Below are 84,363 nucleotides of genomic sequence, written 5' to 3' on the forward strand. Positions count from 1 at the left end.
TTGACCTACCTCCCCGTTGTCGTCGCGCCGAGTGGAGAGGCTTTTCGCGGGACGATTCTAAATAGACACGGGGCGCTGGATGTCTGAGCGGAGCCGAAGGCGTAGCGAGTTCAGCGCCGCCCGCGAAAAGCCTCGGAGCGAGGGAAACCCCGGCCCGCGCAGCGGGCCGGGGTCGCGGCAGTCGGGCGTGTTTCTTGGGTACTTCTTTGCACGAGCAAAGAAGCCAGTTTTTGATCAACAACGGGCGCGGTGCGCTCGCGAGAGAGCGCGTGGCAGGCGGCCCGACGAAGCCACCGCAAACACCGAACGCTGAACCATCCCCAGCCACAACATGGCAGGTGGTAGACCGAAGCCACCGTAAACACCCGATGATGCACCATGATCGCGGACCGCACGGCGGGAGGTCGAGCATGGCCGGCGGGAATGGGTCGTCAGGCGCGTGGTGGGGCGCGGGCGTCGTCGCGCCAGAGCCAGAGGATGGCGACGGTCAGTACCGCGATCACCGGCAGCATCGCCAGGTTCAGGCCATCCCAGCCCAGCGGTCGCAGTAGCGCACCGGCCAGCAACGAACCGGCGGCGACCAGGGTGAACACCGTCAGGTCGTTCACGCCCTGGACCTTGCCCTTTTCGCCGGCCGTATGGGTCGTGGTGAGCAGGGTGCTGCCGCCGATGAACAGAAAGTTCCAGCCGACCCCCAGCAGGAACAGCGCCAGCCAGAAGTGCGCCAGTGTCTCGCCATGCGCGGCGATGGCGACACTGAAAAGCACCAGGGCGTTGCCCATTGCGAGCACGCGCGTAAGCCCGAGACGCGTGATCAGATGGCCGGTGACGAAGGATGGGGCGAACATCCCGAGCACGTGCCACTGCATCACCAGGGCGACCTGGCCCATGTCGAAGCCGGCCTGGCGCATGGCCAGCGGGGTTGCGGTCATCAGCAGGATCATCACCGCGTAGCCCAGGGCGGCCGTTGTCAGCGCAACGACGAACCGGCCCCGGGGCATGATCTCGCGCAGGGGACGGGATATGGCACGTTCTGCTGCCGGCGGTGTTGGTACGCGTAGCCAGGCCAGCAGCAGCATGGCCAGCAGGGCGAGTGCCCCGAGCAGAAGGTAGGGACCGGCTTCCGGCGTCTGTGGCAGCAGGGCCTGGGCATGGTGGGCGTTCCACGGGCCGAGGAAGGCTGCGGCCACGCCCCCGGCCATGACCAGGGAGATGGCGCGCGGGCGGAAGGCGTCGCTGGCGACATCCGCCGCGGCGAAACGGTAGTACATCGCGAAGGCCTGGTAGGCGCCCAGCAGGAGATTGCCGAGCACGAAAATCCAGAAGGCCTCGGCGAATACCCCGACCGCGGCGATTGCCGCCCCGCCGAAGCCGCCGACGCCCGCCCCCAGCAGGAAGCCTGTGCGCCGCCCGAAGCGCTTCATGAACAGCGAGGCCGGCAGGGTGATGACCAGGGTCCCGATCATCATGGCGGCGACCGGCAGGGTTGCCAGCGACGGGTCGCTGGCCAGGCGCTCGCCGACCACGCCGCTCAGGGTCATCACGGTCACCGCGGCGATCAGGAACAGGGCCTGGCCGAGGGCAAGGATCAGGACATTCGCGCGCTCGCGCGGGGTGGTCTGGCCGGACATGAGATTCCTTTCGGCATTGGGCCCGGGCCTCATGGCCCGGTTCGGGTAACTGGGTCAGCGGCGCGGATGGAACTCGAGCACCGCCGAGTTGATGCAGTAGCGCAATCCGGTGGGCGCCGGGCCATCGGGGAAGACGTGGCCCAGGTGGGAGTCGCAGGCGGCACAGCGGACCTCGGTGCGCTCCATGCCCAGCGCGCGGTCGCGGTGTTCGTCGACGGCGGCAGCGGACACGGGGGCGGTGTAGCTGGGCCAGCCGCTGCCGGAGTCGAACTTGGCTGCGGAGTCGAACAGCGGCGCGCCGCAGGCGGCGCAGTGATAGAGGCCGTCCGCCTTATGGTCGTTGTAGGCGCCGGTGAATGGCCGCTCGGTCCCGCCCTCGAGGGCGATGTGATACTGCTCCGGTGTCAGGCGGTCGCGCAGTTCGGCGTCGGTCGGGCGTTGGGATGAGCTCATGCAATCTCCGGGTTGATGCTATTGTTTGCGAATCGAGAATGGGTCTTCCGGTGGACCGGGAAAATTATCCCCGGTTCTCGGCCGGGTGGCCAAAGACTGGACCGCTGGAGGTGGTCGTGGGTTGTCCCGATTGCGAACGTATCGATCTGCTGCCGGCGGCCTCCGGCACTCTTTACCTGGCACCGGTGCTGGCGCACACCCGCGCGGCCCTGCGCCAACGCATGGTGGACGAGCAATTGCCCTGCGCAGAGCCGAGCTCGGGCATCCTGGCCCTGCCGGTCAAGGGTGCCGGCGGGCTGGGCGAGATGCTGGTGCGGCTGGAGCAGGCCCTGAGCAGCTCCGAGCAGGCCGGTTGCCGCGCGACCTTCGTGCCGGAAGGCGAGGACTTCGGGCTGGCGCATCTGCAGGACACCCACCTGCTGTCCACGCTGATTGCGCGGCACAACGCGCGCGATCTCTCCGCGATCCTGGCCAACGACACCCTGGACTTCCACTTCCAGCCGATTGTGCATGCCGCGAACCCCACCGAGGTCTTTGCCTACGAGGCCCTGGTGCGCGCCTCCACACCGGGCGGCGACATCATCCCGCCGCTGGACCTGTTCAAGACGGCGCGCAATGCCGAGCTGCTGTTCCATCTGGATCGTTCCGCCCGGATCAATGCCATCCGTCGTGCCAGTGAGCGCGGGGTCCGTAGCCATCTGTTCATCAACTTCAACCCGACCGCGATTTATGACCCGGCCTTCTGCCTGGAAACGACCGTGCGCGAGATCATGTCTCGCGTGCCGGGCCAGCCGGGGCCCGCCGGCTTCGTGTTCGAGGTGATCGAGAGCGACCAGGTCAACGACATGGAGCACCTGTCGCGGATCGTCGAGCGCTATCGCCGCGCCGGGTTCCAGGTCGCCCTGGACGACCTGGGGGCGGGGTACGCATCGCTCAACATGCTGTCGCAACTGCGCCCGGATTTCGTGAAGATCGACCGCGAACTGGTCAGCGGGATCGACCAGGACATCTACCAGCAGAAGATCCTCGAAAAGATCATCGAGCTGGCGCGGGATCTCGATATCCGGGTCGTGGCCGAGGGCGTCGAGACCGTGGAGGAATGGCGCTGGCTGAAGGAGCGCGTGGATCTCTGTCAGGGCTACCTGTTCGCGCGCCCGGCCGCGGAGCCGCCGCTGCCGAACCACCCGGAGTCCTGACTACCCATCCGTTCTACCCCCGGGCGTTGGCGGTCATGGGTCCGAATCGCTGCAGAAGCACAAACAGGGCCGGAATCACCACCAGCGTCAGAACGGTCGCAGCCAGGATGCCGCCGATGATCACCGTGGCAATCGGCGAGAAACGTTCGGCCCCGACGGCCATCTCCAGGGCCAGCGGCAGCATCCCGGCGATGGTGGACAGGGCGGTCATCATGATCGGACGCATGCGGGTTTCCACCGCCTCGGTGACGGCGGCGTAAATGTCCCGGCCCTCGGCCAGTCGGCGCCGGGCCAGGTCGAGCAGGATGATGCTGTTGTTCACGACGATGCCGATCAGCAGGACGATCCCGAGCAGCGCCGGCATGGATACGTACTTTCCGGCGATCAGCAGTGCAGCGACTACGCCGATGAACTGCAACGGAATGGCGGCCATGATGATGACGGGGTGGGCGAAGCTGCGGAACTGCACGACCAGCAGCAGGTAGACGGCCAGGGCGGCCAGCAGCAGCGCCCGCATCATGTGGCCACGCGCCTCGTCGAAGTCTGCCTGCTCGCCGGCCAGCGTCGCCGGGTAGCCATCCGGGGCGGCGAAGGTGTCCAGGCGCTGCTGGACGTCGGCCACCACCTCGGACAGTGGACGCCCCAGATGGAAGCCGAGGATGTCCAGGGTCCGCTGTCCGTTTTCCCGCGTGACGATGCGCGGACCCAGGGTGTGTTCAAGGCTTGCGACCTCGCTCAGGGCGATCGGGCCCTCGCGGGTGGGCAGCAGGATGCCCTCCAGGTCTTCCGGATAGCGGCGGTCCGATACCTGGTAGCGCACGACCACGTCCAGATCCCGCTTCGGCGGCTGGCGGAAGCGTGTGGCCACGGCGCCGTCCATGGCCTGGTGCACCGCGCGGGCGATCGCGGTGCCGGTGAGGCCGAGCTCGGCCGCGCGGTCATGGTCGACCCGGATCCGCACCTCGGGGGTGTCGAGGGCCCAGTCCTTGTACAGGTCGGTAATGCCGGGGATGCCGGCAAGATGGTCCAGCAGCTCGCTCGCCGTGCGGTCCAGGGTTTGCGCCTGCTCGCCACTGATCCGGGCGATGATCGGGGCGGCGGTTGACGAGCGCGCGGTGCCGCCGAGTTCCCGGGGCACGGCGAGGGTCACGCCCGGGGTGGCCTCCAGGCGCTGGCGCACGTCGTCCATGATCTCCCACTGTGTGAGGGAACGTTGCGTCCGCGGCACCAGCGTCACCGTGATCTCGGCCTGGTTGACGCCCATGGCGCCGCGGTCGCCCATCGAGCGGGCGCCGGCTTCGTGGCCGAACTGGCTGCTGACATCCACGACGTATTCATGTTCGGCCAGATACCGCTCGACGGGTTCCAGGGTTGTCAGAGTGGTGTCGAGCCGGGTTCCCGGCGCCATGTCGACCAGAACCTGGAAGCTGCCCGAGTCGAAACGCGGCAGCATCTCGCTTCCGGTCATGCGGAGCATGCCCAGGCTGAGTGCCAGGAGTACGACCGCCACCACCAGCGTCGCCAGCGGACGATGCAGTGCCAGGGCAAGGACGTCCAGATAGAGGTTGCGGACCCCTCGCGCCGGCGCCTCCAAGGTCTCCCTCCAGCGCGGGGTGGTGGTCGACGTTGCAGGGCGCAGCCAGTAGGTGGCCAGCAGCGGGATCAGGGTGACGGCCATCACGAACGACGCGCCGAGGGCGAACGCCAGGGTCAGCGCCAGCGGACGGAACAGCTCGCCGACAAAGCCGCCCATGAACGTGAGAGGCAGCAGTACGCCGAGGGTGGTCAGTGTCCCGCCCAGCTTGGCGCCGAAGACCTCGCCGACCCCCTCGATGGCCGCCTGGCGCGGGGGCTGGCCCTCTTCGTCCAGGTGGCGGTGGATGTTCTCGAGGATCACGATGCCGTCGTCGACCAGCAGGCCGATGGCCAGGATCAGCGCCGACATGGTGACCATGTTCAGATCCAGGCCGGCCAGTTGCATCAGGCCGAAGGTCGCCAGGAACGCCGCCGGAATCGAGAGGGCGATGATCCCGGCCTGACGGAGGTCGGCGAGAAACAGCAGGACGATCACCATCGTCAGGGCGATGGCGATCATCACGGTCTGTGTCATGTCGGCGATGACCTTCTCGGTGAACACCGAATCATCGTCGGCGACGACGATGTCCAGCTCGGGCGTGACGTCGCGCAGGGGTCCCAGCGCCTCGCGGACCCGCGCGGCCACCTCCACCGTGTTGGCATCGTCCCGGCGCAGCACCTGCACGGCAATGGCCGCCCGGCCGTCATGACGGTAGGCCGAGCGCGGCTCACCGGGCTCCAGACGGATACGGGCGATATCACCCAGGCGCACCCGGGAATCGCCGTCCGCCTCCAGGATGAGCCCGCGCGCATCGGCCTCGCTTCGCAATGGCGCATCGAACCGCACGACGCTCTCGAGTTCACCGATGCGGACGCGTCCGCCCGGCGCCATGAGATTCCAGTCGTCGAGGGCCTCCAGTACCCGGGACATGTCGATCCCCAGGGCCTCGGCGCGCTCGGGGTCGAGGGCAACATGCAACTCGCTCTTGTGCCCCCCGACCACGTCGATCGCGGCGACACCGGGGATCCACTCCAGGGTTTCGCGGACGGCGTTATCGGCCTGTTCGCGGATCGCGTGGAGCGGCAATGTGTCGCTGGTCAGGGCGATGGTGATGATCGGCTTGTCGGCGGTGGAGAACTCCAGGATCTGCGGTTCTTCGATGGTGGCGGGCAGGTCGGGACGCAACCGTCCGACGGCGTTCTGGACGTCCACTGCAGCCAGGGCGCTGGTGATGCCGTAGTCGAATTCCACGCGCGCCACGGACAGCCCGGTCTGGCTGGAGGAGCTGATCCGGGTGACGCCGTCGAGGCTGGCAAACTCCTCCTCCAGCAGGCGTGTGAGTTCGCGGTCGACGTCCAGGGCCGCCATGCCGGGGTATGCAGTGATGACCGTGACAGTCGGCGGATCGGTGTCGGGAAAGAGCTGGACGGGCAAATCGAAGCGCGCCTGCAGGCCCAGGATCAAGGCGGCCGCCAGAAGGGCCAGCACCGTGTGCCGGTACCGCAGGAGGCCTTCGACCCAGGTCATCGGTCGCTGTCGTCCACGGCCTGCACGGGCCCCCCGTCGCGGACCCGCCGATCCGGGGTCACGATAATGCGGTCACCCGGGTTGATGCCCTCGAGAATCGCCTGTTCTCCATTCGGCAACGACCGTGTCACCACCTCCGTGCGGTATGCGTGTCCGTCTTCCAGCCGATAGACCCATTGGTGATCGGCGTCGCTCCGGACCGCATGTGCCGGTACCCGGATGACCGGGTCCAGATGGTCCAGGACGACCCGGGCCTGTACGGCCATGCCGGGGCGCAACGCCTCCGGCGGGTCGGGCAGGCGTGTCTCGAAGCTCCCGCTGCGCCGGCCGGCATCCAGTGTGGGGTGGACCCGGTCCAGCCGGGTCGTCACGGTGTGTTCCAGGGCGGGGATGGTCAGCTCCACGGCCAGACCGGGTTGGAGCAGCAGGCTGTCGCGCTCCGGCACGCGCAGGACCGCATGCAGGCCCTCGAGGCCGACCAGCTCGATCAGGGGCTGCCCCGAAACCGCCAGGTCGCCGGGGCGGACATGGGTGCGCCGCACCTGAGCGGCGAAAGGGGCCCGTTCCGTCGTGTATTCCAGGCGTTTGCGGGTCAGTTCCAGCGCCGACCGATTTTCGCGGAGCTGGGCCTCCAGTGTGGCGACGCGCTGGCGAGCGTCGTCGAGTTCGCTTTCCGGAATCAGACCCCGGGAAAAGAGGTCCTGCTGGCGATCGAGGTTGCGCCGGGCGGTTGCACGTTCTCCGTCCAGGCGCTGATCGGCGGCCTCTCGCTGCCGGACCTCCAGGCGGGTCTCGTCGGTATCCATACGCACCAGGACGCCATCCGCCTCGACCCGGTCCCCGGCATTCAGGGGGCTTTCCAGTACCTGGGCCGTGACCCGGGCCGAAATGGTGGTCTCGTCATGGGTCTCGATGCTGCCTCGGTACGCAGGGCTATAGAGTGTGACTCCGGTAGGTTCCGCGGCGATCGTGGTGACGGCCGGCGGTGGCACGGTGCGTGCGGCCTCGGGCGAAAACCGCTCCGACAGCCGGTCCGCAGCGCTCCAGACCGTCACCAGCACCACCCCGCCCAGCGCGAGGAGGCCCAGGGTCCGCCGAAGACCGCGACGACCGGATGGAGTCCGGGGTGCGTTCATGTTGTGCTCAGCGTTTTGGGGCGTCTTCCGGCGACAGGGCGCTGACCACCTCGTCCCGGAATGCGCTGTGGCAGGCGATGCAGGCATTTACGAGCCTGCCGTGGTAGCGGATGGACTTGTCCAGATCCTGGTCACGCGCCGCGTCGGCAAGCCCTTCGGCGGCACCGTGCACTCGTTGATCCAGCGCACGGAACTCGCTGACCCGGGACCCTACTGCCGACAGGACACGGCGACGTTCGCCGAGCGAGGGCTTCGGATGATCTGCGATCGCCTCGGCTGCCTCGGTGATGGAAGTGAAGTCCTCGACGAACAACGCGGACTGGACCCGGTTCATGTCGTCCGTGAGCCCCTGCATCACGGACTGGAAGGTATCGGCCGACGCAGTGCTAGCCAGGGGCATGGCGAGAACGGCGACGACCAGGGTGGCACGGGTGAAGGACATATCCAGTCTCCTCGGGTTAGTCGAATGTGTTCGGGTGCGGGCCGGGTGCCTGAGTCGGTTGGTCCTGCGGTGCTCGCAATGCAGGCTCCAGCAGTCGCCACAGCACGTCGCCCTGCTGGTCGAGCGGAAACTCGAAATCGGAGAGTGACCAGCGCATGACCAGCCCCTGGATCATCGCCACGATCAGGCGGGCGGTTTCGGCGGTTTCCATGTCCTGGCGAAAGCATCCCTGGGTGACGCCTTCCCGGAGCAGTTCCTCCAGCCGGGAGGTGTAACGGTCGATGATGTCGCGGACCACGGCCTTCAACTCGGGGTCTTCCAGGTGCAGGCGTTCGGAGAAGATCAGGCGCGGCAGCCCCTTGCGCCGACTGATGAATCGCAATTGTCGGGTCAGGAGGTTGCGCAGGCGGACGTCTGCCGAGCCGCGTCCGGACAGCATCGGTGTGAGTACGTCCAGGAGCCTGCGGCCGATGGACTCCAGCGCCGCGCGGAAGATCGCGTCGCGGGTTGGGAAATGCCGGAAGATCGTGGGCTGGGCGATGCCCACCCGATCGGCAATGGCCTGGGTGGAGACGTCCCGTGCCCCGCGTTCGGCTGTCAGGTCGAGTAGGGCCTGAACGATCTCTTCGCGCCGTTCGTCGCCGGATTTTCGTTGCATGCAAGTAAGTAATCGCTTTCGCTCTTTATGATGCAGATCGTATGAAGTTTATGGGGGGGGTGGCAAGTGGCTGGGGTGCGTGCACAAACGCACGGGTTTCCATAGACTCGGTGTTTATGAATCAGCTCCCGCCCGACGCCCGCAATCCGACGCTCGAATCCGCCTACCAGCTGCTGCACGATGCCGAGGTGCGCTATCGCGGGCGCACGGTGGGCACGGTGGCCAGCCTGGACGAGCGGGCGCCTGCGGAAAACTATGCCGACTGCTTCATCCGCGACTTCGTGCCCTCGGGGCTGGTCTATCTGCTGAACGACGAGCCCGAGGTGGTGCGCGACTTCCTCGCGCTGATCCTGCAGATCCGCGATACCCAGGAAGAGATCGAGGGCCATCGCCGCCTGCCGCGGGTGATGCCGGCGAGCTTCCGCGTGTTCACCGACGAGAACGGGCGCGAGTCCCTGGCGGCGGACTTCGGCGATCGCGCGATCGGGCGTGTGGCGCCGGTCGACTCGATGATGTGGTGGGTGCTGCTGCTGCGGGCCTACCAGAACCGCACCGGCGATACCGATTTCATCAAGAGTGCCGATGTGCAGCGCGGCATCCGCTTGATCCTGAGCATCTGCCTGCAGGACCGTTTCGAGGTCTTCCCGACCCTGCTGGTGCCGGACGGCAGCTTCATGATCGATCGGCGCATGGGGGTGTTCGGCCACCCGCTGGAGATCCAGGCCCTGTTCTACGGGATGCTGAAGGCCTCGCTGGCGATGCTCGAACCCTGCGACAAGGACTCGGAGCTCTTGTGCGAGCAGTCCGCGATTCGTACGCGGCAGCTGTCCGATTACATTCGCAATTACTACTGGCTGGATCTCGAGCGGCTGAACGATATCCATCGCTATCGCACCGAGCACTTCGGCCACGAGTCCGAGAACTCGCTGAACATCTATCCCGAGAGCATCCCCGACTGGCTGGTGGACTGGATCCCTTCGGAGAGCGGGTACCTGGTCGGCAACCTCGGCCCCGGACGCATGGACTTTCGCTTCTTCAGTTTCGGCAACCTGCTGGCGGTCCTGTTCGGGCTGGCCGACGAGCACCAGTCGCGTTCGATCATGCAGACCTTCGAGCAGCGCTTCGAGGACCTGATCGGGACCATGCCGGTCAAGATCTGCTATCCGGCGATGGTGGGCGAGGAGTGGCGCCTGTTGACCGGGTCCGATCCCAAGAATACCCCGTGGTCCTACCACAACGGCGGCAACTGGCCGGCACTGTTGTGGGCGTTCACCGGCGCGGCCCTGCGCGTCGGGCGGCCGGATCTCGCGCGTAGCGTGCATGCGGTCGCGGCCGAGCGCCTGTATCGCGATAACTGGCCGGAGTACTACGACGGGCGCCATGGTCGTCTGGTCGGCCGGCGCGCCAACTATCGCCAGACCTGGTCGGCGACCGCGGTGCTTGTTTCGCAGGGCCTGATCGACAACCCCGAGACCCTCAGCCTGTTCGACAGCCCGGAACCCGAGGTGCCATGAAAAAGACCCAGAGCAAGTCACGCGACGGTGAAGGCCTTTATCTCGTCCTGATCAGTGTCCACGGCCTGATCCGCGGACGGGAGCTGGAGCTGGGTCGCGACGCCGACACCGGCGGGCAGACGCTCTACGTGGTCGAGCTCGCGCGCGCGCTGGCCCGCCACCCGCAGGTCGGCCGGGTTGACCTGCTGACCCGGCGGGTGGTCGACAGCAAGGTATCCGCCGACTACGCCGAACCGGAAGAAGACCTGGGCGACGGGGCCCATATCGTGCGTCTGGACTGCGGCCCGCGGCGCTACCTGCGCAAGGAGAAGCTCTGGCCCTATCTGGACTGCTTCGCCGACAACGCCCTGGGGCATATCCGGCGGGTGGGGCTGCGGCCGGACGTGATCCACGGGCATTACGCCGATGCCGGGCATGTCGCGGTGCAGCTGTCGAACCTGCTGGGCGCACCGATGCTGCAGACCGGCCACTCGCTAGGGCGGGTCAAGCGCGAACGCCTGCGCGAGAGCGGGATGTCGGACGCCGACATCGAGGCGCGCTACAACATCTCCACCCGCATTCATGCGGAGGAGGAGGCGCTGGCTCATGCCCACCGCGTGATTGCCAGTACCCGCCAGGAGATTGGCGAACAGTACGCGACCTACGACAACTATCAGCCGGAGCGCATGGAGGTGATTCCGCCGGGCACCGACCTGACGCGCTTCCATCCGCCGAAGCGGGGCCAGCGCAAGCCGCCGATCTGGGCCGCGGTCCGGCGCTTCCTGGAAACCCCTGACCGCCCGCTGATCATGGCCCTGTCGCGCGCCGACGAGCGCAAGAACATCCGCGGCCTGTTGGAGGCCTACGCCGGGAATGACTGGCTGCGCGAGAACGCGAACCTGCTGATCGTTGCCGGTAACCGTGACGACATCGCCGACCTCGACAAGGGCGCGCGCGACGTCATGACCGATCTGCTCCTGCGGATCGATCGCCACGACCTGCATGGCCTGGTGGCCTACCCGAAGCACCACGACTCCGACGACGTGCCGGATCTCTACCGCCTGGTGGCCTCCAGCAAGGGCGTATTCGTGAACCCGGCGCTGACCGAGCCCTTCGGCCTGACCCTGATCGAGGCCGCGGCCAGCGGCGCCCCCATCGTGGCCACCAACGACGGCGGACCGGAGGAGATCATCTCGCGCTGCCACAACGGACAGTTGATCGATCCGCTGGATCCGGAGGGCATCGCCGACGCGATCCAGGCCATCCTCGCGGATCGTCCGCGCTGGCAGCGTTACTCGCGCGCCGGGCTCAAGGGCGTGCGCCAGCACTATTCCTGGGACGGCCACGCCGAGAAATACGTCAAGCTGGTGAAGTCGCTGACCCGCGAGGTGCGCCAGGAGCGCCACCACGAGCGCCGGGTCTCCGGCCACCTGGCGCAGATGGATCGCGCCGTGATCACCGACATCGACAACACCCTGCTGGGCGATGACAAGGCCACTCGTGCCTTCGTCGCCTGGCTCAAGCGCAATCGCAAGCGGGTTGCCTTTGGTGTCGCCACCGGCCGGCGCATCGATTCGGCCGCGGCGATCCTCGAGGAGCATGGCGTGCCCACCCCGGACGTCTGGATCACCTCGGTGGGCAGCGAGATCCACTACGGCACCAAGCAGACCGAGGATCGCGGCTGGGCGCGACATATCAGTCATCGCTGGGAGCCGGACCGGCTGCGCGAATGTCTGCAGCAGGAGAAAAATCTGGTCCTTCAGCCGGATGTGGACCAGCGCGCATTCAAGGTCAGCTTTTTCGTCGAGCCGCCCGGCAGTCTGGATGCGAAGACGGTGGAGACCCGGCTGTACCGCGAGGACCTGCACGCCCGGGTGATCTACTCGCACGACCGGTTCCTCGACCTGCTGCCGGTGCGCGCCTCCAAGGGCCTGGCGGTGCGCTATCTCTCCGACAAGTGGGGCATCCCGCTGGAACACGTGCTGGTCGCCGGCGATTCCGGCAACGACGAGGACATGCTGCGCGGGCGCCTGCTGGGGACGGTGGTGGGCAACCACCAGCCAGAGCTGGAGAGCCTGCGCGGCTTCCAGCGCATCTTCTTCGCCGGGGCCACGCACGCGCGGGGCCTCCTCGAAGGGATCGAGCACTTCGACCTCCTCAACCGCTGCGAAAGCCCGGGCGACGCCGAGGCCGACGAATAGCCCGCGTTTGCTAGCGCCAAGCGCGGGAAGGCCCGAAGAAGGGCCAAGGCCGTTGCGCCACAGAGGACTCGGAGATCGCGGAGTGGGTGGATGTTGCCGCCAAACCCATTTCGCTCTGCGGATTTGCGGGGACGGCCAATCACTTCCAGGCCATGCCCTTCCTGCACGAAGCGCATGGTCGCCTTTCGTGCCTTCGTATGTTTCATGGTGGATTGCCCTGGTGAGGCAGGGCGTCAGGGCACGGGCAGCAGCAGGGCGATCCCGGTGAGGACGGTGACGACCTCGAAGGCGCGCTTGACCAGGCGGTTGCCGTAGTGCTGGGCCGCCCAGGCGCCCAGATATCCGCCAACAAAACTGCCCACCAGTAGCGCCGGCAGCCAGTTCCACTGCACCGTGCCGAGCGTCCCGAGCATCAGGGCGCCCGCCCCGTTCCAGACCAGGCCGACCAGGACCATGGTGTAGGCGACCGCCTGGGTATAGTTCATGCCGTACCAGCGCACCAGCCACAGGGTGACCATCAGCCCCGTGCCCGAGGCCAGCGAGCCGTTCAGGATGCCGATCAGGAACAGACCGGCCGCGCCGATCAGGGCGTGGCTCCAGGAAAAGCCGATCTCGCGCACCACCTGCCCGAGCTGCGGGCGGCGCCAGGAGTACCAGCCGAGGCCGATGGTCAGCAGGCCCAGGGCGATTTCGCCGGCCCGCGGCGGGATCCCCAACACCAGCCAGGCACCGATTAACACCCCAGGCAGACCGGCCAGCAGGATAATGGCTAGGCGCCTGGGCGCGAATGTGCTTTTCTTGACGTGGCGCAGGCCGGCACCGGCACCCAGAGCCACGGATGCGATCTTGTGGGTGGCCAGTGCCACGGGGTAGGGAAGGCCCAGAAAAATCAGGGCGGGCAATTGCAAAAGGCCCGCCCCGCCACCGGCCAACGCGGAGAACCCGTTGGCCACGATGGCGATGAAGACGAGTCCGAGGTGTTCGAAAATGGTCATTTGGGGTGTGTGGAACGGGCAGCGGTCAGGGCTTTTTCGCCCGGCGCTGGCCGGTGCGTTGTTGCTAGGGCTCGCGGTCCCGGTCCAGGCGGATATCTACCGCTGGGTGGATGATAACGGGACCGTACATTATTCCAGCACCCCGCAGCCCGAGACCAGCCAGCGCGAACGCCGCATCTACGACTCCGAGGGGCGCATGCGCGAGATCCTGCCGGCCCCGATGAGCGCCGAGGAGCGGGCGCAGGCCGCGGCCGAGCGCGAGCAGGCGGAGCGCAACCTGGAGGCGACGCAGCGCGCGCGACAGGATCGAGTGGCGCGCGAGCACCAGTTGCGCCGGGCTTACACCTCGCTGGAGGAGATCGAGGAGCTGCGTGAGCGCCGCGAGCGTTCGATTGGCGGCAACGTCCTGCGCAGCGAGGCCCAGGAAAGGACCCTGTTGCGTGAACGCGAGCGCATCCGCCGGCAGCTGGACGGCGCCAATGAAAACTCCTCGCTGGCGGATCGTTACCGGGCGGAGCTGGATGAGCTGGACGCGCGCATTGCTCGCGAGCGCCAGTACCGTCGGGGCCAGCGTGAGCGCCTGTCCGCGATCCACGAGCGCCTGGATCTGGACCGCCGCGACTTTCAGCAACTGGTGCTGAATGGCCGCGTTAACGACTGATCAACGTCCCCACACCCTGGTCGGTCAGTAGCTCCAGCAGTACCGCGTGTTCCACTCGGCCGTCCACGATGTGGGTGGCGTTCACGCCACTGCGCACGGCATCCAGGGCGCAGCGGATCTTCGGGATCATGCCGCCGTGGATGGTGCCGTCGCGGATCATGGCATCCACCTCCGGCGCGGCCAGGCGCGGTAGCAGCGCCCCGCTGCCGTCGAGCACACCCGGGGTGTTGGTCAGCAGGAACAGCTTCTCCGCATCCAGCACCACGGCGAGCTTCTCGGCCGCGGTGTCGGCATTGATGTTGTAGGCCTTGCCGTCGCGGTCGAAGCCGATCGGGGCGATGACCGGGATGAAGTCGCTCTGATCCAGGGTGTGGACAATGCTCGGGTCCACGCCTTCCACCTGGCCGACATGGCCCAGGTCGACGCTGGGTTCGCCCTCGGCCGCGCCGTAGTCGCGCAACGGGGTCGCGCGGATCATCTGCCCGTCCTTGCCGGTCAGGCCGACGGCCCGGCCGCCGAAGCGGTTGATCAGCGACACGATCTCCTGGTTCACCAGCCCGCCGAGCACCATCTGCACCACGTCCATGGTCTCGCGGTCGGTCACGCGCAGGCCGTTGACGAATTCCGTCTCCTTGCCCAGGCGTTTCAGCAGTTCGCCGATCTGCGGTCCGCCGCCATGCACGACCACTGGATTCACGCCGACCTGCTTGAGCAGAACGATGTCACGCGCGAACGAGGCCTTCAGGTGGTCCTCGGTCATGGCGTTGCCGCCGTACTTGATCACGATGGTCTTGCCTGCGAAGCGCTGGATATAGGGCAGCGCTTCAATCAGTACGTGGGCAACGGAATGGGCCGTCTGGGTATCCATGGCGGGTCCGGTTGTCGGGTTTCGCAGCCGCGCAGTTTAGCACCCCGCCTTGCGGGTGCGTCGGGGCGGTCATGGTCAGCGTCTCCTTGAAGGTCGATTCGATATGCATGGTTTGACCGGTGACGCCGTGGCGGGTATAAAGCTGCGCACCACATACAACAAATGAAGGTGTCCCATGCTCTCGACCGAACAGAAGGCGATCATCCAGCAAACCGTGCCGCTGCTGGAATCCGGCGGCGAAGCCCTCACCCGTCACTTCTACGAGATCATGCTGCGCGACTACCCGGAGGTGCAGCCGCTGTTCAACCAGGCGCATCAGGCCAGTGGCGAGCAGGCACGGGCCCTTGCCAATGCGGTCCTGAACTATGCACGGCACATCGACCGACTGGAGGCCCTGGGCCCGCTGGTGGGCCAGATCGTCAACAAGCACGTGTCGTTGCAGGTGCAGCCCGAGCATTACCCGATTGTCGGCACCTGCTTGTTGCAGGCCATGCGCGAGGTGCTGGGCGAGGAGGTCGCGACCGATGCGGTGCTGGAGGCCTGGGGCGCGGCCTATCAGCAACTGGCCGACATCCTGATCGAGGCCGAAGAGGGCGTGTACACCGCGCACGAACAGCAACCCGGCGGCTGGCGTGGTGCCCGCGCCTTTCGTGTGGAGCGCAAGTTCCCCGAGAGCGAGGAGATCACCTCGTTCTATCTGCAGCCGGTGGACGGTCAGCCCGTTCCGCCGCACCAGCCAGGGCAATACCTCGGGCTGCGCCTGCTGATCGACGGCAAGGAGGTACGGCGGAACTATTCCCTGTCGGCGGCGGCGAACGGCAAGACCCTGCGCATCAGCGTCAAGCGCGAGCCGGGCGGTGTCGCCTCGACGTTCCTGCATGACCGGGTTCAGGAGGGCGACGTGCTGGATGTCTTCCCGCCGGCCGGCGATTTCGTGCTGCGGGCGTCGGATCGCCCCGTGGCCTTCGTGACCGCGGGAGTCGGGATTACGCCGGCGGTGGCGATGACCGAGGCGGCGCTGGCCGACGGTCGCGAGGTGCACTTTCTCCACTGTGCGCGACACGGTGGCGTGCACGCGTTCCACGACTGGGTGGAACGTCAGGCAGAACAGGTGTCCGGTCTGACGCGTCGTTATTGCTACAGCGAACCGCGTGCCGGCGACCAGCCGCACGCGGAAGGCTTCCTGACCCGGGAGCAGCTCGCCGAGTGGCTGCCCGACAGCCGCGAGGTGGATGTCTATTTCCTGGGACCGAAGCCCTTCATGCAGCAGGTGCGCGCCCACCTGCGCGGGCTGGGTATCCCGGACGACCGGGTGAACTACGAGTTCTTCGGGCCCGCCTCCGCGCTGGAGACCTGATGCGGTTGGGGTGCCGGGCCGGGGTCAGCCCCGGCCCGAAGACCCGAAGCCGCCCGCGCCGCGGGTGGTCTCTTCGAAGTCCTCGACCACGCGGAATTTCGGCTGGATGACCGGGACGATGACGAGCTGCGCCAGGCGCTCGCCGATCTCGAGTGTGTAGGCGCTCGCGCCCCGGTTCCAGCAGGAGACCATCAGCGGGCCCTGGTAGTCGGCGTCGATCAGGCCCACGAGATTCCCCAGCACCAGGCCGTGCTTGTGCCCGAGCCCGGAGCGCGGAAGGATCATCCCGGCATAGCCCGGATCCTCGATGTGGATCGACAGCCCGGTGGGGATCAGCTCGGCCGTGCCCGGCTCCAGCGTCAGCGGGGCCTCGATCATTGCCCGCAGGTCCACGCCGGCAGAGCCGTCGGTGGCCGGGGCGGGCAGCGGGAAGTCCGCGCCCATGCGTGGGTCGAGGATCTTCAGGTCAATCTCGGGGACGGGCATTCGGGGTTCCTTGGCAATGACTAATCTGTTTCGCGTGGGTTCAGGCGCTCGATGACCAGGTCGATCAGCGCGCGCGCCAGTTGGGCCTTGGGCTGGTTCGGCAGCGTGCGCTCGCCGCCCTCCCACAGGCACAGCAGCTCGTTGTCGGCGGTGCCGAAGGCGAGGCCTTCGCCGACGCGATTGGCCGCGATCAGGTCGAGCCCCTTGTTTCGGCGCTTGGTCTCGGCGTGCTCGCGCAGGTCCTCGGTCTCGGCCGCGAAGCCCACCAGGAACGGGCGCCGGGGGAGCGTGGCCGCCTGGCGCGCGGCGTCGGCGAGGATGTCCTGGGTGCGTTCCAGGGCCAGATGCATCGTGGGGTCGGATTTCTTGATCTTCTGGGCCTGTGGTTTGGCCGGGCGGTAGTCGGCCACGGCCGCCGCCGCGATCAGGATGTCGGTCGCGGGCAGGCGTTCCATCACCGCGGCGTGCATGGTGGCGGCGGTTTCGGTGGCAACGCCCTCGACGCCGGCGGGCACGGCCTGTGCGGTGGGGCCATGCACCAGGGTCACGCGTGCCCCGGCATCACGCGCGGCCGCGGCCAGGGCGAAGCCCATGCGCCCGGAGCTGCGGTTGCCGATGAAGCGCACGGGGTCGATGGGTTCGAAGGTGGGGCCGGCGGTGATCAGCACCTGGCGACCGGCTAGCGGGGCGTCTGCTGGCTGCAGCAGTTCGCGCGCGATCGCGGCCGGCTCGCGCAGGCGGCCTTCGCCCTGCTCGCCGCAGGCCTGGTCGCCGCTGTCGGGTCCGATCAGGGTCACGCCGCGTTCGACCAGGGTCGCAATGTTGGCCTGCGTGGCCGGGTGTGCCCACATGCGGTGGTTCATCGCCGGCGCCAGGGTGACCGGCGCGGTGGTGGCCAGCAGCAGGGTACTCAGCAGGTCGTCCGCCAGGCCCTGGGCGTAGCGGGCGATCAGGTTGGCGCTCGCGGGGGCGACCACGATGCGATCGGCCCAGCGCGCCAGGGCGATATGGTCCATGCCGGATTCGGCCTCGGCATCCAGCAGTTCGGTGCGCACCGGCGCGCCGGACAGGGCCTGGAAGGTCAGCGGGGTCACGAAGGCGCGGGCACCCGCGGTCATCACCACGCGCACCGCGCAGCCGGCGCGCTTGAGCTCGCGCACCAGCTCGCAGGCCTTGTAGGCGGCGATGCCGCCGCTGACGCCGACCAGTATCCGGGGCTGGGTGTCGTGTTCCGTCATGCGCCGGATTCTACCCCTTAAGGAGACGCTGATTAATTCGCACGTTCGCGCTCGAGTCGATTTTGCTCGATGACAAGGCGCGGCGAGCGAAGTGTAGCCGAGCTACATAAGCGAGCCGCAACGCCGTCAGCGGGCAAAATCGGCCGAGCCCTCAAGGGGTTGGCGCCCCATTTTCCCCGATTCTGCGTTGCGCCGCTTGACCGTAGAGTGACTACGGCACTGCGCACCGCGCCTTGTCTCGGAAAAAATGGGGCACCAACGCGGACGTGCGAATTGATCAGCGTCTCCTTAGCCTTTGTCCTGGCGCGCGGAGACGCCGGCGGTCAGGGCGTAGCGCATCGCATCCTCCAGCGGCAGGTCCAGCGGCTCGACCCGCTCGCGCGGCAGCATCAGGGTGTAGCCGCCGATCTGGTAGCTCATGGGCATGTAGACCGCGAGCGTCTCCGGCCCCCCCAGGTTGTCCGGCAGGCCCTCGAAGTCCTCGCGGGTGACAAAGCCGACCAGTTTGAAGTCGGTGCCGGGGAACGTGACGAGCACGGCCTTCCCGAAGCGCTGATGGATGTCGCCGGAGAGCAGGTTGGTGACGTCGCGCACGGTGCCGTGGATCGTCTTGATCACGGGGATGCGCTGCATCAGGCCCTCCAGCCAGTCGAACAGCCAGCGCACGACATAGGCCTGCAGCAACACCCCGAGGCCGAAGATCAGGCCGATGCCGGCCAGGATCCCCATGCCCGGGAAGTAGAGCAGATCCGGCAGGACGGCCTGCAGCAGGCCCCCGAGGACATCCTCGGCGGTGCTGCCCAGCCACCACAGCAGGGCCAGCGTGATCGCGGCCGGGAGGATCGCGGCCAGGCCGGTCAGGAAGGTGCGGGAGATTCGGCGCACAGCAGGCTCCGTGCAGGGGGGATCTCCGGAATGCTAACGCATTCGTGTCCGCAGCACGGTCGGCTGCCGGTCACGACTGCTCGGGGCGGCACTTCCGTGATCGGGTGCAGTCTATGAAATGGGTTTGAGCGGCATTTTTGCCGATACATTTTTGCCGATAGAAGGAGCGGACGATGAGCGGATGGACCGGGTTGGGTGTGCTGGCGCTGGTAGTCTCGGCGGTTGCCCTACCGCAGGCCTCCATCGCGGGGGAGTCGGACGCGGCCGCGCCCGAGGACTACGCGATGACGCCCGAGGCGGTGGCGCCGGGCGTCTATGCGGTGATGACGCCGGCGCGGGATCTCCCCAGTCGCGAGAACCTCGGCTGGAACGCGAACATGGCGTTCGTGGTGGCCGACGACGGCGTGCTGGTATTCGACACGGGCTCCTCCGAGACCATGGGTGTGGCGCTGCGCGAGGCGATTGCCGAGGTCACGGGTCAGCCGGTGCGCTGGATCGTGAACAGCCACAGCCACGGGGATCACTGGCTGGGCAACCACGCCTTCGCCGATTCCGACCCGGAGATCATGGCCGGTTCCGCCGCGACCGCGCGTATGGAGACGGAGGCCGAAGGCTGGGTCGAGAATTTCCGCGAGATGACCGAGGGCGCGACCGGTGACACCACGCCGCTGTTGCCGAATGTTGCGGTGGACGAGCGTATCACCCGTGACCTTGGCGGCACCGAGGTGGTGATTCTTCCCTCCGGGGGTGCCCATTCGCCGGGCGATCTGAGCATCTGGCTGCCGCAGACGCGGGTCCTGCTGGCCGGGGACGTGGTCTACAGCGATCGTGCGCCGTCGGTCTGGGATGGCGATGTCGCGCAATGGATCGACCTGCTGGACGAGCTGATCGCGCTGGAGCCGGCGGTGGTCGTACCCGGCCACGGTCGGCTGGAGGATGCGCAGACGCTGGCCCGGCTGCAGCGTTATCTGGTCACGCTTTGGGAGGGGATCGAGGAAGGTGTGGAACAGGGGCTGGCCGCTTTCGAGACCGTGCCGCTGGTGCGCGAGCGCATGGGTGACCTGATCGATCACTACCCCGGCTTCGACGACAAGATCGACCGGTCGGTGGCTACCACGTACCCGGATGTCGAGGCCGCGGTGTTCTGAATCCCCGTGTTCAGAACTGCCAGGTGGCGTGCAGCGAGCCGAACTCGGCCGCGCCCTTGGCCTGCCCGCTGAACTCGCGCGAGCGCCAGACATGGGTGTAGCCCAGGCGCACCCCGCCTACATGAAACACGACCCCGGCGGTGAGCTCGCCCACCACGGGGTGCTTGTCTACCGATGGCCCGTCACGAAAGACCGGACCGTCCAGGAACAGGTCGTAGAGCATGAGCCGCGTGTCGATACCGGCAAACGCATAGCCGCCGACGCGCGCGGTGGTCTCGAAGGTGTGGGTGCCGGACAGGGCCGGGCGGATCCGGGGCGGGCCGTAATCGCCCGGCAGGTTGCGCCCCGCGCGCACGATGGCACCGGCATTCGCGAAGGTGAAGGGGGTTCCGGCAGCCGCGCCCCAGTGCGGGGTCAGGTCGGCGCCCCAGCCGTTTGGCGTGCGGTGTGACCGGCCGCGCAGCTGGCGTTCGTAGGCCAGCATCAGCGTCGGTTCATTGCCGATCTGGTGATCCCATCCTTTTGGCTCCGGTGCGCTGGACCAGCTGTGGACCTCCCTCTGGGTGCGTTCGGCCAGGGAGGCCGGGCCGACCGTGCCCAGCGTGACCTGCAGGCGGTCCAGGCGGTTGTCGTGTTCCGCGGCCATGCTGAAATTCAGGTACAGCCAGCCGGCGTAGGGGCGATCATCCGGGTCCGGCGTCGTGCGCTCGATATCCTCCGGGGTGTACATGTTCTGACCCAGGTGGATCGCCGCCTTCAGGCGTTCGGGCTCCTCGCGACGGATGAAGAACGGCAGGCTGTCCGCCACAGTCCGCAGCCACGGTGGCACGCGTTCCTCGCTGCGCGTCCAGCCGATGCGAACCCCGTTGGTGTAGTAGCGATCCTCGCCCCCGAACAGGTCGTTCTCGAATTCGAAGTGCAAGGCATCGACGCCGCTACCGGCCAGGCTGGTTGGGCTGGCGACCGCCACGCACAGGAGTGCCGTGGCCAGCAGGCCAGCCTCTCTCCAGCGGGTGGAGCGCCGTCGGGATGCGGGGGTGTTCCGGTATGATTGGCGCATGGACCTCTCCAACCAGATCATCTTCCTGGCCGCGATCGTGCTGCTGGGGAGCATCCTTTCGAGCGTGATCACCTCGCGGCTGGGTGTGCCCCTGTTGCTGGTGTTCCTGGTCATCGGGATGCTGCTGGGCCCGGAAGGCCCGGGCGGTCTGGTGTTCGAGAATATCACCGTTGCCTATCTGATCGGCTCGGCGGCGCTGGCGATCATCCTGTTCGACGGCGGGATGCGCACACCGGCGCGCAATTTCCGCATCGGGCTGAAGCCGGCGCTGGGGCTGGCCACACTCGGGGTCATCGTCACCTCGGGGCTGACCGGGGCGTTCGCCGTGTGGTGGCTGGGATTGTCCTGGCTGGAGGGGCTGCTGCTCGGGGCGATTGTCGGGTCCACCGATGCGGCGGCGGTGTTCTCCCTGCTGCGCTCGCGTGGGCTGGAGCTGAAGAGCCGGGTCGGCGCCACGCTCGAAATCGAGTCCGGCTCCAACGACCCGATGGCGATCTTCCTCACCATTGTGCTGATCGAACTGCTGCTGATGCCGGAACAGCAGTTCGGCCTGGTGGTGCTGGTCGAGTTCGTCCAGCAGATGGGCCTGGGCGCGTTGCTCGGGGTGGGTGGCGGCTTTGCCCTGCTCGCGCTGATCAACCGGGTGCCGATGGCGGCCGGGCTTTATCCGCTGTTCGCCATGGCCGGGGCACTGGCTATCTTCGGGCTCACCGGGCTGGTTGGCGGTTCCGGGTTCCTCGCCGTGTACCTGGCGGGGCTGCTGCTCGGCAACCGACCGCTGGAGGCCTCGCAGAACATCAAGCGTTTCCATGACGGCATCGCCTCGCTGGCGCAGATCGGCATGTTCCTGATGCTGGGCATGATCGTCGCCCCGTCCGAGCTCCCGCCGGTGGCGCTGGACGCCGGCCTGGTCGCCGCCGTGCTGATCCTGATCGCGCGGCCGCTGGCGGTGTGGATTTGCCTCTACCCGTTCCGCTTTCCCTGGCGCGAGCAGGTGTTCATCTCCTGGGTTGGTCTGCGCGGGGCGGTGCCGATTATCCTCGCGCTGTTCCCCTTGCTGGCCGGGCTGGAACTGGCTGGCTACTTCTTCCACGTGGTGTTCTTCGTCGTGCTGATCTCGCTACTGGTGCAGGGCTGGACCGTCGCCACCTCGGCACGCTGGCTGGGGCTGGAGTTGCCCCCCACCACCGCGCGGGTGCAGCGCACCGAGCTCGACATCCCGGGGCAGCAGGAGATGGAGCTGGTCGGCTACCGTCTGGCGGAGACCACCCCGGTGGTGCGCGAGGCCTGGTCGAACTTCCGCTTGCCGGGCAGCGCACGGGTGGTGGCGCATCTGCGCAAGGGCAAATTGCTGGAGACCCTGGAGCTGCTGGATCTGCACGCCGGCGACCATCTCTACATCATGGTCACGCCCGCGGATCTGCATGACCTCGACCGCCTGTTCGTGCCCAAGGACGAGGTGCCGGAACGCCTCACCGAGCGCAGCGTGTTCGGCGAATTCGCGCTCAACGGCGACGCCCAGTTGGGCGCAGTCGGCATGGCCTATGGCGCCCCGGTCCCGCCCGAACGCCAGGGTGAAACCCTGGAGGTCTATCTGCGTCGCGAGCTCCAGGCCGAACCGGTCGTCGGCGATGCCGTCGATCTCGGCCCGATGCGCCTGGTCATCCGCGAGATGGACGGCGCCCGCATCACCCGCGTCGGCCTGAAGCTGCTGAAGCCTTCTTGAGTGTAAGTCCGGCGGTGCGAGGCCTGAATCTCTAAGGGGCCCTATTTTTCCAGCATGGCCTTCAGGCCGGCGAGGTGGGCGCGGGCGGTGAGCTGCTGGGTCTCGGGGTCCGGCGGCTTGGCGTCGGGCCAGTCGAGATGCTCCCCGGGGAGTTCGTCGAGAAAGCGCGAGGGCTCGCAATCGATGCTTTCGCCGTAGCGGCTTCGGCTTTGGGCGTAGGTGATCAGGAGGGTTTGCTGGGCGCGGGTCAGGCCGACATAGGCCAGGCGGCGCTCCTCCTCGATGGAGTCGTCTTCGACGCTGACGCGGTGTGGCAGCAATTCCTCCTCGAAGCCGACCAGGCAGACATGCGGAAACTCCAGGCCCTTGGCGGTGTGCAGGGTCAGCAGCTGTACCGACTCGTTGCCGTCCTGGGAATCCCGGTTGCGGTCGAGGATGTCCATCAGGCTGATGCGATTGACGATGTCGGCAAGACCCATGCTGCGGGTGTCCTCGGCCTCGTCATCACCGTATTCGGCCGTGGTGTTCGCTCCGCCCATGCGCCCGACCCAGTCGATGAATTCGCGCACGTTGTCCATGCGCCGGGTCGCTGCGCGCGGGTTGGGGCTGTTCTCCAACAGCCAGGATTCGTAGTCGATGTCTTCGACCAAGGCGCGTAGCAGGACGTCCGGGGACTCTTCCGCGCCGCGGCGCTGGAAGCCGTCAATCCAGTCAGTAAAGCGCTCCAGCCGGGCCTGGGCGCGGGCATCCATGTATTCGGAAAGACCGGCGCCGCGGGCGGCCTGCAACAGGGAGGTGCCGCGCTGGTTGGCGTAGTGGCCGAGCTTTTCCAGGGTGGCTGGCCCGATCTCGCGGCGCGGGACGTTGACCACGCGCAGGAACGCGGTGTTGTCGTCCGGGTTGGCGAGCAGGCGCAGGTAGGCAACCAGGTCCTTGATCTCGGCCTTCTCGAAGAACGACTGGCCGCCGCTCAGGCGGTAGGGGATGCCCTGCTCGCGCAGGAGCTTCTCGAACAGCCTGGACTGGTGGTTGCTGCGGTAGAGGATCGCGAAATCCCCCCAGCCCGCGTTGAGACGGAAACGCCGGCGCATCAGCTCGGAGACCACGCGCGCCGCCTCGGTGTCGGCGTCGGAGCAGCCGATGACCTCGATCTTTTCGCCCTCGCCAAGCGCACTCCACAAGCGCTTCTCGAACACGTGCGGGTTGTTCGCGATCAGCGCGTTCGCGGTGTGCAGGATGCGGTTGGTGGAGCGGTAGTTCTGCTCCAGTTTGATTACCTCCAGGCGCGGGAAATCGTCCTGCAGGCGCACGAGGTTTTCCGGGCGCGCGCCGCGCCAGGCGTAGATCGACTGGTCGTCATCGCCGACCACCGTCAGTCCATCACTGACGCCAACCAGCAGGCGCACCAGTTGGTACTGCGCGGAGTTGGTGTCCTGGTACTCGTCGACCAGCAGGTGGCGGATGCGGTCCTGCCAGCGGTTACGCAGCTCCGGATCGTCGCGCAGGCAGTCCACCGGGCGCTTGATGAGGTCGTCGAAATCCACCGCGTTGTAGGCGCGCAGGGCGTCCTCGTAGCGTGGGTAGAGGTTGGCGGCGGCGATGGCCTCCGGGGCATCGGTCATCTGGCTCGCCTCGTGCAGCGCCTCCGCCGGCGTCATCAGGTCGTTCTTCCAGCGGCTGATGTGGCCGACCAGTGCGTCCACCTCGGAGCCGGTGTCATCGCGGTAGGTGATCTCGCGCAGCAACTGCCGGCAGTCGCCCGGATCGAGGATCGAGAAGCCGGCACGCAGCCCGGCCGCCTGCAGTTCACGGCGCAGGAAATTGAGCCCGAAGGTGTGAAAGGTGGAGACGCTAAGCCCGCGTGCCTGCTCGCGCGCCAGGCGGCCCTGCACGCGCTCGCGCATCTCGCGCGCCGCCTTGTTGGTGAAGGTGATGGCAACAATGCGGCGCGCCTCGAGCCCGCGCTGCTCGATCAAGTGCGCGATCTTCTCGGTGATCACGCGCGTCTTGCCCGACCCCGCTCCGGCCAGCACCAGCAGTGGGTGGTCCGTGGTGGTCACGGCGGCCTGTTGTTGAGGATTCAGTTCAGACACCGGGGTGATCGATTCCTTCTCAGCGGGGCGCGTAAACTAACCCACGATCCAGCATTCATAAAGACAGTAACGGTGAGGGTAAGCCATTGACCGATGTGTCGGGCACTGCAGCCGCGGCCGGGACGGACGGGTCGCTCCCGCGTCTGACCCAGTTTGATTTTCATCAGCGCCTGATGGATGTGCCGGGCTCGGCGATGATTCTGTTCACGCGCCAGGGCTGTGGCGCCTGCAAGGTGATGGGGCGGGTCCTGGCGGAGTGGCAGGCGGCCGCGGATGCGCCTGCCTTGTTCGTGGTGGACGCCGAGACGGATACCGCCCTGGTGCGCGAATTCGAGGTCTTCCATCTGCCGGCGCTGTTCGTGTTCCAGGCGGGCGCCTACCACGGTCGCCTGGAGGCCCCGCCCCGGTTGCCCCTGCTGCGCGAGGCGCTGACCGCCTGCCTCGCGCGCCCACCCGAGGAGGCACCATGACCTCGAGTGACATCGACTGGTGGCCGCCCGCGCGCGTGGTGGAAAGCCCGAACCAGGATGCCCGCCCGCCGGGACAGGACCCGGAGTTGATTGTGGTGCATGCGATCAGTCTTCCGCCCGGCGAGTTCGGCGGACCGCATATCGCCGAGCTCTTCCAGAACCGGCTGGATCCGCAGGCCCATCCCTACTTTGCCGAGATCGCGGCGTTGCATGTCTCCGCCCATGTGCTGATTAACCGCGACGGGTGGGCCACCCAGTTCGTGCCGTTCTCCCGCCGTGCCTGGCATGCAGGGGCGTCGCAGTGGTGCGGACGCGAGCGCTGCAACGATTTCTCCATCGGGATCGAACTCGAGGGGACCGACGAGGATCCGTTCACCCCGGCGCAGTACGCCGAACTGGCGCGGTTGGTGGGCTGGCTCCGGGCACGCTACCCTGGTATTGGCGCGGATGGGCTGGTGGGTCACAGCGACATCGCGCCGGGGCGCAAGACGGACCCCGGGCCCTGCTTCGACTGGACGCGCCTGCGGCGGCAATTGCAGGCGGTGACGGCATGATCGTGGATTTGTTGCGCCACGGGGAGCCGGAGGGCGGTCAGCGCTATCGCGGTCATGGCTGCGACGATCCGCTGAGCCCGCGCGGGTGGGCCCAGATGGAGCAGGCGGTGAAAGGCGAGGCCGGCTGGCAGTACGTGGTCAGTTCGCCGATGCAGCGTTGCCGCGCCTTCGCTGAACGCTTCGCCGCCGGACAGGATTTACCGCTGTCCCTGGCGCCGGATCTGCGCGAGGTGGGCTTCGGCGACTGGGAGGGGCGGACCCGGGTTGAGCTTCAGCGTGACCGGCCGGAGGAGTACCGCGCCTTCTACGCCGACCCAGTCCACGCGCGGCCGGCAGGGGCCGAGCCGCTGGCGGACTTTCGGCGGCGGGTGGAGACCGGCTTCGAGGCGGCGTTGCGGCCCCTGGAGGCCGAGCGCGTGCTGCTGGTCGTGCACGCCGGGGTGATTCGCGCCCTGGTGGGCTGGGTGATGGGGGTGCCGGACGCGCGGCTGTTCCAGTTGGAATGCGACTATGCCAGTCGCACTCGCTTGCACCGGCACCCGACCCGGGGCTGGCGCCTGATCCACGCCAACCGGGTTTGAGTCGGACGCAGCTCCGGTCTACCCGGCCTGGTTGCTGCGCTTGGGGACGGCCTTCACCGACAGGTAGAAGTCGTTGTTCAGCACGTCGATCAGACGATCGATGTTCGGGTGCTTGCCGGGGTTGGCGCGGGCGTCATCGGCGTGGTTGCCGTACATCAGCAGCCCCGAGTTGGCCGCCTTGGGGCCGATGCCGCCGAAGTCCAGCGCCAGCTGATAGTAGATCTGCAGCGACAGGCTCTGGCCTTCCACGTTTTCGATGGTCGCGGTGGGGTTGTAGTCTTCGCCAAACAATTCCAGGCGTTCGATATTGCTGACGTCGGGCAGCTTCTTGGACATGTCGGGCTCCTCGAAATAATGGCGGCATTATCGGGGCATGACCCGGTGGCGACAACCAACCCGCGAAGGCGGCAGGGTCGCGCCGGGTCAGCGACGAAGGCGCCACATGCTAAGATAGCGGCTTTTGTCGAGGGGACACGAACATGTCGCGAAGCGCGTTCATGGAGGCCGCCCAGGCCGCCGCCGATGCCGCCGAGAAGGTAATCCGCCACTATTACGAGGCGGGTGTCGACGTCGAAACCAAACCCGACGATACCCCGGTGACCCGGGCCGACGTGGAGAGCGAACAGGCGATCCGCCAGGTGATCCGCGAGCACTTCCCGGATCACGGTTTCTACGGCGAGGAGACCGGGCAGTCGGACATGGATTCCGACTATGTCTGGCTGATTGACCCGATCGACGGCACCAAGAGCTTCGTGCGTCGCTACCCGTTCTTCTCCACCCAGATCGCGCTGATGTACAAGGGCGATCTGATCCTGGGGCTGTCCAATGGCATCCAGTTTGGTGAGCGGGCCTGGGCGGAAAAGGGCCAGGGCGCGTTCCTGAATGGCGACCCGATCGCGGTCGAGAAGACCACCGATCTGGGGCGGGCCTCCCTGTCCACCGGTAACCTCAAGTCCCTGGCGCAGAATGCTGAAGGCTGGAAGGCACTGGGCGGCATCACGGCCGAGGTGAACCGCACCCGTGGCTACGGCGACTTCTACCACTACCACCTGCTGGCGCGCGGCAGCATCGACCTGATCGTCGAGTCGGACGTGAATATCCTGGATATCGCCGCACTGGCGGTGATCGTGCGCGAGGCGGGGGGCGTGTTCACCAACCTCTCTGGCGGCGAACTGGACCTGCAGACCGCGAATGTCCTGGCCGCGGCCACCCCGGAACTGCATCGTACGGCCCTGACCCGCTTGGGCTGGAAGGGCTAGCAGTCGTCCAAATCCGAGCGACTGCTGGTCGCGTATGGATAAGCGCCTTCCCGGCGGCTCGGTTTGGGCGCATGGGGTTGCCGGCGCCGGGGGTTATTCTCCGGCGCCGTTCCCGTTGGTTCCCACCAGTCCGTGGGTGCGCAGCTTCTTGCGCAGGGTGGCGCGGTTGAGCCCGAGCAGGGCCGCCGCGCGGCTCTGGTTGCCCCCGCAGCGCTCCAGCACGCTGGCCAGGAGGGGGCGCTCCACCTCGTTCATCACCAGCGCGTAGAGATCGTGGCTGCTCTGCCCATCCAGGGTCTCGAAGTACTGGTCCAGTGCATGGCGCACGGACTCGGCCAGCACACAGTCGGACGGGAGCACGCCTGCAACCGGCGTCTCGTGGACCTCTGGGTCCTGTTCGAGTGGCATGTTCATGCTCATGCAGCCTCGCTTGCGATTCCCGTCAGGTGGGCCCGAAGGCGCCACAGTTGTTCGCTGGCCGTGGGGGCGGCGAGAAGATCAGCCCGGGCCGCCCGGGTGCGAGCCTCGTCGAGACCCAGGCCCTGAAGATACCAGCCCAGGTGCTTGCGCGCGATGCGCACGCCCTGTGGTTCGCCGTATTGGGCGTGCAGTTCGCCAATGTGCTCCTCGATCAGGGCCAGGCGGGCGGCGCGCCCGGGTGCCGGCGGTATCGGTTCGCCCGCCAGCGCGGCCCGGATCTGGCCCGGGAGCCAGGGCTGGCCCTGGGCGGCACGCCCGATCATCACGCCCGCCGCACGGGTCGTATCCAATACCTGCAGGGCCTTTTCGGGGCCGGTGATGTCGCCATTGGCGAGCACGGGGATGGAAACGGCCCGGACGATGCGCGCGATGGCGGCGTAGTCCGTCTCTCCGCGATAGGCATCGGCCCGCGTGCGGCCATGCACGGTCAGCATCGCAATGCCGCAGTCCTCGGCAATGGCCGCGATGGTCTCGCCGTTGATCCGTTCGCGGTCGAGGCCCAGGCGCATCTTCAGGGTCACCGGGACCGTGACCGCGGTGGTGAGCGCCTGGAGCAGTTCGCGCACCCGTTCCGGTTCGCCCAGTAGCGCCGATCCGGCGGCCTTGCTGCAGACCTTCTTGGCCGGACAGCCGAGGTTCAGATCGATCACGTCGGCGCCGCGGCGCACGTTCTCGCGCGCAGCCTCGGCCAGGGCCTCGGGTTCGTTACCCAGCAACTGTACGATGCGCGGGCGCGGCTCCTGGCGATGATCCAGGCGGTGGCGGCTCTTGTCGCTGGTCCATAGTCGGGTGTCGGAGGTCACCATCTCGGATACCGCCGCGCTGGCCCCCAGGCGGCGGGCCAGTAACCGAAACGGACGGTCGCTGACCCCGGCCATCGGCGCCAGAAACACGACAGGGTCGGGGAAGTGGTGAGTTCCGAGCTGCATCGGGGCTATCGGGTCGGGAGCAAGCGGGCCAGTCTAGCAGCTAACCTGCGCGGTTTCCGGTGCGGTCGATCGCGAAACCATGTGAATGCGCGCGAGCTTGGACCCGGGAATTACCGGGGCTGGATTTCGATGCCGGTGATGTGGCCATGAGGGCTGGCAACGGCCAGACGCACGGAATGGGGGGAGTGGGCATTCATCGGTGCGTGGGGGGCGGTGTACTCGTCCGGGGTTAGCCGGAGGGTGCCATGGGGCGTCCCAAGCTGGTCGGTCAGGCGGATATCGAGGATCGGCCAGGCCTGCCGGATCGGGCTCTCGAGCACGAATTGCAGGTGCAGAGTGCCATCGGTGGTGGTGAAGAAATCGGGCGCCGAGGTCCGGATTTGTCCAGGGGCGCGCCGCGGGTGCCAGGTCGGGCAGGGGAGGGCCGCGCACACTTGCGCCCGGGCCTGGGCCAGCTGGGGGCTCTGGTCCGGTGCCACGGGCGGGATTGCCAGTAGTTGCGCGCCCAGCAGCAGCATCAGGGCGGCGGCCAGCATGATCCCCGGCCAGGAGCGCCGGCGTGTTGCGTCTGCCGAGCCCAGGGGGCTTGCGTGGCGTTCGATGTTGAGGGGTATTGCAGCGCCCGGGGCCCGCTCGATGGCGTGGAGGGGCGCCTGGCGTGCCGGGAGGAGCCCCTGGCCCAACACGCGTTCGCCCGCGCCGCCGATCTCCAGTGCCGGGAACAGATCGAACTCGGCATCGCAATTGGAGCAGTGCACTCGCCTCTGACGGAGCTTGGCCCCGCGGGCGAGGGCGTGGGTGACGCCGCATTGGGGGCAGCGGGCCAGCATCCTACGGGCTGGGCGTCAGGTGTCGCGAGGATTCGCCCGATGGGGCCTGCTGATGGGCTTGCGGCGCGTTGCTGCAGCCGGGCGATCCTGTGCTTGCGGCGCCTTGCCGTTGAGAGCGATCGACTCGGCCGGGCGCGTCCATGACTCAGCGTCTCCCTAGCGCCGGCGGCCGCCGAGCAGGGCCCAGCCTTCGCGACAGTCCTCGACGCCGATATCGAAGGTGTCAGAGTAGGCCGCGATGACCTCGTCTGCCTGGCGTTCGAGCAGCCCGGCGAGCAGGATGCGTGCGCCCGGTTTCGCCGCCCGAGCCAACTCCGGTGCCAGATCGATCAGCGGCTTGGCGAGGATGTTGGCCAGCACCAGGTCATAGGCCGCGTCGGGCACAGGGTGATCGGTCAGCCCCGTCTCCAGCTGTGCGGGCGGGATGGCGTTGGAGTCGGCATTGCTGCGGGTGGCTTGCACGGCCTGTTCATCGATGTCGATGCCCAGTGCATGGCGTGCGCCCAGCTTCAGGGCGGCGATCGCGAGGATGCCCGAGCCGCAGCCGTAGTCGAGGACCTCTTGATCGCGCGGTGGCTGCTGGGCCAGGGCGGCCAGGCACATCGCGGTGGTCGGGTGATTGCCGGTCCCGAAGGCAAGACCGGGGTCCAGGCGCACGAAGGTGCCTTCCTCGATCGCCGGTTCATCCTCCCAGGAGGGCACGATCCAGAGTGCGCCGCCGCAATGGATGGCGCCAAGACCGTCCAGCCCGGCGCGGACCCAGTCCTGGTCCTCGATCGCCTGGACCTGGATCGCCTCCGGGGCCTGCGCCTGGCGCGCCAGCGCGGCGGCGGCGAGGTCCGCCTGGATGGTGTCCGGGAACACCGCCTTCAGGCGCACGGTGGACCACAGGGGATGGGTGCCCAGGGGCGGCTCGAAAAGGGGTTCGTCTGCGGCGTCGAACAGCTCGACGCTGACGGCACCCAGTTCGAACAGGGTGTCCTCCAGCGGCTCGGCTTGTTCCGGGCTGATCTGGCATTCAAGTTCGGCAAGGCTCATGGCATCAGGCTCGTGGCGCGAGGGGGAAGGGTCAGGCCTGTGCCTTGAGCTTCTTCTCGAGATAGTGGATATCGGTCTCGCCGCGCTGGAAGTTCGCGTCGATCATCAGGTCGTGGTGCAGCGCGACGTTGGTCTGGATGCCGTCCACCACGATCTCGCCCAGGGCGCCGCGCATGCGTGCCAGCGCGATCTCGCGGCTGTTGCCGTGGGCGATCAGCTTGCCGATCATGGAGTCGTAGTACGGCGGCACCATATAGCCGTTGTAGATGTGGGTATCCATGCGGATGCCCGGTCCGCCCGGCGCGTGGTATTGCTGGATGGTCCCGGGGCTGGGCATGAAGGTACGGGGGTCTTCCGCATTGATGCGGCACTCGATCGCGTGACCGGTGATGCGCACGTCGTCCTGCGTGTAGCCCAGGGGTTCCCCGGCGGCGATGCGGATCTGTTCGCGCACCAGATCGATGCCGGTGACCTGCTCGGTGACGGTGTGCTCGACCTGCAGCCGGGTGTTCATCTCGATGAAATAGAACCCCCCGTTCTCGTACAGGAACTCGAAGGTCCCGGCGCCGCGGTAGCCGATCTCCTGACAGGCACGGATCAGCCGTTCGGCCATGGCCTGGCGCTGGTCATCGGTAATACCCGGGGCCGGTGCCTCCTCGATGACCTTCTGGTGGCGTCGCTGCATGGAGCAGTCACGTTCGCCCAGGCAGACGGCGTTGCCGTGGCTGTCGGCGAGGATCTGGAACTCCACGTGGCGCGGGTGTTCCAGGTACTTCTCCATGTACAGGGTGTCATTGCCGAACCCCTGCTGCGCCTCGTTGCGGGTCAGCGATATGGCGTTCAGCAGCGCGCCCTCGGTGTGCACCACACGCATGCCGCGGCCGCCACCGCCGGCGGCGGCCTTGATGATGACCGGGTAACCGATCTCGCGCGCCAGCGCCAGGTTGGTGTCCGCGTCGTCGCCCAGGGCGCCGCCGGAACCGGGGACGCAGGGCACGTTGGCCTCCAGCATCGACTGCTTCGCGGAGACCTTGTCGCCCATCAGGCGGATGGTCTCGGCGCGCGGACCGATAAAGGCGAAGCCCGAAGACTCCACGCGTTCGGCGAAGTCCGCGTTTTCCGACAGGAAGCCGTAGCCCGGGTGGATCGCGCCGGCGTCGGTGACCTCGGCGGCCGCGATCAGCGCGGGAATGTTCAGGTAGCTTTCGCCCGAGGCCGCAGGGCCGATGCAGACCGACTCGTCCGCCAGGCGAACGTGCTTCAGGTCGCGGTCGGCGCTGGAGTGGGCGGCGACGGTGGCAATGCCCATTTCGCGGCAGGCACGCAGGACCCGCAGGGCGATCTCGCCGCGGTTGGCGATCAGAATTTTTTCAAACATGCTCGAACCTGTTTCCAGCGAAGCCGGGGGTGTGAGGCCCGGCGGATGGGTTCATCCGATGATGAACAGCGGCTGCCCGTATTCCACCGGGTTGCCGTTCTCGACCAGGATGTCGCGGATGGTGCCGCCCTGGTCGGCCTCGATCGGATTGAGCATCTTCATGGCCTCGATGATGCAGAGGGTCTCGCCGGTCTCCACTGTCTGGCCGACCTCGACGAATGGCTTGGAGCCCGGGCTCGGCGCCCGGTAGAAGGTGCCGACCATGGGTGCGGTGACCCGATGACCGTCCATTTCCGGTGCGGCCTCCGTCGCGCCCGCCGGGGCTGCGGTCGGGGCCGCCGCGGCGGGCGCCGCTGGGGGCAATGGGGCCGGGGCGGCGGCCATGGGCGTCCCACTGGCGGAGCGGGTGATGCGCACCGACTCCTCGCCTTCGTGGATCTCGATCTCGTGGATGCCGCTCTCGTCGAGCAGGTCGATCAGTTTCTTGACCTTGCGAATGTCCATGGAAGCCTCTTAGTCCTTGATAGCTGCAAGCGCCGCATCCAGCGCCAGCCGGTAGCCAATGACGCCGAAGCCACTGACCAGGCCGGCGGCGACATCGCTCAGGCGCGAGGTCTGGCGGAAGGGCTCGCGGGCGTGGATGTTGCTGATATGGATCTCGTAGAACGGGATGGCGACGCCCAGCAGGGCATCGCGCAGACTGACACTGGTGTGGGTCAGGCCGCCCGGATTGATCAGGATGTGCTCCACGCCCTCGCCAGCGGCGGCGTGGATGCGGTCGATCAGGTCGCCTTCGTGATTGCTCTGGAAGCAGTCGAGGGTTGCGCCGGCCTGTTCCGCCCGGGCTTTAAGGTCGGTCTCGATGTCCGCCAGGGTCTGTACGCCGTAGCGCTCCGGCTCCCGCTGTCCCAGCAGGTTCAGGTTGGGGCCGTTGAGCAGCAGTATGGACGCCATGGCAGGGGGAATCGGTAGCGATCCTGTCGAGAATGGACGCGATTGCACCGAAAAATCACGATGCAGCGAATGATCGGGATTCTGCCGCAGGAAGGGTAGGAGTGTCCAGCGCGAGGCGCTGGAGACGTCGCCAGAATGGGGTCGGCCCGGCCTCGGCTAGCGTCGGGGTGCCGGGCCGGAACGTGCAGGTTAGTCGGCGGTGAGCGGGAACAGGGTGAGTTCGACGCGGCGGTTCTGTTCGCGGCCCGCATCGGTGTCGTTGGTAGCGACCGGCTGGTGCGGCCCGAGGCCGATGGTGTGCACCCGCACCGGCTGTACGCCACGGCGGATCAGGGCCTGACCCACGCTCTCGGCACGGCGCTCGGAGAGGTCCATGTTGTATTCCACCCGGCCGGTGCTGTCGGTGTGCCCGGCGACCTCGATCCCGGTCTGGTCGAACTCCTCCAGCACCAGTGTGACCGAGTCGAGGACGTCATGGAATTGCGGCTTGATCTCGCTGCGATCGAAATCGAAGGTGATGTTGCTCGGCATGTTGAGGATGATGTTGTCGCCATCGCGGGTCACGCTCACGCCGGTGCCGCGCAGCTGTTCGCGCAGGGCATCCTCCTGGCGGTCCATGTAGTTGCCGATGGCGCCACCGGCCAGGGCCCCGATGCCGGCGCCAATCATGGCGCGCTGGGTACGGTTGCGACTGCTGGTGACGCTGCCGAGCACCGCACCGGTGGCGGCCCCGATGCCGGCCCCGATGGTGGCTCGGGAGACGCGTTCTTCCCCGGTGTACGGATCCGTGGTGGTGCAGCCCACCACCAGTACCAGGGCGCTGGTGACGGCCAGGGCGAGAATGCGTTGCATGATGAATCTCCCAGTATTCGCTGGCCCCGTGCGGATGAGGGGCAATATGTTCAGCTTGCGCTGTGGCGCGTGAACCGTCCATGAACCCGGGTTGTGGGTGGGCTATTCGGGAGCGATTTCGTGACGCAGTTGACGCAGAATGGGATCCGTCTCGGGGTGCACCCCGCGCCAGATGGAGAAGGCCTCGGCCGCCTGTTCCACCACCATGCCGAGGCCGTCGCTGCCGCGTACACAGCCCGCGCCGGCGGCCCAGTCCAGGAAGCGCTTGGCGCCGGCGCCGTAGACCAGGTCATAGGCCAGGCTGTCCGCGTGGACGAGGTGCTCGGGGAGCGCCAGTGCATCGTCGCCGAGACCGGTGGCGGTGGCGTTAACCACCAGGTCGAACGGACCCTGCGGCAGGGCGTCCAGGCCGCAGGCGGAGAGCCGGGTGGCCGGGGCGATATCCCGGAAGGCATCCACCAGCCCCTCGGCGCGGGCCACGGTGCGGTTGGCGATGATCAGCACCTCGGGTGCGCCTTCCAGCAGCGGCTGCAGCAGGCCGCGGGTGGCGCCTCCGGCCCCCAGGATCAGGACCTGGCGATTGCGCACGGCGAAGCCGAGGCGGTCGAGATCGCGACAGAAGCCGACGCCGTCGGTGTTGTCGCCGTGGATCCGGTGGTCACCATCGCGCCACAGGGTGTTGACTGCCCCGGCATGGCGAGCCCGGTCGCTCAGCACCCGGGCCAGGGCGAAGGCCTCCTCCTTGAATGGAACGGTCACGTTGAGGCCCTTGAGCCCCTCGGCGAACCAGGCGTTGACCTCCTCGGCGAACTGGCCCGGCGTCCCCAGGCGGGCTTCGTACACGAGGTGTTGCCCGGTCTGTTCGGCGAACAGGGTGTGGATGCGCGGGGAAAGAGAGTGGTGGACGGGGTTGCCCACCACGGCGTAGCGATCCGGACGCGGCTCGCTCATCGCGCCGCGTCCTCCGCCAGCCATTCGGCCACGGTGCGCGCATAGTAGGTGAGGATGCCGTCGGCCCCGGCGCGCTTCATGCCGGTCAGGGCCTCCAGCACGCAGGCACGCTCGTCCAGCCAGCCGCGTTCGGCGGCGGCCTTGAGCATCGCGTACTCGCCGGAGACGTGGTAGACGAAGGTCGGGCGCCGGAATTCGTCGCGGATGCGGCGCACCACGTCGAGGTACGGCATGCCCGGTTTGACCATCACCATGTCGGCCCCCTCGGCGAGATCCAGCGCGACCTCGTGCAGGGCCTCGTCGCCGTTGGCCGGGTCCATCTGGTAGGTCTCCTTGCCGCCCTTGCCGAGGTTGCCGGCCGAGCCCACCGCGTCGCGGAACGGGCCGTAGAAGGCGGAGGCGTATTTCGCGGAGTAGGCGAGGATGCGCGTGTGCACGTGCCCGCCGTCCTCCAGGGCGCCGCGGATCGCGCCGATGCGCCCGTCCATCATGTCGGAGGGGGCCACCACGTCGGCACCGGCCGCTGCGTGCGACAGCGCCTGCTTCACCAGGGCCTTGGTGGTGATGTCGTTCACCACGTAGCCGTCGTCGTCGATGATGCCGTCCTGACCGTGGGTGGTGAACGGGTCCAGGGCGACGTCGGTGATCACGCCGAGACCCGGGTGCGCCGCCTTCAGTGCGCGCACCGCGCGCTGGGCGAGGCCCTCGGGGTTCCAGGCCTCCTGTGCGTCCAGGCTCTTCTTCTCGCCCGGAACCACCGGAAACAGCGCCAGTGCCGGGATGCCCAGGCGCACGGCGGCGGCCGCCTCTTCCAGCAGCTGGTCGATGGAGACGCGTTCCACGCCAGGCATCGACGGCACCGCCTCGCGCACGCCCTCGCCCTCGGTGACGAATACCGGCAGGATCAGGTCGTCCGCGCGCAGGTGGTGTTCGCGCATCAGGCGGCGGGAGAAGCCGTCGCGGCGCATTCGGCGCGGGCGGCCGGCGGGATAGGGGGCGATCGGTGCGGTCATGCCAGGTCCTTGCGTGTTTGGAGTCAGCCGGCAGTCTCGGCGAGCCAGTCGCGCGGCTTCAGATAGCGTTCGTACAGTTCGGCCTCGGGCGTGCCGGGCGCCGGCTGGTAGTTGTACTCCCAGCGTACCAGCGGCGGCAGCGACATCAGGATCGACTCGGTGCGCCCGCCCGACTGCAGGCCGAACAGGGTACCGCGGTCGTAGACCAGGTTGAACTCGACATAGCGCCCGCGGCGGTAGAGCTGGAACTGGCGCTCGCGCTCGCCAAAGTCGGTGGCGCGGCGGCGCTCGACGATCGGGGCGTAGGCGTCGAGGTAGGCGTTGCCCACGCTCTGCATGTAGCCGAAGGCATGCTCGAAGCCGCCCTCGCTGAAGTCGTCGAAGAACAGCCCGCCCACGCCGCGCGGTTCGTCGCGGTGCTTGAGGTGGAAGTACTCGTCGCACCACTTCTTGTGCGCCGGGTAGAGGTGCTCGCCGAACGGGCGGCAGGCGGCCTCGGCGGTACGGTGCCAGTGGATGCAGTCCTCGTCGAAGCCGTAGTAGGGCGTCAGGTCGAAGCCGCCGCCGAACCACCAGATGGGGTCCTCGCCGGGCTTCTCGGCGATGAAGAAGCGCACGTTGGCGTGCGAGGTCGGAACAAAGGGGTTGTGCGGGTGGATCACCAGGGACACGCCGGTGGCCTGGAACGAGCGCCCGGCCATCTCCGGACGGTGGGCGGTGGCCGAGGCCGGGAGGTTGTCGCCCATCACGTGGGAGAAATTCACCCCGGCCTGCTCGAACACCGCGCCTTCGCGCAGCACGCGGGTACGCCCGCCGCCGCCAGCGGGGCGCTCCCAAGCGTCCTCCTCGAAGCAGGCCCGGCCGTCCAGGCCCTCGAGGCCCTGGCAGATGCGGTCCTGCAGGCCCTGCAGGTAGTCGATTACGTGCTCGATGGAGACGTTGTCCTGGCTCATGCTGCGTCCCGGTTGATCAGTGGTGGGTGTTCGCGTCGGGTTCCGGTCCACCCCGGAGCCAGGCCCCGGTGCGGGCGTCGCGGATCGCGCTGGGGGCGTCGCGCCCGCCACATTCTGCCTGCAGGATCGCATCGATGCCCGCCCCGAGTTGTGAGGTAACGCAATCCCAGGTGCGGCAGGGCTCCGCGCCGGCGCGGTTCGCGCTGGTCGAGACCAGCGCGCTGTCGGCGGCGGCGCACAGCGCACGTGTGGCTGGATGGGCGGTTACGCGCACGGCCAGGCTGTCGTGTTCGCCACGCAGTAGGATGGGGCAGTCAGGGGTTACGGGTAGCAGCCAGGTTGTGGGGCCGGGCCAGCTCGCGTCGATCTCGGCCTGGCGGTCGGCGGGCAGCGGGGCCAGCCAGGGGGCAAGGCGGTCGAGCCGGTCGCTGACCACGATCAGCCCCTTGGCCGCCGGTCGACCCTTCAGTGTCAGGATGCGTTCGATGGCCTCCGGCGCGTCCGGGCGGCAGCCAAGGCCGAAGACCGCCTCGGTGGGGTAGGCGATCACCCCGCCGTCGCGCACGTGGTGCGCGACGGGATCGATCTCGGCGGTCAGCAGCGGGGCGTTATTCCGATCCACGATCGCCGGAGGGCTCGGCACTCAGGCGGTTGTCGCCAGCGCCGGCGGACTTCGCAGTAGACGACTTCTTCGCCGGGGTCTTCTTGGCGGTGGTCTTCTTCGCGCCCGTCTTGCTGGCGGTGGCCTTCTTCTTGGTCGCCGGTTTTTTCGCGGATGTCGACTTGGCGGTCGACTTGGCCGACGTCTTGCTGGCGGTCTTGCCCTCGGTCTTGCTAGAGGACTTGGCAGCGGTCTTGCCCGTGGACTTGGTCGCCCCCTTGCGTCCGCGGCCCTTGCGTTCCGGGGCGGCGGCGATCAGTTCCTGGCACTGTTCCAGCGTCAGGGACTTGGGGTCGGTCTCTTTCGGGATCTTGGCGTTCTTGTTGCCGTCGGTCACGTAGGGGCCGTAGCGCCCGTTCAGGACCTGGATGCCTTCCGCGTCGAAGCTCTTGATGAAGCGTTCGGCGTCCTTTTTCTTCTTCTCGGCGACGACCTCCAGCGCGCGTGGCAGCTCGATGCTCCAGACATCGTCGTCCGGGCCCAGCGACGCGTACTTGGAGCCGTACTTCACGTACGGGCCAAAGCGGCCGATGTTGACCATCACCGGTTCGCCCTCGGGGGTCTCGCCGAGATCGCGCGGCAGCTTGAACAGCTCCAGCGCCTCCTCGAGGGTGACCTTGTCCATCTTCTGCCCGGGCAGCAGGCCGGCGAAGCGCGGCTTCTCCTCGTCGTCCTTGGTGCCGATCTGCACGATCGGTCCGAACCGGCCCAGGCGTACGCTGACCGGGCGCCCGCTTTGCGGGTCGGGGCCCAGCTCGCGCGATTGCACGGCCTCGGCGCGGGTCACGTTCTCTTCTTTTTCCTTCACCCGGTCGCGGAAGTCGCCCCAGAACGCTTCCAGCACCGGGACCCAGTCCTTCTCGCCGCGCGAGATGGCATCCAGCTCGTCTTCCAGCTTCGCGGTGAAGTCATAGTCCACGTAGCGGTCGAAGTGCTGGGTCAGGAAGCTGTTCACGATCCGGCCGGTGTCGGTCGGGATGAAGCGCTTGCCATCCATCTCCACGTACTCGCGCGACTGCAGGGTGGAGATGATGCTGGCGTAGGTAGAGGGGCGGCCGATCCCGTATTCCTCCAGCGTCTTCACCAGGCTGGCCTCGGTGTAGCGCGGCGGCGGCTCGGTGAAGTGCTGGTCGGCGGTGACTTCGTTCAGTTTGACGCTGTCGCCCTCGGCCATTTCCGGCAGGCGCTTGTCCTCGTCGTCGTCCTGCGTGTCGTCGCGGCCCTCCTGGTAGACCGCGATGAAGCCGGGGTCGACCAGGGTGGAGCCGGTAGCGCGGAACTGGTGCTGGGTCTCGCCCGGGACCAGGTCAGCAGCGACGGTGTCGAAGGTCGCGTGGATCATCTGGCAGGCGACGGTGCGCTTCCAGATCAGGTCGTACAGGCGTGCCTGGTCGCTGCTCAGGCGATCGCGTATCTCGTTCGGCACGTGGCGCACGGAGGTCGGGCGGATGGCCTCGTGGGCCTCCTGCGCGTTCTTGGACTTGGTCTTGTACTGGCGCGGGCTGTCGGGGACGTTGTTGGCGCCGTAGCGCTCCTCGATCAGACCGCGGATTTCGCCGATCGCCTCGCCGGCCAGGGCCACCGAGTCGGTACGCATGTAGGTGATCAGGCCGATCGCGCCGGAGCCGAGGTCGATTCCCTCGTAGAGCTGCTGGGCGGTGCGCATGGTGCGGCTGGCGGTGAAGCCGAGCTTGCGCGAGGCCTCCTGCTGCAGGGTCGAGGTGGTGAACGGCGCGGCCGGGTTGCGGCGGCGCTGCTTCTTTTCGACCTTGGCGACCCGGAGCTCGCCGCTGGCGGCGTCGGTCAGGCGTTTCTGGGCGTCGTGCGCCAGTTCGGTGCTGTTGAGGTCGAACTGGTCCAGCTTGTTGCCGTCCAGGTGGGTCAGGCGCGCGGTGAATGACTGGCCCTGGCGTTCGGTCAGGGCGTCGAGCGTCCAGTACTCGCGTGCGACGAAGGCCTCGATCTCGTTCTCGCGCTCGGCAATCATGCGCAGGGCCGGGCTCTGCACGCGCCCGGCGGACAGGCCGCGCTTGATCTTGCGCCACAACAGCGGCGAGAGGTTGAAGCCGACCAGGTAGTCCAGCGCGCGGCGCGCCTGCTGGGCGTCGATCAGCGGCTGGGCCAGGTCGCGCGGGTGCTCGATCGCTTCCTGGATCGCCTTCTTGGTGATCTCGTGGAACACCACCCGGTGCACGTCGCGGTTTTCCAGCAGGCCGCGTTCGCGCAGGACCTCGTGGAGGTGCCAGGAGATCGCCTCGCCTTCACGGTCGGGGTCAGTCGCGAGGATCAGGTCGTCGGACTTCTTCAGCGCCTTGGCGATCGCCTCGATCTGTTTCTCGCTGCGCTCGATGATGTCGTACTTCATCCGGAAGCCGTCTTCCGGATCCACCGCGCCCTCCTTGGGTACGAGATCGCGTACGTGGCCATACGAGGCGAGGACCTGGTAGTCGGGACCCAGGTACTTCTCGATGGTCTTGCCCTTGGCGGGGGACTCTACAATGACGAGGTGCTTGCTCATGTGGCTCGGGACCGTCTCCGTGGCAGCGGGTTCCGTGTCGGGGCGGTGGCGGTTGCAAGCATGCAACCGGGTTCACGGGCGCTAAAGACTAGATGAGGAAAACGCCCGTGGCTACCGCGTAACCATCGAAAGACGGTGATCAGTGCAGATAATCCACGGCACTGGGGCCCGAGTCGTCGCGCATGACCTCTTCCAGGCGGGAATAGGCGATCGCGTCGTCGGGCTGGTTGAACAGCACCATCAACACCACCCAGCGCAGCTGGTCGAGGTCGATCTCCTCGGCATCCAGCTCCATGACGCGATCCAGCACCAGCTCGCGGGTGCCGGCCGTCAGCAGGCCGTTCTGCTCCAGGTGCAGCAGGAAGCCGTGAGACTCGGTGTCCAGGCGCTTGCGCTCCTCGGGGGCGTAGATCCGCTGGGCGGCACCGTCCCCGCCGCGGCCTGCCAACGGGGCCTCGCTCATCAGGCGGTCCAGCCAGCCGAGGGCGCGATCGATCTCGCGCCGGGCGAAACCGGCCTCCACCAGGTGGCGCTCCAGTTCCGAGCGGTCCGGCTCCTCGTCGGATTCCTCGTCGATGGTGTGCTCAAAGAGATACATGAGCACATCCAGCACGTTCTCGTTCATGATTCGGGGGATCCTGCGTCGAGGCGCTGGAAGCGCCCGTGGTCGAGGGCGGCCACGCGGCCATGGAGTTCAAGCAAAACCAGCATGGATGAAAGCTGTTCGATGGTCAATTTGGTGCGCTCGCGCAGGGTTTCCAGTGGGACCGGGTCGAAACCCATCGCGTTCAGCACGCGTTCCTGCTCCGGGTCCAGCGGTTCGCTGGTGGGTTCCGCCGGAACAACTGGGGCGTTGGGCGCCACGCCTAGCCAGTCCGCGAGGTCGTCGAGGATCTCGTCGGCCGACTCCACCAGTTGGGCGCCGTCGCGGATCAGTTGGTGGCAGCCCCGGCTGGCGGGGCTGAGTACCGAGCCCGGGACCGCATAGACCTGGCGCCCCTGCTCGGCGGCCAGCCGCGCGGTGATCAGCGAACCGCTCTTCAGGGCCGCCTCGACGACCAGGGTGGCCAGCGAAAGCCCGCTGATCACCCGGTTGCGCTGCGGGAAGTTCCGCGCCAGTGGCCGGGTATCGGTGGGCCATAACGAGACGACCAGGCCATGGTCCGCGATGCGATGGGCGAGCCGGCGATGCTGGGCGGGGTAGATGCGGTCGGGCCCGGTGGCGACCACCGCGATGGTGCGCCCGCCGGGTGCGGCCAGGGCGCCCTCGTGGGCCGCGCCGTCGATGCCGCGCGCCAGGCCGCTGGTGACCGTGAGCCCGGCCGTGGCCAGCTCGCGCGCGAATTCGCTGGCCAGGCGCTCGCCCTGCGGGGTCGCCTCGCGGCTGCCGACGATCCCCACTTGCGGGGCGCGCAGCAGTTCCGGGTTGCCGTTCAGGTACAGCACTGGCGGTGGGTCGGGGAGCTCGGCCAGCAGGGGCGGATAGGCGGGGTCGTCGAGGCACAGGAGGTGATGCCGGGGATCGGCATCGAGCCAGGCCCGGTCGGCTTCGGCCCCTTTGTCGCGGGCCTGGCGCGCGGCATCGTCCAGCCGGAGGTCGATGCCCGCGCGCTGCCATTCGGCGGTGGGGGCGTCGAGGGCGTTGCCCGGAGTGCCGAAGGCCTCGACCAGTTGCAGCATGCGCCGCGGGCCGAGGCCGGGGGTGTTGATCAGGCGTAGCCAGTCCTGGTGCGGAGCGGCCGCCGTTTCGGCATCACGCATGAAGCCGGGCCGCAAGTCCGGTCAGGGGGCGCGAACCTTGTCACCCTCGCGCAGGGTGCGTTCGGCCTCGGTTACCAGCACGTAGGAGACCTTCTCGAAGGTCTGGAAGACCATTACGGTGCCGACTTCTTCTTCCGGCAGGGTGACCACGTCGTTGGCGCGATCACTGATCGGGTCGCGCACCTCGCGTCCGGCGGTGAAGGCCGCGAAGACGTGACCGTTCTCGATGCCGTCGCGCTCGCCGCGGTTGATGATGGCGGCCTGCAACTGGCCGATCTGGCTGATGGCGTCGAACAGCGAGATGATCGTGCCCTCGGCGCCGGCCGGCGCGCGGCCAATGTCGAACAGCCGGTCCTGCTCTTCGGCATACGGCACCAGGCGGTCGCCACGGATGGCCTCGCGTTCGCCCTTGCGGATATCGGCGCGGGCGACGTTGCCCGGCTCGATGATCTCCGCCTCGCCCACCGGCAGGGTCGCGACGCCCAGCTCCTCGCCGGTATCCGGGTCGATCAGCATGCCGTCGTGGCGCACGATGTGGTAGAGCTCGTACTGTTCGGTGTCTTCGGCGTTGCGCACGTAGACGCGGTCACCGGGGCCGAAGATCACGCGCTCGTCCTGCGAGGCGAGGACATAGGGCGCGTTCTCCAGGGTCTCTTCGTCCAGCACCTGCGGCCGGAACATGAACGACTGCAGGGTGGAGATGGGGGAGATGTCCTCGTCGCGCTCCACCACCCGGGCCTCGGGCGACAGGCGATGGGTCGGGCGCACGCGCGGGCCGCCGTCGACCATGATGCGCGGCTGGCCATCCACGTAATGAATGCTCAGCACGTCACCCGGATAGATCAGGTGGGGGTTCTCGATCTCGGGGTTGACCAGCCAGATCTCCGGCCAGTACCACGGGTCCTGCAGGAACATCGCGGAGATATCCCAGAGCGTGTCGCCCTTCTTGACGACGTAGCGTTCCGGCGCGGATTCGCGGATCTCCGGCTCGGCCTCGGCGGAGCTGCGTTGTTCCAGTGCGTTGCGCGACTCGCGGGCGGCAGCTTGCGTTTCGCTGGTGCCGGATGCGGCCGTTTCGGCGCTGCCATTCTCTGGCGTGGCCGCGCAGGCGCTCAGCAACAGCGTTACACTGAAGAGAATGCCCGGCAGAACGAAGGTCGTGGTGGCCCTGGTCTTGTACATTTTGGTGTCCCCTGTCAGGTCCGCGCGCTCCCCGAGCCTTCCTGTGGCCCGGCCCCATTCGGATGACGCAACTCCGCGGATATTGCGGTCCAACGTTAGCAGAATTGCGACGTCTGTACAGTACAAAGTTTGAGGTTTTTTTCATGGCCAAGCGTGAAATCCTGCACTTCCCCGATCCCCGGCTGCGCCTGAAGGCCGAGCCGGTCGCCGAGGTGGATGACGAGATTCGTACCCTGGTGGACGAAATGTTCGAGACCATGTACGAGGCCCCGGGCATTGGCCTGGCGGCCACCCAGATCAACGTGCAAAAGCGTGTGCTGGTGGCGGATATCTCCGATGATCAGAGCGCGCCGCATGCCCTGATCAACCCCGAGATCCTGGAAACCTCCGGCGAGGAGGAGATGGACGAGGGTTGCCTGTCCGTGCCCGGTTTCTACGAAAAGGTGCAGCGTGCCGACCGCATCCGCGTGCGCGCCCTGGGGCGCGATGGCCAGCCCTTCGAGCTGGACATCGACGGGCTGCTCGCGGTGTGCATCCAGCACGAGATCGACCACCTCGACGGCAAGCTGTTCGTCGATTACCTGTCCAGCCTGAAGCGCAGCCGCATTCGCAAGAAGCTGGAGAAGCAGGGCGTCCGCACCGGGGCGGGTGACAAGGCCGCGGTCCCCGCGGTCTGATGGGGGTGGCGGACACGGACGTCGACTCCCTGCGCATCGTCTATGCCGGGACGCCCGATTTTGCGGTCCCGGCGCTGCAGGCCCTGATCGAGAGCGGGCATGCGCCGGTCGCGGTCTACACCCAGCCGGACCGCCCCGCGGGGCGCGGGCGCAAGCTGCGCCCCGGCCCGGTGAAGCAAGTCGCCGAGACCGCGAACCTGCCGGTGGTGCAGCCGGAGAGTCTCAAATCCGCCGAGGCCCAGGCGGAACTCGCGGCCTGGCGCCCGGATATCCTGATCGTGGCCGCCTACGGGCTGATCCTGCCGCGCGCGGTGCTCGCGATCCCGCCGCTGGGCGGTCTCAATATCCATGCCTCGTTGCTGCCGCGCTGGCGCGGCGCGGCGCCGATCCATCGCGCCATCCTCGCGGGGGATTCCGGGACCGGGGTCTGCCTCATGCAGATGGCCCCGGGGCTGGACACCGGACCGGTGCATGCCTGTCGCCGTGTCCCGATCACGCCGGAGACCACGACTGGAAGCCTGCACGACGTCCTCGCCCGTGAGGGGGCGGAACTCCTAGTCGAACAGCTGCCGGCGATTGCCGCGGGCGAGTCCGCGCCCTGGCCACAGGATGACGAACAGGCCACTTATGCCCGCAAGCTGGAAAAACAGGAGGCCTGGATGGACTGGTCGCAGCCGGCCACGGCCCTGGATCGCCAGGTGCGTGCGTTCAATCCCTGGCCGGTCGCCCAGACCGGCTGGCAGGGGCAGGTGGTGCGGGTGTATGCCGCGACCCCGCTTGTCGGTGCGGCCGAGGCGGTGCCGGGCACGATCCGGGCCGCCGGGCCGGATGGTGTGGACGTAACCACGGGCGACGGCATCCTGCGGCTGCAAACGGTGCAGCTGCCGGGACGTCGCCCGGTGGCGGCGGCCGACTGGGCTCGTAATGCCGAGCTGGTTGGCCAGACCCTGACGGGGGCGGTCTAATGGCGGGTAAGAAAAAACGCGTAGTGCCCTCGCGGGTGGATTCGCGTTCGCCGCGTCAGCGTGCGCTGGAGGCGGTCGAGCGCGTGGTGCTGCAGGGGCAGTCGCTGACCCGGGCGGTGGAGCTGGTGACCGAGGGGCTCGCGTCGCGCGATGCCGCCTGGGTGCAGGCCCTGGCCTACACCACCCTGCGCTGGTATCCGCAGCTGGAGGGGCTGGTCGGCGGGTTTCTCGAGCGGCCGCTGCGCAAGAAGGATGCCGTGATCGGCGTGCTGTTGGCGCAGGGCCTGGCCGAGGTGCTGCATTTCGGTACGCGGGATCATGCGGCGGTGCGCGAGACGGCCGAGCTGGCGCGCGAGATCCATCGACCCGGCGCGGTGGGGCTGATCAACGCGGTGCTGCGCCGTGCCCTGCGCGAGCAGGATGCGCTGGCCGCCCGGATCGAGGCCGAGCCGGGCCTGCGCTATGCGGTCCCGGACTGGTTGCTGGAGGCGATTCGCGACGCCTGGCCTGAGGACTGGGAGGCGTTGCTGGAGGCCTCGACGCTGCCGGCTCCGATGACCCTGCGTGTGAACCTGCAGCGCGGCAGCCGCGAGGCGGCGCTGGAGGCGCTGGCCGCTGCGGGGACGCCGGCGCGGCCGCACCCGGTGCTCGCCAGCGCCCTGACCCTGGAGAATCCGGTCGACGTCGGGGCGCTGCCGGGGTTTGCCGACGGGGCGCTGTCGGTCCAGGACGCCTCGGCGCAATGGGCCGGGCAACTGCTGGATCCGCAGCCGGGCGAGCGGGTGCTGGATGCCTGTGCGGCCCCGGGCGGCAAGACCGGGCACCTTCTGGAGCGCGCCGGTGGCCAACTGGACCTCACCGCGCTGGACAACGACCCGGAACGCCTGGAGCAGGTGCGCGAGAATCTCGACCGGCTGGGCTTCGACGCCCGACTGGTCGCCGCCGACCTGGAGGCCGCCGACGACTGGTGGGACGGCCAGGCCTTCGACGCGATCCTGCTGGACGTGCCTTGTTCTGCCACCGGCGTGATCCGGCGTCATCCGGATATCAAGACCCTGCGCCGAGCCGAGGACATCCCGCGTCTGGCGGCGGAGCAGGCCCGCCTGCTGGCCGGCGCCTGGCAGCTGCTGCGCCCGGGCGGGCGGCTGCTGTATGCCACCTGCTCGCTGCTGTCGCCGGAAAACGAGGCCGTTGTGGCCCCGTTCGTGGCCGCGACCGCGGATGCGCAGGTACTTCCCGTGAATGGCGATGCGGGGATCCCCGGAGGCCGGCCGCGCGAGGTCGGCGTGTCGCTGCCGCTGGGGCTCGAGGGCGGTGACGGCTTCTACTATGCGCTCCTGGAGAAGCGGGCCCCCTGATGCCGAGCGGCGCCTCCCCGTGGCGCGGGCCCTTCGTGGCGCTGTGCTGCCTGTTTGCTCTGCTGGCGCTGCCTGTGCCGGCCGCGGCGGTGGAGATCCGCGGCGCCAATCACCTGTGGCTGGACGACACCACCGTGCTGGTGCGTCTCGATATCGACATGCGTCTGCCCGCCGTGCTGGAAGCTGCCCTGGCCAACGGAGTGACCCTGGAGTTCGAGGCGGAAACCCGTCTGGAGCGCGGTCGCCGGGTGGGGCGCGACACCCTGGCGAGCGAGACCCGCCGGGTCCAGCTGCAATACTTTGCGCTGAACCGGCACTACCTGGTAACCGCGGTGACCGACGAGCGCATGGATCTGAAACCGACCCTGGGGGATGCCCTGGACCAGGTCGCCCGGCGGCTGGGCCGGCTGCGCCTGGACGGCATTCCCGCTTCGGCGCGCCCGAATCCCGGGGAGTTCGACCTGGCGGCGCGCCTGATGCTGGTGTACTCGGCGCTGCCTCTGCCCCTGCAGCTGGATGCCGGGTTGCGCGGTGATCTGACGACACGACAGGAGTGGCGGCGATGGTCGCTGGACTGAGGGGCTTCCCGTGGGGGCTGTTCGGCATCGGGCTCCTGTTCGTGCTGCTGCTGACCTCGCTGGTGGTGATGGGCGATGCCGCCCAGAACCAGGCGCGCTTCGAGCAGCTGTTTCTGTGGCTGCTGGTGTTCCACGTCGCCGTGCTGGTGGCGCTGGGCGGGCTGATCATCTATCAGGTCGCGCGCATGGCGATCCAGTATCGCCGCGGGGTCCCCGGCAGCCGGCTGACCCTGCGCCTGGTTGCGGTGTTCATGCTGGTGGCGGTCCTGCCGGTGTCCGTTGTCTATTACTTCTCCTTCAAGTTCCTGAACGAGGGCGTGGATTCCTGGTTCGACGTGCGCGTGGAGTCGGCGCTGGAGGATGCGCTGGAGCTGTCGCGCTCGTCGCTGGATCTGCGGGTGCGCCAGCTGGCGAACGAGACCCAGGAGCTGATGAGCGATCTCGAGGGGGTCTCGGAGGGGCTGGTGCCGCTGGCCCTGAACGACTATCGCCGCCAGGTCGGGGCGCAGGAGCTGACCCTGGTCGGCTCCAACAACCGCATCATCGCCTCCAGTACCGACAGCCCAATCCGTCGTCTGCCGACCCCGCCCGGGTCCGACATTCTGATGCGGGTACGCCCGGAACAGCCGTATTCGCGGCTGGAGCCGCAGCCCGACGGCTCGCTGATCATCCGCGTGGTGGCCACCACCAGCAGCCGCCGCCCGGGCTCGGAGAACCGTATCCTGCAGGGTATCTATCCCGTGGACCCGCGCATGAGCGCGTTGTCGCTACGGGTGCAGGACGCCTTCGCCGACTATCGCGAATTCGCCTACCTGCGCGGGCCGATGATCCAGGGCTTTGTGTTCACCCTCTCACTGGCGCTGGCGATCTCGCTGATGGCCGCGCTCTGGGCCGGGCTGCTGGTGGCGCGGCGCATGGTGCGCCCGATCTCCGACCTGGTGCAGGGCACACGCATGGTCGCCCAGGGCGACTACAGCACCCGCCTGGCGGTGCAGCGCGCCGACGAGCTGGGTTTCCTGGTGCAGTCGTTCAATACCATGACGCGCACCCTGAACGAGGCGCGCGACGAGGCGGAACGCAACCGCCGCCTGCTGGACGCCGAGCGCGCCTATCTGGAGAGCGTGCTGCAACACTTGCGCTCCGGCGTGCTGGCGCTGGATGGCAGCCTGCGCCTGCGTACCGCGAACGCCGCGGCCAGCGAGATCCTGGAGTGCGACCTGCAGCGGGCGCGCACCCGGGTGATGTCGGAGGTGGGCGCCGAGTGCCCGCTGGTGGCGCAGTTTTTCGAGGCGATCAGCGATGCCCTGGTGCGCCAGGAAGAAGAATGGTCGCGCCAGGTGGTGGTGTTCACCCGTAGCGGGCGCAAGGTGCTGATGACCCGTGCCGTGTGGCTGCCGACTTCGGGGTCCAGCCGCGGTCTGCACGCGATCGTGTTCGACGACATGACCGAGTTCCTGAAGGCCCAGCGTGACGCCGCCTGGGGCGAGGTGGCGCGCCGCCTGGCGCACGAGATCAAGAACCCGCTGACCCCGATCCAGCTGTCCGCCGAGCGCCTGTCGCGGCGTCTGGGCAAGGTGCTGGAGGGGGCGGATCGCGAGGTGCTGGATCGCGCCACCGGTACCATCGTGCAGCAGGTGGAGGCGATGAAGACCCTGGTCAACGCCTTCCGCGACTATGCCCAGGCCCCGCAGCTGGAGCGCGCGTCGGTGGATCTGAACCAGCTGATCCGGGACGTCTGCGAGTTGTACCTGGACCAGGACGGGCGCTCGCGCGTCGATGTCACGCTGGATGCGTCCCTGCCGCGAATCCATGGCGACGCCGGGCGTCTGCGCCAGTTGCTGCACAACCTGATCAAGAACGCCCTGGAGGCGGGCGAGGGCCACGAGGACATGGAGGTGCATGTCGCCACGGCGTATCTCGACGACTCGGCCGGGCCGCATATCGAATTGCGTGTGATCGACACCGGCCCGGGCATCAAGCCGGAGTTCCTCGAGCGCATCTTCGAGCCCTACACCACCGACAAGCCGCGTGGAACCGGTCTCGGTCTGGCCGTCGCGCAGAAGATCGTGGAGGAGCATGGCGGCATGATTGAGTGCCATAATGCAGAGTCCGGGCCGGGCGGGGCGGTCTTCCGCATCCGCATCCCGGTGGAGCATGGTCCGGTGGTTCACGAGGAGCCCGAATGAGCGAAGCCTACATACTCGTGGTCGACGACGAGCCGGACATCCGCATGTTGCTGCAGGATGTGCTGGAGGACGAGGGCTATCAGGTAGCACTCGCCGGCTCCGTGGCCGAGGCCAAGGCACAGCGTCGCAGTCGCCGCCCGGACCTGATCCTGCTGGATGTCTGGATGCCGGACGGTGACGGGATCTCCCTGCTCAAGGAGTGGGGCGATGACGAGGGGCTGCCCTGCCCGGTGGTGATGATCTCCGGTCACGGCAACGTCGAGACCGCTGTGGATGCCACGCGCCTGGGCGCCTACGACTTCATCGAGAAGCCGTTGTCCATCGACAAGCTGTTGATCACCCTGAACAATGCCCTGGAGGCCGCACGCCTGCAGCGCGAGAACGTGGGCCTGAAGCGCCACGCCGGTACGGTGGCCGACCCGGTGGGCGACAGCGCCACCATGGTGAACCTGCGCGACCAGGTGCAGCGCATGGCGCAGCACGATACCTGGGTGCTGATCACCGGCGAGCCAGGCGTTGGCAAGCAGACCTTCGCGCGGCTGCTGCATGCGCGCAGCGCGCGCCGCGAGAGCCCGTTCATCGTGGTCTCGGTGGGGTCGCTCTCGGGCGAGGAGGCGATCGCCGAGCTGTTCGGCAGCGAGCAGGGAGAACATGTGCGCTATGGCCTGCTGGAGCAGGCGGCGGGTGGCGTGCTGTTCCTGGACGAGGTCGCGGAGATGGATCTGCAGACCCAGGGGCGGTTGCTGCATGCGCTGGATACCCAGCGCATCACCCGCATCGGCGGCAACCAGCCCATCAGCGTGAACGTGCGCGTGATCGCAGGGAGTCAGTACGACCTGGCCGAGGCGGTCAAGCAGGGCCACTTCCGCGAGGACCTGTACTACCGGTTGAATGTCCTGCCACTGACCATCCCGCCCCTGCGCGAGCACCCCGAAGACATCCCGGAACTGCTGGAGTGTCATATGCGCCACCTGCACCAGCAGGAGGGGCTGCCGCCGCGCGCCTTCCAGCGTCCGGCCCTGGAACGGCTGCAGCAGTACCACTGGCCGGGCAACGTGCGCGAACTGCGCAACCTGGTGCAGCGGCTGATGATCCTGGGCTCGGGCGACGAGATCACCCGCGACGAGGTGGAGCGTACCCTCAGCGGGCAGCCGCAGCGCGCCGAGGAGGGCGGCGAGGGGACGGTCGCCATCCCCGATCTGCCGCTGCGCGAGGCGCGCGAACAGTTCGAGCGCGAATACCTGCAGCAACAGCTGGAGCGCTCCGAGGGCAACATGACGCGCCTGGCGGAACGGGTGGGGCTGGAGCGCACGCACCTGTACCGCAAGTTCAAGGCGCTGGGGATCGACCCCAAGCGCGTGAAAACCGATAGCTGAACCTGCTCCGGGACGGGAGACGCATGAAGCACATCATCATCCTCGGGGCCGGGCAGGTCGGGCAGTCGCTGGCGGAGGCGCTGAGCGCCGACGGGATCGACATTACGGTGGTCGATTACCGCGCCGAGATGCTGGCGGAGCTGGAGGATCGTTTCGACATCAAGACCGTGCACGGCTTTGCCGCGCACCCCTCGGTGCTGGAGGCAGCCGGTGCGCAGGACGCGTCCATGCTGATCGCGGTCACCAACTCGGACGAGACCAACATGGTCGCCTGCCAGGTGGCCTCCACGCTGTTCAATATCGAGACCAAGATCGCCCGGGTGCGGGCCCGCGACTACCACGAGACCCCGGCGCTGTTCGCCCAGGACGCGATGCCGGTGGACATGCTGATCTCGCCCGAGGCCATCGTGACCAGCCACATCCAGCGCCTGATCGAGCACCCCGGTTCGCTCCAGGTGCTGGAATTCGCCGAGGGCCGAGTTTCGCTGGTGGGGGTGCGCGCCTACTACGGGGGCCCGCTGGTCGGGCACGAGCTGAAGAATCTGCAAAACGACATGCCGGGCATCCAGACCCGGGTGGCCGCGATCTTCCGCAAGGATCGCTCGATCCAGCCGGATGGTTCCACGGTGATCGAGGCCGATGACGAGGTGTTCTTCGTCGCGGCGAAGAAGAACATCCGCGCGGTGACCTCGGAGCTGCGCAAGCTGGAAAAGCCCTACAAGCGAATCATGGTGGCCGGTGGCGGCAACATCGGCGAGCGCCTGGCCGAGACGCTCAGCAAGCGCTACCGGGTCAAGGTGATCGAACGCGATTCCGAACGTGCCGATCATCTGGCGCGGACGCTACCCAGCAATGTCCTGGTGCTGCACGGGGACAGCTCGGATGACCGCTTCCTCGAATCCATCAACGTCGAGCACAGCGACGTGTTCTGCGCGGTCACCAACGACGACCAGGCGAACATCTTCGCCGGGATGCTGGCCAAGCGCTGGGGCGTGCGCAAGGTGATGTCGCTGATCAATCGGCCGAGTTACGTGGACCTGCTGCAAAGCGGGACCATCGATGTCGCGATCTCGCCACAGCAGGCGACCATCGGTGCGCTGCTGGCGCGGGTGCGCGAGGGCGGAACCGCCACCGTGCATGCCCTGCGCCGCGGTGCGGCCGAGGCGATCGAGACCGTGGTCAACGGCGATGCCCGGACGTCGCAGGTGGTCAGCCGCCGGATCGACGAGATCGACTTTCCCGAGGGCACTCGCGTCGGAGCGGTGGTGCGGGGCGAGGAGGTCATCATCCCCCATCGCGACACGGTCATCGAGGCCGGCGACCACGTGATTCTGTTCGTGACCGATCGGCGCAAGGTGAAGCAGGTGCAGCGCCTGTTCCAGCCCACGGCGCTGTTCTTCTAGGCGGAGCGCGCGGATGCTCCATCTCGCCTCCACGGCCCGGCTGCTGGGTGTCCTGCTGACGCTGTTCAGTCTGGCGATGCTGCCGCCGGCGGCCATCGGCTTTCTGTACGGGGAGTCCACCGCGTATGTGTTCCTGCAGGCCTTCGCCCTCCTGTTGCTGATGGGCGGTCTGCTGTGGGCGCCGCTGTACCGCATGCGCCAGGACCTGCAGGCGCGCGACGGCTTCATCCTGGTGGTGCTGTTCTGGCTGGGACTGGGGATCGCCGGGGCGACACCGCTGTACCTCGATCCGAACCTGCACGTGTCCTTCACCGATGCCGCCTTCGAGTCGATGTCCGGGCTGACCACGACCGGCGCCACGGTGCTGACCGGGCTGGATGATCTGCCGCGGGCGCTGCTGTGGTATCGCCAGCAGCTGCAGTGGATGGGCGGTATGGGGATCATCGTGCTGGCGGTGGCCATCCTGCCGCTTCTGGGCGTGGGCGGCATGCAGCTGTTCAAGGCCGAGACCCCGGGGCCGATCCGCGACAACAAGCTGACGCCGCGTATCGCCGAGACCGCGCGCAACCTCTGGTACATCTACCTGGGCCTGACCGTGGCCTGCGCGCTGGCCTACTGGGCCGCCGGCATGGATGCCTTCGATGCGGTCGCACATGCCTTCTCGACCATCGCGATCGGCGGCTTCTCGACCTATGACGCCAGCATCGGCCACTTCGACAGTGCCCTGATCGAGAGCGTTGCCATCGTCTTCATGATCATCGCGGGGATGAACTTCGCCCTGCACTTCCTGGTGATCCATCGCGCCACCGTTGCCCCCTATCGTCACGACGAGGAACTGCGGACCTACCTGCTGCTGCTGGCCGTGGCCAGCGTGATCGTGGTGACCTTCATGCTCTGGACCGGCTTCGTCGGTGACCCTGCGGAGGCTCTGCGCAAGGGCATCTTCCACGTGGTGTCCATTGCGACCACGACGGGCTATGCCACCGACAGCTTCTACCTGTGGCCAGGCTTTCTGCCAGTGCTGCTGATCTTCCTCTCGTTCATCGGGGCCAGTACCGGTTCCACCGGCGGCGGCATGAAGGTCATCCGCGTGCTGCTGCTGGTGAAGCAGGGGCTGCGCGAGATCAAGCGTCTGATCCACCCGCACGCGCGGATCGCCGTGAAGGTCAACGGGAAGGAGGCCCCGGATCGCGTCGTGCAGGCGGTGTGGGGCTTCCTGGCGGCCTACGTGATGGTGTTCGTTGTGATGATGCTGTTGCTGATGGTGACCGGTCTGGATCAGGTCACCTCGTTCTCGGCAGTGGCCGCTTCGCTGAACAACCTGGGTCCCGGTCTGGGCGAGGTGGGCGCGAACTATGCCTCCATCAACGACTTCAGCAAGTGGGTCCTGGTGGTTGCGATGCTGATGGGGCGCCTGGAAATCTTTACCGTGCTGGTGCTTCTGTCGCCCGCCTTCTGGCGGCGTTAGCCTGACTGTACGTATCGGCACGCGCCGAGGGAGGTACCCCATGAGCGACATGATCGAACGCTTCCAGAATATGCTCGATGGCGGTCAGGATTCCGCCATGCTGCGTTTCTCGCTGGGCAATGCCCTGGCGACCGATGGCCAGCTGGAGGCCGCAGTGCCCCATCTGCAGCGGGCGCTGGATCTGGACGGCGGTTATTCCGCGGCCTGGAAGCTGCTGGCGAAGACGCTGGTGGAGCTGGAGCGCCCCGAGTCGGCCCTGTCCACCTGCGAGCGCGGTATCCGCGTGGCCACCGAGAAGGGTGATCTGCAGGCCGCGAAGGAGATGGAGGTCTACGCCAAGCGCGCCCGCAAGCAGCAGGCCGCCACGGACGGGCCCGGCGACGGTACCGGGGGCGCATGAGCGCTGTCGACGACGAAACCGGGCGGCGCGAGGACGCTGGTGCCTACCAGGCCCCGCTGACCGCCGCGCACTTCGCCCCGCGTTACTGGGGCAGCTGGCTGTTGCTGGGCCTGGCCTGGGTGCTGCAGGAGTTGCCGCGCCCGGCCGTGCGCGGTCTCGCCGGCGGGCTGGGCCGGCTGATTCGCCGGCTGGCCGGGCGCAGTCGGGCGGTGGTCGAGCGCAACCTGGAGCTGTGCTTCCCGGCGATGAGCGCCGCGGAGCGCGCCCAGCGCCTGGAGGCCTATTACCGCTACCAGGCGCAGACGGCGCTGGACTACGGGTTGCTGTGGTTCGGCAAGCCCGGCCAGCACGCCGCCCGCATTCGCATCGAGGGTCTGGAGCACTACGAGCGCCTGCGCTCCGGCGGGACGCCAGTGATCATCCTGGCGCCGCATTCCCTGGGGCTGGATTACGGCGGTGTGCGCATGAGTCAGATGTTCGACGGCGTGTCCTTCGCCAAGCCGATGAAGAACCCGGTGCTGGAGTGGATCAACCACCGCAGCCGCACGCGCTATTCCGGCGATATCTTCGCCCGCGACCAGGGCCTGCGCCCGGCCATTCGCCAGCTCAAGCGCGGTCGCTTCTTCTATTACCTGCCGGACGAGGACCTAGGCGCCGAGGGCGCGGTATTCGTGGATTTCTTCGGTGTGCAGAAGGCCACGCTGACCGCGCTGGCGCGTCTGGCGCGCATGTCGAAGGCGGCGGTCCTGCCCAGCTTCGCCTGGTATGACGCGGCGGCGGACCAGTACGTGATGCGCCTGTGGCCGCCCCTGGAAGACTATCCCTCGGGGGATGATGCCGTCGATGCGCGGCAGATGAACGCCGCCATCGAGCGTGGCATCGAGCAGGCCCCGGCGCAGTACCTGTGGTCCATGCGCCTGTTCCGCACCCGGCCCGAGGGCGAGCCGCGCCTGTACCCCGCGCGCGAGCGCTGATCCCGCCCTCATGCCCGAGGGCGACACGATCCACAAGCTGGCCGCCGCGTTGCGGCCGGTACTGGAGGGCGCAACGCTGACTGCGGTAGCGACCCGCACCCGGCGCGGCGATCCGTTGCTCGAGCATGGCGCGATGACCGCCGGGACCGTGCAGGCCCGGGGCAAGCACTTGTTGCTGGATCTTGCAGCTGCGGATGGCCGGCCGTGGCAGTTGCGCACCCACCTGGGCATGTACGGGACCTGGCATCAGTACGCCCCGGGTGTCGCCTGGCACAAGCCGGCCTCCAGTGCCTGGGCCGTCCTCAGCCTCCCGGAGCGGGTGCTGGTCTGTTTTCATCCTCGCGAGCTGCAGTGGCGCCCGCGCACGGCGGGGGCGGCGGATGTCCCGCGTCTGGATGCCCGTGTCGGCCCTGATCTGCTGGACCCGGCGATCGACCTGGATGCCGTGGTCATACGGGTGCGGACCGTCGCGGACCCGGCGCGCCCGATCCTGGATGTGCTGCTGGATCAGTCGCTGGCGGCGGGCATCGGAAACATCTACAAGTCAGAGGTGCTGTTCCTGCAAGGCTGTCACCCGCTGTGGCCTCTCGGGCAGGTGTCGCAGCGGGTGCTGGCGGGGCTGTACCGCGATGCCGAGCGGTTGCTGCGGCGCAACCTGAAGCCGGGTCCGCGCATCACCCGCGAGCGCGCGGAGGAGGGAGCGTTCCTGAACGTCTATGGCCGCCGTGGCGAGCCCTGCCGGCAGTGCGGCGCACCGGTCGAATCTGCCCTGCTGGGCGAACACGGCCGCTCGACGTACTGGTGCCCTGTCTGCCAGCCGAGGGAACCCGCCGCCTGAACGCAGGTACCAATGGACATCGGACCGAACAAGGAGCGAACCATGAGCAAGCGCAAACATATCCTGGGACGTGCAACGGTGGTTCCCATGACCGTGAGCCTTCTGGTGGCATGCACCGGGTCCTCCGGGGTCTCGGCCGAGGGCCTGGAGGGCGGGCAGCAGGATCTGCAGGTCAGCGTGCTGCACGAGGAACTGAATCACCCCTGGGCCATCGCCTTCCTGCCCGACGGCGGTGCACTGATCAGCGAACGCCCGGGCACCCTGCGCTGGTTCGAGGACGCCGAGTCCTTCGACGGGCGGGGCGCGCTGGTCCCGGGGTTGCCGGACGACCTGCAGGCGCGCAACCAGGGCGGGCTGCTGGATCTTGCGCTGCACCCCAATTTCGCCGACAACCGCTGGCTGTACTTCACCTACTCGGCGAGCGTGGAGAGCGGACTGACGACCCGCCTGGCGCGTGGGCGCTTCCAGGATGGCGAGCTGCAGGACGTGGAGACATTGTTCACCGCCGAGCCGGGTGTCAGCGGCGGCCGCCACTTCGGCAGCCGCATCGTGTTTGACCAGGCCGGGTACGTGTACATCAGCGTGGGTGACCGCGGCGATCGCGATCATGCGCAGGACACCTCCACCCATATCGGCAGCATCATCCGGCTGCATGACGATGGTTCGGTGCCGGATGACAACCCGTTGGTGGATGAACCCGACGCCCGCCCGGAGATCTGGGCCTGGGGTGTGCGCAACCCGCAGGGCATGGTGATGGACCCCGAGACCGGCACCTTCTGGCAGAACGAGCATGGCCCGCGCGGGGGTGACGAGGTCAACATCATCGAACCTGGCCTGAACTACGGCTGGCCGGTCATTACCCACGGCGAGGAATACCGTGGCGGCCAGGTGGGCGAGGGTCTGACCGAGAAGGAGGGGATGGAGTCACCGCTGCATCACTGGACGCCTTCCATTGCCCCGTCCGGCATGGCGATCCTGCGCGATCCGGCCTTTGCCGACTGGGATGGTGACCTGCTGGTCGGCGGACTGGCGCACCAGACGCTGCGCCGCCTGACCTTCGACGGGCGCGACCTGGTCAATGAGTCCGAGGTGCTGCCGGATCTGGATCGCCGTGTGCGCGACGTGCGCGTGCACGAGGGCGCAATCTACGTACTTACCGACCACAACCCGGGGGAGCTGATCCGGCTCACCCCGGCTGACTGATGGAGTCGCCGATGTTCGCATTTTCCGAGCCGCGCATGCCTGCGCCCGAGCAGGCCTTGCCCGGGCGCGAGGAGCCGATGCCGGTGCCCGGGCGCCACATGGTGCTGGGAACCCCGTTGGCACCGCCGTACCCCGAGGGCATGCAGGTGATCCAGTTCGGCATGGGCTGCTTCTGGGGCGCCGAGCGCCTGTTCTGGCAGCTGGACGGGGTGTACTCCACCAGCGTCGGTTACGGTGGGGGCTATACCCCGAATCCGACCTATCGCGAGGTATGCAGCGGCCAGACCGGGCACACCGAGCTGGTGCGTGTGGTATTCGATCCGCGGCGAGTCGACCTGGATGCGCTGTTCCGCACCTTCTGGGAAGGCCACGACCCGACCCAGGGCATGCGCCAGGGCAACGACGTCGGTACCCAGTACCGCTCCGCGATCTACACCACCGATGCGGACCAGCTGGCGGCCGCCGAGACCAGCCGCCAACGCTTCCAGGCCGCGCTGGACAAGGCACGGGGCGGAACGATCACCACCGAGATCGGCGAAGGGCCGGCGTTCTATTTCGCCGAAGAGGATCACCAGCAATACCTGGCCAAGGTCCCCCACGGCTACTGCGGCCTCGGCGGCCTCTCCGTGCCGTACCCGGCCTGAGCGCCTGCCCTTCTTCGTGTCTTCTTGGTGAATCGGGTTTTAGCCGTTGTTGGCGGCGGCCTGAACGAGGGCGTGGAACAGACGCTGGTGGCGGCGCTTCTGGGGCAGGTATTCCGGGTGCCACTGCACGCCGATGCACCAGCCGCGGTCGGCTTCGATCGCCTGTACCACGCCGCTGCTCTCGCGGCCGGCGACCCTTAGCCCGCGACCCAGGCCATCCACCGCCTGATTGTGCAGGGCGTTCACGTGCAGCGTGGCGTCGCCCAGGATGTCGGCCAGGTGGCTGCGCGGCTCCAGCTGGACCGGCTTGACCGGCAACAGGCTGCGGGCCTGCGGTGTTTCCACGTAGAACTCGGCCAGGTCGCGCTGCAGCGTGCCGCCGCGCACCACGTTGACCAGCTGCATGCCGCGGCAGATGCCGAGGATCGGGCGGTGATCGTCCAGCGCGCGGTGGATCAGGGCCTTCTCCAGGCGGTCGCGGTCGACGTCCAGTACCCCGCCGTGCGACTGGAACAGCCGGCGCAGCAGCCACAGGGCCGGGTAGAAGAGATAGCCGATCAGCCGTTGCGAGAGGCGGCGCTCCGCCTGGCGGATGGCCGCCGCATCCGGCCCGTCGGGCAGGGTCTCGCCGTAGAGCTCGGGGTCGACATCCGCCCCGCCGCCCACGATCAGTCCGTCGAACGGGCAACGGCCGCGCGGCTTTCCCGGGCGCAACCGCAAAGGGCGGCCTCCCGCGCGCCACACCGCCAGGGCGGTGAACAGCCAGGCCGGACCCCCGCCCTGGTCCGGCCCGGTGATCGCGATCACCGGGCGACGGGCTTGGGGCGTGACCCGGCTGGTTGCATTGGGAGCCGAGTCAGAACCAGTCACGGAGGCGCTGGCTCCAGTCGTCGGCCCAGCGGCCGAGGGCCTGGCCGGGGCGGTCCAGGTATTCCCGCGACAGGCGCTCCAGGCGTTCCGGATCCGCCGCCAGGCGTTCCACCTCGACCCAGCCATTGAACGGTCGCGCCAGGCTCCAGTCCGGGTCGTCGATCTCGCAGTTCGGCAGGCGGTAATGGAAGGCCGGGCGCGGTTTGATCAAGTCGTGTTCCACCGGTGCGGCGTTGACCCGTTCCGGGTCCAAGTGGGCAAACAAGGGCAACAGGTCCAGTGGTCGGTTGCGCGTCGGGCTGTGTGCCAGGTAGGCATCGATCAGGCCGGCCTGATCGGGTTGGAAGTCCGGGTCCAGCATGTGGCGTACAAAGGGCCCGGGAAATGCCCGAATGTAGGGCGACAGTCGCCGTGCCAGGTCGATTGCGCCGGCCGCGGTGAGGGCCTCGGCCATCAGCAGGAAGCTGCGCAGGATCGCCAGCAGCCACTCGGCATCGGTGCGGTGGATCTCGATATTGATCTGCAACCCGAAGGCGTAGAGAAACGAGCGTTCGGTGCCCTGGGCGCCGGCCTCTTGCAGGGCCGCGCGTACCCGGTCCAGGCGGGGCAGGTCGGCCACCGGGATCGGCGGGGCCACGATTTCATGCGGCACCAGGCGGCCGGCGGCGTCGGCCAGCCAGCGATCCAGCGCCGCCTTGTCGGAGTCGTCCAGCGAGATGCCGAGGCGCGCGAGATGCTCGCGGTAGGCCCGGTCCTTCAGCACCCGGGCGTCCAGTTCCAGCTGGAAGTCGCCGACGTCGGTATCGCGCACGCGGGCGACGAACGCACTGTCCGGTTCGATCTGCCCTCCGAATTCGGCCTTTACTGCTTCGGCCATAATCTCCAGCGAGACCCCGGCCATCTCGATCTCTACCCCGATGCGGCGCGGTTCGCCCTCGGGGGTGTCGGGCCACGGGAGGTCGTGGAAGGGCTCGCTCATGCGTGTCTCGAAGCCGTGCAAGGAGAGCTCCATGATAACGGCTCGGTGTACCTCGTGCGGCCCGGGCAGTAGGATAGGCGCCGACCTACAGGAGCCCGCCGAGCCCATGGATCGAATCTATCTGCGCGACCTCGAAATCGATGCCGTTGTTGGTGTCTACGACTGGGAACAGCGGATCCAGCGCCGCCTGCGATTCGACATCGAACTGGCGGCGGATACCCGCATCGCCGCCTATTCCGGCGAGATCGGCGATACCGTCGATTACGAGGCGGTGGCCAACGCGGTGCGCGCCATCGTCACGCGCGAGCCGCACGCGCTGCTGGAATCCCTGGCCGAAGAGATCGCCGAGGCCCTGATGGCCCAGTTCGGCACCCCCTGGGTGCGCATCAAACTGGGCAAGCCCGGGGCCGTTCCCGGTGTACGCGAGGTCGGCATCGAGATCGAGCGCGGCACCCTCGCGACGTCCGACTAGCCCCTCTTCTCCTACGGGCCCTTCCGGCCCGCTTTCCTGTCTCTTGTTCCGCGTCTGGCCCGTGCGGGGACCGGACCGTGTTCACACTTTTCGTTGATCGCACGCTTTTGGTGCGTGTGCACTTTTAGTGCGCACCATCCAGAGGCAAAACCTCGTGGTTCGGCCGCAACACGTGTTGTGAAAAGCCGATTTTGCTCCCTTTTGGTACTTGGCACAGCCCGTGCAAGGACCGGGTGTCGACTACGCGACACTCGATTGACCAATCTGGGAGATGACCAATATGAAGAAGTTCACCCGTTCCGCGCTGGCCGCTGCTGTCCTCACCGTAGGCTCCACCGGTGGCGTCGCGTTTACCTCCACCGCCGCCGCGGAGCTGTCCGTGAACATTGGTGCGGTGTCCAACTACTACTTCAGGGGCTTTTCCGAAAGCGATGACGGTGCGGCCATTCAGGGCGGCATTGATTACGAGCATGCCTCCGGGTTTTACGCCGGAACCTGGCTGTCGAACGTCGATTTTGGTGATGACACCAGCTACGAACTCGATCTCTATGCCGGATTCGCCGACGAGTTCGCCAGCGGGTTCGGATACGACGTTGGCTACATCTACTATGCCTACCCCGATGCCCGTGATGACACCGGCTCCCTGAGCGCCGACTTTGGCGAGATCTACGGGGAAGTCAGCTTTGATACTGGCACCGTCGGTCTCTACGGCGGTATGGCCTATGTTGTTCACGACAGTGATGACTCGGCCTTGCAGGATGACGACATGTACTTCTACGCCGGTCTGGATATCCCGTTCATGGATGTCTACAGCGCCGGGTTCCTCGTGGGTCGTACCCGCTTCGACGATTCCGATGCCGAAAACTACACCCATTACACCGCCAGCCTGGCGCGCGACGCCGGGGACTGGGGCGAGTTCAGCCTTAACCTCGAGTATGTCGACGAATCCGACGAGGACCTGGGCGCCTGGGTGGGCTGGTCCAAGACGTTCTGAAGCCGGCTATTACCTCTTAATGAAAAGGCGGGTCCGTGGATCAGCGGACCCGCCCACAGGAGTCTGACATGAAGATGATTACCGCCGTGATCAAGCCGTTCAAGCTTGATGATGTTCGCGAGGCGATCTCGGAGATCGGCGTGCAGGGCATGACCATGACCGAAGTGAAGGGTTTTGGTCGCCAGCGCGGTCATACCGAGTTGTATCGCGGTGCCGAGTATGTAGTCGATTTTCTGCCCAAGGTGAAGCTTGAAGTGGCCGTTGACGAAAACCTGGTCGACCAGGTCGTCGAGGCCATTTCAAAGTCCGCCAGCACGGGCAAGATCGGCGACGGCAAGATCTTTATTACGCCGGTGGAGCAGGTCGTGCGTATTCGCACGGGCGAAACCGGACCGGAAGCGCTTTAAACCTTTGCCTTCCAGCGAATGAGGAATTTCAATCATGGAAATTGAACAGCAAGTTGTCGAACTCGCCTATGCGATGGACACCTTTTACTTTTTGGTGGCCGGTGCACTGGTGATGTGGATGGCCGCGGGCTTTACCATGCTCGAGGCCGGTATGGTGCGCACCAAGAGTGTGGCCGAAATCGCAACCAAGAATATCGCCCTGTATTCGATCGCCAGCATCATGTACATGCTGATCGGCTACAACATCATGTACAGCGATGGTCTCAGCTCCATTATCCCGGGGCTGGGCTTCCTGATCAGCGGCGACAACGCAGTCGCGGACGTGCTGGGTAGCGGTGGCGACATCTACTACTCCGATCGTGCCGACTTTTTCTTCCAGGTCGTGTTCGTGGCCACCGCGATGTCCATCGTCTCGGGTGCCGTGGCCGAGCGCATGAAACTGTGGGCCTTCCTGGCCTTTGCGGTCGTGCTGACGGGCTTCATCTACCCGATCCAGGGCTTCTGGAGCTGGGGTGGCGGTATCCTCGACCAGATCGGCTACCTGGACTACGCCGGTTCCGGCATCGTCCACTTCACGGGTGCCGCTGCGGCGCTGGCCGGTGTGTTGCTCCTCGGGGCGCGCAAGGGCAAGTACGGCGCGGATGGCAAGATCAACGCCATTCCGGGTTCCAACATGCCGCTGGCCACGCTGGGTGTGCTGATCCTGTGGCTGGGTTGGTTCGGCTTTAATGGCGGGTCCGAGCTGAAGGTGTCGGACATCGAGTCCGCCAATGCCGTGGCCGCCGTGTTCGCCAACACCAACCTGGCCGCGGCCGGGGGTGTGGTTGCCGCGCTGATCACCACCCGTCTGATCTTCGGCAAGGCCGACCTGACCATGGCACTGAACGGAGCGGTTGCGGGGCTGGTGTCCATCACTGCCGAGCCGCTGATGCCCAGCCCGGTCCTGGCGATGATCATCGGTGCCGTGGGTGGTGTGATCGTGGTGTTCTCGATCGTCGCCCTCGACAAGCTGAAGATCGACGACCCGGTTGGTGCGATCTCCGCGCACGGTACCGCCGGTATCTGGGGTGTGATGGCGGTCCTGCTGTCCAACCCGGATGCGACCTTCTTCGGGCAGATCGTGGGCCTGCTCGCCATCTTCGTTTTCGTCTTCGTGGCCAGCCTGATCGTCTGGGCGATCCTCAAGGCGGTGATGGGCATCCGCCTGAGCGAAGAGGACGAGGCCATGGGCGCCGATATCGCCGAGTGCGGTCTCGAGGCCTACCCGGAGTTCACCGGGAAGCAATAAAGCTTCGTTAACCTGAAACCGGGGTCGGGCCGTAACCCGGCTCGATCCCGATACATCGTCTCCTCCGACGCCGACAAGACAGTCTCCCAGGACTTGGATGTTGGCCTTTGGGCGCCCCTTTATCGGGCGCCCTTTTTTTTGTTCGATACACCCTGTGGGAGCGGGCTTGCCCGCGAAGCCCCCGCCCGCGGCGGTTCTTGCGACTGATGCCCGCGGGCTACTAACACCCCGGCCGGCTCTCTTCCCAGCAAGCAGGGTCTCCCGGTCCGGCCATTCATCCCCGTACCCCGGCTTCGGTTACGATCCCGCTTTTGCCGCACCGGAACCCTGTCGCATGGATCGCCTGCTGGACGTCCGACAACTGAAAACAGCCCAGCTGGGCCCGCTGGACCTGGCGGTTCAGCCGGGCGAACTGGTGCAGGTCACCGGCGCCTCGGGTGCCGGCAAGTCCCTGCTGTTGCGCGCCCTGGCGGATCTCGACCCCAGCACGGGGGAGGTGATGCTGAACGGCGAGGCGCGCGACGCCATGCTGCCGGTCCAGTGGCGCCGGCGCGTGGCCTATGTGTCGGCCGAGACCGCCTGGTGGGGCGAGCGCGTGGACGAACACCTGCCGGCCGATTTCTCTCGCGAGGCGGCCCTGCACCTGCTGAAACAGGTCGCGTTGCCGGAGGCCTCGCTGGGGTGGGAGGTCGAGCGTCTCTCCAGCGGCGAGAAACAGCGCCTGGGTCTGGTGCGCGCGCTGCTGAACCGGCCCCGTGTCCTGCTGCTGGACGAGCCCACCGCCAACCTGGACCTGGAGAACACCAAGCGCATCGAGCGCGCGGTGCGGGCGTACTTGGCCGAAGAAGAGGCGGCGGCACTATGGGTCAGTCATGACACGCTGCAGCGCCAGCGTCTGGGCGGGCGCATCCTGACCATCCGCGATGGCCAGTTGGAGGCAAACGCATGGACCTGATCTCGCTTTCCGCGCTGGATCTGACGCTGGCGGCGCTGCTGGTTGTCGCCCTGGCTGGTCTGACCATCTGGGCGCGCATGGGGCTGGGGCGCAGCCTGCTGATCGCCGGGGCGCGCACCGTGATCCAGCTGCTGCTGATCGGCCTGGTGTTGCAGACGCTGTTCGACCACGCGCACCTGGGCTGGGTGGCACTGATGGCGCTGGTCATGGTGTCGATCGCGGGCTACGAGGTGATGGCGCGTCAGCAGCGCCGTTTTGCCGGGCTGTGGGGCTACGGGATCGGTGCGGTCACCATGTTCGTTTCGGCCTTTGCCGTCACCGTGCTTGCGCTGACCACGATGGTGGGACCCTCGCCCTGGTGGGAGCCGCAGTACGCCATCCCGCTGCTGGGGATGCTGCTGGGCAACACCATGACCGGCATCGCGCTGGGGCTGGACCGCCTGACCCAGACGGTCTGGCGCGAGCGCCGCACCATCGAGGCCCGCCTGGCGCTGGGCTCGGGCTGGAGCGAGGCCGTCGCCACCATGCGCCGCGAGGCCGCCCGCTCCGGCCTGATGCCGACCATCAATGCCATGGCCGCGGCCGGTATCGTCAGCCTGCCGGGCATGATGACGGGCCAGATCCTCGCCGGTGCCCCGCCGGTGGAGGCGGTCAAGTACCAGATCCTGATCATGTTCCTGATCACTGCCGGCACCGGCTTCGGCACCCTCGGCGCGGTCTGGTTCGCCTCCCGCCGCCTGTTCGACACCCGCGAACGCCTGCGCCTCGACCGCCTCAAGCCGGGCCGCCACACGTAGCCATATCCGCCCGAACGGTGCATTTCGCATTCGCTCAATGCGCCCTGCGGCGCGCGGCCGAGCCCTCGTAGGATGCGCTGAGCGCAGCGAACCGCATCACATGGCGTGTGTTTCGCGACCCCCTGCGCGTGCAGACCCTACGAGCCGCGTTTCAAATCTCGGTAGAAGTTTTCGTGTGTGCCGAGCAGTAGCAGGAGGCGGGTGGTGGGGTCGTACTCGTAGGCGAGCAGCATCAGTTGCTCGCGCGACTTGAACTTGTAGACCATGACTCCGGCCAGATCGCCTTTCTTGCTGGTGCCGATCTCGGGGTTGCGGACGATCTCGGCAACCGCTTCGTCCACGTCGGCCTTCTGGGCGGGATGGAGGCGCTTGTAGGCGCGCCGGAAGCGGATGCTTTGCAGCACCTCCACGTCCGCGGCCATTAGTCGGGTTTGCCCTCGGGTGTGAACGGGGTCGCGAGTTCCCGCCCCTCGGCGCGAGCGATCAGCAGTTCACAGACGAAGTCGATGGGCAGGTCGGGGTTGTCCATGGCGGTGCGCCCCACTTCGGCCCAGAACTCGATCTGACCGGCGATGGTCCGGTGCTCGGCCTTGGCGTGGGCCCGGGCCTGCTGATACAGCGTCTCATCAATGCGGACGGGCAAACTCATGGCGTGCCTCCTCTACTACAAATGTAGTCAGATTAGCGCGGCCCTGCATGGTTCGCAATGACGGGGCCAGCAAGCACCGTCATTGCGAGGAGCGCAGCGACGTGGCGATCTCCGTGGGCGCCCCAGCGCCGGCCCGGGCAAACGTCGGGGTTGCGTCGGGAGGTTACTCGCTGCGCTCGCCCTTCGGGCCGGCCTGCGGCCGTTCAACGCGCTTCGCGCTTTTGTGCCGCGGCCCCTGCGGGGCCTCGCAATGACGGGTTTGGGTCGCGCCAGGGGCCTGCCCGGGATCAGGCGAACAGCTTGCGGCGGAAGAACTCGGGCGTGGCCCCGGCGGCGCGGTGGATGGCGGCGTTGTAGTAGTGGGTGACAAACGCCGCCTCCTCGGCGGCTTCCTCGCGCAGGAAGGACACCGGGGCGTCCTTCGCCGCGATGGTGCAGGTCCACCAGCCGGAGGGGTAGGTGGGTTGTGGGAAGTGCATCGTCAATGCATCGATGAAGCCGGCCGCGCGCAGGCTGTCGTGCATCGGGCGGATGATGCTCTCGGTATGCAACAGCGGCGATTCGCTTTGCTGTACCAGCAGGCCATCCGGGCCCAGGGCCTTCACGCAGTCCTTGTAGAAGGCGGTGGAGAACAGGCCTTCGGCCGGGCCCACCGGATCGGTGGAGTCGACGATGATCACGTCGACGGAGCCGGGTGTGGCGTCCTGCAGGTACTGCACGCCGTCGTCGAACAGGAGCTCGGCGCGCGGGTCGTCGTTGGCGTCGCACAGCTCCGGGAAGTACTGCTCGGCCAAGCGGGTGACGCGCTCGTCGATATCTACCTGCACGGCCTTTTGCACCTCGTCGTGCTTGAGCACTTCGCGCAGGGTGCCGCAGTCGCCGCCGCCAATAATGACCACGTTCTTCGGGGCGCTGTGCGAGTAGAGCACCGGGTGCGACATCATCTCGTGGTAGATGAAGTTGTCGCGCCCGGTGAGCATCACGCAGCCGTCGATCACCATCAGGTTGCCGAAGGCCTCGGTCTCGTAGATCTCGATCTTCTGGTACGGGGTCTGTTCTTCGTGCAGCTTCTGCTTGATGCGCAGGGACAGCGCCATGTTTTCGTGCGGTTCGCTGAACCAGTTGTTGTCGAGTGCCATTGGGCGGCTCCCCTTGCGGATGCGGTGGACGGTATGATGCGCCGCTATGATAGTGCCCTGTATCCTGCGGGCAACTCTGAACCTCCCCGTCACTGCGAGGAGCGAAGCGACGCGGCAATCGCTTTCCATGTCCACCGGAACGCCGAGGGCGAGCAGCGCAACCAAACGCACGGCCCTCGTTCAGGAGATTACTCGCTACGCTCGCCCTTCGGGCCGGCCGGCGGCCGTTCAACGCAGCTTCGCTGCTTTTGTGCTTCGTCGCCTGCGGCTCCTCGCAATGACGGGCGAGATGTCTTCGTAGATCCCAAGGAATCGCCATGACCGTCACGCCCTGGAATCTGGATGAGGCCCGCGCCACCTACGGGATCGACCACTGGAATGGTGGCTTTTTCGATCTGAACGACGCTGGCCATGTGGTGATGCGGCGACCGGATTGGCCGGATCACCCGGGTGTCGATCTGCATGAGCTGGCCGGGCGGCTGCGCGAGGAGCATATCGGGCCGCCGGTGCTGGTGCGTTTCCAGGACGTGCTGGACGGGCGTGTGCGCCGCCTGGCGCGGGCCTTCGATGCGGCCGCACGCGAGCTGGACTACCAGGGCGCGTTCACGGCGATCTATCCGATCAAGGTGAACCAGCAGCGCAGCGTGGTGGATCAGATCCTGGCGGCGGGCGACACGCCGGATGCCGATGGCTTTACCCCACGGGTGGGGCTGGAGGCGGGCAGCAAGCCGGAACTGATGGCTGTGCTGGCACAGTCGCGCCCGGGCGCCGCGATCATCTGCAACGGCTACAAGGACCGCGAATACGTGCGCCTGGCGCTGATCGGGCGCCAGCTCGGGCATCGCGTGTACATCGTGATCGAGAAGCCCTCGGAGCTGGAGGAGGTCATCCGCCAGGCCGAGCACATGGATATCGCACCCCTGCTGGGGCTGCGCGTGCGCCTGTCGTCGATTGGCAAGGGCAAGTGGCAGAACACCGGTGGCGAGAAGGCCAAGTTCGGTCTGTCCGCGGCGGATGTGCTGGGCATCCTCGAGCGCCTGCGCGGCCTCGGCTGGCTGGATCGGCTGCAGCTGCTGCACTTCCACATGGGCTCGCAGATCGCGAACATCCGCGATATCCAGAACGGCATGGGCGAGGCGGCCAGCTACTTCGCCGCGCTGACCGAAGCGGGTGCCGCGCTTCAGGTGGTGGATGTCGGCGGCGGCCTGGGTATCGACTACGAGGGGTCGCGCTCGCGCAACGAATGCTCCATCAACTACTCGGTGGAGGAGTACGCGCTGAACATCCTGCGCCCGCTCAAGCGCATCTGCGAGGAGCATGATCTCGCCATGCCCGAGGTGTTCAGCGAGTCGGGACGGGCGCTGACCGCGCATCACGCGGTGTTGATCACCAACGTGATCGACTGCGAGCCAGCCCCGGGGGATGGTGCTATACCGCCGGCGCCGGACGACGAGCTGCCCGAGATCGCCGCGATGCGCGCGCTGCTGGACGAGCGCGACCGCCCGGCCTCGGAGATCTATCACGACGCCGCCTTCGGCCTGTCCGACCTGCAGGCGCGTTTCGCCCGCGGGATGCTTTCGCTGGCGGACCGGGCGCGCGCCGAGGCGATCTATTTCGCCCTGTGTCAGCGGCTGCTGGCACAGCCGGATGCGCTGCCGGCCGAGATCCATGCGGAGCTGACGGACAAGCTGGCGGACAAGGTTTTCTGCAATTTCTCCGTGTTCCAGTCGATCCCGGATACCTGGGCGATCAACCAGATCTTCCCCATCATGCCGCTGCACCGCCTGGACGAGGCCCCGACCCGCCGCGCCGTGCTGCAGGATCTGACCTGTGACTCCGACGGCCACATCGAGCACTACGTGGAGCGCGAGGGTACGCACACCACCCTGGCGCTGCACCCGTGGAAAACGGGCGAGGCCTACTATCTCGGCATCTTCCTGGTCGGGGCCTACCAGGAGATCCTCGGCGACCTGCACAACCTGTTCGGCGACACCGACACGGTGAACGTGGAGCTGACCGAGCAGGGTGGCTACCGCCTGCTGAACCCCGAGCGCGGCGACACCGTGGACGAGTTGCTCTCCTACGTGCACTTCGCCCCGGACGACCTGCGCCGCGCCTTCCGCGCCAAGATCGATGCCATCGGCCTGCGCGGCGAGGCCGCCGGGCGCCTGCTGGCGGAACTGGAACACGGCCTGACCGGCTACACCTATCTCGAGGACTGAACCCATGCAGTGTTACGTCTATCGCGCGACCAAGCGCGCCGATACCTATGTGTATCTCCCGGAGAAGGATGATTTCTCCGAACTCCCCGAGGGCGTGGTTCGGGCGCTCGGTCGCCTGGAGTTCGCTCTGGAATTCGAGCTGACCCCGGAACGCACCCTGGCCCAGGAAGACCCGCAGAAGGTCCTCGCCAACCTCGATGAGCAGGGCTTCCACCTCCAGTTCCCGCCTCCGGAAGAAGACCGCTAGCCCTGACCTAGCCGCTTGGGCCCTTGCCGTCGACCTGGGGGGGGGGGCTCTCCGTCACCCCGGATCGTTGCATATCGTCGTCACCCTGCCGCTGGCGCCCTCTTCGGCGTCCTGGGCACCGGCCTCTCCCCCGTCATCCCGGACACCGCGCAGCGGTGATCCGGGATCTTGTGCGCCGTGGTCTGGCCAGGCCTTGGGGGTATCCGGCGTGGGAGATTCCGGCTCTTCGCTGCGCTGCGGCCGGGATGACGACGTGGGAGCACCACATGGTCGCGGCGAGCGGCGGCCGGGATGACGAGGTCGCTCGGCATTGTCGGGGCGCGAACTGCGCCGCGCTTTGGCCGGGATGACGGGCGCAAGCGTGCGGAGCCTGCGCTGAAAACGTGGAAGTCTCAGCGCGCCAACGCATAACTCTGTATAGTGTCGGCCCTTTTGCCAGTATCTAGAGTTTGCATTCCATGACCGAGAAGCTTCGCAATATCGCCATCATCGCCCACGTTGATCATGGCAAGACCACGCTGGTCGACCAGCTCCTGCGCCAGTCCGGCACCCTCGACAAGCGTGGCGATCACGGCGAGCGGATCATGGACTCCAACGCCATCGAGAAGGAACGCGGGATCACCATTCTCGCCAAGAACACTTCCATCGAATGGAAGGACTACCGCATCAACATCGTCGACACCCCCGGACACGCCGACTTCGGTGGCGAGGTCGAGCGTGTGCTGTCGATGGTCGACTCGGTGCTGCTGCTGGTGGACGCGGTGGATGGCCCGATGCCGCAGACCCGCTTTGTCACCCAGAAGGCCTTCGCCATGGGCTTCAAGCCGATCGTGGTGATCAACAAGGTGGACCGCCCCGGCGCGCGCCCCGACTGGGCCGTGGATCAGGTCTTCGACCTGTTCGATCGCCTGGGCGCGACCGACGAGCAGCTGGACTTCCCGATCGTGTTCGCCTCCGCGCTGAACGGCTTTGCCGGCATGGATTCCAGCGTTACCGAAGGCGACATGACCTGCCTGCTGGAGACCATCGTCGAGCATGTGTCCCCGCCGAACGTCGATGCGGAAGGCCCGTTCCAGATGCAGGTCTCCTCGCTGGACTACAACAGCTACCAGGGCCTGATCGGCATCGGCCGCGTGAAGCGCGGGCACATCAAGCCGAACAGCCCGGTGAAAGTGGTGGACCGCGAAGGCGGCGTGCGCAATGGCCGCATGCTGCAGATCATGGGCTTCCACGGCCTGGAGCGCGTGGAGGTCGAAGAGGCCCGCGCCGGCGACATCATTACCTTTACCGGGATGGACAAGCTGTTCATCTCCGACACCCTGTGTGATCCGAACCACGTCGAGGCGATGGAACCGCTCACCGTCGACGAGCCGACCGTGAGCATGACCTTCCAGGTCAACTCCTCGCCGTTCGCCGGGCGCGAAGGCAAGTACGTCACCTCGCGCGTGCTGCGCGATCGCCTGCAGGAAGAGCTCAAGCACAACGTCGCGCTGCGCGTCGAAGAGGGCGAGGACCCGGACAAGTTCAAGGTCTCCGGCCGCGGCGAGCTGCATCTCGGCATCCTGATCGAGAACATGCGTCGCGAGGGCTACGAGCTCTCCGTTGCGCGCCCCGAGGTGGTCATCAAGGAAGTCGACGGCGTGCGGCAGGAGCCCTACGAAGCCGTCACCGTGGACATCGAGGAGCAGCACCAGGGCACGATCATGGAGAAGCTCGGCGAACGCCGCGGCGACATGACCAACATGGTCCCCGACGGCAAGGGCCGCGTGCGCCTGGACTTCATCATCCCGTCGCGCGGGTTGATCGGCTTCCAGACCGAGTTCATGACCGCGACCTCCGGCACCGGCATCCTGCACCACATCTTTGATCACTACGGCCCGTACCAGCCCGGTTCGGTCGCCTCGCGCCAGAACGGCGTGCTGATCGCCAACGCCACCGGCAAGGCGCTGGGCTTTGCCCTGTTTAACCTGCAGGATCGCGGCAAGATGTTCATCGGCCCCGGCGAAGAGGTCTACGAGGGCATGGTCATCGGGCTGCACTCGCGCGAGAACGACCTGGTCGTGAACGCGCTCAAGGCCAAGCAGCTCACCAACGTCCGCGCGTCCGGCACTGACGAGAACATCCAGCTCACCCCGCCGATCCGCATGACGCTGGAGCAGGCCATCGAGTTCATCGACGAAGATGAGCTGGTCGAGGTCACCCCGGAGAGCCTCCGCATCCGCAAGAAGTTCCTGGTGGAGCACGAGCGCAAGAAGGCCTCCCGCGCCTCGGCGTAACCGCTAGCGCCAACGCCCCTCCAGGGGCCAAGGGAAAGAAAAGCGCCCGGTCGGTTCAGCCGCCGGGCGCTTTTGATGTGTCGACTCCGAAGCTTCGGCTCCAGCCCGCTGTCGCCCTCCTGGAAATCGCGAAACCGTTATTGAGGATAGGGCGCCAGGCAAAGAGGCAAGGTTTGATCCCGGTTGTACTAAAATCCGGGACAAGTGACGTCAGTTTGATCACACCATTGGCGATAGAACTCCCCTGCGTTATTGGCCAAGGGGGCTCCGTCTGTTGTGGTATCCCAACCGAGGAAATCGACGATCTGCTCGTTCGCGTCTTCGAGCGCGGACTTCGCTTGAGTGGGGGTGCGCTGCCCCGTGATTTGGTCGAATACAAAGTGCTGGCCAAAATCGATGAGTTGATAGTCATCGTCGAAATAATCCGCGTAATCAACGTTTGGACCACCTGCGCTTTCACGTGTCACGTACTCCGGAGGGGCGCTGTCACTGGCGTCGAACGCCGGTGGCAGCCAGGTGGGGCGGATACCGTCGGCGGAGTCGCGCTCGACGAGGGCCTGCACCAGCGGGTGGGTCATCCCGAGCTCTGCGCGCTGCCATATCCCGCTGCCCCGGAAGGCCCGGCGGATCGAGACGGACGGTTCGGTGACTCGGGGTTCGTTATCCCCCGAATCTGCGAGGTCGAACTCGGGGTCGCCCACTGCGATTGCGCCACTTTGGTCGGACACGTCGATTTGAGAGTCGCGGACGGCGATATTGCCGAACCATCCCCGTCCCACGTAGCATCGATAAAAGAACGTCTCGGGTTCGAATTCAGGGATGTCGTTGTTTACGCAATAGCCGGAATCGGAGACGCGGGCACGCAGAGTATCGAATTGATCGTCGTCAAATAGACGGATTACCAACCCCGAGATCGTGCTGAATCCCAGAGAAAGGTCGGTTTCGAGAAGAACGGTCTCGGTCCCGTCCGTGTCAATGCGGACCAGTTGGCGACGATCATCATCTGCGCGCATCTCCATCCGTCCAAACCCTCGGTCATCAGGCAGCTCGGCCAGCGTCGTTGCGTCTGACGGGTCAATTGGGTCCCCGCCAGTGCGGGCGTCACCGGAGGGCGATGCGATATTCTGGCCGCCGGGGAGGCGTCCCCGCGCCTGGTTAAGGCTCAGAAGGGGGTCGGTCCAGTAGAGTACGCTCGCGACTTGAACGCTCTGTTCTTCATCTCTCGCGTTGTCCCAGAATGCTGTCAGCTCGATTGTGGTGGTGCCATCGAGGGAGTTGATGGTTCCTTCGTCAAGCTCAAAACGAAAATTTGCATTGGTCCCGGTGAAGCCTTCGGTCAATGCATCCTTCGCAAGGTTGAAATCTGTCTCCGTGAGGGAATCACGCATCTTGTCGATGCGGGACTCCATGACCTGGACGGCTTCCGCCCGGGCCTTGGAGTCTGCCGTCGAGACCATCAGGTCCCCGTACAGCTTGGACAACGCAAGGATTCCGAGGCCGATCACCGCCAAGGCAATTAGTGCCTCGATCAACGTGATTCCGAACGTGCGCTGTTTAGGGTGAGACATCATCTTTGAACCTCTGTACGCGAAGCGTGACGGGGCTGTCGTTGGATGCAGGCGGGCGGTGGTGCTTGCTTTAGTCAACGCCATGGGTCCAGTCGCGCCAGCTTCCAGATACCAGAGAGCGTGCCCCTACGCTGCCCGCACCGCCAGCTGCGATCGGATCAAAGTAGAAGAAGGGTGTACCGGAGACCTCTGCGTCGTCAGGTACGTCCGTACGCCCCTGGACAATGGCGGCACCAAAGAACCGGGGATTGCCTCGCGCGATAAGGTCGCCGGTAATGTAGAGAATGCCGTGAAAGTCTTGGAAATTACCCGTTGTCCTGAGGTCACCTTCCACAACTAGCAGTACGGGGTTTTCGCGGCTACCCAAGGTCCCAGTCAGTTCGGCATCGCCTTCGATCCAGATCGTCTGGCCCCATTCGCTTGCGTCAAATTCGAATCGGTCTCCGTTTGATTCGAGGACATTTTCGATTTGGTTTTCCTTGTATGACTCCATGCTGGAGCCCATGAATGATTCGAAGAACTCATCTCCGGTGACGCCAAAGTTGTCGTCTCGGTCGATGACATCAAGGCCCAGCAGGTCACCGCGAGACTCCTGGACATAAGTCCCGTCCCCGTCCAGAGGGACTGGGTCTGGGTTGGCTGGGTCCGTGGAAGGGCGGGATTCGCCCTCGCGCAAGAGGAAACTGTTACCTGTACCACCACCGCTGATGTTGATTTCACCACCGGAGCGGATGGTGGTGTCCGTGTACGCGTTGTAAACCGCAGCTGTACCGGAGATTGCGAGGCCTCCTCGTGTCACGAGGGGATTGTCAGGTGGATTCGCGATTGATGGACCGGCCTGTACGCCGACCAGTATCGCCTTCCGTCCGGCTCGGTCATCGCTCCAGCCGCAAGAAAGGGCCACGGCATTCCGGATGTTTGTTTCTTCGTCAGCGCTGGTGAGCAGCAAAGGATCGCCGGAAGCAGAGTTTAGGTTGGCCACTGCTTGAGCAAAGGCGTCCGGAGTATTGCCGCAGATTGCATCCGCGGTGCCGAAGGCTTCACTCGCAGCCGTAGGCGCAAGGAAGGCCGCTCGGGCCGCGTATCGGTCTGTCTCCAGCATGAGGAACGAATCTCCATTGTCTTCCCAGCCCGGGGGGCGGTTGTTCTCCGCTGCGTAGGCCAGTGCTACTTCCAGTCCCGCCTGCGCGGCGTTGTTGGTCTGTTTCATGCGCAATTCGTTGGCTGACATGCGCTGTTCGAGAATGGCGGTCTGGGAGGCGAAGATGATCACCAGGGTGATGGCGACCAGGATGATCACCGTGATCAACAGGGTCGCAAGGCCTTTCTGGTGGCCTCTGCGCGGTAACCTGGAAAAATACGATGTCATGCAGTTGCTCCGTTGTAGCGGGTCAGTCGTCGCTACCATTAAAGATTCGCGCGTTGCGGACTCCGACGGTCAGGCTGGTATCTCGGTCGTCGCTGTCAGTGAACGAGACCCGTGTGTCGGGCTCGTCGGCGTGCTGCGCATCCAGCTGGATGGTTACGCGTCGGTTCTCGAAGTAAAAATCTTCGTCGCCGCCGTTGTCGGGGCAAAGGCCGGCTGTCTCGGTGGCGTTCCCGTCTGCGTTTAGGTGCAGGCAGGACGACCGGTCAAGCGAGAAGTCGAGCAGGGTGACGTTAGTTGTTGTCGGGTCTGTGAGGGTTTCCCAGCCGTCATTCTGGTCACATGATCCGGTTGACTCGATCTGGCCGGTCAGCATCTGAATCGAATTCCCTGCCAGGCGGTAGCCGAACACGTACTGTTCGTCGATCTCGTCCAGTGCCTGCAACGGATCCTCGATGATGTAGCCGTAAGTTGGGTCGTAGCTGAGCAGGATGCAGCTGCCGCCTTCGTGAATTGCCAGGTTCAGGTCCGAGGCCATGAAGGGGTTTCTCGGAAGCGCATCGGATTCTTCGTCGAACTCAATGCGGTCGGGGTGCGAATAGCCCGTGCGACGGATGTCGTTGGCCATTAGATCCAGCGCAATGCGCGTTTCCTGCGTAAGCCGGGCTTCCTGGGTGACGAAGGTGGCGCCTCGTATGGCCGTGATGTATAGGGCAATCACCGCGGCGATCACGATCGTTCCGACCAGGATCCCGATCATCAGCTCGATGAGCGTGAAGCCCCCAGCGCCGTTGCGGCGGCGCGAAGGAATCGGCGCAGTGTTTCTAGCTCGGTTCAGCATTCGCTATACGCCCCCATGGCACGGTTGGTTCCGCAGGCGCGAGGACGTCCGATCGGATTGATCTGGACCTGCATCACAAAGTTGTTTGGCGATGACGTGAAGAGGAGATCGGACCGGTCGCCCTGCACGGTGCCGCGCACGTGATTGAAGGTGATGGTCTGTTCGCCCGTCATCGAGACATTGCGGTAATCATCCGAGCTGGTCGTGCGCAGCACTGCGTCCTCGTCACCTGCCATCACGATGGTGCATGCGTTCGCGGCGGCCGGGTCCTCGACCGTGCAATCGCAGGCGGGTGTGCTTGTTATGCCGTGACACCAGGCGTCGCCGTCCACCTGGCTCACGAAGCGGATATCGCGCCCCTGCTTGATGGCCTCGGTGCGGGCCATCTGGATCTGGTCGAGGGCGCTTTCGGCGGCGCCGATTACACGGCGCTGCTCGGCGAGGTTGAAGGCTGGGGCGGCCAGCGTGACCAGGATCACCAGCACGGCGATGGTGATCATGAGCTCGATCAGGGTGAAGCCGAAGGGTTTTTGTGGTGCGGCCATGCGCGGTCCCCGGGCAGGAGGTAGGGAGGTCTCGACTCCCATTATACGGTTTGGGGTATCTTGGGCATGTCGTCTGGCTACCGCTCGTCGTGCGAATGCTTCCACTCGCGATATTGACAGGGCTCGCTGGCGGGCGGTTGTGGTGGAATCGGGTTTGGCGAAAACGGAAGTCTCCGAGGGGATAGAGCGATGAAGGCAGCAAACACGAAGGCGCTGGGATTTACCCTGATCGAGCTGATGATCGTGGTCGCGGTCGTGGCCATCCTGGCGGCAATCGCTTACCCGTCGTACCAGAACTACATCTTGAAGTCGCAACGAGCGGATGCGCATGACTCACTACTGCGTATTCAGATGGAACAGGAGCGCTGGCGGGCAAATAATCCGGCCTACACCGGAGACCTTTCGGATCTGGGGCTGACCGCCGAATCGGACGATGGGCATTACCAGCTGGCGATATCCAACGAGTCGGGGTCGAGCTTTACCGCGACCGCCACCGCGCAGGGGCGCCAGGCGAATGACTCCAATTGTCAGAGCATTACGCTCGCGGTTACCGGAGGGAGCGCGGACCGGGATGGAACCCCGGGTGGCGATGATTGCTGGTGATCCGTACGTTCCTGACCGAACGTTTTTCGCGCGCTGAGGACAACGCTAGTCAGGACAGCTCTTCGATGGCTCGCTTCGCGGCCGCCCGATGCTGCTGACAATTACGCGCCGGCCTTCGTGGCCGTTGCCGCAAACGGTAAAGCTGCCCATCTGCAGTGCGCCGCTCGTGCGCCGGGTTGTTCCCCGGGCTACGTAGGACACGTAGTCCCGGACCGGGGTGTTCCCCTTGATCGAGAGCATGTCCTGTAGCCCTGGATTCTCGTAGCCGATGAGTGGGTCTTCCTCGGAGCGCTCGCCCGAGTGTTCCGGGTCGGCAAACCAGATCCAGCCGTATGCCCAGTCGCCGTCTTCGCGGCAGGTCTCGCCGTCGCTGGACGGACAAAGGGTAACGCGCTCGTTGCGCTTGATCGCCTCGCTGCGTGCAAGATGCATGGCGTTGAGCAGGCTGTTGGTGGCGCCGATGACGCGTTGACGCTCGAGCATCTGGTTGAAGCCCGGGGCGGCGAGCATGGCCAGGATGGCGAGCACGCCCAGCGCGACCATCAGCTCGATGGCCGTAACTCCCTTGCAGGTCCGCATCGTCGTCTCCTCCCTGAGATCGCGTGCATGCGAGAGCATAGACGAGCGCGGCGCCCGAGGCCACGGGCCCGTCGGGTGGTGCTGGAACGTTGCCGGTGACAGGTTGCCTACAAGTCAGAGGTCCCGGCAGGCATGCGGGCGGTGGTTTTGGCTGGATGCCGCGGATGCGACAGGAGATTGCTTGGCTTCGCTCGCAATGACGGGGCGGTGTAGCGATGTCATTCGTAACGACGCGGCGTGTCAGGTGCGGGGGAATTGAAGGTGCTGGAGGTTAGCAGGGTCATGGTGAAGGACGTGCAGCGGATGGATCAGGCGGATCTGCTGGATTTGCAGCAGCAGGCGGCGCGTCAGGCGGGGGTGTCGGTTGGGTTTCGTGACGACGCGCGTTCCGGCGCGTCGACGCCGGAGCTGCAGGTGATTCCGGCCGGGGAGTTCGAGATGGGTTCGGATGCCTCGGAGTACGGCCATCAGCCACACGAGGCACCGCGGCGCTTCGTGGCGCTGGAGCGACCCTTTGCGCTGGGGCGCTATCAAGTCACCCGCGAGGAGTGGGAGGCCTTCCAGGCGGCGACCGGCTGGGAACCCTGGGAGTGGCTGGTGTGGCCCAGCACCCCGCGCATGCCGATCTTCAACATCAAGCCGGACAGCATCCAGCAGTATCTCGACTGGCTGAGCGAGGAGACGGGCAAGCGCTATCGCCTGCCGACCGAGGCGGAGTGGGAATACGCCTGTCGGGCGGGCACGCGCACGCCGTTCGCCTTTGGCGAGGTGGTGGGGTGCCGCGACGTGCACTTCAATTCGCTGTTTCCGTACGAGGAGCGGCGCCAGCGGCGCAGGTGGTATATCCCGGCGTGTTTCCCGTTGTCGCGCCCGCTGGATGTGGGCAGCTTCCAGCCGAACCTCTGGGGGCTGTACGACATGCACGGTAACGTGCAGGAGTTCACCTCCACCCCCTGGCACGACGGACACCAGTCGCTGCCGCGTGACGGCGTCTATCGCCGAGACCCGGAAAACGAGTGGGTGGTGACCAAGGGTGGCTCCTGGTTCGACCCTGCCGTGAACACGCGCAGCGCCGCCCGTCGCCGCCGCAACATCGACGAGATGGACACCAATCTGGGCTTCCGCGTCCTGCGCGAGTTGGACGATTAGTCGCTTCGCCCGAGGGCAATGCGTTTCGCTGCGCTCAACGCATCCTACGGCGTTCGGGTAATTATCGAGGGTAGGGTGCACTGAGCGAAGCGAACTGCACCGCGTGTTTACCGCTTACCGTTAAGCGTTATATCATGTGACCATGATCAGAAGCTTTCGGTGTAGGGAAACCCGGGCACTGTTCGAAACGGGCAGAAGTCGACGTTGGTCAAGCGTCCGAACGATCGCGGAACGCAAGCTGATCCAGCTTCAAGCGGCGGAGACGCTGCAGGATTTGCGGTCACCGCCGGGAAACCGGCTGGAACCCCTGTCTGGTGACCGCGCAGGACAGCACAGCATTCGCATCAACGCCCGGTGGCGCATCTGTTTCCGGTGGACCGACGAGGGTGCCGAGGACGTGGAGATCGTCGATTACCATTGAAGGGTTCCCGAAGGAGGTTAGAGCATGACTACAAACGGTATGCGGCCCATCCATCCAGGCGAGGTCCTGCGCGAGGAGTTTCTTGCTCCGCTAGGGCTTAGTGTGAACGCGCTTGCCGGGGCATTGCACGTGCCGACGACGCGCATGAATGACATTGTGCGCGAGCGCCGGGGCGTCTCCGCCGACACGGCCATGAGGCTGGCGCGTTATTTCGGCACAACTGAACGTTTCTGGCTAAACCTGCAGGTTGAATACGAATTGCGGCGTGCCCAGATCGAACTCGCCGACCGCGTGCGTAGCGAGATCGAACCCCGCGCCGCGTGATAACGGTTGGACGTAGGGTGCACTGAGCGAAGCGAATTGCACCGTTTGCAGGAAGGGGCTACAGCCAGCGGGCGAGCCAGAGGCGCAGGCGCAGTTCGAGCGGCGGAGCGTAACCCTGCTTGCGGAAGACGATTTCGCCGTCGGGTGTGATGATGAAGCTGGCCGGGACGCCGCGCACGTTGTAGCGCGCGGCGAGGGCGCCCTCCGGGTCGTTGATCACGGCGAGTTCGCGCTCCTGTTCGGTCATGTGTTCGAGCAGCTCTTCGTCCACGCCGGACTGCATGGCGACCGTCAGAACCGGGTGGCCTTGCGACAGGCGCACGATTTCGCCTGCCTCCAGGCGGCAGATCGGGCACCAGGTGGCCCAGAAGTGCAGCAGCATGGGTTCGTCCGCGTAGTCCGCAAGCGACACGGGTGTGCCGTCCAGCAAAAGGGCCTCGAATTGGGGCGCCGGGCCCTCGACCATGTCGCGCGCCATCCAGGCGCGCACCGCCAGGAAGATCACCAGCGCGAGCCCGATCTGGATGCCCCAGCTGAGCGCGCGGCGGCGCCGCGAGGGCTTGGGGCGTTTCGGCTTTTCTGGCGGGGTCTCGGTCAACGGATCATCTCGGCTTGTCCTGGGCGTGCGCGGGTGCCGCGGGTCTTCGGGCCCTTGCGCACGGCGATGCGTACCAGTTCGTCCTCGTCTTTCATCAGGCGTTCCCTCTGTGCCTCGGTCAACAGCGGATTGCGCGCGACGAAGTAGCGCAGGTTGGGGTCGCGGTCGTTTACGCAGGCCTCCACCTGGTCCGGGGTCAGGTCCGGGCGCTTGGCGCAGTTGAGGCGCACGGTCTGGTTCGGGTCGGCCAGTAGGAGGACGACCTCTTCCGGCGTCAGGTCCATGCGCCGCGAGAAATACGCCTTCACCTGGGCGTGCTGGTCGCGTACCAGTAGCGAGCGCCACTTGTCCTCGAGGTCCGCGGACAGGGCCAGGTCCATGCGTTCCTCGAACGTCATCGCCTTGTATTGCTGCTTCAGTTCGGTCATGGCCGCGACATTATAGGCGGGCCGGTTGGGATGCGCGGATACGACCCCACAATGTGCAGGAACGACAGCGGCCGGGGCCCTGTCGTACTATTAGAAGACGATGATCTACCCCGGATCCTGGGGTGAGAGGGCAGATGAACGCACCGGTGGCCGAAAAACCGATTTTCCACGTGCCGCGCACGGACCATGTGACGGCCTCGCTGCACGCGTTGACCGACACCCAGCGCGACGAGCTGGTGCGCCGCATTAAGCGCTTGCTGATCGAGCGCAACGCGGTGCTGGTTGCGCATTACTACGTGGACGAATCCCTGCAGCGCCTGGCGGACGAGACCGGCGGCTGTGTGTCCGACTCCCTGGAGATGGCGCGCTTCGGCAAGGAGCACCCGGCCGAGACGCTGGTGGTGGCCGGCGTGCGCTTCATGGGCGAGACCGCCAAGATCCTGAGCCCGGAAAAGCGCGTGCTGATGCCGACGCTGGAGGCGGAGTGCTCGCTGGACCTCGGCTGCCCCCCGGACGACTTCGCGAAGTTCCGCGCGCAATACCCGGATCACACGGTCGTCGTGTATTCGAATACCTCGGTGGACGTGAAGGCGCAGGCCGATTACGTCGTCACCTCCAGCATCGCCGTGCCGTTGGTCGAGCACCTGCGCGACCAGGGCAAGAAGGTTCTCTGGGCCCCGGACAAGCACCTGGGCGATTACATCCGCCGTACCACCGGCGCCGACATGGTGCTTTGGGACGGCTCCTGCGTGGTGCACGACGAATTCCGCTCCTGGGCGCTGGAAGATCTGCGCGGGCGCCATCCCGGCGCCGCCGTGCTGGTCCACCCGGAATCCCCGCGCGAGGTGATCCACCAGGCGGATGTGGTGGGGTCCACCAGCCAGCTGATCGCGGCGGTGAAGGACCGCCCGGAACAGGAATTCATCGTCGCGACGGACAAGGGCATCTTCTACAAGATGCAGCAGGCCGCGCCGGACAAGAAGCTGATCGAGGCGCCCACTGGTGGCCACAGCGCCACCTGCACCAGTTGCGCGCACTGCCCGTGGATGGCGATGAACGATCTGGTCTCGCTGGCCGAGACACTGGAAGACACCAACGAGCCGGCGAAGAACGAGATCTTCGTCGACGAGACCGCGCGCCAGAAGGCCCTGGTCGCCACCCAGCGCATGCTCGATTTCGCCACCGAACATCGCAAGGCCACCGAAGGCGACGCCTGAGCACTTTGCCGGGATGACCGACGGGCATTAACAGGACGATGTAATGGGCCAAATGTCTCGCAGGCTGGACCGTACCGCCGTCTTGAAGGCACTCAGGGATCACCGTGCGCATCTCGAGCGCGAATTCGGCGTGTGCGGCCTGGCGCTGTTTGGCTCGCTGGCCCGCGACGAGGCCGGAGAGCAGAGTGACGTCGATATCCTGGTGGGTTACGACGGCCCGGCCTCCGCACAACAGTATTTCGGTGTGCAGTTTTACCTCGAGGATCTTCTAGGGTATCCGGTGGATCTGGTCTCGGAAAAAGCTCTGCGCGCCGAGCTTCGTCCGTTCGTCGAGCGCGAGGCGATCCGTGTCTGAGTCCATGGCCGGGCGCGAGTGGCGTTTCTATCTGGACGACATGGTTCGGTTCGCGCGCAAGGCGATGGCCTATACGGATGGTCTTGATCGCGACATGTTCATACGGAATGAGCTCGTCTTCGACGCCGTACTCCGTAACCTCGAGCTGATCGGCGAGGCTGCCAGTCATGTGCCCTCCGAGGTCCGGGAGGCGCATCCGGATATTCCCTGGCGCATGATCGTTGCTACCCGCAATCGGCTGATCCATGCCTATCTGGGTATCGACAGCGACACGATCTGGAATTTGGTGGACGAGCACCTTCCAGATTTGGTCAGCGGTCTCGAGAAAATGCGCCAGGAGTTGTAGGGGCTAGGGTTTTTTGGCCGCCTGTCGGGCTTCGACGTCCGCCGCTAGCTGCGTGGGACATGTGTTCCATCGGTTTTTATCGGTCGTTAAGCCACGCGGCCCACTGCGAGTGGGTGGAGGCGTCCACGCCGGCAGCCTTTGCTTCCTGCTGCAGGTGGGTCTGCAGGTCGGCCATCAGTTCGGAATCCATCAGCTCGGGCTCCAGCGTCAGTTGCGCGTGCAGCGTGCTGTAGACGAGCTTCAGTTCATTCACCGGATAATGCGACCAGTCGAGGTGGGCCATGGTGTCCGTTCTCCATATGGGGTGGGTAACTCGTGTCTCTGAATATAGCTTGGCGTTGACCTCGGTGGCTGGACAAATGGGCTTGCGGGGTATCGGACATGTTTAAGCGGCGGGCGCGCCTGCTGGTGGCGGCCGAGCGGGCCGACGGGCGTGCTGCACGCGTGGCCGAGCTGGGCGCAGCAGCGGAGTTCGAGGACTGGATCGAGGTGCGCCCGGCGCGGATCATGGGCGGGGTCACGGCAGAGGATCTGGCGTGGGCCGACCTGCTCGTGGCGGTCGACGCGGCGGCCGCCCGCGCGATGCCCGCCGAACGCCCGGCCACCTGCCGTCCGAAGTACTGGACGCTGCCGGGCGAGACCGGGGCGGCGTTCGACCTGCAGACCCTGGAGGCGCTGCGTTGCATGGTTGGGGGGATGCGCATGCTCGCGCGCGTGGACGCTGAAGACGACGCCTGACGCATCCTTTCCTCGTTCGTCATCCCGGAAACCGGGTAGCGGTTATCCGGGATCTCCTGACCCTGTCACCGTTCCGGCGAGATCCCGGCTCTACGCTCCGCTTCGGCCGGGATGACGATATCCTCCGTCATTGCGAGGCCCGCGAGGGGGCGTGGCAATATCCATCCGAAATCCCGATGCTTGCCTCGCGGGTGAGGGGGTGGCGTTTGGGCTGTCTGCGGAGGTCGCCACGGCGCGGCGCGCCTCGCGATGACGTGCTCATCAATCCGTTGTGGGGAGGCTCCACCGGGGGCTGAGGTGCTTCTACTCGGGGTGGTAGGGGACGGGTGCGCGGGCGTGGAGCTGGGCCAGGTGGTCTTCGTAGAGCGCCCAGATGCGTGGGGCGATGGCGCCGCGTGAGCCGGGGTAGGTGAGGCGGTCGGGGTTGAAGCTGATCAGGCGCTCGATCTCGGTGCAGCGCAGTTCCTCGTTGATCACGTTGAAGATGAGGATCTGCGTACCCTGGTCGGCGATGGGCAGCAGGGCGCCGATGAGGCCGGTGTCGTTCAGCCCGGGGTCGCTGCGGGCATCGCCCAGCTCGGCGGGGGGGCGCACCAGTGTGCCCAACAGCTCCTGATAGGCCTGGTCACAGGCATAGCAGATTTCCGGTGCACGCAGGCCCTGCACGCGCGCACAGGCTTGACGCACCGTTCCGTCTGGCAGCGCCATGCGTTCCGGGGCGACCGGGATGCGGTTGGTCTTGCCGTTCGGAAGCAGGCGCGGGACCGACTCCTGGCAGGAGGGGCAGCGCCATGTTGAGACTCGCGGGCCGTCGATTACGTTATTGGGCGGCATGCGGCGCTCCCCGGAAAATAGATGGGGTCAGTATACGGCGCGGCGAGGGGCTTGTTGGGGATGGCCCGCGGGCGAACGCTCCGGCCAGGATCTGGCGCGGGCAGGGCCATTCGCGGGCAGGCCCGTTCCCACAAGGCTGTTACCACAAAAACTTGTTTGAACAGGAGTGCCCGGTTCAGCCGAAGTAGTCGGGCTCGTTGCCCGGGCGCCACTTGATGTTGCAGCCGAGGCTCGGGTGCTGGGGCTCGGGGGCTGCCTGGCCGTCGAGCAGGGCATCGCTGGCCGCGCGCAGATCGCGTCCGGTGACTGGGGTGTCGGAGCCCGGGCGGGACGCGTCGAACTGGCCGCGATAATAGAGCTTGCGTTCGGCGTCGAACAGGTAGAAGTCCGGGGTGCAGGCGGCGTGATAGGCCTTGGCGACGGACTGGTCCTCGTCCAGGCAGTAGGGGAAGTTGTAGCCGAAGCGGCGGGCGTCGTCCTTCATCTTGTCCGGGGCGTCGTCCGGTACGGCCTGGATGTCGTTGGAGTTGATCGCGATGACCGCGATGCCCTTGCTCGAGTATTCGCGGCCGTAGCGGGCGAACTCGTGCCGGACCAGCTGCACGAACGGGCAGTGATTGCATATAAAGGCGATCATGTAGCCTTTCGCGTTGGGGAAGCTGTCGAGGCTGATGGTCTCGCCGGAGACGACGTCCGGAAGGGAAAAGCCGGGTGCCTCGGTGCCGAGTTCGATCATCTGCGAGGGGGTGCGGGCCATGACTGCTCCAGTGTTCGGATTTGCGACAATTATACGGCGTTGGCCGGGGGTGCTTGAAACCTTCCGGCCCCGCCAGCACTCTTCGAGATAATACCCGAGCAATGGAGTAAGGAATATGGGCTGGGTGACCGGTGTCGTACAGGAGCGCAAGCAGTGGACGGATCGGCTGTTCTCGTTGCGGGTGGATGCCGAGGTCGAGCTGTTCAAGGCCGGGCAGTTCAACCGCCTGCGTCTGGAGATCGACGGCGAGCCGGTGGCGCGGCCGTATTCCTATGTGAATGCGCCGGGCGAAACGCCGCTGGACTTCTATTTGATCACCGTTCCGGATGGACCGCTGTCCAATCGTCTGGCGCAACTGGGGCCGGGCGACACGGTGGAGCTGATGCCGCGCGCGACCGGCTTTTTCACCCTGGATGAGCTACCGGACAGCCGCGACCTGTGGCTGCTTTCCACGGGCACTGCGCTGGGGCCGTTCCTGTCCATGCTGAAGACCGATACCCCCTGGGAACGCTTCGAGAACATCCGCCTGATCCACGCGGCGCGCAAGGCCGAAGAACTGTCCTATCAGGACACCATCCGGCAGTTCCAGGAACGTGATGCGAAGCGGTTCCAGTACATCCCGTTTGTCAGCCGCGAGCCGTTCCCGGGTGGGCTCGAGGGCCGCGTACCGGCCGCGATTGCCGAGGGCCGCCTGGAGCATCACGCGGGCCTGAAGATCACGCCGGAACACTCCCAGGTGATGCTGTGCGGCAACCCGGACATGGTGAAGGACACCGCCGCGATCCTGCGCGAGCGCGGGCTGGAGAAGAACCGCCGACGCAAGCCGGGGCAGATCACGACCGAGAACTACTGGTAGGTCCAGGAATATGTAGATACCGTCTTGCCCTACGGGGTGCAAGGAGTTTCATGGCGGGCTTGATACGGGGTTTGGGATTTGAGCACACCGAAGGCGATGTGCAGGAGTTTGCGCATGGCCGCCCCGATCGCCGACATCTTGGCCTTGCCGCGTGTCAGCAGACGTTGATGCTGGTGTCGCACGTCCGGGTTGTACCGGGTCGCCACCACCGCCGCCATGTAGAGCGCCTTGCGCAGTCGGCTGGAACCGATCTTCGCCAACCGCGAGGGCCGCCGGACC

The 84,363-nt window shown here is 66.6% G+C and carries 88 protein-coding genes; 42 read left to right on the plus strand and 46 right to left on the minus strand.

From position 1 onward, the window contains the following. Nucleotides 1–431 precede the first annotated feature (431 nt). A complete protein-coding gene (locus tag F622_RS0111920; protein WP_019572051.1) occupies nt 432–1,631 on the minus strand; it encodes an MFS transporter in 1,200 nt (399 codons plus the stop codon). A 54-nt stretch (nt 1,632–1,685) separates the two neighbouring features. Then, entirely contained in the window at nt 1,686–2,084 is a 399-nt protein-coding gene (msrB, locus tag F622_RS0111925) for a peptide-methionine (R)-S-oxide reductase MsrB (RefSeq protein WP_018176270.1), read from the minus strand. 116 nt (nt 2,085–2,200) lie between these two features. On the opposite strand from msrB, the gene F622_RS0111930 reads away from it, so the two are divergent. Further along, the gene (locus F622_RS0111930) at nt 2,201–3,280 is read left to right on the plus strand and encodes an EAL domain-containing protein (protein WP_018168400.1); all 1,080 of its coding nucleotides are present in this window, start codon (nt 2,201–2,203) and stop codon (nt 3,278–3,280) included. A gap of 13 nt (nt 3,281–3,293) precedes the next feature. On the opposite strand, the gene F622_RS0111935 is transcribed toward F622_RS0111930, so the two are convergent. From F622_RS0111935 to F622_RS0111950, 4 genes are read right to left on the minus strand one after another with little or no spacing between them, the layout of a single operon-like run. Further along, entirely contained in the window at nt 3,294–6,383 is a 3,090-nt protein-coding gene (locus F622_RS0111935) for an efflux RND transporter permease subunit (RefSeq protein ID WP_018650586.1), read from the minus strand. Beyond that, nucleotides 6,380–7,519, minus strand: a complete 1,140-nt coding sequence (locus F622_RS0111940; RefSeq protein ID WP_019572052.1) for an efflux RND transporter periplasmic adaptor subunit — start codon at nt 7,517–7,519, stop codon at nt 6,380–6,382. The genes F622_RS0111935 and F622_RS0111940 overlap by 4 nt, the downstream gene beginning before the upstream one ends. A gap of 7 nt (nt 7,520–7,526) precedes the next feature. Then, on the minus strand, nt 7,527–7,961 hold the full coding sequence (locus F622_RS0111945; protein WP_019572053.1) for a cytochrome c: 435 nt from the start codon (nt 7,959–7,961) through the stop codon (nt 7,527–7,529). 16 nt (nt 7,962–7,977) lie between these two features. Further along, the gene (locus F622_RS0111950) at nt 7,978–8,619 is read right to left on the minus strand and encodes a TetR/AcrR family transcriptional regulator (protein ID WP_018176267.1); all 642 of its coding nucleotides are present in this window, start codon (nt 8,617–8,619) and stop codon (nt 7,978–7,980) included. Nucleotides 8,620–8,735: 116 nt separating this feature from the next. On the opposite strand from F622_RS0111950, the gene F622_RS0111955 reads away from it, so the two are divergent. Beyond that, nucleotides 8,736–10,133 (plus strand): glycoside hydrolase 100 family protein, encoded by a 1,398-nt coding sequence (locus F622_RS0111955; RefSeq protein WP_018168395.1) that lies wholly within the window; start codon nt 8,736–8,738, stop codon nt 10,131–10,133. Beyond that, on the plus strand, nt 10,130–12,313 hold the full coding sequence (locus tag F622_RS0111960) for an HAD-IIB family hydrolase (RefSeq protein ID WP_019572054.1): 2,184 nt from the start codon (nt 10,130–10,132) through the stop codon (nt 12,311–12,313). Before F622_RS0111955 ends, F622_RS0111960 begins: the two co-directional genes overlap by 4 nt. 233 nt (nt 12,314–12,546) lie before the next feature. Here the strand turns inward: F622_RS0111960 and F622_RS0111965 are convergent, their stop codons facing one another. After that, nucleotides 12,547–13,308: a sulfite exporter TauE/SafE family protein gene (locus F622_RS0111965; protein WP_019572055.1), complete on the minus strand. Its 762-nt coding sequence runs from the start codon at nt 13,306–13,308 to the stop codon at nt 12,547–12,549. On the opposite strand from F622_RS0111965, the gene F622_RS0111970 reads away from it, so the two are divergent. Continuing rightward, complete coding sequence (locus F622_RS0111970) at nt 13,301–13,969, plus strand: DUF4124 domain-containing protein (protein ID WP_019572056.1); 669 nt, start codon at nt 13,301–13,303, stop codon at nt 13,967–13,969. The two genes, F622_RS0111965 and F622_RS0111970, sit on opposite strands and share 8 nt — an antisense overlap. Here F622_RS0111970 and argB read toward each other — a convergent pair. Beyond that, a complete protein-coding gene (gene argB, locus F622_RS0111975) occupies nt 13,959–14,837 on the minus strand; it encodes an acetylglutamate kinase (RefSeq protein WP_018168391.1) in 879 nt (292 codons plus the stop codon). The two genes, F622_RS0111970 and argB, sit on opposite strands and share 11 nt — an antisense overlap. 175 nt (nt 14,838–15,012) lie before the next feature. Between argB and hmpA the strand changes: the two genes are divergently transcribed. Beyond that, a complete protein-coding gene (hmpA, locus tag F622_RS0111980; protein ID WP_018176264.1) occupies nt 15,013–16,194 on the plus strand; it encodes an NO-inducible flavohemoprotein in 1,182 nt (393 codons plus the stop codon). A 24-nt stretch (nt 16,195–16,218) separates the two neighbouring features. On the opposite strand, the gene dut is transcribed toward hmpA, so the two are convergent. From dut to F622_RS0111995, 3 genes are all read right to left on the minus strand, one after another. Beyond that, nucleotides 16,219–16,680, minus strand: coding sequence for a dUTP diphosphatase (gene dut, locus F622_RS0111985; protein WP_018176263.1), 462 nt, complete (start codon nt 16,678–16,680; stop codon nt 16,219–16,221). 20 nt (nt 16,681–16,700) lie between these two features. After that, a complete protein-coding gene (gene coaBC, locus F622_RS0111990; RefSeq protein WP_018176262.1) occupies nt 16,701–17,918 on the minus strand; it encodes a bifunctional phosphopantothenoylcysteine decarboxylase/phosphopantothenate--cysteine ligase CoaBC in 1,218 nt (405 codons plus the stop codon). A 288-nt stretch (nt 17,919–18,206) separates the two neighbouring features. Then, nucleotides 18,207–18,803, minus strand: a complete 597-nt coding sequence (locus F622_RS0111995) for a DUF502 domain-containing protein (protein WP_018176261.1) — start codon at nt 18,801–18,803, stop codon at nt 18,207–18,209. A 173-nt stretch (nt 18,804–18,976) separates the two neighbouring features. Here F622_RS0111995 and F622_RS0112000 point away from each other — a divergent pair, with 173 nt between their 5' ends. Then, nucleotides 18,977–19,951, plus strand: a complete 975-nt coding sequence (locus tag F622_RS0112000; protein WP_018176260.1) for an MBL fold metallo-hydrolase — start codon at nt 18,977–18,979, stop codon at nt 19,949–19,951. Nucleotides 19,952–19,961: 10 nt separating this feature from the next. Here F622_RS0112000 and F622_RS0112005 read toward each other — a convergent pair whose 3' ends face one another. After that, complete coding sequence (locus F622_RS0112005) at nt 19,962–20,921, minus strand: lipid A deacylase LpxR family protein (RefSeq protein WP_018168382.1); 960 nt, start codon at nt 20,919–20,921, stop codon at nt 19,962–19,964. Between the two features lie 88 nt (nt 20,922–21,009). Here F622_RS0112005 and F622_RS0112010 point away from each other — a divergent pair, with 88 nt between their 5' ends. Next, nucleotides 21,010–22,737 carry a potassium/proton antiporter gene (locus tag F622_RS0112010; protein ID WP_018144672.1) on the plus strand — a complete coding sequence of 576 codons (1,728 nt, stop codon included), beginning with the start codon at nt 21,010–21,012 and terminating at the stop codon, nt 22,735–22,737. 41 nt (nt 22,738–22,778) lie between these two features. Here F622_RS0112010 and F622_RS0112015 read toward each other — a convergent pair whose 3' ends face one another. Then, nucleotides 22,779–24,830, minus strand: coding sequence for a UvrD-helicase domain-containing protein (locus tag F622_RS0112015; protein ID WP_018176258.1), 2,052 nt, complete (start codon nt 24,828–24,830; stop codon nt 22,779–22,781). A gap of 86 nt (nt 24,831–24,916) precedes the next feature. Here F622_RS0112015 and F622_RS0112020 point away from each other — a divergent pair, with 86 nt between their 5' ends. Genes F622_RS0112020 through F622_RS0112030 form a run of 3 tightly spaced genes read left to right on the plus strand, consistent with a single transcriptional unit; the run spans nt 24,917 to nt 26,435 of the window. Continuing rightward, nucleotides 24,917–25,300: a thioredoxin family protein gene (locus F622_RS0112020; RefSeq protein ID WP_019572057.1), complete on the plus strand. Its 384-nt coding sequence runs from the start codon at nt 24,917–24,919 to the stop codon at nt 25,298–25,300. Beyond that, nucleotides 25,297–25,854 carry a 1,6-anhydro-N-acetylmuramyl-L-alanine amidase AmpD gene (gene ampD / locus F622_RS0112025; protein WP_019568147.1) on the plus strand — a complete coding sequence of 186 codons (558 nt, stop codon included), beginning with the start codon at nt 25,297–25,299 and terminating at the stop codon, nt 25,852–25,854. The genes F622_RS0112020 and ampD overlap by 4 nt, the downstream gene beginning before the upstream one ends. Then, complete coding sequence (locus F622_RS0112030; RefSeq protein ID WP_018168376.1) at nt 25,851–26,435, plus strand: histidine phosphatase family protein; 585 nt, start codon at nt 25,851–25,853, stop codon at nt 26,433–26,435. Before ampD ends, F622_RS0112030 begins: the two co-directional genes overlap by 4 nt. Before the next feature lie 18 nt (nt 26,436–26,453). Here F622_RS0112030 and F622_RS0112035 read toward each other — a convergent pair whose 3' ends face one another. Continuing rightward, entirely contained in the window at nt 26,454–26,771 is a 318-nt protein-coding gene (locus tag F622_RS0112035; protein ID WP_018144666.1) for a DUF2322 family protein, read from the minus strand. 161 nt (nt 26,772–26,932) lie between these two features. Between F622_RS0112035 and F622_RS0112040 the strand changes: the two genes are divergently transcribed. Beyond that, a complete protein-coding gene (locus F622_RS0112040; protein WP_018176257.1) occupies nt 26,933–27,694 on the plus strand; it encodes an inositol monophosphatase family protein in 762 nt (253 codons plus the stop codon). Between the two features lie 93 nt (nt 27,695–27,787). Here F622_RS0112040 and F622_RS0112045 read toward each other — a convergent pair whose 3' ends face one another. From F622_RS0112045 to F622_RS0112120, 16 genes are all read right to left on the minus strand, one after another. Next, nucleotides 27,788–28,114: a helix-turn-helix domain-containing protein gene (locus tag F622_RS0112045; RefSeq protein WP_018144664.1), complete on the minus strand. Its 327-nt coding sequence runs from the start codon at nt 28,112–28,114 to the stop codon at nt 27,788–27,790. Beyond that, the gene (dusB, locus tag F622_RS0112050) at nt 28,111–29,103 is read right to left on the minus strand and encodes a tRNA dihydrouridine synthase DusB (RefSeq protein ID WP_018176256.1); all 993 of its coding nucleotides are present in this window, start codon (nt 29,101–29,103) and stop codon (nt 28,111–28,113) included. The genes F622_RS0112045 and dusB overlap by 4 nt, the downstream gene beginning before the upstream one ends. 110 nt (nt 29,104–29,213) lie before the next feature. Next, entirely contained in the window at nt 29,214–29,861 is a 648-nt protein-coding gene (locus tag F622_RS0112055) for a DUF3426 domain-containing protein (RefSeq protein WP_019572058.1), read from the minus strand. A 228-nt stretch (nt 29,862–30,089) separates the two neighbouring features. Next, a complete protein-coding gene (gene prmA, locus F622_RS0112060; RefSeq protein WP_019572059.1) occupies nt 30,090–30,971 on the minus strand; it encodes a 50S ribosomal protein L11 methyltransferase in 882 nt (293 codons plus the stop codon). 31 nt (nt 30,972–31,002) lie between these two features. Then, entirely contained in the window at nt 31,003–32,349 is a 1,347-nt protein-coding gene (gene accC / locus F622_RS0112065; RefSeq protein ID WP_018938912.1) for an acetyl-CoA carboxylase biotin carboxylase subunit, read from the minus strand. Between the two features lie 51 nt (nt 32,350–32,400). Continuing rightward, nucleotides 32,401–32,853 (minus strand): acetyl-CoA carboxylase biotin carboxyl carrier protein, encoded by a 453-nt coding sequence (gene accB / locus F622_RS0112070; protein ID WP_019572060.1) that lies wholly within the window; start codon nt 32,851–32,853, stop codon nt 32,401–32,403. Nucleotides 32,854–32,862: 9 nt separating this feature from the next. Continuing rightward, a complete protein-coding gene (aroQ, locus tag F622_RS0112075) occupies nt 32,863–33,303 on the minus strand; it encodes a type II 3-dehydroquinate dehydratase (RefSeq protein ID WP_018176254.1) in 441 nt (146 codons plus the stop codon). Nucleotides 33,304–33,492: 189 nt separating this feature from the next. Next, nucleotides 33,493–34,155 (minus strand): OmpA family protein, encoded by a 663-nt coding sequence (locus tag F622_RS0112080; RefSeq protein WP_018176253.1) that lies wholly within the window; start codon nt 34,153–34,155, stop codon nt 33,493–33,495. Nucleotides 34,156–34,257: 102 nt separating this feature from the next. After that, nucleotides 34,258–35,106: a shikimate dehydrogenase gene (gene aroE / locus F622_RS0112085; protein WP_019572061.1), complete on the minus strand. Its 849-nt coding sequence runs from the start codon at nt 35,104–35,106 to the stop codon at nt 34,258–34,260. Further along, nucleotides 35,103–36,119, minus strand: coding sequence for a porphobilinogen synthase (gene hemB / locus F622_RS0112090; protein WP_019572062.1), 1,017 nt, complete (start codon nt 36,117–36,119; stop codon nt 35,103–35,105). The genes aroE and hemB overlap by 4 nt, the downstream gene beginning before the upstream one ends. A gap of 23 nt (nt 36,120–36,142) precedes the next feature. Further along, the gene (gene hemF / locus F622_RS0112095) at nt 36,143–37,072 is read right to left on the minus strand and encodes an oxygen-dependent coproporphyrinogen oxidase (protein ID WP_018176250.1); all 930 of its coding nucleotides are present in this window, start codon (nt 37,070–37,072) and stop codon (nt 36,143–36,145) included. A gap of 16 nt (nt 37,073–37,088) precedes the next feature. Further along, on the minus strand, nt 37,089–37,694 hold the full coding sequence (locus F622_RS0112100) for an L-threonylcarbamoyladenylate synthase (protein WP_018176249.1): 606 nt from the start codon (nt 37,692–37,694) through the stop codon (nt 37,089–37,091). Continuing rightward, a complete protein-coding gene (locus F622_RS0112105) occupies nt 37,681–40,251 on the minus strand; it encodes a DNA topoisomerase I (RefSeq protein WP_018650578.1) in 2,571 nt (856 codons plus the stop codon). The genes F622_RS0112100 and F622_RS0112105 overlap by 14 nt, the downstream gene beginning before the upstream one ends. Before the next feature lie 139 nt (nt 40,252–40,390). Beyond that, a complete protein-coding gene (locus F622_RS0112110) occupies nt 40,391–40,876 on the minus strand; it encodes a DUF494 family protein (protein WP_018144651.1) in 486 nt (161 codons plus the stop codon). Continuing rightward, nucleotides 40,873–42,012: a DNA-processing protein DprA gene (dprA, locus tag F622_RS0112115; protein WP_018176247.1), complete on the minus strand. Its 1,140-nt coding sequence runs from the start codon at nt 42,010–42,012 to the stop codon at nt 40,873–40,875. The genes F622_RS0112110 and dprA overlap by 4 nt, the downstream gene beginning before the upstream one ends. 21 nt (nt 42,013–42,033) lie before the next feature. Further along, the gene (locus tag F622_RS0112120) at nt 42,034–43,194 is read right to left on the minus strand and encodes a LysM peptidoglycan-binding domain-containing protein (RefSeq protein ID WP_019572063.1); all 1,161 of its coding nucleotides are present in this window, start codon (nt 43,192–43,194) and stop codon (nt 42,034–42,036) included. Between the two features lie 143 nt (nt 43,195–43,337). Between F622_RS0112120 and def the strand changes: the two genes are divergently transcribed. The 13 genes from def to msrA are packed head-to-tail and all read left to right on the plus strand — an operon-like array spanning nt 43,338 to nt 57,264. After that, complete coding sequence (gene def / locus F622_RS0112125; protein WP_019572064.1) at nt 43,338–43,871, plus strand: peptide deformylase; 534 nt, start codon at nt 43,338–43,340, stop codon at nt 43,869–43,871. Continuing rightward, the gene (gene fmt / locus F622_RS0112130; protein ID WP_019572065.1) at nt 43,871–44,836 is read left to right on the plus strand and encodes a methionyl-tRNA formyltransferase; all 966 of its coding nucleotides are present in this window, start codon (nt 43,871–43,873) and stop codon (nt 44,834–44,836) included. Before def ends, fmt begins: the two co-directional genes overlap by 1 nt. Next, nucleotides 44,836–46,194, plus strand: coding sequence for a 16S rRNA (cytosine(967)-C(5))-methyltransferase RsmB (rsmB, locus tag F622_RS0112135; protein ID WP_026331579.1), 1,359 nt, complete (start codon nt 44,836–44,838; stop codon nt 46,192–46,194). Before fmt ends, rsmB begins: the two co-directional genes overlap by 1 nt. Beyond that, complete coding sequence (locus F622_RS0112140) at nt 46,194–46,772, plus strand: DUF4390 domain-containing protein (RefSeq protein ID WP_018168358.1); 579 nt, start codon at nt 46,194–46,196, stop codon at nt 46,770–46,772. Before rsmB ends, F622_RS0112140 begins: the two co-directional genes overlap by 1 nt. Next, nucleotides 46,757–48,958: an ATP-binding protein gene (locus F622_RS0112145; protein WP_018144644.1), complete on the plus strand. Its 2,202-nt coding sequence runs from the start codon at nt 46,757–46,759 to the stop codon at nt 48,956–48,958. The genes F622_RS0112140 and F622_RS0112145 overlap by 16 nt, the downstream gene beginning before the upstream one ends. Continuing rightward, a complete protein-coding gene (locus tag F622_RS0112150; protein WP_018144643.1) occupies nt 48,955–50,334 on the plus strand; it encodes a sigma-54 dependent transcriptional regulator in 1,380 nt (459 codons plus the stop codon). Before F622_RS0112145 ends, F622_RS0112150 begins: the two co-directional genes overlap by 4 nt. Nucleotides 50,335–50,357: 23 nt before the next feature. Further along, a complete protein-coding gene (trkA, locus tag F622_RS0112155) occupies nt 50,358–51,737 on the plus strand; it encodes a Trk system potassium transporter TrkA (protein ID WP_018144642.1) in 1,380 nt (459 codons plus the stop codon). Between the two features lie 13 nt (nt 51,738–51,750). After that, nucleotides 51,751–53,205 (plus strand): TrkH family potassium uptake protein, encoded by a 1,455-nt coding sequence (locus tag F622_RS0112160; RefSeq protein ID WP_018650576.1) that lies wholly within the window; start codon nt 51,751–51,753, stop codon nt 53,203–53,205. Nucleotides 53,206–53,245: 40 nt separating this feature from the next. Beyond that, nucleotides 53,246–53,605 (plus strand): tetratricopeptide repeat protein, encoded by a 360-nt coding sequence (locus F622_RS0112165; protein ID WP_018650575.1) that lies wholly within the window; start codon nt 53,246–53,248, stop codon nt 53,603–53,605. Continuing rightward, nucleotides 53,602–54,579 carry a lysophospholipid acyltransferase family protein gene (locus F622_RS0112170; RefSeq protein WP_018650574.1) on the plus strand — a complete coding sequence of 326 codons (978 nt, stop codon included), beginning with the start codon at nt 53,602–53,604 and terminating at the stop codon, nt 54,577–54,579. Before F622_RS0112165 ends, F622_RS0112170 begins: the two co-directional genes overlap by 4 nt. A gap of 10 nt (nt 54,580–54,589) precedes the next feature. Beyond that, nucleotides 54,590–55,417: a DNA-formamidopyrimidine glycosylase family protein gene (locus F622_RS0112175; RefSeq protein ID WP_018650573.1), complete on the plus strand. Its 828-nt coding sequence runs from the start codon at nt 54,590–54,592 to the stop codon at nt 55,415–55,417. A gap of 42 nt (nt 55,418–55,459) precedes the next feature. Continuing rightward, nucleotides 55,460–56,620: a PQQ-dependent sugar dehydrogenase gene (locus F622_RS0112180; RefSeq protein ID WP_026313099.1), complete on the plus strand. Its 1,161-nt coding sequence runs from the start codon at nt 55,460–55,462 to the stop codon at nt 56,618–56,620. Nucleotides 56,621–56,631: 11 nt separating this feature from the next. Beyond that, nucleotides 56,632–57,264 carry a peptide-methionine (S)-S-oxide reductase MsrA gene (msrA, locus tag F622_RS0112185; RefSeq protein ID WP_018650571.1) on the plus strand — a complete coding sequence of 211 codons (633 nt, stop codon included), beginning with the start codon at nt 56,632–56,634 and terminating at the stop codon, nt 57,262–57,264. A gap of 39 nt (nt 57,265–57,303) precedes the next feature. On the opposite strand, the gene F622_RS0112190 is transcribed toward msrA, so the two are convergent. Then, complete coding sequence (locus F622_RS0112190) at nt 57,304–58,071, minus strand: gamma-glutamyl-gamma-aminobutyrate hydrolase family protein (RefSeq protein WP_018650570.1); 768 nt, start codon at nt 58,069–58,071, stop codon at nt 57,304–57,306. 49 nt (nt 58,072–58,120) lie between these two features. Continuing rightward, nucleotides 58,121–59,146, minus strand: coding sequence for an amidoligase family protein (locus F622_RS0112195; protein ID WP_018650569.1), 1,026 nt, complete (start codon nt 59,144–59,146; stop codon nt 58,121–58,123). Between the two features lie 73 nt (nt 59,147–59,219). On the opposite strand from F622_RS0112195, the gene folB reads away from it, so the two are divergent. From folB to fetB, 6 genes are all read left to right on the plus strand, one after another. Beyond that, nucleotides 59,220–59,585: a dihydroneopterin aldolase gene (gene folB / locus F622_RS0112200; RefSeq protein ID WP_018144633.1), complete on the plus strand. Its 366-nt coding sequence runs from the start codon at nt 59,220–59,222 to the stop codon at nt 59,583–59,585. A gap of 280 nt (nt 59,586–59,865) precedes the next feature. Next, the gene (locus F622_RS0112205) at nt 59,866–60,579 is read left to right on the plus strand and encodes a TorF family putative porin (RefSeq protein WP_018144632.1); all 714 of its coding nucleotides are present in this window, start codon (nt 59,866–59,868) and stop codon (nt 60,577–60,579) included. Nucleotides 60,580–60,647: 68 nt separating this feature from the next. Continuing rightward, entirely contained in the window at nt 60,648–60,986 is a 339-nt protein-coding gene (locus tag F622_RS0112210; RefSeq protein WP_012981610.1) for a P-II family nitrogen regulator, read from the plus strand. Between the two features lie 34 nt (nt 60,987–61,020). Continuing rightward, nucleotides 61,021–62,274 (plus strand): ammonium transporter, encoded by a 1,254-nt coding sequence (locus F622_RS0112215; protein WP_018144631.1) that lies wholly within the window; start codon nt 61,021–61,023, stop codon nt 62,272–62,274. A 334-nt stretch (nt 62,275–62,608) separates the two neighbouring features. After that, nucleotides 62,609–63,229: an ATP-binding cassette domain-containing protein gene (locus F622_RS0112220; RefSeq protein ID WP_018650568.1), complete on the plus strand. Its 621-nt coding sequence runs from the start codon at nt 62,609–62,611 to the stop codon at nt 63,227–63,229. Continuing rightward, a complete protein-coding gene (fetB, locus tag F622_RS0112225) occupies nt 63,220–64,026 on the plus strand; it encodes an iron export ABC transporter permease subunit FetB (RefSeq protein ID WP_018168345.1) in 807 nt (268 codons plus the stop codon). Before F622_RS0112220 ends, fetB begins: the two co-directional genes overlap by 10 nt. Nucleotides 64,027–64,163: 137 nt before the next feature. Here fetB and F622_RS0112230 read toward each other — a convergent pair whose 3' ends face one another. From F622_RS0112230 to speE, 3 genes are all read right to left on the minus strand, one after another. Further along, a complete protein-coding gene (locus F622_RS0112230; RefSeq protein WP_018650567.1) occupies nt 64,164–64,448 on the minus strand; it encodes a type II toxin-antitoxin system RelE/ParE family toxin in 285 nt (94 codons plus the stop codon). Further along, the gene (locus F622_RS0112235; protein ID WP_018650566.1) at nt 64,448–64,675 is read right to left on the minus strand and encodes a ParD-like family protein; all 228 of its coding nucleotides are present in this window, start codon (nt 64,673–64,675) and stop codon (nt 64,448–64,450) included. The genes F622_RS0112230 and F622_RS0112235 overlap by 1 nt, the downstream gene beginning before the upstream one ends. A gap of 287 nt (nt 64,676–64,962) precedes the next feature. Then, the gene (gene speE, locus F622_RS0112240; RefSeq protein ID WP_018650565.1) at nt 64,963–65,814 is read right to left on the minus strand and encodes a polyamine aminopropyltransferase; all 852 of its coding nucleotides are present in this window, start codon (nt 65,812–65,814) and stop codon (nt 64,963–64,965) included. Between the two features lie 317 nt (nt 65,815–66,131). Between speE and speA the strand changes: the two genes are divergently transcribed. The 3 genes from speA (at nt 66,132) to typA (ending at nt 70,559) form a co-directional block, all read left to right on the plus strand. Beyond that, nucleotides 66,132–68,036, plus strand: coding sequence for a biosynthetic arginine decarboxylase (gene speA / locus F622_RS0112245; protein WP_018650564.1), 1,905 nt, complete (start codon nt 66,132–66,134; stop codon nt 68,034–68,036). Between the two features lie 4 nt (nt 68,037–68,040). Beyond that, the gene (locus F622_RS0112250) at nt 68,041–68,283 is read left to right on the plus strand and encodes a YcgL domain-containing protein (RefSeq protein ID WP_018144623.1); all 243 of its coding nucleotides are present in this window, start codon (nt 68,041–68,043) and stop codon (nt 68,281–68,283) included. A gap of 458 nt (nt 68,284–68,741) precedes the next feature. Then, entirely contained in the window at nt 68,742–70,559 is a 1,818-nt protein-coding gene (gene typA, locus F622_RS0112255; RefSeq protein ID WP_018650563.1) for a translational GTPase TypA, read from the plus strand. A 188-nt stretch (nt 70,560–70,747) separates the two neighbouring features. On the opposite strand, the gene F622_RS0112265 is transcribed toward typA, so the two are convergent. The 4 genes from F622_RS0112265 to F622_RS0112280 all read right to left on the minus strand — a co-directional run bounded on the left by F622_RS0112265 (nt 70,748) and on the right by F622_RS0112280 (nt 74,879). Next, entirely contained in the window at nt 70,748–72,130 is a 1,383-nt protein-coding gene (locus tag F622_RS0112265) for a hypothetical protein (protein ID WP_018176234.1), read from the minus strand. Between the two features lie 67 nt (nt 72,131–72,197). After that, nucleotides 72,198–73,496 carry a pilus assembly PilX N-terminal domain-containing protein gene (locus F622_RS0112270; protein WP_018176233.1) on the minus strand — a complete coding sequence of 433 codons (1,299 nt, stop codon included), beginning with the start codon at nt 73,494–73,496 and terminating at the stop codon, nt 72,198–72,200. Nucleotides 73,497–73,518: 22 nt separating this feature from the next. Beyond that, entirely contained in the window at nt 73,519–74,334 is an 816-nt protein-coding gene (locus F622_RS0112275) for a prepilin-type N-terminal cleavage/methylation domain-containing protein (RefSeq protein WP_077277013.1), read from the minus strand. Continuing rightward, nucleotides 74,328–74,879, minus strand: a complete 552-nt coding sequence (locus F622_RS0112280) for a GspH/FimT family pseudopilin (protein WP_018650561.1) — start codon at nt 74,877–74,879, stop codon at nt 74,328–74,330. The genes F622_RS0112275 and F622_RS0112280 overlap by 7 nt, the downstream gene beginning before the upstream one ends. 189 nt (nt 74,880–75,068) lie before the next feature. On the opposite strand from F622_RS0112280, the gene F622_RS0112285 reads away from it, so the two are divergent. Further along, entirely contained in the window at nt 75,069–75,482 is a 414-nt protein-coding gene (locus F622_RS0112285; RefSeq protein ID WP_018176230.1) for a type IV pilin protein, read from the plus strand. A gap of 45 nt (nt 75,483–75,527) precedes the next feature. Here F622_RS0112285 and F622_RS0112290 read toward each other — a convergent pair whose 3' ends face one another. After that, nucleotides 75,528–76,061 (minus strand): GspH/FimT family pseudopilin, encoded by a 534-nt coding sequence (locus F622_RS0112290; RefSeq protein ID WP_018176229.1) that lies wholly within the window; start codon nt 76,059–76,061, stop codon nt 75,528–75,530. A gap of 282 nt (nt 76,062–76,343) precedes the next feature. Between F622_RS0112290 and F622_RS0112295 the strand changes: the two genes are divergently transcribed. The 3 genes from F622_RS0112295 to F622_RS0112300 all read left to right on the plus strand — a co-directional run bounded on the left by F622_RS0112295 (nt 76,344) and on the right by F622_RS0112300 (nt 77,955). After that, a complete protein-coding gene (locus tag F622_RS0112295; protein WP_018176228.1) occupies nt 76,344–77,210 on the plus strand; it encodes an SUMF1/EgtB/PvdO family nonheme iron enzyme in 867 nt (288 codons plus the stop codon). A gap of 142 nt (nt 77,211–77,352) precedes the next feature. Continuing rightward, nucleotides 77,353–77,631 carry a type II toxin-antitoxin system RelE/ParE family toxin gene (locus tag F622_RS13965; RefSeq protein ID WP_077277016.1) on the plus strand — a complete coding sequence of 93 codons (279 nt, stop codon included), beginning with the start codon at nt 77,353–77,355 and terminating at the stop codon, nt 77,629–77,631. Between the two features lie 24 nt (nt 77,632–77,655). Beyond that, the gene (locus F622_RS0112300) at nt 77,656–77,955 is read left to right on the plus strand and encodes a HigA family addiction module antitoxin (RefSeq protein ID WP_018176227.1); all 300 of its coding nucleotides are present in this window, start codon (nt 77,656–77,658) and stop codon (nt 77,953–77,955) included. A gap of 58 nt (nt 77,956–78,013) precedes the next feature. Here F622_RS0112300 and F622_RS0112305 read toward each other — a convergent pair whose 3' ends face one another. Continuing rightward, nucleotides 78,014–78,553: a protein disulfide oxidoreductase gene (locus F622_RS0112305; RefSeq protein WP_018176226.1), complete on the minus strand. Its 540-nt coding sequence runs from the start codon at nt 78,551–78,553 to the stop codon at nt 78,014–78,016. Then, a complete protein-coding gene (locus tag F622_RS0112310; protein WP_018650560.1) occupies nt 78,550–78,981 on the minus strand; it encodes a hypothetical protein in 432 nt (143 codons plus the stop codon). Before F622_RS0112310 ends, F622_RS0112305 begins: the two co-directional genes overlap by 4 nt. A 134-nt stretch (nt 78,982–79,115) precedes the next feature. On the opposite strand from F622_RS0112310, the gene nadA reads away from it, so the two are divergent. From nadA to F622_RS0112325, 3 genes are read left to right on the plus strand one after another with little or no spacing between them, the layout of a single operon-like run. Further along, a complete protein-coding gene (gene nadA / locus F622_RS0112315; RefSeq protein ID WP_018650559.1) occupies nt 79,116–80,198 on the plus strand; it encodes a quinolinate synthase NadA in 1,083 nt (360 codons plus the stop codon). 43 nt (nt 80,199–80,241) lie between these two features. Beyond that, a complete protein-coding gene (locus F622_RS0112320) occupies nt 80,242–80,553 on the plus strand; it encodes a nucleotidyltransferase family protein (protein ID WP_018650558.1) in 312 nt (103 codons plus the stop codon). Between the two features lie 4 nt (nt 80,554–80,557). Then, nucleotides 80,558–80,899: a DUF86 domain-containing protein gene (locus tag F622_RS0112325; protein WP_018650557.1), complete on the plus strand. Its 342-nt coding sequence runs from the start codon at nt 80,558–80,560 to the stop codon at nt 80,897–80,899. A gap of 76 nt (nt 80,900–80,975) precedes the next feature. On the opposite strand, the gene F622_RS0112330 is transcribed toward F622_RS0112325, so the two are convergent. After that, a complete protein-coding gene (locus F622_RS0112330; protein ID WP_018144602.1) occupies nt 80,976–81,182 on the minus strand; it encodes a hypothetical protein in 207 nt (68 codons plus the stop codon). A gap of 98 nt (nt 81,183–81,280) precedes the next feature. Here F622_RS0112330 and F622_RS0112335 point away from each other — a divergent pair, with 98 nt between their 5' ends. After that, nucleotides 81,281–81,637, plus strand: coding sequence for a hypothetical protein (locus tag F622_RS0112335; RefSeq protein WP_018168331.1), 357 nt, complete (start codon nt 81,281–81,283; stop codon nt 81,635–81,637). Between the two features lie 303 nt (nt 81,638–81,940). Here the strand turns inward: F622_RS0112335 and F622_RS0112340 are convergent, their stop codons facing one another. Then, nucleotides 81,941–82,471: a hypothetical protein gene (locus F622_RS0112340; RefSeq protein WP_018144600.1), complete on the minus strand. Its 531-nt coding sequence runs from the start codon at nt 82,469–82,471 to the stop codon at nt 81,941–81,943. A 175-nt stretch (nt 82,472–82,646) separates the two neighbouring features. Continuing rightward, nucleotides 82,647–83,228 carry a thioredoxin family protein gene (locus F622_RS0112345; RefSeq protein WP_018650556.1) on the minus strand — a complete coding sequence of 194 codons (582 nt, stop codon included), beginning with the start codon at nt 83,226–83,228 and terminating at the stop codon, nt 82,647–82,649. A 115-nt stretch (nt 83,229–83,343) separates the two neighbouring features. Here F622_RS0112345 and F622_RS0112350 point away from each other — a divergent pair, with 115 nt between their 5' ends. Then, nucleotides 83,344–84,084, plus strand: coding sequence for a ferredoxin--NADP reductase (locus tag F622_RS0112350; RefSeq protein ID WP_019572069.1), 741 nt, complete (start codon nt 83,344–83,346; stop codon nt 84,082–84,084). A gap of 29 nt (nt 84,085–84,113) precedes the next feature. On the opposite strand, the gene F622_RS0112355 is transcribed toward F622_RS0112350, so the two are convergent. Further along, nucleotides 84,114–84,363 (minus strand): transposase (locus F622_RS0112355; RefSeq protein WP_026304733.1); only part of this gene is annotated, 250 nt, incomplete at its 5' end.

Source organism: Thioalkalivibrio sp. ALMg3, from assembly GCF_000381225.1.
Classification (GTDB): Bacteria; Pseudomonadota; Gammaproteobacteria; order Ectothiorhodospirales; family Ectothiorhodospiraceae; genus Thioalkalivibrio; species Thioalkalivibrio versutus.

Excerpts from the sequence above, each read along its gene's own strand:
- F622_RS0111920 (WP_019572051.1), bottom strand. The coding sequence starts at position 1,631 with ATGTCCGGCCAGACCACCCCGCGCGAGCGCGCGAATGTCCTGATCCTT.
- msrB (WP_018176270.1), bottom strand. The coding sequence starts at position 2,084 with ATGAGCTCATCCCAACGCCCGACCGACGCCGAACTGCGCGACCGCCTG.
- F622_RS0111935 (WP_018650586.1), bottom strand. The coding sequence starts at position 6,383 with ATGACCTGGGTCGAAGGCCTCCTGCGGTACCGGCACACGGTGCTGGCC.
- F622_RS0111940 (WP_019572052.1), bottom strand. The coding sequence starts at position 7,519 with ATGAACGCACCCCGGACTCCATCCGGTCGTCGCGGTCTTCGGCGGACC.
- F622_RS0111945 (WP_019572053.1), bottom strand. The coding sequence starts at position 7,961 with ATGTCCTTCACCCGTGCCACCCTGGTCGTCGCCGTTCTCGCCATGCCC.
- F622_RS0111950 (WP_018176267.1), bottom strand. The coding sequence starts at position 8,619 with ATGCAACGAAAATCCGGCGACGAACGGCGCGAAGAGATCGTTCAGGCC.
- F622_RS0111955 (WP_018168395.1), top strand. The coding sequence starts at position 8,736 with ATGAATCAGCTCCCGCCCGACGCCCGCAATCCGACGCTCGAATCCGCC.
- F622_RS0111960 (WP_019572054.1), top strand. The coding sequence starts at position 10,130 with ATGAAAAAGACCCAGAGCAAGTCACGCGACGGTGAAGGCCTTTATCTC.
- F622_RS0111970 (WP_019572056.1), top strand. The coding sequence starts at position 13,301 with ATGGTCATTTGGGGTGTGTGGAACGGGCAGCGGTCAGGGCTTTTTCGC.
- F622_RS0111965 (WP_019572055.1), bottom strand. The coding sequence starts at position 13,308 with ATGACCATTTTCGAACACCTCGGACTCGTCTTCATCGCCATCGTGGCC.
- argB (WP_018168391.1), bottom strand. The coding sequence starts at position 14,837 with ATGGATACCCAGACGGCCCATTCCGTTGCCCACGTACTGATTGAAGCG.
- hmpA (WP_018176264.1), top strand. The coding sequence starts at position 15,013 with ATGCTCTCGACCGAACAGAAGGCGATCATCCAGCAAACCGTGCCGCTG.
- dut (WP_018176263.1), bottom strand. The coding sequence starts at position 16,680 with ATGCCCGTCCCCGAGATTGACCTGAAGATCCTCGACCCACGCATGGGC.
- coaBC (WP_018176262.1), bottom strand. The coding sequence starts at position 17,918 with ATGACGGAACACGACACCCAGCCCCGGATACTGGTCGGCGTCAGCGGC.
- F622_RS0112000 (WP_018176260.1), top strand. The coding sequence starts at position 18,977 with ATGAGCGGATGGACCGGGTTGGGTGTGCTGGCGCTGGTAGTCTCGGCG.
- F622_RS0112010 (WP_018144672.1), top strand. The coding sequence starts at position 21,010 with ATGGACCTCTCCAACCAGATCATCTTCCTGGCCGCGATCGTGCTGCTG.
- ampD (WP_019568147.1), top strand. The coding sequence starts at position 25,297 with ATGACCTCGAGTGACATCGACTGGTGGCCGCCCGCGCGCGTGGTGGAA.
- F622_RS0112030 (WP_018168376.1), top strand. The coding sequence starts at position 25,851 with ATGATCGTGGATTTGTTGCGCCACGGGGAGCCGGAGGGCGGTCAGCGC.
- F622_RS0112035 (WP_018144666.1), bottom strand. The coding sequence starts at position 26,771 with ATGTCCAAGAAGCTGCCCGACGTCAGCAATATCGAACGCCTGGAATTG.
- F622_RS0112040 (WP_018176257.1), top strand. The coding sequence starts at position 26,933 with ATGGAGGCCGCCCAGGCCGCCGCCGATGCCGCCGAGAAGGTAATCCGC.
- F622_RS0112045 (WP_018144664.1), bottom strand. The coding sequence starts at position 28,114 with ATGAGCATGAACATGCCACTCGAACAGGACCCAGAGGTCCACGAGACG.
- dusB (WP_018176256.1), bottom strand. The coding sequence starts at position 29,103 with ATGCAGCTCGGAACTCACCACTTCCCCGACCCTGTCGTGTTTCTGGCG.
- prmA (WP_019572059.1), bottom strand. The coding sequence starts at position 30,971 with ATGAGCCTTGCCGAACTTGAATGCCAGATCAGCCCGGAACAAGCCGAG.
- accC (WP_018938912.1), bottom strand. The coding sequence starts at position 32,349 with ATGTTTGAAAAAATTCTGATCGCCAACCGCGGCGAGATCGCCCTGCGG.
- accB (WP_019572060.1), bottom strand. The coding sequence starts at position 32,853 with ATGGACATTCGCAAGGTCAAGAAACTGATCGACCTGCTCGACGAGAGC.
- aroQ (WP_018176254.1), bottom strand. The coding sequence starts at position 33,303 with ATGGCGTCCATACTGCTGCTCAACGGCCCCAACCTGAACCTGCTGGGA.
- F622_RS0112080 (WP_018176253.1), bottom strand. The coding sequence starts at position 34,155 with ATGCAACGCATTCTCGCCCTGGCCGTCACCAGCGCCCTGGTACTGGTG.
- aroE (WP_019572061.1), bottom strand. The coding sequence starts at position 35,106 with ATGAGCGAGCCGCGTCCGGATCGCTACGCCGTGGTGGGCAACCCCGTC.
- hemB (WP_019572062.1), bottom strand. The coding sequence starts at position 36,119 with ATGACCGCACCGATCGCCCCCTATCCCGCCGGCCGCCCGCGCCGAATG.
- hemF (WP_018176250.1), bottom strand. The coding sequence starts at position 37,072 with ATGAGCCAGGACAACGTCTCCATCGAGCACGTAATCGACTACCTGCAG.
- F622_RS0112105 (WP_018650578.1), bottom strand. The coding sequence starts at position 40,251 with ATGAGCAAGCACCTCGTCATTGTAGAGTCCCCCGCCAAGGGCAAGACC.
- F622_RS0112110 (WP_018144651.1), bottom strand. The coding sequence starts at position 40,876 with ATGAACGAGAACGTGCTGGATGTGCTCATGTATCTCTTTGAGCACACC.
- dprA (WP_018176247.1), bottom strand. The coding sequence starts at position 42,012 with ATGCGTGATGCCGAAACGGCGGCCGCTCCGCACCAGGACTGGCTACGC.
- F622_RS0112120 (WP_019572063.1), bottom strand. The coding sequence starts at position 43,194 with ATGTACAAGACCAGGGCCACCACGACCTTCGTTCTGCCGGGCATTCTC.
- def (WP_019572064.1), top strand. The coding sequence starts at position 43,338 with ATGGCCAAGCGTGAAATCCTGCACTTCCCCGATCCCCGGCTGCGCCTG.
- fmt (WP_019572065.1), top strand. The coding sequence starts at position 43,871 with ATGGGGGTGGCGGACACGGACGTCGACTCCCTGCGCATCGTCTATGCC.
- rsmB (WP_026331579.1), top strand. The coding sequence starts at position 44,836 with ATGGCGGGTAAGAAAAAACGCGTAGTGCCCTCGCGGGTGGATTCGCGT.
- F622_RS0112140 (WP_018168358.1), top strand. The coding sequence starts at position 46,194 with ATGCCGAGCGGCGCCTCCCCGTGGCGCGGGCCCTTCGTGGCGCTGTGC.
- F622_RS0112145 (WP_018144644.1), top strand. The coding sequence starts at position 46,757 with ATGGTCGCTGGACTGAGGGGCTTCCCGTGGGGGCTGTTCGGCATCGGG.
- F622_RS0112150 (WP_018144643.1), top strand. The coding sequence starts at position 48,955 with ATGAGCGAAGCCTACATACTCGTGGTCGACGACGAGCCGGACATCCGC.
- trkA (WP_018144642.1), top strand. The coding sequence starts at position 50,358 with ATGAAGCACATCATCATCCTCGGGGCCGGGCAGGTCGGGCAGTCGCTG.
- F622_RS0112160 (WP_018650576.1), top strand. The coding sequence starts at position 51,751 with ATGCTCCATCTCGCCTCCACGGCCCGGCTGCTGGGTGTCCTGCTGACG.
- F622_RS0112165 (WP_018650575.1), top strand. The coding sequence starts at position 53,246 with ATGAGCGACATGATCGAACGCTTCCAGAATATGCTCGATGGCGGTCAG.
- F622_RS0112170 (WP_018650574.1), top strand. The coding sequence starts at position 53,602 with ATGAGCGCTGTCGACGACGAAACCGGGCGGCGCGAGGACGCTGGTGCC.
- F622_RS0112175 (WP_018650573.1), top strand. The coding sequence starts at position 54,590 with ATGCCCGAGGGCGACACGATCCACAAGCTGGCCGCCGCGTTGCGGCCG.
- F622_RS0112180 (WP_026313099.1), top strand. The coding sequence starts at position 55,460 with ATGAGCAAGCGCAAACATATCCTGGGACGTGCAACGGTGGTTCCCATG.
- msrA (WP_018650571.1), top strand. The coding sequence starts at position 56,632 with ATGTTCGCATTTTCCGAGCCGCGCATGCCTGCGCCCGAGCAGGCCTTG.
- F622_RS0112195 (WP_018650569.1), bottom strand. The coding sequence starts at position 59,146 with ATGGAGCTCTCCTTGCACGGCTTCGAGACACGCATGAGCGAGCCCTTC.
- folB (WP_018144633.1), top strand. The coding sequence starts at position 59,220 with ATGGATCGAATCTATCTGCGCGACCTCGAAATCGATGCCGTTGTTGGT.
- F622_RS0112205 (WP_018144632.1), top strand. The coding sequence starts at position 59,866 with ATGAAGAAGTTCACCCGTTCCGCGCTGGCCGCTGCTGTCCTCACCGTA.
- F622_RS0112210 (WP_012981610.1), top strand. The coding sequence starts at position 60,648 with ATGAAGATGATTACCGCCGTGATCAAGCCGTTCAAGCTTGATGATGTT.
- F622_RS0112215 (WP_018144631.1), top strand. The coding sequence starts at position 61,021 with ATGGAAATTGAACAGCAAGTTGTCGAACTCGCCTATGCGATGGACACC.
- F622_RS0112220 (WP_018650568.1), top strand. The coding sequence starts at position 62,609 with ATGGATCGCCTGCTGGACGTCCGACAACTGAAAACAGCCCAGCTGGGC.
- fetB (WP_018168345.1), top strand. The coding sequence starts at position 63,220 with ATGGACCTGATCTCGCTTTCCGCGCTGGATCTGACGCTGGCGGCGCTG.
- F622_RS0112230 (WP_018650567.1), bottom strand. The coding sequence starts at position 64,448 with ATGGCCGCGGACGTGGAGGTGCTGCAAAGCATCCGCTTCCGGCGCGCC.
- F622_RS0112235 (WP_018650566.1), bottom strand. The coding sequence starts at position 64,675 with ATGAGTTTGCCCGTCCGCATTGATGAGACGCTGTATCAGCAGGCCCGG.
- speE (WP_018650565.1), bottom strand. The coding sequence starts at position 65,814 with ATGGCACTCGACAACAACTGGTTCAGCGAACCGCACGAAAACATGGCG.
- speA (WP_018650564.1), top strand. The coding sequence starts at position 66,132 with ATGACCGTCACGCCCTGGAATCTGGATGAGGCCCGCGCCACCTACGGG.
- F622_RS0112250 (WP_018144623.1), top strand. The coding sequence starts at position 68,041 with ATGCAGTGTTACGTCTATCGCGCGACCAAGCGCGCCGATACCTATGTG.
- typA (WP_018650563.1), top strand. The coding sequence starts at position 68,742 with ATGACCGAGAAGCTTCGCAATATCGCCATCATCGCCCACGTTGATCAT.
- F622_RS0112265 (WP_018176234.1), bottom strand. The coding sequence starts at position 72,130 with ATGATGTCTCACCCTAAACAGCGCACGTTCGGAATCACGTTGATCGAG.
- F622_RS0112270 (WP_018176233.1), bottom strand. The coding sequence starts at position 73,496 with ATGACATCGTATTTTTCCAGGTTACCGCGCAGAGGCCACCAGAAAGGC.
- F622_RS0112275 (WP_077277013.1), bottom strand. The coding sequence starts at position 74,334 with ATGCTGAACCGAGCTAGAAACACTGCGCCGATTCCTTCGCGCCGCCGC.
- F622_RS0112280 (WP_018650561.1), bottom strand. The coding sequence starts at position 74,879 with ATGGCCGCACCACAAAAACCCTTCGGCTTCACCCTGATCGAGCTCATG.
- F622_RS0112285 (WP_018176230.1), top strand. The coding sequence starts at position 75,069 with ATGAAGGCAGCAAACACGAAGGCGCTGGGATTTACCCTGATCGAGCTG.
- F622_RS0112290 (WP_018176229.1), bottom strand. The coding sequence starts at position 76,061 with ATGCGGACCTGCAAGGGAGTTACGGCCATCGAGCTGATGGTCGCGCTG.
- F622_RS0112295 (WP_018176228.1), top strand. The coding sequence starts at position 76,344 with ATGGTGAAGGACGTGCAGCGGATGGATCAGGCGGATCTGCTGGATTTG.
- F622_RS13965 (WP_077277016.1), top strand. The coding sequence starts at position 77,353 with ATGATCAGAAGCTTTCGGTGTAGGGAAACCCGGGCACTGTTCGAAACG.
- F622_RS0112300 (WP_018176227.1), top strand. The coding sequence starts at position 77,656 with ATGACTACAAACGGTATGCGGCCCATCCATCCAGGCGAGGTCCTGCGC.
- F622_RS0112310 (WP_018650560.1), bottom strand. The coding sequence starts at position 78,981 with ATGACCGAACTGAAGCAGCAATACAAGGCGATGACGTTCGAGGAACGC.
- nadA (WP_018650559.1), top strand. The coding sequence starts at position 79,116 with ATGAACGCACCGGTGGCCGAAAAACCGATTTTCCACGTGCCGCGCACG.
- F622_RS0112320 (WP_018650558.1), top strand. The coding sequence starts at position 80,242 with ATGGGCCAAATGTCTCGCAGGCTGGACCGTACCGCCGTCTTGAAGGCA.
- F622_RS0112325 (WP_018650557.1), top strand. The coding sequence starts at position 80,558 with ATGGCCGGGCGCGAGTGGCGTTTCTATCTGGACGACATGGTTCGGTTC.
- F622_RS0112330 (WP_018144602.1), bottom strand. The coding sequence starts at position 81,182 with ATGGCCCACCTCGACTGGTCGCATTATCCGGTGAATGAACTGAAGCTC.
- F622_RS0112335 (WP_018168331.1), top strand. The coding sequence starts at position 81,281 with ATGTTTAAGCGGCGGGCGCGCCTGCTGGTGGCGGCCGAGCGGGCCGAC.
- F622_RS0112340 (WP_018144600.1), bottom strand. The coding sequence starts at position 82,471 with ATGCCGCCCAATAACGTAATCGACGGCCCGCGAGTCTCAACATGGCGC.
- F622_RS0112345 (WP_018650556.1), bottom strand. The coding sequence starts at position 83,228 with ATGGCCCGCACCCCCTCGCAGATGATCGAACTCGGCACCGAGGCACCC.
- F622_RS0112350 (WP_019572069.1), top strand. The coding sequence starts at position 83,344 with ATGGGCTGGGTGACCGGTGTCGTACAGGAGCGCAAGCAGTGGACGGAT.